Annotated in this window: 115 protein-coding genes and 1 pseudogene (1 of these 116 running past the window's edge); 49 read left to right on the plus strand and 67 right to left on the minus strand. The window is 67.8% G+C overall.

The window, feature by feature from the left end; all coding sequences use genetic code 11:
• Positions 1 to 347: 347 nt before the first annotated feature.
• The 6 genes from AB0H49_RS23030 to AB0H49_RS23055 form a co-directional block, all read right to left on the minus strand.
• Positions 348 to 1,085, minus strand: a complete 738-nt coding sequence (locus AB0H49_RS23030; RefSeq protein ID WP_253811722.1) for a phosphoglyceromutase — start codon at positions 1,083 to 1,085, stop codon at positions 348 to 350.
• A 43-nt stretch (positions 1,086 to 1,128) separates the two neighbouring features.
• Entirely contained in the window at positions 1,129 to 2,022 is an 894-nt protein-coding gene (locus AB0H49_RS23035) for an ROK family protein (RefSeq protein ID WP_357254246.1), read from the minus strand.
• A 482-nt stretch (positions 2,023 to 2,504) separates the two neighbouring features.
• Entirely contained in the window at positions 2,505 to 3,008 is a 504-nt protein-coding gene (locus AB0H49_RS23040) for a YbjN domain-containing protein (protein ID WP_354998847.1), read from the minus strand.
• Positions 3,005 to 4,402 carry a D-inositol-3-phosphate glycosyltransferase gene (gene mshA, locus AB0H49_RS23045; RefSeq protein ID WP_357254248.1) on the minus strand — a complete coding sequence of 466 codons (1,398 nt, stop codon included), beginning with the start codon at positions 4,400 to 4,402 and terminating at the stop codon, positions 3,005 to 3,007. Before mshA ends, AB0H49_RS23040 begins: the two co-directional genes overlap by 4 nt.
• Positions 4,403 to 4,620: 218 nt before the next feature.
• Positions 4,621 to 5,082: a large conductance mechanosensitive channel protein MscL gene (mscL, locus tag AB0H49_RS23050; RefSeq protein ID WP_354998845.1), complete on the minus strand. Its 462-nt coding sequence runs from the start codon at positions 5,080 to 5,082 to the stop codon at positions 4,621 to 4,623.
• 227 nt (positions 5,083 to 5,309) lie between these two features.
• Positions 5,310 to 6,044, minus strand: a complete 735-nt coding sequence (locus tag AB0H49_RS23055; protein WP_357254250.1) for an SDR family oxidoreductase — start codon at positions 6,042 to 6,044, stop codon at positions 5,310 to 5,312.
• A gap of 165 nt (positions 6,045 to 6,209) precedes the next feature.
• Here AB0H49_RS23055 and AB0H49_RS23060 point away from each other — a divergent pair, with 165 nt between their 5' ends.
• The gene (locus AB0H49_RS23060) at positions 6,210 to 7,031 is read left to right on the plus strand and encodes an alpha/beta hydrolase (RefSeq protein ID WP_357254252.1); all 822 of its coding nucleotides are present in this window, start codon (positions 6,210 to 6,212) and stop codon (positions 7,029 to 7,031) included.
• 25 nt (positions 7,032 to 7,056) lie between these two features.
• Here the strand turns inward: AB0H49_RS23060 and AB0H49_RS23065 are convergent, their stop codons facing one another.
• On the minus strand, positions 7,057 to 8,283 hold the full coding sequence (locus AB0H49_RS23065; protein ID WP_357254254.1) for an Ig-like domain-containing protein: 1,227 nt from the start codon (positions 8,281 to 8,283) through the stop codon (positions 7,057 to 7,059).
• 115 nt (positions 8,284 to 8,398) lie between these two features.
• Positions 8,399 to 9,439: a UDP-N-acetylmuramate dehydrogenase gene (locus tag AB0H49_RS23070; protein ID WP_357254550.1), complete on the minus strand. Its 1,041-nt coding sequence runs from the start codon at positions 9,437 to 9,439 to the stop codon at positions 8,399 to 8,401.
• 91 nt (positions 9,440 to 9,530) lie between these two features.
• Between AB0H49_RS23070 and AB0H49_RS23075 the strand changes: the two genes are divergently transcribed.
• The 5 genes and pseudogenes from AB0H49_RS23075 to AB0H49_RS23095 all read left to right on the plus strand — a co-directional run.
• Positions 9,531 to 10,016: a DUF2505 domain-containing protein gene (locus AB0H49_RS23075; RefSeq protein WP_357254256.1), complete on the plus strand. Its 486-nt coding sequence runs from the start codon at positions 9,531 to 9,533 to the stop codon at positions 10,014 to 10,016.
• A gap of 38 nt (positions 10,017 to 10,054) precedes the next feature.
• A complete protein-coding gene (locus AB0H49_RS23080; protein WP_354998840.1) occupies positions 10,055 to 10,576 on the plus strand; it encodes a DUF2505 domain-containing protein in 522 nt (173 codons plus the stop codon).
• The gene (locus tag AB0H49_RS23085; RefSeq protein WP_354998839.1) at positions 10,546 to 11,346 is read left to right on the plus strand and encodes a class I SAM-dependent methyltransferase; all 801 of its coding nucleotides are present in this window, start codon (positions 10,546 to 10,548) and stop codon (positions 11,344 to 11,346) included. The genes AB0H49_RS23080 and AB0H49_RS23085 overlap by 31 nt, the downstream gene beginning before the upstream one ends.
• 589 nt (positions 11,347 to 11,935) lie before the next feature.
• Positions 11,936 to 13,108 (plus strand): RDD family protein, encoded by a 1,173-nt coding sequence (locus tag AB0H49_RS23090; protein WP_357254259.1) that lies wholly within the window; start codon positions 11,936 to 11,938, stop codon positions 13,106 to 13,108.
• 49 nt (positions 13,109 to 13,157) lie between these two features.
• Positions 13,158 to 13,304, plus strand: a pseudogene (locus AB0H49_RS23095) (DUF397 domain-containing protein); the annotation flags it as partial.
• Positions 13,305 to 13,347: 43 nt separating this feature from the next.
• Here AB0H49_RS23095 and AB0H49_RS23100 read toward each other — a convergent pair.
• From AB0H49_RS23100 to AB0H49_RS23115, 4 genes are all read right to left on the minus strand, one after another.
• Positions 13,348 to 13,569 (minus strand): hypothetical protein, encoded by a 222-nt coding sequence (locus AB0H49_RS23100; RefSeq protein WP_357254261.1) that lies wholly within the window; start codon positions 13,567 to 13,569, stop codon positions 13,348 to 13,350.
• A gap of 37 nt (positions 13,570 to 13,606) precedes the next feature.
• Complete coding sequence (locus AB0H49_RS23105) at positions 13,607 to 14,620, minus strand: Rpn family recombination-promoting nuclease/putative transposase (protein WP_357254263.1); 1,014 nt, start codon at positions 14,618 to 14,620, stop codon at positions 13,607 to 13,609.
• Between the two features lie 279 nt (positions 14,621 to 14,899).
• Positions 14,900 to 16,381, minus strand: a complete 1,482-nt coding sequence (locus AB0H49_RS23110) for a hypothetical protein (RefSeq protein WP_357254265.1) — start codon at positions 16,379 to 16,381, stop codon at positions 14,900 to 14,902.
• Between the two features lie 80 nt (positions 16,382 to 16,461).
• Entirely contained in the window at positions 16,462 to 17,070 is a 609-nt protein-coding gene (locus AB0H49_RS23115) for a hypothetical protein (protein WP_357254267.1), read from the minus strand.
• A gap of 99 nt (positions 17,071 to 17,169) precedes the next feature.
• On the opposite strand from AB0H49_RS23115, the gene AB0H49_RS23120 reads away from it, so the two are divergent.
• Positions 17,170 to 17,898: a DUF2993 domain-containing protein gene (locus AB0H49_RS23120; RefSeq protein WP_357254269.1), complete on the plus strand. Its 729-nt coding sequence runs from the start codon at positions 17,170 to 17,172 to the stop codon at positions 17,896 to 17,898.
• Between the two features lie 61 nt (positions 17,899 to 17,959).
• On the opposite strand, the gene deoC is transcribed toward AB0H49_RS23120, so the two are convergent.
• A complete protein-coding gene (gene deoC / locus AB0H49_RS23125; protein WP_354998831.1) occupies positions 17,960 to 18,628 on the minus strand; it encodes a deoxyribose-phosphate aldolase in 669 nt (222 codons plus the stop codon).
• A gap of 158 nt (positions 18,629 to 18,786) precedes the next feature.
• Between deoC and AB0H49_RS23130 the strand changes: the two genes are divergently transcribed.
• Both AB0H49_RS23130 and purU read left to right on the plus strand, forming a co-directional pair.
• On the plus strand, positions 18,787 to 19,338 hold the full coding sequence (locus AB0H49_RS23130; protein WP_354998830.1) for an N-acetyltransferase: 552 nt from the start codon (positions 18,787 to 18,789) through the stop codon (positions 19,336 to 19,338).
• A 297-nt stretch (positions 19,339 to 19,635) separates the two neighbouring features.
• The gene (gene purU / locus AB0H49_RS23135; RefSeq protein ID WP_354998829.1) at positions 19,636 to 20,526 is read left to right on the plus strand and encodes a formyltetrahydrofolate deformylase; all 891 of its coding nucleotides are present in this window, start codon (positions 19,636 to 19,638) and stop codon (positions 20,524 to 20,526) included.
• Between the two features lie 75 nt (positions 20,527 to 20,601).
• On the opposite strand, the gene AB0H49_RS23140 is transcribed toward purU, so the two are convergent.
• From AB0H49_RS23140 to AB0H49_RS23160, 5 genes are all read right to left on the minus strand, one after another.
• On the minus strand, positions 20,602 to 21,645 hold the full coding sequence (locus AB0H49_RS23140) for an alpha/beta hydrolase (protein WP_357254271.1): 1,044 nt from the start codon (positions 21,643 to 21,645) through the stop codon (positions 20,602 to 20,604).
• Positions 21,646 to 21,848: 203 nt separating this feature from the next.
• Positions 21,849 to 22,154, minus strand: a complete 306-nt coding sequence (locus tag AB0H49_RS23145) for a DUF2516 family protein (RefSeq protein WP_354998827.1) — start codon at positions 22,152 to 22,154, stop codon at positions 21,849 to 21,851.
• Positions 22,155 to 22,249: 95 nt separating this feature from the next.
• Positions 22,250 to 22,915 (minus strand): heparin-binding hemagglutinin, encoded by a 666-nt coding sequence (locus AB0H49_RS23150; RefSeq protein WP_354998826.1) that lies wholly within the window; start codon positions 22,913 to 22,915, stop codon positions 22,250 to 22,252.
• Complete coding sequence (locus AB0H49_RS23155; RefSeq protein WP_141808543.1) at positions 22,912 to 23,415, minus strand: helix-turn-helix transcriptional regulator; 504 nt, start codon at positions 23,413 to 23,415, stop codon at positions 22,912 to 22,914. The genes AB0H49_RS23150 and AB0H49_RS23155 overlap by 4 nt, the downstream gene beginning before the upstream one ends.
• Before the next feature lie 105 nt (positions 23,416 to 23,520).
• Positions 23,521 to 24,813, minus strand: coding sequence for a DUF445 family protein (locus AB0H49_RS23160; RefSeq protein WP_357254553.1), 1,293 nt, complete (start codon positions 24,811 to 24,813; stop codon positions 23,521 to 23,523).
• Between the two features lie 298 nt (positions 24,814 to 25,111).
• Here AB0H49_RS23160 and AB0H49_RS23165 point away from each other — a divergent pair, with 298 nt between their 5' ends.
• The 4 genes from AB0H49_RS23165 (at position 25,112) to AB0H49_RS23180 (ending at position 29,454) form a co-directional block, all read left to right on the plus strand.
• Positions 25,112 to 25,792 (plus strand): TetR/AcrR family transcriptional regulator, encoded by a 681-nt coding sequence (locus tag AB0H49_RS23165; protein WP_354998825.1) that lies wholly within the window; start codon positions 25,112 to 25,114, stop codon positions 25,790 to 25,792.
• Positions 25,793 to 25,969: 177 nt separating this feature from the next.
• Positions 25,970 to 27,457 (plus strand): AarF/ABC1/UbiB kinase family protein, encoded by a 1,488-nt coding sequence (locus AB0H49_RS23170; protein WP_357254274.1) that lies wholly within the window; start codon positions 25,970 to 25,972, stop codon positions 27,455 to 27,457.
• Positions 27,458 to 27,500: 43 nt separating this feature from the next.
• Positions 27,501 to 28,751 (plus strand): saccharopine dehydrogenase NADP-binding domain-containing protein, encoded by a 1,251-nt coding sequence (locus tag AB0H49_RS23175; protein ID WP_357254276.1) that lies wholly within the window; start codon positions 27,501 to 27,503, stop codon positions 28,749 to 28,751.
• Positions 28,752 to 28,821: 70 nt separating this feature from the next.
• Complete coding sequence (locus AB0H49_RS23180; RefSeq protein WP_357254278.1) at positions 28,822 to 29,454, plus strand: class I SAM-dependent methyltransferase; 633 nt, start codon at positions 28,822 to 28,824, stop codon at positions 29,452 to 29,454.
• 157 nt (positions 29,455 to 29,611) lie between these two features.
• Here the strand turns inward: AB0H49_RS23180 and AB0H49_RS23185 are convergent, their stop codons facing one another.
• Both AB0H49_RS23185 and AB0H49_RS23190 read right to left on the minus strand, forming a co-directional pair.
• On the minus strand, positions 29,612 to 29,818 hold the full coding sequence (locus tag AB0H49_RS23185) for a hypothetical protein (protein ID WP_357254280.1): 207 nt from the start codon (positions 29,816 to 29,818) through the stop codon (positions 29,612 to 29,614).
• Between the two features lie 103 nt (positions 29,819 to 29,921).
• Positions 29,922 to 30,668: a GntR family transcriptional regulator gene (locus tag AB0H49_RS23190; protein WP_354998820.1), complete on the minus strand. Its 747-nt coding sequence runs from the start codon at positions 30,666 to 30,668 to the stop codon at positions 29,922 to 29,924.
• Between the two features lie 311 nt (positions 30,669 to 30,979).
• Here AB0H49_RS23190 and AB0H49_RS23195 point away from each other — a divergent pair, with 311 nt between their 5' ends.
• From AB0H49_RS23195 to AB0H49_RS23220, 6 genes are all read left to right on the plus strand, one after another.
• The gene (locus AB0H49_RS23195; RefSeq protein WP_354998819.1) at positions 30,980 to 31,369 is read left to right on the plus strand and encodes a hypothetical protein; all 390 of its coding nucleotides are present in this window, start codon (positions 30,980 to 30,982) and stop codon (positions 31,367 to 31,369) included.
• 28 nt (positions 31,370 to 31,397) lie between these two features.
• Positions 31,398 to 32,051 carry a hypothetical protein gene (locus tag AB0H49_RS23200; RefSeq protein WP_357254282.1) on the plus strand — a complete coding sequence of 218 codons (654 nt, stop codon included), beginning with the start codon at positions 31,398 to 31,400 and terminating at the stop codon, positions 32,049 to 32,051.
• A complete protein-coding gene (locus AB0H49_RS23205) occupies positions 32,048 to 32,776 on the plus strand; it encodes an ESX secretion-associated protein EspG (protein WP_354998817.1) in 729 nt (242 codons plus the stop codon). The genes AB0H49_RS23200 and AB0H49_RS23205 overlap by 4 nt, the downstream gene beginning before the upstream one ends.
• A 46-nt stretch (positions 32,777 to 32,822) precedes the next feature.
• Entirely contained in the window at positions 32,823 to 33,668 is an 846-nt protein-coding gene (locus tag AB0H49_RS23210) for a polyphosphate kinase 2 family protein (RefSeq protein WP_357254284.1), read from the plus strand.
• A gap of 395 nt (positions 33,669 to 34,063) precedes the next feature.
• Positions 34,064 to 34,267 (plus strand): hypothetical protein, encoded by a 204-nt coding sequence (locus tag AB0H49_RS23215; RefSeq protein WP_357254286.1) that lies wholly within the window; start codon positions 34,064 to 34,066, stop codon positions 34,265 to 34,267.
• A gap of 37 nt (positions 34,268 to 34,304) precedes the next feature.
• Positions 34,305 to 34,496 (plus strand): hypothetical protein, encoded by a 192-nt coding sequence (locus tag AB0H49_RS23220; protein ID WP_354998814.1) that lies wholly within the window; start codon positions 34,305 to 34,307, stop codon positions 34,494 to 34,496.
• A 73-nt stretch (positions 34,497 to 34,569) separates the two neighbouring features.
• On the opposite strand, the gene lexA is transcribed toward AB0H49_RS23220, so the two are convergent.
• Positions 34,570 to 35,217, minus strand: coding sequence for a transcriptional repressor LexA (gene lexA, locus AB0H49_RS23225; protein WP_357254289.1), 648 nt, complete (start codon positions 35,215 to 35,217; stop codon positions 34,570 to 34,572).
• A 68-nt stretch (positions 35,218 to 35,285) separates the two neighbouring features.
• On the opposite strand from lexA, the gene AB0H49_RS23230 reads away from it, so the two are divergent.
• The 3 genes from AB0H49_RS23230 (at position 35,286) to AB0H49_RS23240 (ending at position 36,835) form a co-directional block, all read left to right on the plus strand.
• Complete coding sequence (locus tag AB0H49_RS23230; RefSeq protein ID WP_354998812.1) at positions 35,286 to 36,065, plus strand: class I SAM-dependent methyltransferase; 780 nt, start codon at positions 35,286 to 35,288, stop codon at positions 36,063 to 36,065.
• A gap of 99 nt (positions 36,066 to 36,164) precedes the next feature.
• Complete coding sequence (locus tag AB0H49_RS23235) at positions 36,165 to 36,395, plus strand: ribbon-helix-helix domain-containing protein (protein ID WP_354998811.1); 231 nt, start codon at positions 36,165 to 36,167, stop codon at positions 36,393 to 36,395.
• Complete coding sequence (locus AB0H49_RS23240; RefSeq protein ID WP_354998810.1) at positions 36,392 to 36,835, plus strand: PIN domain-containing protein; 444 nt, start codon at positions 36,392 to 36,394, stop codon at positions 36,833 to 36,835. The genes AB0H49_RS23235 and AB0H49_RS23240 overlap by 4 nt, the downstream gene beginning before the upstream one ends.
• On the opposite strand, the gene AB0H49_RS23245 is transcribed toward AB0H49_RS23240, so the two are convergent.
• From AB0H49_RS23245 to AB0H49_RS23255, 3 genes are read right to left on the minus strand one after another with little or no spacing between them, the layout of a single operon-like run.
• Positions 36,806 to 37,651, minus strand: a complete 846-nt coding sequence (locus tag AB0H49_RS23245) for an alpha/beta hydrolase (RefSeq protein ID WP_357254292.1) — start codon at positions 37,649 to 37,651, stop codon at positions 36,806 to 36,808. The two genes, AB0H49_RS23240 and AB0H49_RS23245, sit on opposite strands and share 30 nt — an antisense overlap.
• A gap of 33 nt (positions 37,652 to 37,684) precedes the next feature.
• On the minus strand, positions 37,685 to 38,818 hold the full coding sequence (locus tag AB0H49_RS23250) for an NAD(P)/FAD-dependent oxidoreductase (RefSeq protein ID WP_357254294.1): 1,134 nt from the start codon (positions 38,816 to 38,818) through the stop codon (positions 37,685 to 37,687).
• A gap of 23 nt (positions 38,819 to 38,841) precedes the next feature.
• On the minus strand, positions 38,842 to 40,167 hold the full coding sequence (locus AB0H49_RS23255) for a carboxylesterase family protein (RefSeq protein ID WP_357254296.1): 1,326 nt from the start codon (positions 40,165 to 40,167) through the stop codon (positions 38,842 to 38,844).
• Positions 40,168 to 40,262: 95 nt separating this feature from the next.
• Here AB0H49_RS23255 and AB0H49_RS23260 point away from each other — a divergent pair, with 95 nt between their 5' ends.
• The 3 genes from AB0H49_RS23260 to AB0H49_RS23270 all read left to right on the plus strand — a co-directional run bounded on the left by AB0H49_RS23260 (position 40,263) and on the right by AB0H49_RS23270 (position 42,372).
• Complete coding sequence (locus AB0H49_RS23260) at positions 40,263 to 40,832, plus strand: TetR-like C-terminal domain-containing protein (RefSeq protein WP_357254298.1); 570 nt, start codon at positions 40,263 to 40,265, stop codon at positions 40,830 to 40,832.
• A 227-nt stretch (positions 40,833 to 41,059) separates the two neighbouring features.
• Positions 41,060 to 41,809: a thioredoxin domain-containing protein gene (locus AB0H49_RS23265; protein WP_357254300.1), complete on the plus strand. Its 750-nt coding sequence runs from the start codon at positions 41,060 to 41,062 to the stop codon at positions 41,807 to 41,809.
• Positions 41,806 to 42,372: a vitamin K epoxide reductase family protein gene (locus AB0H49_RS23270; RefSeq protein WP_357254302.1), complete on the plus strand. Its 567-nt coding sequence runs from the start codon at positions 41,806 to 41,808 to the stop codon at positions 42,370 to 42,372. Before AB0H49_RS23265 ends, AB0H49_RS23270 begins: the two co-directional genes overlap by 4 nt.
• A 6-nt stretch (positions 42,373 to 42,378) precedes the next feature.
• On the opposite strand, the gene AB0H49_RS23275 is transcribed toward AB0H49_RS23270, so the two are convergent.
• Positions 42,379 to 43,479 carry a trypsin-like peptidase domain-containing protein gene (locus AB0H49_RS23275; RefSeq protein WP_357254304.1) on the minus strand — a complete coding sequence of 367 codons (1,101 nt, stop codon included), beginning with the start codon at positions 43,477 to 43,479 and terminating at the stop codon, positions 42,379 to 42,381.
• Between the two features lie 180 nt (positions 43,480 to 43,659).
• Between AB0H49_RS23275 and AB0H49_RS23280 the strand changes: the two genes are divergently transcribed.
• On the plus strand, positions 43,660 to 44,715 hold the full coding sequence (locus tag AB0H49_RS23280; protein ID WP_354998802.1) for an NAD(P)-dependent alcohol dehydrogenase: 1,056 nt from the start codon (positions 43,660 to 43,662) through the stop codon (positions 44,713 to 44,715).
• A 282-nt stretch (positions 44,716 to 44,997) separates the two neighbouring features.
• Positions 44,998 to 46,209: an AI-2E family transporter gene (locus AB0H49_RS23285; protein WP_354998801.1), complete on the plus strand. Its 1,212-nt coding sequence runs from the start codon at positions 44,998 to 45,000 to the stop codon at positions 46,207 to 46,209.
• 177 nt (positions 46,210 to 46,386) lie between these two features.
• Here AB0H49_RS23285 and AB0H49_RS23290 read toward each other — a convergent pair whose 3' ends face one another.
• The 5 genes from AB0H49_RS23290 to aceA form a co-directional block, all read right to left on the minus strand.
• Positions 46,387 to 46,959, minus strand: a complete 573-nt coding sequence (locus AB0H49_RS23290; protein WP_354998800.1) for a TetR/AcrR family transcriptional regulator — start codon at positions 46,957 to 46,959, stop codon at positions 46,387 to 46,389.
• Positions 46,959 to 47,384 carry a VOC family protein gene (locus AB0H49_RS23295; protein ID WP_354998799.1) on the minus strand — a complete coding sequence of 142 codons (426 nt, stop codon included), beginning with the start codon at positions 47,382 to 47,384 and terminating at the stop codon, positions 46,959 to 46,961. The genes AB0H49_RS23290 and AB0H49_RS23295 overlap by 1 nt, the downstream gene beginning before the upstream one ends.
• A gap of 414 nt (positions 47,385 to 47,798) precedes the next feature.
• On the minus strand, positions 47,799 to 50,102 hold the full coding sequence (gene metE / locus AB0H49_RS23300; RefSeq protein ID WP_357254307.1) for a 5-methyltetrahydropteroyltriglutamate--homocysteine S-methyltransferase: 2,304 nt from the start codon (positions 50,100 to 50,102) through the stop codon (positions 47,799 to 47,801).
• A gap of 402 nt (positions 50,103 to 50,504) precedes the next feature.
• Positions 50,505 to 51,392 (minus strand): 3-hydroxybutyryl-CoA dehydrogenase, encoded by an 888-nt coding sequence (locus tag AB0H49_RS23305; protein ID WP_354998797.1) that lies wholly within the window; start codon positions 51,390 to 51,392, stop codon positions 50,505 to 50,507.
• 156 nt (positions 51,393 to 51,548) lie between these two features.
• Positions 51,549 to 52,838, minus strand: a complete 1,290-nt coding sequence (gene aceA / locus AB0H49_RS23310; protein WP_354998796.1) for an isocitrate lyase — start codon at positions 52,836 to 52,838, stop codon at positions 51,549 to 51,551.
• 536 nt (positions 52,839 to 53,374) lie between these two features.
• Between aceA and AB0H49_RS23315 the strand changes: the two genes are divergently transcribed.
• The gene (locus AB0H49_RS23315) at positions 53,375 to 54,508 is read left to right on the plus strand and encodes a lipase family protein (RefSeq protein ID WP_357254309.1); all 1,134 of its coding nucleotides are present in this window, start codon (positions 53,375 to 53,377) and stop codon (positions 54,506 to 54,508) included.
• A 177-nt stretch (positions 54,509 to 54,685) separates the two neighbouring features.
• On the plus strand, positions 54,686 to 55,666 hold the full coding sequence (locus AB0H49_RS23320; RefSeq protein WP_357254311.1) for an Rpn family recombination-promoting nuclease/putative transposase: 981 nt from the start codon (positions 54,686 to 54,688) through the stop codon (positions 55,664 to 55,666).
• Positions 55,667 to 55,720: 54 nt separating this feature from the next.
• On the opposite strand, the gene AB0H49_RS23325 is transcribed toward AB0H49_RS23320, so the two are convergent.
• The 4 genes from AB0H49_RS23325 to AB0H49_RS23340 all read right to left on the minus strand — a co-directional run bounded on the left by AB0H49_RS23325 (position 55,721) and on the right by AB0H49_RS23340 (position 58,543).
• Entirely contained in the window at positions 55,721 to 55,957 is a 237-nt protein-coding gene (locus AB0H49_RS23325; RefSeq protein ID WP_357254313.1) for a hypothetical protein, read from the minus strand.
• A gap of 543 nt (positions 55,958 to 56,500) precedes the next feature.
• Positions 56,501 to 56,776, minus strand: a complete 276-nt coding sequence (locus AB0H49_RS23330; RefSeq protein WP_357254315.1) for a hypothetical protein — start codon at positions 56,774 to 56,776, stop codon at positions 56,501 to 56,503.
• Between the two features lie 590 nt (positions 56,777 to 57,366).
• Positions 57,367 to 57,735 carry an ADP-ribosylation/crystallin J1 gene (locus AB0H49_RS23335; protein WP_357254317.1) on the minus strand — a complete coding sequence of 123 codons (369 nt, stop codon included), beginning with the start codon at positions 57,733 to 57,735 and terminating at the stop codon, positions 57,367 to 57,369.
• Positions 57,736 to 57,811: 76 nt separating this feature from the next.
• Entirely contained in the window at positions 57,812 to 58,543 is a 732-nt protein-coding gene (locus AB0H49_RS23340; protein ID WP_357254319.1) for a hypothetical protein, read from the minus strand.
• A gap of 26 nt (positions 58,544 to 58,569) precedes the next feature.
• Here AB0H49_RS23340 and AB0H49_RS23345 point away from each other — a divergent pair, with 26 nt between their 5' ends.
• Entirely contained in the window at positions 58,570 to 58,620 is a 51-nt protein-coding gene (locus AB0H49_RS23345; protein WP_357254556.1) for a hypothetical protein, read from the plus strand.
• On the opposite strand, the gene AB0H49_RS23350 is transcribed toward AB0H49_RS23345, so the two are convergent.
• The 7 genes from AB0H49_RS23350 to AB0H49_RS23380 form a co-directional block, all read right to left on the minus strand.
• On the minus strand, positions 58,601 to 59,425 hold the full coding sequence (locus AB0H49_RS23350) for a hypothetical protein (protein ID WP_357254321.1): 825 nt from the start codon (positions 59,423 to 59,425) through the stop codon (positions 58,601 to 58,603). The two genes, AB0H49_RS23345 and AB0H49_RS23350, sit on opposite strands and share 20 nt — an antisense overlap.
• 63 nt (positions 59,426 to 59,488) lie before the next feature.
• Complete coding sequence (locus AB0H49_RS23355; protein ID WP_357254323.1) at positions 59,489 to 59,977, minus strand: hypothetical protein; 489 nt, start codon at positions 59,975 to 59,977, stop codon at positions 59,489 to 59,491.
• Between the two features lie 488 nt (positions 59,978 to 60,465).
• Positions 60,466 to 60,762 carry a hypothetical protein gene (locus AB0H49_RS23360; RefSeq protein ID WP_357254325.1) on the minus strand — a complete coding sequence of 99 codons (297 nt, stop codon included), beginning with the start codon at positions 60,760 to 60,762 and terminating at the stop codon, positions 60,466 to 60,468.
• Positions 60,763 to 60,771: 9 nt separating this feature from the next.
• Positions 60,772 to 65,337 carry a DUF6531 domain-containing protein gene (locus tag AB0H49_RS23365; RefSeq protein ID WP_357254327.1) on the minus strand — a complete coding sequence of 1,522 codons (4,566 nt, stop codon included), beginning with the start codon at positions 65,335 to 65,337 and terminating at the stop codon, positions 60,772 to 60,774.
• A complete protein-coding gene (locus AB0H49_RS23370; RefSeq protein WP_357254329.1) occupies positions 65,334 to 65,660 on the minus strand; it encodes a type VII secretion target in 327 nt (108 codons plus the stop codon). Before AB0H49_RS23370 ends, AB0H49_RS23365 begins: the two co-directional genes overlap by 4 nt.
• Positions 65,661 to 66,156: 496 nt before the next feature.
• On the minus strand, positions 66,157 to 66,381 hold the full coding sequence (locus tag AB0H49_RS23375) for a hypothetical protein (protein WP_354998787.1): 225 nt from the start codon (positions 66,379 to 66,381) through the stop codon (positions 66,157 to 66,159).
• Positions 66,382 to 66,400: 19 nt separating this feature from the next.
• A complete protein-coding gene (locus AB0H49_RS23380) occupies positions 66,401 to 66,568 on the minus strand; it encodes a hypothetical protein (protein WP_354998786.1) in 168 nt (55 codons plus the stop codon).
• A gap of 477 nt (positions 66,569 to 67,045) precedes the next feature.
• On the opposite strand from AB0H49_RS23380, the gene AB0H49_RS23385 reads away from it, so the two are divergent.
• Positions 67,046 to 67,795, plus strand: a complete 750-nt coding sequence (locus AB0H49_RS23385) for an HAD family hydrolase (protein WP_357254558.1) — start codon at positions 67,046 to 67,048, stop codon at positions 67,793 to 67,795.
• A gap of 9 nt (positions 67,796 to 67,804) precedes the next feature.
• Complete coding sequence (locus AB0H49_RS23390; protein ID WP_357254331.1) at positions 67,805 to 69,034, plus strand: hypothetical protein; 1,230 nt, start codon at positions 67,805 to 67,807, stop codon at positions 69,032 to 69,034.
• 70 nt (positions 69,035 to 69,104) lie between these two features.
• Here the strand turns inward: AB0H49_RS23390 and puuE are convergent, their stop codons facing one another.
• Genes puuE through AB0H49_RS23415 form a run of 5 tightly spaced genes read right to left on the minus strand, consistent with a single transcriptional unit; the run spans position 69,105 to position 75,911 of the window.
• Positions 69,105 to 69,998: an allantoinase PuuE gene (gene puuE / locus AB0H49_RS23395; protein ID WP_357254333.1), complete on the minus strand. Its 894-nt coding sequence runs from the start codon at positions 69,996 to 69,998 to the stop codon at positions 69,105 to 69,107.
• Entirely contained in the window at positions 69,995 to 70,966 is a 972-nt protein-coding gene (gene alc, locus AB0H49_RS23400; protein WP_357254335.1) for an allantoicase, read from the minus strand. Before alc ends, puuE begins: the two co-directional genes overlap by 4 nt.
• Positions 70,967 to 71,026: 60 nt before the next feature.
• Complete coding sequence (locus AB0H49_RS23405; RefSeq protein WP_357254560.1) at positions 71,027 to 72,232, minus strand: aldolase/citrate lyase family protein; 1,206 nt, start codon at positions 72,230 to 72,232, stop codon at positions 71,027 to 71,029.
• A gap of 44 nt (positions 72,233 to 72,276) precedes the next feature.
• Positions 72,277 to 75,057: a molybdopterin cofactor-binding domain-containing protein gene (locus AB0H49_RS23410; protein WP_357254337.1), complete on the minus strand. Its 2,781-nt coding sequence runs from the start codon at positions 75,055 to 75,057 to the stop codon at positions 72,277 to 72,279.
• Positions 75,054 to 75,911 carry an FAD binding domain-containing protein gene (locus AB0H49_RS23415; RefSeq protein ID WP_357254339.1) on the minus strand — a complete coding sequence of 286 codons (858 nt, stop codon included), beginning with the start codon at positions 75,909 to 75,911 and terminating at the stop codon, positions 75,054 to 75,056. Before AB0H49_RS23415 ends, AB0H49_RS23410 begins: the two co-directional genes overlap by 4 nt.
• Before the next feature lie 273 nt (positions 75,912 to 76,184).
• On the opposite strand from AB0H49_RS23415, the gene AB0H49_RS23420 reads away from it, so the two are divergent.
• Positions 76,185 to 78,809, plus strand: coding sequence for a tetratricopeptide repeat protein (locus tag AB0H49_RS23420; protein WP_357254341.1), 2,625 nt, complete (start codon positions 76,185 to 76,187; stop codon positions 78,807 to 78,809).
• A 205-nt stretch (positions 78,810 to 79,014) separates the two neighbouring features.
• Positions 79,015 to 79,401, plus strand: coding sequence for a hypothetical protein (locus AB0H49_RS23425; protein WP_354998779.1), 387 nt, complete (start codon positions 79,015 to 79,017; stop codon positions 79,399 to 79,401).
• A 45-nt stretch (positions 79,402 to 79,446) separates the two neighbouring features.
• On the opposite strand, the gene AB0H49_RS23430 is transcribed toward AB0H49_RS23425, so the two are convergent.
• The 4 genes from AB0H49_RS23430 to uraD are packed head-to-tail and all read right to left on the minus strand — an operon-like array spanning position 79,447 to position 82,533.
• Positions 79,447 to 80,808: an 8-oxoguanine deaminase gene (locus AB0H49_RS23430; protein ID WP_357254344.1), complete on the minus strand. Its 1,362-nt coding sequence runs from the start codon at positions 80,806 to 80,808 to the stop codon at positions 79,447 to 79,449.
• Positions 80,805 to 81,710 carry a factor-independent urate hydroxylase gene (gene pucL / locus AB0H49_RS23435; RefSeq protein WP_357254346.1) on the minus strand — a complete coding sequence of 302 codons (906 nt, stop codon included), beginning with the start codon at positions 81,708 to 81,710 and terminating at the stop codon, positions 80,805 to 80,807. The genes AB0H49_RS23430 and pucL overlap by 4 nt, the downstream gene beginning before the upstream one ends.
• A 2-nt stretch (positions 81,711 to 81,712) precedes the next feature.
• Positions 81,713 to 82,030 carry a hydroxyisourate hydrolase gene (gene uraH, locus AB0H49_RS23440; RefSeq protein ID WP_354998776.1) on the minus strand — a complete coding sequence of 106 codons (318 nt, stop codon included), beginning with the start codon at positions 82,028 to 82,030 and terminating at the stop codon, positions 81,713 to 81,715.
• Positions 82,027 to 82,533 (minus strand): 2-oxo-4-hydroxy-4-carboxy-5-ureidoimidazoline decarboxylase, encoded by a 507-nt coding sequence (uraD, locus tag AB0H49_RS23445; RefSeq protein ID WP_357254348.1) that lies wholly within the window; start codon positions 82,531 to 82,533, stop codon positions 82,027 to 82,029. Before uraD ends, uraH begins: the two co-directional genes overlap by 4 nt.
• 194 nt (positions 82,534 to 82,727) lie before the next feature.
• Here uraD and AB0H49_RS23450 point away from each other — a divergent pair, with 194 nt between their 5' ends.
• Positions 82,728 to 83,354: a nucleotidyltransferase family protein gene (locus AB0H49_RS23450; RefSeq protein WP_357254350.1), complete on the plus strand. Its 627-nt coding sequence runs from the start codon at positions 82,728 to 82,730 to the stop codon at positions 83,352 to 83,354.
• Positions 83,354 to 84,394, plus strand: a complete 1,041-nt coding sequence (locus AB0H49_RS23455; protein ID WP_354998774.1) for an XdhC family protein — start codon at positions 83,354 to 83,356, stop codon at positions 84,392 to 84,394. The genes AB0H49_RS23450 and AB0H49_RS23455 overlap by 1 nt, the downstream gene beginning before the upstream one ends.
• Positions 84,395 to 84,401: 7 nt before the next feature.
• Here AB0H49_RS23455 and AB0H49_RS23460 read toward each other — a convergent pair whose 3' ends face one another.
• The 4 genes from AB0H49_RS23460 to AB0H49_RS23475 form a co-directional block, all read right to left on the minus strand.
• Positions 84,402 to 85,496 carry an ABC transporter substrate-binding protein gene (locus tag AB0H49_RS23460; protein ID WP_354998773.1) on the minus strand — a complete coding sequence of 365 codons (1,095 nt, stop codon included), beginning with the start codon at positions 85,494 to 85,496 and terminating at the stop codon, positions 84,402 to 84,404.
• 68 nt (positions 85,497 to 85,564) lie between these two features.
• Positions 85,565 to 86,362: an ABC transporter permease subunit gene (locus AB0H49_RS23465; RefSeq protein WP_357254353.1), complete on the minus strand. Its 798-nt coding sequence runs from the start codon at positions 86,360 to 86,362 to the stop codon at positions 85,565 to 85,567.
• Positions 86,359 to 87,105: an ABC transporter permease subunit gene (locus AB0H49_RS23470; RefSeq protein ID WP_357254355.1), complete on the minus strand. Its 747-nt coding sequence runs from the start codon at positions 87,103 to 87,105 to the stop codon at positions 86,359 to 86,361. Before AB0H49_RS23470 ends, AB0H49_RS23465 begins: the two co-directional genes overlap by 4 nt.
• A complete protein-coding gene (locus AB0H49_RS23475; protein WP_357254357.1) occupies positions 87,102 to 87,941 on the minus strand; it encodes an ABC transporter ATP-binding protein in 840 nt (279 codons plus the stop codon). Before AB0H49_RS23475 ends, AB0H49_RS23470 begins: the two co-directional genes overlap by 4 nt.
• Positions 87,942 to 88,157: 216 nt before the next feature.
• On the opposite strand from AB0H49_RS23475, the gene pnuC reads away from it, so the two are divergent.
• Complete coding sequence (gene pnuC, locus AB0H49_RS23480) at positions 88,158 to 88,859, plus strand: nicotinamide riboside transporter PnuC (RefSeq protein ID WP_357254563.1); 702 nt, start codon at positions 88,158 to 88,160, stop codon at positions 88,857 to 88,859.
• A 102-nt stretch (positions 88,860 to 88,961) separates the two neighbouring features.
• Here pnuC and AB0H49_RS23485 read toward each other — a convergent pair whose 3' ends face one another.
• The 5 genes from AB0H49_RS23485 to AB0H49_RS23505 form a co-directional block, all read right to left on the minus strand.
• Positions 88,962 to 89,753, minus strand: a complete 792-nt coding sequence (locus AB0H49_RS23485; protein WP_354998769.1) for a DeoR/GlpR family DNA-binding transcription regulator — start codon at positions 89,751 to 89,753, stop codon at positions 88,962 to 88,964.
• Between the two features lie 123 nt (positions 89,754 to 89,876).
• Positions 89,877 to 90,530 (minus strand): TetR/AcrR family transcriptional regulator, encoded by a 654-nt coding sequence (locus AB0H49_RS23490; protein ID WP_354998768.1) that lies wholly within the window; start codon positions 90,528 to 90,530, stop codon positions 89,877 to 89,879.
• Between the two features lie 271 nt (positions 90,531 to 90,801).
• Positions 90,802 to 91,698 carry a carbohydrate ABC transporter permease gene (locus AB0H49_RS23495; protein WP_354998767.1) on the minus strand — a complete coding sequence of 299 codons (897 nt, stop codon included), beginning with the start codon at positions 91,696 to 91,698 and terminating at the stop codon, positions 90,802 to 90,804.
• Entirely contained in the window at positions 91,695 to 92,561 is an 867-nt protein-coding gene (locus AB0H49_RS23500) for a sugar ABC transporter permease (RefSeq protein WP_354998766.1), read from the minus strand. The genes AB0H49_RS23495 and AB0H49_RS23500 overlap by 4 nt, the downstream gene beginning before the upstream one ends.
• 16 nt (positions 92,562 to 92,577) lie before the next feature.
• Entirely contained in the window at positions 92,578 to 93,828 is a 1,251-nt protein-coding gene (locus tag AB0H49_RS23505) for an extracellular solute-binding protein (protein ID WP_354998765.1), read from the minus strand.
• 156 nt (positions 93,829 to 93,984) lie between these two features.
• Between AB0H49_RS23505 and AB0H49_RS23510 the strand changes: the two genes are divergently transcribed.
• The 5 genes from AB0H49_RS23510 to AB0H49_RS23530 all read left to right on the plus strand — a co-directional run bounded on the left by AB0H49_RS23510 (position 93,985) and on the right by AB0H49_RS23530 (position 99,206).
• Positions 93,985 to 94,896 (plus strand): sugar isomerase, encoded by a 912-nt coding sequence (locus tag AB0H49_RS23510; protein WP_357254360.1) that lies wholly within the window; start codon positions 93,985 to 93,987, stop codon positions 94,894 to 94,896.
• An 85-nt stretch (positions 94,897 to 94,981) separates the two neighbouring features.
• The gene (locus AB0H49_RS23515; RefSeq protein WP_357254362.1) at positions 94,982 to 95,992 is read left to right on the plus strand and encodes an ROK family protein; all 1,011 of its coding nucleotides are present in this window, start codon (positions 94,982 to 94,984) and stop codon (positions 95,990 to 95,992) included.
• Positions 95,993 to 96,212: 220 nt separating this feature from the next.
• The gene (locus AB0H49_RS23520; protein ID WP_357254364.1) at positions 96,213 to 97,376 is read left to right on the plus strand and encodes an amidohydrolase family protein; all 1,164 of its coding nucleotides are present in this window, start codon (positions 96,213 to 96,215) and stop codon (positions 97,374 to 97,376) included.
• A complete protein-coding gene (locus tag AB0H49_RS23525; RefSeq protein ID WP_357254366.1) occupies positions 97,373 to 98,326 on the plus strand; it encodes a 1-phosphofructokinase in 954 nt (317 codons plus the stop codon). Before AB0H49_RS23520 ends, AB0H49_RS23525 begins: the two co-directional genes overlap by 4 nt.
• Positions 98,327 to 98,342: 16 nt before the next feature.
• A complete protein-coding gene (locus AB0H49_RS23530; protein WP_357254368.1) occupies positions 98,343 to 99,206 on the plus strand; it encodes a class II fructose-bisphosphate aldolase in 864 nt (287 codons plus the stop codon).
• Here the strand turns inward: AB0H49_RS23530 and AB0H49_RS23535 are convergent.
• Together AB0H49_RS23535 and AB0H49_RS23540 are read right to left on the minus strand one after the other, a co-directional pair.
• Positions 99,182 to 99,616, minus strand: a complete 435-nt coding sequence (locus AB0H49_RS23535) for a DUF4254 domain-containing protein (RefSeq protein ID WP_141808485.1) — start codon at positions 99,614 to 99,616, stop codon at positions 99,182 to 99,184. The genes AB0H49_RS23530 and AB0H49_RS23535 overlap by 25 nt on opposite strands.
• A 41-nt stretch (positions 99,617 to 99,657) precedes the next feature.
• Positions 99,658 to 99,936 carry a hypothetical protein gene (locus tag AB0H49_RS23540; RefSeq protein WP_357254370.1) on the minus strand — a complete coding sequence of 93 codons (279 nt, stop codon included), beginning with the start codon at positions 99,934 to 99,936 and terminating at the stop codon, positions 99,658 to 99,660.
• A gap of 190 nt (positions 99,937 to 100,126) precedes the next feature.
• Between AB0H49_RS23540 and AB0H49_RS23545 the strand changes: the two genes are divergently transcribed.
• Entirely contained in the window at positions 100,127 to 100,996 is an 870-nt protein-coding gene (locus AB0H49_RS23545; RefSeq protein WP_354998758.1) for a helix-turn-helix transcriptional regulator, read from the plus strand.
• A gap of 9 nt (positions 100,997 to 101,005) precedes the next feature.
• A complete protein-coding gene (locus AB0H49_RS23550) occupies positions 101,006 to 101,224 on the plus strand; it encodes a DUF397 domain-containing protein (protein WP_354998757.1) in 219 nt (72 codons plus the stop codon).
• 229 nt (positions 101,225 to 101,453) lie between these two features.
• Here AB0H49_RS23550 and AB0H49_RS23555 read toward each other — a convergent pair whose 3' ends face one another.
• The 5 genes from AB0H49_RS23555 to AB0H49_RS23575 all read right to left on the minus strand — a co-directional run bounded on the left by AB0H49_RS23555 (position 101,454) and on the right by AB0H49_RS23575 (position 105,416).
• Entirely contained in the window at positions 101,454 to 101,756 is a 303-nt protein-coding gene (locus tag AB0H49_RS23555) for a DUF3349 domain-containing protein (protein ID WP_357254372.1), read from the minus strand.
• An 18-nt stretch (positions 101,757 to 101,774) separates the two neighbouring features.
• Positions 101,775 to 102,101, minus strand: coding sequence for a DUF3349 domain-containing protein (locus tag AB0H49_RS23560; protein ID WP_357254374.1), 327 nt, complete (start codon positions 102,099 to 102,101; stop codon positions 101,775 to 101,777).
• Between the two features lie 11 nt (positions 102,102 to 102,112).
• Positions 102,113 to 102,397: a hypothetical protein gene (locus AB0H49_RS23565; RefSeq protein ID WP_097245304.1), complete on the minus strand. Its 285-nt coding sequence runs from the start codon at positions 102,395 to 102,397 to the stop codon at positions 102,113 to 102,115.
• 10 nt (positions 102,398 to 102,407) lie between these two features.
• Entirely contained in the window at positions 102,408 to 103,712 is a 1,305-nt protein-coding gene (locus tag AB0H49_RS23570) for an inorganic phosphate transporter (protein ID WP_357254376.1), read from the minus strand.
• A gap of 129 nt (positions 103,713 to 103,841) precedes the next feature.
• Positions 103,842 to 105,416, minus strand: coding sequence for an ATP-dependent DNA ligase (locus AB0H49_RS23575; protein ID WP_357254378.1), 1,575 nt, complete (start codon positions 105,414 to 105,416; stop codon positions 103,842 to 103,844).
• A 93-nt stretch (positions 105,417 to 105,509) separates the two neighbouring features.
• Here AB0H49_RS23575 and ramB point away from each other — a divergent pair, with 93 nt between their 5' ends.
• On the plus strand, positions 105,510 to 106,916 hold the full coding sequence (ramB, locus tag AB0H49_RS23580) for an acetate metabolism transcriptional regulator RamB (protein ID WP_354998752.1): 1,407 nt from the start codon (positions 105,510 to 105,512) through the stop codon (positions 106,914 to 106,916).
• A 65-nt stretch (positions 106,917 to 106,981) separates the two neighbouring features.
• Here the strand turns inward: ramB and AB0H49_RS23585 are convergent, their stop codons facing one another.
• Positions 106,982 to 108,811, minus strand: a complete 1,830-nt coding sequence (locus tag AB0H49_RS23585) for an acyl-CoA dehydrogenase (RefSeq protein WP_357254380.1) — start codon at positions 108,809 to 108,811, stop codon at positions 106,982 to 106,984.
• Positions 108,812 to 109,243: 432 nt separating this feature from the next.
• On the opposite strand from AB0H49_RS23585, the gene urtA reads away from it, so the two are divergent.
• The 4 genes from urtA to urtD form a co-directional block, all read left to right on the plus strand.
• A complete protein-coding gene (urtA, locus tag AB0H49_RS23590; protein ID WP_357254382.1) occupies positions 109,244 to 110,515 on the plus strand; it encodes an urea ABC transporter substrate-binding protein in 1,272 nt (423 codons plus the stop codon).
• Between the two features lie 77 nt (positions 110,516 to 110,592).
• Complete coding sequence (gene urtB, locus AB0H49_RS23595) at positions 110,593 to 111,477, plus strand: urea ABC transporter permease subunit UrtB (RefSeq protein WP_354998749.1); 885 nt, start codon at positions 110,593 to 110,595, stop codon at positions 111,475 to 111,477.
• Positions 111,474 to 112,643 carry an urea ABC transporter permease subunit UrtC gene (gene urtC, locus AB0H49_RS23600; RefSeq protein WP_357254384.1) on the plus strand — a complete coding sequence of 390 codons (1,170 nt, stop codon included), beginning with the start codon at positions 111,474 to 111,476 and terminating at the stop codon, positions 112,641 to 112,643. The genes urtB and urtC overlap by 4 nt, the downstream gene beginning before the upstream one ends.
• Positions 112,640 to 112,752, plus strand: the start of a protein-coding gene (urtD, locus tag AB0H49_RS23605) for an urea ABC transporter ATP-binding protein UrtD (RefSeq protein WP_357254386.1). 739 nt of this gene lie beyond the right edge of the window; the window shows 113 of its 852 coding nt (coding positions 1-113); it begins with the start codon at positions 112,640 to 112,642; its stop codon lies beyond the right edge, outside the window. Before urtC ends, urtD begins: the two co-directional genes overlap by 4 nt.

Below are 112,752 nucleotides of genomic sequence, written 5' to 3' on the forward strand. Positions count from 1 at the left end.
GGCCCAGCGGCCCAGCGGCCCAGCGGCCCAGCGGCCCAGCGGCCCAGCGGCCCAGCGGCCCAGCGGCCCAGCGGCCCAGCGGCCCAGCGGCCCAGCGGCCCAGGACGCATTGTCATCGGCCGGGCGGGTCGGGACAACCTCGCGACACTCGGGGTTTCGACTCCGCCGGATAGGTCGGCCACCTAACGGCGATGCAGGTGCGCACTCGGCCGACGCATCGGGACCATCCGCAGCGCTCCAGGCCGGGGCACTCGCGGAACCGCACTTCAGCTGGGTGACGCCGAGGCCGCCCGAAAACGGCGATGCGCCGCGGCCGATCAACCGGCCGCGGCGCATCGAACTACGTACTACTTACCGCCCTGGCTCGCGACCGCGGCCGCTCCGGCGGCGGCCGCCTCCGGGTCCAGGTACTCCCGCGGACGCACCGGGCGCAGGTTCTCGTCCAGTTCGTAGCGCAGCGGGATGCCGGTCGGGATGTTCAGGCCCGCGATGTCTTCGTCGGAGATGTTGTCCAGGTGCTTGACCAGCGCGCGCAGCGAGTTGCCGTGCGCGGCGACCAGCACAGTCTTGCCGGTGAGCAGCTCCTTGGAGATGGTCGACTCCCAGTACGGGACCATCCGGTTCACCACGTCGAGCAGGCACTCGGTCTTGGGCACCTCGATGCCCGCGTACCGCGCGTCGCCTTCCTGGCTGTACTCGTTGGCCGGGTCGATCGGCGGCGGCGGGGTGTCGTAGCTGCGCCGCCACAACATGAACTGCTCGTCGCCGTACTTGTCGCGGATCTGCGCCTTGTTCTTGCCCTGCAGCTCGCCGTAGTGCCGCTCGTTGAGCCGCCAGTCGCGGATCACCGGGATCCAGTGCCGGTCGGCCGCGTCCAGCGCGATGTTCGCGGTGGAGATGGCCCGGCGCAGCAGCGAGGTGTAGACGATGTCGGGCAGGATGCCGTGCTCGGCGAGCAGCTCGCCCGCGCGCTTACCCTCGGCGATGCCCTTGTCGGTCAGGTGCACGTCCACCCAGCCGGTGAACAGGTTCAGGGCATTCCATTCGCTCTCGCCGTGGCGCAGCAACACGAGGGTGTACGTCATGACGGCCATCCTGCCACGCGCGGACCGCGCGCCGGAGCCCTGGTCAGGATGCCGGAGCGAGCGCGGTGAGCAGTCCGGCGCCGACCAGGGTGGCCTGATCGCCCAATTCCGAAGGGACTACGTGCAGGTCGCGCAGGAACTCGATGCGGGCGTGCGCGCCGAGGGCCTCCTGTAATGGTCGCCACAGTGGCTCACCGGACTGCGCGAAGCCGCCGCCGATCACCACCAGATCCACGTCGAGCAGCGCGGCCGCCGACGAGATCACCTGGCCCAGCGCGATTCCCGCGCGCCGCAGCGCCGCCTTGGCGATCCGGTCCCCCGCTTCGGCGTCGGCGGCCAGCTCGATGCCGGTGGTTCCGTGCCAGCCGCGCTCGCGCGCCCACCGCACCGAGGACGGGCCGCTGGCCACCGCCTCCACGCAGCCGACCCCGCCGCAGGCGCACGGGTCGGTCGACCCCGGCACGATCATGTGACCGATGTGCCCCGCGTTGCCGGTGTGCCCGACCGCGACCATCCCGCCGACGATCACACCGCCGCCGATCCCCGAGGACACCGTCATGGCCAGCGCGTCCGGCGTCTCCCGCGCCGCGCCGAAATGCCGCTCGGCCAGCGCCAGGCACACCCCGTCGATGGCGAAGCGCACCGTGGCGCCAGGAAACAGTTCCTGTACTGCGGGCACCAGCGCGAATCCGTCGCGCCACTCCGGGATATTGAGCGGGGTGGTGATCCCCGCGGGTGCGTCCACCGGACCGCACGAGCCGATGCCGACCAGGTCCACGTCGGATCCGTTGGCCGCGGCGAGCAACAGCCCGCGCACCGCCTCCCACACGCCGGTCTGCGGCACCTGGATGCGGCCTACCTCGTGCGTCATCCCGTCGGCCCCCACCAAGCCGACCGCGATCTTGGTCGCGCCGATGTCCAGAGCGAGAACGGTCATTCGAAACCCCCACTTCCCAACGCCACCGGACCGCCGCGTACGCGCGACGGTCCGGTGCCGAATGATCTTGCTGTGCGGTCGCCAACGGTAGTTGCCCGGCGGCAGCCGAGCACCATCAGGGCAAGCGCCCAGCGGCCTCTCGATACCTCCAGACCCATTAGGCGGGAGCCACTGGCAGCAATCGAGTTCGTCGGCAACAGTCGGCCGCTCCGCACGTCGGGCTCGTCGACCGGCGACCCGTTCGCACCGCCTCGGACACGCGGCATCCGTTCGGACTCCGGACGGAAGGCCAGTCGGTTGCCCCGCACCTTCGGACCGTCCGCTCGATGGCCGCTCGGCACCATCGAGTGCAGCAGCCGTGCCCGCCGGGAATCTCCGGATCGAGCACACACTCCAGCCGCTCGACACCGCGACCCGAGTCTTCGAGTCAGCCGGAGCGCCTCGGGATCGCTGGGCCGAACGCGCACCATCGGGTGCGAAAGTCAGGAGTTCTCGGAAGACTCGACCAGATGCTCGAACGGGAGCAGATTCTTCAACGACTCCCCGCGCGAGACCCGCCACTTCCATTCCTTCCGAATGGATTCCGCGAAGCCGAGTTCCAGCAGCACGTTGAAGTCGGCGTCCACCGCCTCCAGCACCTGGCCGAAGATGCGGTCGAGCTCGTCCTCGGTGACGGCGTGCGTGGCGATGCGGCCGACGAGGTAGATGTCGCCGACCCGGTCCAGCGTGTAGGCCACGCCGTAGAGGCGGCGGTTGCGGCGGAGCAGGAACTTGTAGACGCCCTCGAAGTTCTCGTCGGGCTTGCGGCAGACGAAGGATTCGATGCGCACGCCGTGTTTGCCGACGGTGAGCATCAGCGTCGTCTTCAGCTTGCGCTCACCGGGCAGCACGACGACGAAGACGTCCTCGCCCGGGCGGGTGTACTCGATCTCCCGATCACGCAGCGTCTCGTCGATCAGCCGCACGGTCGACTGGATCTCCGTCATCGGTGCACTCCCATCCGGCGCCGCCACAGCGCCCGCGATCTGGCCTGACCGCCCTCGCCGAGGAGCGCGGCACCGGACAGGTTAGTGCGTTCCGCGCCCGCCGCCACCGGTCCACCGCCCAGTTCGGTCTCGGGGAATCCGGCGAGCGCCGCGGCGTAGCTGGCGAGCAGCCCGTCGGCGGTGTGCTCCCAGGAGAAGTTCGTGGCGTGCGCGACCGCGCGGTGGGCCATCTCATCCAAACGCCCCGGCGCGTCCAACAGCGCGCCGAGCGCGGCGGCCCAGTCGGGAGTGCGGTGGCCGGGGACGAGCAGTCCGGTCTCGCCGTGCCGGACGGCGGTGCCGAGTCCGCCGACGTCGGCGGCGAGGACCGGGGTGCCGCTGGCCTGCGCCTCGATGGCGACCAAGCCGAAGGATTCGTTGTAGCTCGGCACCGCGACCAGGTCCGCGGCACGGTAGACCTGCACGAGACGGTCCGGCGGCTGCGGCGGCAGGAACGTCACGCGGTCGGTGATGCCGAGTTCGGACGCCAGCTCGATCAGCGCATCGGGGCGCTTCAGTCCGCTGCCGGACGCGCCGCCGACGATCAGCACCCGCAGATTGCGGTCCGGATCGGTGCGCAGCAATTCGGCGGCCGCACGGACGAGCACGTCGGGGGCTTTGAGTGGTTGGATGCGGCCGACGAAAGCGACGACCCGCTCATGGGCGGCAAGGCCGAGCTCGGCGCGGGCCGCGGCCTTGTCACCGGGACGGTAGCGGGCCAGGTCGGCTCCCGGCGGCACCACATCGATGCGCTCGGCGTCGGCGCCGTAGAGCTCGACGAGCTGACGCGCCTCTTCCGCGGTGTTGGCGACCATCCGGTCGGCCTCCGCGATGACCTGCTTCTCGCCGATCTCGCGGGTGACGGGCTCGGGGCAGTCGCCATCGGCCAACGCGGCGTTCTTCACCGCGGCAAGGGTGTGCGCGGTGTGGATCAGCGGCACCCGCCAGCGATCCCTGGCCAGCCAGCCGACCTGGCCGGACAACCAGTAGTGCGAGTGCACCAAGTCGTAGTGACCCGGCTGATGACGCGCCTCCTGGCGCAGCACCTCCGCGGTGAACGGACACAGCTGGGTGGGGAGATCGTGCTTGTCGAGTCCCTCGAACGGTCCGGCGACCACGTTGCGCACCAGCACCCCGGGCGCCGCCTCCTGAACCGGAGGGACGTTCGACGAGGTGGCGCGGGTGAAGATCTCGACTTCGGTCCCGCGTCGCGCCAGCTGGAGAGCCGTTTGCAGCACATAGACGTTCATGCCGCCCGCGTCACCGGTGCCCGGTTGCGCGAGTGGCGACGTGTGCACCGACAGCACGGCGATCCGGTTCGGCCGTTGGTCCGCACGTTGACTCACAACATCCATAGTGCACGGTGGATAACCGCCGCCGACGCCGCCTACCGGGCAAGTGAGAGTCATCACACAGCAAAAGGTGAGAGGGCTCACGAACCGCGCTGACCTGCGATTCGAATGTATGTGCGTACGTTCGCATCCATTCCGGCCATGCGCGGCCCAAGGGCGGGTCGCCACCCGCAGCACGCGCGTCGGCCGTGCGCGGTTGGCGAGGTCTCGCGCGCCCGCGACTACTGGTGCGAGCTCCCGAGCGTCGGATCGAGCCGGTCGAGCTTCGCCAGCGTCTCCGCGTTGTGGGCGGCGCGGGCGTCGGCGCTCTGCTTGGCGAGCAGGTCGCGGATCTCGATGAGCAGTTCGGTCTCGGTGGGCTCGGCCGCCTTGGTGGTGCCGAACCGGTTCTTCAGGGTCTTCATCGGCATGATGAGCACGAAGTAGAGGACCGCCGCGATCATCACGAAATCGATGAAGGCGGTGACGATCGGGCCGACGGCGATGAATGTCGCGGGCTTGCTCGGCACCAGGTGGAAGCCGAGGCCGAGCTCGTTGGCGTTGCCGAAAACGGCGAGCAACGGATTGACCACGCCCTTCGTCACCGCGGTAACCACCGCCGTGAACGCGGTGCCCATCACCACAGCCACGGCGAGGTCGATGACATTGCCGCGCATCAGGAACTCTTTGAAGCCCTTGAGCATGAGTCGAACAACTCCAATCCGGTGTAGCAAAGTTTCAGAAAAACGATCCGATGCTAACCGCCACTCCGCAACTCAGCGAATCCCCAGCAAACGCTCCCGCGGAACCTCACACCCACAACACCGGAATCCCACGCTCCCACACCCCCACCACACGCCCCACACAGCCACCGCCTATGTGTCGCGTGTGGAAAGTATGTGGCACGGCCGCCCAGACCGCAGAGCACGGCTCAGGAACGGCGTGCGAAGCGTCCGGGGTCGGCTTGGTCTCGCGGCTTGACGATGATTTGATCCAGGTTGACGTGCGGCGGTCGCGAGGCCACGAAACCGACGATCTCGGCGATGTCCGCCGCGACCAGCGGATCGATACCCTCGTATACCTTCGCCGCCCGCTCCGCGTCGCCCTCGAAACGCACCAGAGAGAACTCGGTCTCCACCGCGCCTGGCGCGATCTCGGTGAGCCGCACCGGCTTGCCGAGGAGTTCGCCACGCAGCGTGCGGTGCAGCACAGCCTGGGCGTGCTTGGCCGAGGTGTAACCGGAACCGTTGTCGTAGGCGTGGAACGCGGCGACCGAGGTGATGGTGACGATCAGGCCGTCGCCGGAGGCGATCAGCTTGGGCAGCAACGCCTTCGTGACGCGCAGCGTGCCGAGCACGTTGGTCTCCCACATCCAGCGCCAGTCGTCCAGGTCGGCTTCGCTCACGGGCGCAAGGCCTTTCGCGCCACCGGCGTTGTTGACCAGCACATCGACCGACGGCACGGCGTCGGTGAAGGCCGCGACCGACTCCTCCGAGGTGACGTCGAGTTCCACTGCGGTGCCGCCGATCTCGTCGGCCAGCGCGCGCAGCCGGTCGAGCCTGCGCGCGCCGACGTATACGTGATAGCCCTGCGCGGCGAGTTCCCGCGCGGTGGCTTCCCCGATGCCGGAACTGGCTCCCGTGACGACGGCGGTGCGATTGCTCATGGGGGCGAGTTTAGGGCGTACCTCCGCCGTCGCTCCGGTCGTGCGCGATCTGTCGACGGGCTTCGCCCGGCAGCGCCGCTCGAGTGCGGGGTGTTTGCCGGTGTCACGCGCTACCGCACGGATCACCCGCGCGGAGCATCGGCGCCCGGCCTTACGCTGGGTGGCATGGCACTTCGGGAAGCGGTCAGCGCGGATGGCACCAGCATCGTCTATCGAATCGACGGACCCGCCGACGGACGGCCACTCGTCCTGGTGCACGGCTGGTCGGCGAGCCTGCGCTGTTGGGGCGGCGCGGCCGACGATCTGGCCGGCCGGTTCCGGGTGATCGCGATGGATCTGCGCGGTCACGGCTATTCCGGCGTCCCGGAGAACGGCTACGACGATCCCAAGAACTGGGCCGCCGACCTCGCCGCGGTCCTCGCGGCCGAGGGCATCGAGTCCGACGCTGTACTGCTCGGCTGGTCCTACGGCGGCATCGTGATCAGCGACTACCTCACCGCCTACGGCGCGGGCGCGGTGTCGGGCGTCGTATTCACCGGCTCTATGGCCAATATCGGGCGCGACGTACCCGGCGCCGCGACCGGACCCGCGATGCAGGAGGCCATCCCCGGCGTCTTCGAGGCGAGCGCGGGTCGCGCCACCAGGGCCTTCGCCGCGTTCGGCAACGCCAACACCGGCCCGGGCCCGGACAAGGGCGTGGACGCCCAGCGGCTGTTCGGCATCAGCCTTGCCACCCCGCCCGCGGTGCGCAAGGCGCTTTTCTACCGCTCTGTCGACAACACCGAAACCCTTCGCGCCCTCGACATTCCGGTCCTCGTGCTGCACGGCGACGCGGACCCCGTCGTCCCCATCGACAACGGCCGCTACATCGCCGAGAACACCCCGCGTGCGCGTACCTCGTTCTGGCCCGGTGCGCAGCACGGGTTGTTCATCGAGGACCGCCTGCGCTTCGTCACCGAGGTCACCGAGTTCATCGACAGTCTGTAGCGACCGGTGTGAGCGCGACCGGGCCCTACCGGGGCGGCCCCGGCGAGACCGGGGTGGCCGAGACGACCGGGGACGCGGACCCGTCCAGAGCCGACATCTTCTTCCAGGTCGCCCAGTCGATGGTCCAGTCGTAGAGGTCGCCGTCGGCCGCGGACAACGGGATCGAGGTGCCGGTGACCTCGACCGGGTCGCCGTAGCGCGCGGTCGGGAAGTACGCCTGGGCGTCGGCGGGCGAGAGGTTGATGCAGCCGTTGGTGACGTTCGCCGAGCCTTGCGCCGCAAGGGATTCCGGGTTGGCGTGGATGAATTCGCCGTTGTTGGAGATACGCACCGCCCAGCGTTCCCTGACGTTGGTGTAGTACGGCGGATTCGACATCAGGAAATCCTCGTACTTCTCGGTGACCACGTGGATGCCCGAGCGCGTCACGTTGCGCGGCTCGTTGCCCTGGCCGTAGCTCACGGCGAAATCGAAGACGGTCCGACCGTCCCGCACCACTCGCATCCGGTGGCTCGGCGCGTCGGCCTGCACGATCTGGCTGCGGCCGATGCGGAAGTCCGAGGTGAGGTCGGAGTAGCCGTAGTTCCCGCCGCCCAGGTCCAGTCCGTAGAGGTCGGCGGCGACGTGCACGGTGGTGCCCGGCGTCCAGTACTGCCTGGGCCGCCAGTGCACACGCGAACCGCCGTTGTCGTCAGGGAACCAGGCCCACGCGCCCTCGGTGGGCGGATCGGTGGTGACGGTCAGCGCCTTCTCCACCGCGGCCTTGTCGGTCACCGGGGACTTGAACTGGAGGATGATCGGGGCGGCGATGCCGACCTCTTGGCCGTCGCCGATGTTGACCGTCGCCGGGACGGTGCTCTTCGGCGCCAGCGTACGGAACGAGCCGTCGATCGGGACCGGCTTGCCGTCGGCGCCGACGGCGGTGCCCGACCATGTGTAGGTGGCGTCGTAGCCGAGCGGTTCGGTAATGCGGAAGGTGCGCTTGTCGGGGCTGAGCTCACCCTGCACCTGTTTGCCCGCCGCGTTGGTCAGCGCGACCTGGGCGATGGTCCCGTCGGCGACCGTCACGGTGACGGGCGCGACGGGGTTGACGTTCTCGTCGGCGTCGCCGGGGCTCATGGTCACTTCGGCCACCGGACCGGACGCGCCGCCGGACTTGTCGTCGCTGGAACAACCGGCCACCAGGGCGACCACGACGAGCAGGACAGCCGACACGGCGGCCACCGGTCGGCGGATCACGGGACGCTTGCTCACCGCATCGAATTTACGCCTGGCGAACGACCCGACCGGCCCGTTGCCTGGCGCACCGCGCATTTCGTGCGGTCAGGCGTATCTCCGCCTCGGCTGTGCGGTTCGGTCGTCCGACACGTCAGAGCGTGACGCCGACGGTGACGGGCTCGGGCTCGAGCCGAATGCCGAAACGCTCGGCCACGCCGTCGCGCACGGTGCGGGCCAGCGCGACCAGGTCCTCAGCGGTGGCGGCGCCCCGATTCGTCAGTGCCAGCGTGTGTTTCGTGGAGAGCCGGGCCGCGGCATCCGGGCCGGGGAAGCCCTTGGCGAAGCCCGCGCGTTCGATCAACCAGCCCGCGGAGAACTTCACGCCGTCCACGGCCGGGTAGGTCGGAATCGTGACATCACCCACGTGCGCCGTGATCGCGTTCCGCACCTCGGGCACGCGCGCGTGCGGGACCACCGGGTTGGTGAAGAACGAGCCCGCGCTCCAGGTGTCGTGATCGGCGGCGTCGAGCACCATGCCCTTGCCCCCGCGCAGGCGAAGCACCGCGTCCCGCACGTCCGCGGCGGGTCTGGTCTCGCCCTCGGTGGCGTCCAGGACTCTGGTCAGTTCGCCGTAGCGCAGCGGTGCGCTCGCCGCGCCCGCGTTCAGCGCGAAATCCACGTCGAGCACGACCGCGTCGTCGCGGTGCTTGAGCACGCTGGTGCGGTAGCCGAAGCCGAGTTCGGCGGGCTCCACCCAGCGAATCTCGCCGCTCGCGCGGTCGAGCAGCCGCACCCGGCGCAGCAGATCGGCCACCTCGACGCCGTAGGCGCCCACGTTCTGCACCGGCGTCGCGCCCGCGGAACCCGGTATGCCGGAAAGACATTCGAGACCGCCGAGACCGGCCGCCACGGTCGCGGCGACCACCGCGTCCCAGTTCGCGCCCGCCTCAGCGACGACGCCGTCCGCGCCGATCTCGACGCCCGCGGTCGCGATGCGCACCACGACGCCGTCGAACCCGTCGTCGCCGATGAGCAGGTTCGAGCCGCCCGCGAGCAGCAGCACCGGGATGCCCGCCGCGTCCAGCGCGCGCACCGTCGCCACCACGGACTGCGTCGAGGCGCACTCGGCGACCAGCGCGGGGCCGCCGACCCGTAGCGTGGTCAGCTCGGCAAGCCGCACCTCGTCGCGCACCAGCGCACCGGTGTCGGCCAGCACGTCGCGCGCCTGATCGGTCGCCACCACACGTGAAGTTCGCACGCTCCAGACGGTAGCGTGTCCAACCATGGCTACACCCTTGGCGTACACGGCCCGCTACTCCCACCCGGTCGCCGCCGTGCGCGCGGCCTTCGCCGACGAGCAGTACTGGAAGGACCGCATCGCCGAGGTCGGCGGACCGAACGCTCGCCTCGAGTCGGTCACCGTGGAGGGCGATCAGGTGCGCGTCGAGATGGTGCAGGCCATCGCCGCCGAACTGCTGCCGCCCGCCATCACCGCGGTGCGCCCCGGTGACCTGATCATCCCGCGCACCGAGAACTGGACCGGCGACACCGCCGCCTTCGACGTCCGCGTCGAGGGCGCCCCCGCCACCATGCGCGGCACCATCACCCTGACCGGCGACGACACCGCCGCCACCGCCACCCTCGACGGCAGCATCGAAGTGAAGGTCCCGCTCTTCGGCAGCAAGATCGAAGCCGCAATCCAGGAACGCCTCACCGAACTCCTCCAGTCGGAAGAGGAGTTCACCAACACCTGGCTGTCCCAGCACTGAGGATCGTGTGCTGACCGTCACCCAGTAACCTTTTTCGAATGGCACGCCGACTGGACTACTCCGCCCGCTACCCGCTGCACACCACCAAGGAGCTGTACGAGGCGCTGTCGACCCGCGAGTACTGGGAGGCGCGGGTCGCCGAGATGCGAAAGTACACGCCGGCCAACGAGGTGGTCAGCCACGAGGTGAGCGATTCCGGGATCGACGTGGTGCTGCATCACACCCTGCCGCGCGAGATGCTGCCGGAGATCGCGCAGACCGTGATGCGCAAGGACATGGTCATCACCCGCAAGGAGAGCTGGGGCCCGTACAACGGCGAGGAGACCGTCGGCAAGTTCTCGGCGTCGATTCCGGCCGGGCCGGGCAGCCTGAGCGGCACCATCAAGCTCTTCCCCACCGAAACCGGCTGCACCGTGCGCTTCTCCTCGGAGGCGAAGGTGTTCATCCCGATGGTCGGCCCGCGCCTCGAGCAGTTGATTCTGGTGAACCTCGTCGATCTGTTCCGTGGCGAGGCCGAGGAAACGGTGAAGTGGCTGGAAGAGCGAAACCCGACCAGCTGAGCAGACCTATCGGCACGATCACCAGGGGGACCACCGGCGTCAACCGGCTGCGGCGCAGCGACCGTTGGCTGATGCACGACGAGCTGGTCACCGCGCGCCTGTCGGCGGCGCCCGATCCGCTGGTGGTCGACCTCGGTTACGGCGCGAGTCCGTGGACCACCTTCGAGCTGGCGGGCAGGCTGCGCAGGGTGCGGCCGGACGTGCGGATGGTGGGTCTCGAAATCGATCCGGAGCGGGTGGTACCCGGTCGCGACGGCGTCACCTTCGCCAGGGGCGGTTTCGAGCTGGCCGGTCTGCGTCCCGTGCTGGTGCGCGCGTTCAACGTGCTGCGCCAGTACCCCGAGTCGGCCGTGCCGGACGCCTGGTCGACCATCCTCTCCGCCATGGCGCCCGACGGCCTGCTCGTCGACGGCACCTGTGACGAACTGGGCCGCCGCAGCGCCTGGGTGCTGCTGGACCGCACCGGCCCGCTCTCGCTGACGCTGGCGTGGGATCCGTTCACCGTCGAGCGCCCCTCCGACATCGCCGAGCGACTGCCTAAGGCGCTCATCCACCGGAATGTGCCCGGCGAACCGATCCACACCTTGCTCACCGCCGCCGACCGCGCGTACTCGCACGCCGCGCCGCTCGCTCCGTTCGGACCTCGGGTCCGCTGGCGTTCCGCCGCGGAACAGCTACGTGCGCAAGGGTTTCCGGTGCGGCAGTATCGCCGACGGATGCGCGACTGCGTGCTGTCGGTTCCGTGGTCGGTCGTCGCGCCCCTGGGTTGAGCCGGAACCACGTGCGAATGACCTGCGTTCGATCACCTCTGATCCGTGGGTCTTCTCCCGAGCACTCGGCAGGTTTCAGTCGGCGCGACATGTCGCGCCAACGCGGGCGGTGTTCGATACGCGGGGCTGACACGACCCCATTTCGCGAACTCGGCTTCTCCGGTAATTCGTTACGGCAGTCGCGGATTCACATCGAAGTACTCGATCGCGGGAGGGAGCGATCGTGGGGTCCTCACACCGAAACGGCGGGATGTTAGCCTGTATTGGCCTGTCCGCCATAGCATTCCGCCCAGGGTGCGGCACAACACGTGGGATGAGCAAGGGGGAAGCCGGTGGCTGAGCAGAATCCGACGACACCGGGCGGCAACGGACTATCGGTGATACTCGAACCGGCCGCGATCGCCGCCGTGAACGCGGAGAGTCGGAGTAGAGCGGCCACCGAGAATTTCGGCAGAACTCAGGAGCCCGTCTTGTTCACCAACGCGGTGGAGTCGGGGCCAGAGTTTCGAAAGATGATGTCGGACATGGCTCGATCGATCGAATTCGGCGCACCCGGTACCCCGCCGAGGGCGCTGCCGTTGGAGCTGCCATGACCTACCTCGCGCAACCGGCAGGAACGTCGGACACCACCGGTCGTCCAGCCATCGAATGCGACGCAACACGATCCGCGATCAGCGGCTGGGCCACACTGTGGTCCTACGTAGGAACGGCGGCGGGCATTGCGAGCTTGCCACTGGTCGTAGTCTGCATCGAACTCGGAGGGCCCGAGTATTCGCAGACGACACGGCAACTGGCCAGCCTCGGAACCACCTTTTCGATTCTGATGTTCACCATCGGAGGAATAATCGGCGCAACCATGTTGTGGACTGGTCGCCGCCTCCGAAAATCGCTGCGCAGGTACGCATGGACGGAATGGCAAATCGGCTATCTCAACCTGGGCAGTGGGTATGTGGAGCTTCGGGATTCCTCGGGATCCCCTGTCTCGCAACTCGTTCTGAGCACATTCAGGCGAGGCACGATCGCGAACTATGAAACGCAGACCTGTTGGTTCGCGGGCGATCCGATGAAATATGGAGCCATCTCGCGGCCGGGAGGCGGGACACCCCGTTACGCGTACCGATCCCCGGTTTCGAAATCCAACCTCGAGAAGGCCGGACTTCCCGCGGAGCAGGCGGCAAACGGGTTATGGAAGCTTCCGACCGGTCACCGCCCGAAAAGAAGCACCACTGAGAACAAGCCGCAAACAAGCACTACCGAGCACAAGCGGCACGGTGGCATCGATGATCCCGATTTCCCTTCACCGCGCCGTCTCCGGCGCACGCTGGCCTATCTTCTCGACATCGCGATTCACATTGCGACCGGGTTTGTCATCACTGGTGTCCGGAGCGGGGCGCTCTCGGCAGAAGTCAGCCCTCACGACTGGTCACTCACCACGGTGAATCCATTCGAGGTGTTTCTATGGTTCCTGGTTGCCTCCTTCATCGACCGGGTCATCCTCCAAGCGATCTGGCACACCACGATCGGCAAGGCGCCGTTCGGACTGGTGGTCATCGATCGGGAGACCGGCCGCTACCCCCGCCTGAGCAGATTGATCGGAGGCTGGTTCGCCATGTCCTACATTCTGCTCGAGTTCGTGGACAATCCCTCGTTCTATCTTCTTCCCGCGGTCCGGCGTCGAGATCTGCGCGATCGACACAATTCTTCGTCGACACCAGATACTTCGACCGTCGAGGCGAATCCCGGGAGAACCGCTATTCCGTGAGTAACCGCTCGCTTTACAGGGTTTTGCACGGCAAGCGCCGAACGGTGATCTGACCAGAGCCCGCTGGTTCAAGAGCAGCTGTGCGGCGTGCGTGGAAGTCGCCTACCTCGACAACGGCATGATCGGCGTCCGCGACTCCAAGAACCCGACCGGCCCGGCCCTGCTCTTCACCCCCGCCGAATGGGACTCCTTCACCGCTGGCGCCCGAGACGGGGAGTTCAACCGCCTGGACGTACCGGTCAGGCGAAGACGTCCTCGACAGAGGCGGCAGCCAAGACCCGGCCGATCCAGACTCGCACCTGGGCCGGATCCGCAGCGCGGACCGTGTCGACAACCCCCGCCGGAACTGCCCCGAACTTCAAGGTCAGCAGCTCGACAAGGGTATTGGCCCGTTCCTCGGCGCGCCCTTCAGCACGCCCTTCAGCACGCCCTTCGGCGCGGAGGCGTTCGGCGGTGGTCACGATGGCCTCCTTCGCTCAGGGACCGAGTCGGTGCCGGTCAGGCGAAGACATCCTCGACAGAGGCGGCAGCCAGGACCCGGCCGATCCAGACTCGCACCTGCGCCGGATCCGCAGCCCGGACCGTGTCGACAACCCCCGTTGATACCGGACCGAACTTCAAGGTCAGCAGCTCGACAAGGGTATTGGCCCGTTCCTCGGCGCGCCCTTCGGCGCGCCCTTCGGCCCATCCTTCGGCGCGCCCTTCAGCACGTCCTTCGGCGCGGAGGCGTTCGGCGGTGGTCACGATGGCCTCCTTCGCTCGGGGACCGAGTCGGTCGATGAGAGGGTCGAAGTCGATTGTAGCCATATCTCCGACGAGGAACAGGTACCTCGTGACGCAGTGAAATTCATCCTCACCGCGGGGGCCGTCGAGGATCGCTTGCAGGTCATCTGTCAACGCCAGCAGGTCGACACCGAGCCGAGTATTGCCGGGGGTGATCTTGTGCAGGATCAGCATGACCCGGGTCGCGGGAGTGAGGTCGCGATTTCGCAGGGCCCGCAAATCCAGCGCGGCGAGATCATCGAGCAGGAAACGCAGGCGCGGCAGATACGGGTCGAGCGCCGCGCGGGCTGCCGGGTCGAGATCGATGAGGTCGGCCAGTTCGGTCGGGGTGTTCCAGACGCGACCGGTGCCGTTGCTGTGGACCACCAGTGGAATCACCGCGGGCAGGGTGCTGGGCTTGTGGTGCGTGTCCAGATGGTGATTCCAGACTTTGACGAGGTAGTCCATCATCCGCAACGCCATGAATTGGTCGGGCCTGCTCTGATGTTCGACGAGGATGTAGATGTAGGCGTCGTGGTCGTCGAGACGGGTGCGGTAGAGGATGTCGGTGTAGCGGGAACGCAACTCCGGGGAGACGAAGCTGCCCGGTTGTAGTTCCAGCCGATCCCAATCGAGGCGGGTGGCAATGTCTTCCGGCAGTGCCGCGCGGATCTCACCGGCAGCGTCCGCGGGGCGGGACAAGACATGCCGGAAGTAGGCATCGTGTGGGTTCGACGGGACGGCGGGCATGGCAGCGAAACTACCGCCCGAACGGTCCCGCCGACCGGAAATCGCAGCGACACTTGGGAGGTCGGCTGTCCAGGTCGATCCACGTCGAGGAAGCTCTCCGTAGTCACGTTCCGCTGCCGAGTCCGGTCCGGGCAGCGGAGCCGACATCGGCACACAACTCTGGCGGTGTGTCCACCGTCAGGGCACGGTGCCCCGCATAGGTCGGTCGCCCCGAACAGGCGGCGCACCAGCCTGGATGGTCCCAGCTGTATGGAGCGCGGCGAACGGCGAGCCCGCCGTTCACTCGCGGCCGAGCAGCCCGCGTAGCTGCCCGGTCGCCATGGCGATCGGCAGGATGGAGCGCGGCTCGAACGGCAGCGACCAGAGCCCGCCATGCGCGGCGCCGCCCGCGAACAGCGATTCCGGGTTCGGATCGGCCGGGGCCGGATCGTTGAGGTCGGCGACCAGTTTGGCGGCGAGCAAGGTGCGTGCGGTGTCGGGTTCGAAGATCTCGATGCCGAAGCGATGCGCGCTGCGACACGCGGCGGCCAACGAGCGCTGGGACGACACAGCGCGTGTCCAGGTCGGCGGCGCGACGGTATAGGAGACCGTGTGTCCCGCATCGTGTGCGGCGATCGCGCGCCAGCGCAGAATCCGCTGGGCGAGGGCGTGATTCGGTCCTTGCGCCGGGAAGAGCGCGTCGGCGACCGACCAGCACGCGCCCTCGCCGTCGGTGACTCGGGTCCGGTAGTTGGGCCGATAGAGCGCGGATCGGGTGAGCGTGCGCAGCGCGTCTTGGGCGAGGCCGCGCGGCCCGCGACCGTGTAGCCGCGAATGCGCCTGGGCGATTACGGATTCCGGCACGGCGTAGCAGTCCGTCGGCGATCCGACTCCGGCCAGCGCGGTGTCGGGGCGCGCGCCGAGCAGATCGGCGGCGAGCAGGTCGAGGGCGACGGCGAGCCGGACACCGCCCGGCCCGCGTCGGGTGATGTACCCGCCGAACACCGGAAAAGTGTCCCCGCCGAGGTGTTCTCGAATCCAGGGCACGAGGGCGGGAAACTGGGTGGTGACGTCGGCGCCCGGCTGCCCGTCGATCAGCGGATAGCGCAGGACGCCCCCGCCCGCTTCGGCCTCCCCCACCAACTCGCGCCAGCGGGCGGGCCCCGGCCGCGCCACCGCGAGCACGTCGGCGCCCCAGCGCAGCAGCGGGCGCAACGGCGTCAGCTCACCCGCGCCGGCGACGACGACCCGAAACCCTGGCAGCGCCAACCACTCCGGATGATCGATCACCCGCTCCACCGCGGCCGCGAAACCCGGCTCCACTATGCCGCGCTGCCGCCAATCGGTCAGCTCGCGTTGCAACGTCTCCTCGGCGAGCACGGCGCCACGGAACGGAACCTCCAGGCGCCGTGCGGGTTTTCCGGTGCCGCGCGCGGTTCCCGTGTCCGGCCCGTCGGCGGCAACCGAGCCGATCTCCACACCGCGCAACGGTTCCACCGTGTATCCGGTGACGAAGCGCAGCAGATTCCGCGCGGCGCGCAGTCCTTCGCGCGCACTGCCCACCGACGCGTCGGGCGAGCTGGCCGCCAGCGCGGTCATCCCGCGGAACACCGGGCGGTATTGACGCGACCAGTCGCGGCAGGTCTCCACCCATTGCGCGAGATCGGCGTCGTAGCGGCGCACGGCGTCGGCGACCACGGCGGTCGCGAACATGTCGCCGACCCGGTCGGGCGCCCCGGACGGAAAGACGAGATCCCACCTACCCGCACCTACCGACCCCATGATCAGTCACCCTGCCACGATTACGCGCCCGGCAAAACCGGACGGACCTCGAATTCATAGCCGGAACGGATCACCGCGCCTCACAGACCTTTGAGCGCGCGGTGCACCCTGGCGGCGGCTCGCGGCGGCAGACGCACGCTGGCCGAACGGATTTCCGCGCCCGCGCACCGATTGATGGCGACCGCGTCGCCGACCACCTCGTTCAGCGCCACCTGCCCGATATCGGCCTCGGCCAGGTCGAGCACGGTGCGCACCGGCGTTGTCACCAGGAACGCGCCCGCCGATTCCACGTCCGAGCCGATCAGTGGTCGGCGCAGCACCACGAGTCGCGGGGTCACCGGCGGGCGTCCCGCGCCGACCGACAGGTGCAGGAAGCGTGGGCGCAACCGGCCCAAGCCGTGCAACTCGGCGGCGCTGTGGTGTGAGACCGCGGCGGCGCCGTCGAACCAGGCCGCCCACATCGCGTATTCGTCCAGCGGTCCATCGGGCCATTCGGTCAGCCGCAGCATCCCGACTCCGGCCCTGGTCACCGAGCCATCCCCCAGCCCGGCGCGAACCTTGGCCTCACATCCCGTGCGCAGCACCTGGCGGGTGGTGAAGAATCCGGCGTGCCGACCGGCCAGCCTGCGCAGCACACGCCACCCTTGATCGACGGATTCGGGTGCGCGGCCCGCCGCATCGCCAGCCATGCAGACCAGGCTACGCTCGAATTCTGTGTCACATGTCACATTCGAGACCCTCAACGCGCCCACAGAACCCGCACAGAAACGTCGGGAAGAATCGTCCGCATGACTACGAAGCCGCCCACCAAGTTGTCCGTCAGCAGGCGCACGCTGGTGATCGCCCTGGTCGTGGTCGCCACGTTGCTGGCCGCCGTCCTGGTCGGCGGCGAGGCGTACGCGCGCCACGTCGTCTCCCGTTGCATCAGCAGCCAGTTCGAGAAAGAGATGGGATCTCGGATCGATGTCGGCTTCGGCGCCAAGCCGATGCTGATCACCTGGCTGGACGGGAAGGTCTCCTCGGTCACCGTGGACAGCCAGGACAACAAGTTCGGTCCCGCCGTCGGCATGGTGGTGCACGCCGAGTTCCACGATCTCGAGGGCGTGAACAGCGGCAACGGCGGCGGTGTCGTCGGCAGCTCCTCCGCGCACGTCACCTGGAGCAACGAGGGCATCCAGGAGTCGCTCGGCGGCATGGTCAGCGGGGTCCGCTCGTCGTCGGCGACCGGCATGATCACGCTGGACGTGCTCGGCGGCCTCGCTCAGCTCCAGGTGCACCCCGAGGTGCGCAACGGCGTCGTCGAGGTGCAGACCAAGTCGGCCGAGCTGCTCGGCATCGGTCTGCCGACCGATCTGGTCGAGGGCATCGTCGACATCATGACCGAGAGTCTGCAGAGCTACCCGATGGGCCTGAAGGCCACCGAGATCAAGGTGACCGACGACGGCGTCGTCGCGCAGCTCGCGGGTGGTCGCACGGAACTGCCCGCCGCCGAGAACAACGCCGAAGTGCGCTGCTGATCCCCGCGCGATGCGTTCGCGAAAAAGTCTCGGGCCCTGCCGTTTTCCACTCGGCGGGGGCTCAGGCGGGGAAACCCTCCAGCACCGCACGCGATTTCGACAGCCCGAGGCGCGTCGCGCCCGCCGCGACCAACTCGGCCGCCGCCTCCGCCGTGCGGATGCCGCCGCTGGCCTTGATCCCGAGCCGCCCGCCGACCGTCTCGGCCATCAACCGCACCGCGTGCACACTGGCCCCGCCCGCGGGATGGAATCCGGTGGAGGTCTTCACGAAATCGGCGCCCGCGCGCTCGGCGACGCGACACACCTCGACGATCGCCTCGTCCGGCAGCGCGGCCGATTCGATGATGACCTTGAGTACCGCGCGATCTCCGACGGCCTCGCGCACCGTGACGATATCGGCGAGCACGGCGTTGTATTCGCCGTCGAGCGCGGCGCCCACATCGATGACCATGTCGACTTCGGCCGCGCCCTGATCCACCGCGAGCCTCGCCTCGGCGCCCTTCACCAGCGAATGGTGTTTGCCCGAGGGGAATCCGGCGACCGTGGCGACCACCAGACCCGGCGCGCGCACCGGAAGCATGGACGGCGAGACACAGATCGCGTAGACGCCGAGCGCACGCGCCTCGTCGACCAGCGCGGCGATCTCGGCGGGCGTCGCTTCCGGCGCCAGCAAGGTGTGATCGATGACGGCGGCCACTTCGGCCCTGCTCAGCGACGCGGAATCTGCCATGTTTCGAGAGTCTGGCATACGCGAGGCGAATTCCGTTGCGTGCCTGGCGACGCGTACCGCACACTCGTATCTGTCGGTGGATCCGCGGGCTTCGGGAAGCTCGGCCACCTGACGAGCGTTGTGCGGATGGCCCAACTCGTTCGGGAGGAGACGACATCGTGCTGATCCGTCGCGAACGCGCCGAGGACGCCCCCGCCGTCGCGTCGGTGCATCGCAGTGCGTTCGGCGCGCTGTACGCCCGCGAGACCGCCGCGGCCGGACTCGCCGCCGCGCCACCCGCCGAACCGCCCGAGGTCGATCTCGTCGCACGGTTGCGCAGCGACGCCGGCTGGATTCCCACCCTCTCGCTGGTCGCGGTGGAGTTCGACACCGTGATCGGGCACGTCTGTCTGACCCGCGCCGCCGTCGGCCCGTTCCCCGCGCTCGGCCTCGGGCCGCTCGGTGTACACGTCGAGCACCAGGGCACCGGTGTCGGCTCCGCGTTGATGCACGCCGCGCTCGGCGCCGCCGACGCGCTCGACGAACCCCTGATCGGCCTGCTCGGCAGCCTCGACTACTACCCCAGGTTCGGCTTCGTACCCGCCGCCCGCCTCGGCATCGCCCCGGACGAACCGGACTGGTCCTCGCACTTCCAGGTCCGCCCGCTCACCACCTACGAAGCGCAGATCACCGGCGAATTCCATTACGCCGAACCGTTTTACGACCTGTGATCGGCTCCTGCCGGTCTCGGCGCGCACCCGCGCGGATCGTGATGTCCGACCGAAGGCGCCCCCGAACGAGTCACACCGACCGAATGTCACCTTCGATCGGGACACGCCCGCGGGCGGGCGCCGACCAGAGGCGGCCTCCGGTCGTGCTGGGCGGCTGACGGTCACCGCCGGCCGTCAGCTGCGACAGGCGCAGCCGGATGGATGTGCGCTGGGCGAACGGCGGGCATCCGAGAACCTCCACCCCGGAACATCCGGTCCTGGTGCGGTGCGCGAAGCATCACCTGGGAGGATGGGCCGATGAGTTCCGCTCCATCCGCCTCGGACGATCGCCGTTTCGTGTTGACGCTGGGCTGCCAGGACCGACCCGGCATCATCGCGGGGATCACCTCGTTCATCGCCGAGTTCGGCGGGTCGATCGTGGAGGCCGGTTACCACTCGGACACCGAAACGGGCTGGTTCTTCACCCGGCAGGCGATCAAGGCCTCGACCGTGCCCTTCGGCATCGCGGAACTGCGTGAGCGCTTCTCCGAAGTCGCCGCCCGGCTCGGCGCGGCGACGGAATGGCAGCTACACGACACCGGCGAGCGGCGCCGCGCGGTGCTGCTGGTCAGCAAGGACGGTCACTGCCTGCACGACCTGCTCGGCCGCGCCGCCTCGGGCGAGCTGCCCGCGACCATCGAAGCCGTCATCGGCAATCACCCGGATCTGGCCGGAATGACCGAGGCGCACGGCGTGAAGTTCCACCACGTGCCGTTCCCGAAGGATCCGGCCGAACGCGGCCCCGCCTTCGAAGAGGTGCGCAACCTGGTCGACGCGCACGACCCGCACGCGGTGGTGCTCGCCCGATTCATGCAGGTGCTGCCCGCCGAACTCTGCGAGCACTGGGCGGGCCGGGCGATCAACATCCACCACAGCTTCCTGCCCTCGTTCGTCGGCGCCCGCCCGTACCACCAGGCGTTCGCCCGCGGCGTCAAGCTGATCGGCGCCACCTGCCACTACGTGACCGCCGAACTGGACGCGGGCCCGATCATCGAGCAGGACGTGATCCGCATCGATCACGCCGACGAGGTCCGCGACATGGTGCGCCAGGGCCGCGACATCGAACGCGTGGTCTTGGCCCGAGGACTGCGCTGGCACCTGGAAGGCCGGGTGCTGGTGCACGGCCGCCGCACGGTCGTCTTCAACTGACCGCCGTACCCACGCCGCGACCCCGATCGGAGACAACGTCGGCTCCGGTCGGGGTAAGCGGGCGATCGGCTCGGATCAGCCGACCGCTTCGATGCGCGGGGGCGCGTACACCGAGTCGAGCACGCCGGCGAGTTCCTCGTTGAACCGCTCGTACATCTCGACGTTGCCGAGGTGGCCGGTGTTCAGCACCTCGTAGCGCACCAGGCTGCCCACCGATTCGAGCATCTCGGCGATGAGTTCGGAGTGCAGCGGCGGCGTCATGTCGTCGGCGGAGCCGGCCAGGATGGTGGTCGGCACCACCAGGTTCTTCGCGGACTCGCCGAGGTCCATGATCGCGAGCAGCTTGCCGAATTCGGCGCGCACCACCGCGGGGCAGGAGCGCACCACGGCCATGCTGTAGTCGACCAGGTCGCCGGTGGATTCCAGGCTCATGATCTGGCGGGCGAACACCCATTTGACGGGCTTGATCGGCGGAAACACGATCGGCGTGCCGAGACCGAGCTCGCCGACGACGTGCGGCAGCGAGACGCCGGTGCGCTTCCACGGCAGCGGCCGGTTGAAGAACGGCACCACGGTGGTCGTGGCGACGAGGCCGTGCGGCGCGGTGTTGGTCAGCAGGACGGCCTCCGCGCGCCGGGTGACCTCCTCGGGGTAGCGCCCGGCCCATGCTTGCAGCGTCATGCCGCCGAGGCTGTGCCCGACGAGCACGGCCTTGCGGCCCGCGGGCAGCGCCGCTTTCAGCACCGCGGCGAGGTCGTCGGCCAGCAGTTCCATGGTCAGCTTCGAGGAGCCGCGCTCGCTCTCACCGTGTCCGCGCACGTCGTACGCGATCACCCGGTATTCGCCCGCGAAGGCGTTGATCTGGGCATTCCAGTACTCGATGGCGCAGGTCCAGCCGTGGACGAGCACCATGGCGGGAGCGTCGGCCGGACCGTACGCGTGCACCCGCAGCTTCGTGCCGTCGGGCGCGGTCACCGGGATGACGTCGTGTGGAACGGTGGGCGGGTTCAGCGCAGGGGTCGAGTAGGTACGCGCCCGGAGATTGGCGCGATGTACGTCGAGCAGGCCCCGAGCCTTTCCCGGCAGCTCGCCCAACGCGGTCTGCAACTGTGCACGCATCGGACACTCCTTTGTGTTACTGATAATTACAGTAACCCGAAGTACCGTCTGCTAGCTAGTGCAAGCACAAAAAAGGCGCCGCTGCCCGGTACGGGGCAGCGGCGCACAGATGGCACTACCAGCGCGAACGCCAAGTCCGCTTGCTGTGGCAAGCACTAGAAATTTCGCTACCGCAGCCCGTAGACGGGCTCGCGATCAGCGGCTCACCAACGCGGACCGCGCTGGACCTCGTCCACCTTGGGCCGCACATCGGCCAGATAGATACCCGTGGCGATGATGGCCACGAAAGCCAGCAGACCCAGCCCCGCGGGCGAGAGCAGCAGAAGCAGCAGCGACACCCCCAGGATCGCCAGCCAGATCGGCTTGGTCTGCTTGTCCACCGCGGTGAAGGCGTCCGGCCGCTGGCGGATGGCGTGAATCAGGGCGAAGATCGTCGCGCCCAGCGCAACGAGCCACAACACCAGCAAAATCAGTCCGGTCAACCCGTGCACGGTATTCACCTGACCCATGATACGAGCGACGCCCCCGCACAGCAGGCTGTGCGGGGGCGTCGAGGCGTGTCCGACCGGCGCGTGTCCACGGACTACGTCCGGCCATCACCCAACTAGACCTTCTTCGGCGCGGCCTTCTTCGCGGCCGGGGCCTTCTTCGCGGCGGGAGCCTTCTTGGCCGGAGCCTTCTTCGGCGCGCCGTTCTCGGCGACAGGCGGCGTGGTCTCGGTGGTCACCGCGACGACCTCGGCCTCGACGACCGGCTCGGCGACGGGCTCCTCTTCGGCCTTGCCGCCGCGGCCGATCAGGCCGTTGACGCGCTCCAGAACCTCTTCGGCGCGGCCGGCCGCGTCCTTGTACAGGGTCTCGACGCGGTCGATCTGGTCCTCGACCAGCTGGTTGGCGCGCAGCCGCTCGACGGTCTCCTCGCCGCGGACGGCCAGGTCGGCGTACAGATCGAGCACCTTGTTGTAGTACTCCTCGGCCAGCCTGCGCAGTTCCTCGGAGGTGAACTTCTCACGCAGCTCGGCGAGGTCGTCCGGCAGCTCGGCGGGGAGGCCGGACAGCCGCTCGCGCAGCGTCTCGAACTGGGCCTGCACGTCGGCGGGCACGTTCGCGAAGCGCTCGCGGGCCTCTTCCACCCGGCCCGGCACGTCGGCGGAGGCCGCACGCTCACGCACCTGGGTGACGACATCCACGGCGGCGGTGTAGACGGCATCCCCGGCGCCGACGGCGGCGAACAGAGGCTTGCTGCTGACTGTTGCGGTCTTCTCGGTCATATTTTCTCGTTCTCCTGGCGTGGCGGAGTATCGGTTGTCGTGCGCGGAACGTCGCTGTCCCATTCCCCCCCTGGCTCGTTCCCTCCGTTTTCCCGGCGAAACGATTCATAGATCTCCAGGAGCACCTGCTTCTGCCGTTCACTGATCTCCGTGTCGGCAAGCAGGGCATCCCGGACCGGACTGTGCGGCCGCTGCTCGAGATAGCCAGCCCGTACGTACAGCACCTCCGAGGACACTCGCAGCGCCTTCGCGATCTGCGCGAGTACCTCGGCGGAGGGATTGCGCAACCCGCGCTCGATCTGACTGAGGTACGGATTGCTCACCCCCGCCAGTGCGGCGAGCTGACGCAGGGAGACTTGCGCCGCCTCGCGCTGCGCCCTGATGAAACCTCCGATGTCGTGCGCCGCGTTCGCGACGCGACCCCCTCGTTCGCCGACGCCCGCCGATTGCTCGGACGGACCGTCGGTGTACTCGGCGGAAACCTCGGGATGGTCTGCCATCACTCACCTTCTGGCGGTTGTACGGATTCAATTCTAGGGCAGGGTGCTAACTCTTGCAAGCACGCTGTTAGCACGCTTCCGGCAAACCGCCGGCGTGCCGTTTTCTCAACCTTGGAACAACAGGTGCGAAACCGTGTAGATCACCAGCCCGGCCAGCGATCCGACGACCGTTCCGTTGATCCTGATGAATTGCAGATCGCGCCCGACCTGCAATTCGATCTTCTTGCTCGCCTCTTCGGCGTCCCACCTGGCAACCGTGTCGGTGACCAGCGTGGTGATCTCGCTCGCGTAGTTCGACACGAGGTAGCGCGACCCTCGATCGATCCAGCCGTCCACCTTCGCTCGCATCTCGGCGTCGTCACGCAGCCGCTCACCGAGTTGCTGCACATTCTCCCCCACTTTGCGGCGCAACGTACTGTTCGGATCGTCCGCGGATTCCAGGATGAGCCGCTTGGCCGCGCGCCAGGTCGCCTCGGCCATGCCGGTGATTTCCTCGCGACCCATGATCTGCGATTTGATCCGCTCGGCCTTCTTGATCATCGCGTCGTCGTACTGCAGGTCGTGCGCGAAATCCTCGAGGAAGCGATTCGCGGCCAAGCGCACCTCGTGCTCGGGATTCGACCGCACCTTCCAGGTGAACTCGACGAGCTCGCGGTAGATCTTTTCTGAAAGCAGAATGTTCACGAATTTCGGAGCCCATTGCGGCGCGTCGCGCAAAACAATCCGGTCGATGGTCTCCTGGCTACCGAGTGCCCACTGGTGCGCGCGCTCGGCGAGCATGTCCAGCAGGGGCAGCTGCCGGTTGTCGGCGAGCAGTTCGGCGAGCACCCGGCCGATCGGCGGACCCCACAGCGGTTCGGCGATCCGCTTGACGATCGTGTTGTCGATGACCTGCTCGACGTCCTTGTCGCGCAACACCCCGACCACCGCGCGCAGAATCGTCGAACTCTCCTCGGCCACCCGCGCGGCATGCTGCGGGTCGGCCATCCAGCGCCCGACGCGCAGCGAGATCTGGGCCGAGTTCACCTTGGCCGAGACCACCTCCGGCGCGAGGAAGTTCGTGCCGACGAAGCTGCCGAGGCTGGCGCCGAGCTGATCCTTCTTCTTGCGGATGATCGCGGTGTGCGGAATCGGCAGGCCGAGCGGATGCCGGAACAGCGCCGTCACCGCGAACCAGTCGGCGAGCGCGCCGACCATGCCCGCCTCCGACGCGGCGCGCACGTACCCGACCCAGTCGCCGCCCCCGCCGCGCGATTCCAGCCAGCGACAGAACAGGTAGACCACCGTCGCGAAGGCGAGGAAGCCGGTGGCGACGGCTTTCATCTTCCACAGGTCGCGTCGTTTGGCGGCCTCGTCGACGAAGAACCCGGTCGGCCCCGACGGGGTCGGCGGGGCCATGACCGCCGTGTCGGACCGGCGGAGTTCGCGGGTCCCTGTGCGGTCACGCTCCGCTGCCGCCTCCGGGCCCGTCGCTCGCGCCGCTGTGTTGCCGGGAGCTTTCTCCATGTCTCCATTCTGCTGTGCCGCGGGCGGGGGGCACCGATGTGTGGTTCCTGCCGCATCCGGCACCCAAACGGACCTACGCTGGGTGGCCTGCACCTAAGCTGAAAGTCCACGACCATTACGAACGAGGGAGCCCACGCTGTCCACCGAAGACCTTGTCGACATCGGTGAGCGCGCCGAGCGACCGGCTGCGGTGCGCACCGGCCGGATGGACGGCCGCAAGCGCCGATGGCGGCAGCACAAGATCGACCGCCGCGAGGAGCTCGTCGACGGCACCCTTGCCGCTGTCCGCACCCGCGGCAGCAACGCGGGCATGGACGAGATCGCCGCGGAGATCGGCGTCTCCAAGACCGTGCTCTACCGGTACTTCTCCGACAAGAACGACCTGGTCCACGCGACCATGCAGCGGTTCATCGAGACCACGCTGATGCCCCGCGTGTACGGCGCGATCAGCCTCGACGCCGACGAGTTCGAGCTGGTGCGCACCGCGCTGGCCGCCTACGTCGGCACGGTCGACGAGGACCCCGAGGTGTACCGCTTCATCATGGGCAGCGGCTCGGACGCGTCCTCGCTCGCCGAGTTCGAGAAGCTGTTCGCCGAGGTGGTCTCCGCCGTCATCGCGGACAAGGCGGACGCGCTCGGCCTCGACACCACGGGCGCGATGCTGTGGTCCTACGTCCTGGTCGGCGGCATCCAGCTGGCAACTCACTGGTGGACCACCGACAAGACGATGTCGCGCGAAGAGGTCATCGACTACCTGACGATGATGGCCTGGAGTGCCATCGAGGGCATGGCGAAGGCGGGCGGCTCCAGGGAGAAGTTCAACGAGCAGCCGCACGTGCTGCCCACCCGGGACGCCGACGCCTCCAAGTAAGAACCTCCGCCGACCGTACGCCTGTCTGTGACGGTCGGTTCGACAATGCCGCGCGGTTGGTTACTCTGAACGCGAGCGGTGCCACAGTGGGGTTGGTCACCGCCCCCAACGTGGTCACGCGAGCCCGCGCCTGCGCGTCACGTCGGCTACGACCGCGGCACCAATGGAGGTACCTCGATGGCGAAGCAAGTACCGACTTCCCGGCTTGCTCGTGGCACCAAGCTGGGTGCCGTAGCCGCCAGTTCGGTCTTGCGGACGCAGCGCACGAGGCTTTCCATGCGGGGTAGATCCGAGGCCGTGCGCGCCAAGATGGCCGAGGAATCCATGATCCGCACCACCGAGCAGGTGGTCATGGTGCTGGGCACCATGAAGGGTGTGGCCATGAAACTGGGACAGATGATGTCGGTGCTCGATCTGGACCTGGTGCCCGAGGATCATCGCGAACGCTTCCAGAAGCGGCTCGCCGTGCTGCGCAACGCCGCGCCGACCGTCTCTTTCGACGCCATGCGGCAGGTCGTCGAGGAGGATTTCGGGCAGCCGCTCACGGCGATCTTCGCGGAGTTCGACCCGGAGCCGATCGCGGCCGCCTCGATCGGCCAGGTGTACCGGGCCGAGCTGCGCGACGGCCGGGTCGTCGCGGTGAAGGTGCAGTACCCGGGTATCGACGCCGCGGTGCGCGCGGATCTGAAGAACCTCAACATGTTCCGCAAGGTGCTCACCTCCGCCATGCCGTGGGTCACCCCCGCTGTCCTCGACGAGCTGCGACTGAACATGGAGGGCGAGCTCGACTACCAGACCGAGGCCGTCACCCAGCTGCAGATCGCGGAGCTCTACGCGGGGCACCCGTTCATCGCGGTGCCGCGCTCGCTGCCCGAACTCAGCACGACTCGGGTGCTGGTGAGCGAATACCTGCCCGGCAAGGGTTTCGAGGAGCTACGCCAGTTCCCCGAGGACGAGCGCAACCGGATCGGCGAGATCATCTACCGGTTCTACGTCGGTTCGCTGTTCACCTTCAACGAGTTCTGCGGCGACCCGCACCCCGGCAATGTGCTGCTCGTCGACGACGGCCGCGTCGGCTTCCTCGACTTCGGACTGTTCAACCGGATGGATCCCGAGCACGTGCGGTTCGAGACCATCTGCCTGCGCGCGGCCGCCGAGGACCGCGCGGAGGACCTGCGCGAGTTGATGATTCAGCGCGGCGTGATCGACTCGCCGGAGGAGATCGGCGCCGAGGAATGCCTGGAATACGTGCTGGCGGCCTCGGAATGGTGTCTGGTCGACGAGGAACTGACCATCACACCCGAGCTGGCCAGCGGCGCGTTCCTGCTCGCGGTGGACCCGAGGGCCAGCGAGTTCGCGGGCATGAAGCAGCAGAATCTGCCGCCGGAACACCTGTTCTCCCGTCGCGCCGATTTCCTCACCTTCGGCATGCTCGGCCAGCTCAACGCCACCGCGAACTGGCATCGGATCTCCCGCGAGTGGCTCTACGACGAACCACCTGTCACCGAACTGGGCAAGGCGCACCAGCAATGGCTGGCGGAGAACCCGCCGCCCGCGCCGACCAAGACCGCGCGGCCGCGCTCGGCCGCATACGCGACAACGACCACACCCAAGAAGACCGCGGCGAAGAAGGCGCGGCAGCCGAGGGCCGGGCGCAAAGCCTGAGCCGCACCGCACGCCACGGCATCGATCAGGAGTGAACAGACACATGGCAGACAACCGCGAATTCGACATCGCCCTGTTCGGCGCGACGGGTTTCGTAGGCAAGCTCACCGCGGAGTACCTGCTCGACGCGGCGCCCTCGGACGCCCGCATCGCGCTGGCGGGCCGCTCGCTGGACAAGCTGACCAAGGTGCGCGCCGAGCTGGGCCCGAAGGCCGCGGCGTGGGATCTGGTGGTGGCCGACTCTACCGACCAGTCCGCGCTCGACGCGCTGGCCGCGCGCACCAAGGTCGTGGTCACCACGGTCGGCCCGTACCTGCGCTACGGCCTGCCGCTGGTCGCCGCCTGCGCGAAGGCGGGCACCCACTACGCCGACCTCACCGGTGAGCCGCTGTTCATCCGCGAGGCCATCGACACCTACCACGACGAGGCCGCGCGCACCGGCGCGAAGATCGTCAATTCCTGTGGCTACGACTCGATTCCGTCCGATCTGAGCGTGTACCAGCTGTACCGCAGCACGGTCGCGGACAACACCGGCGAGCTGACCGACACCACGCTGATCGCCTCGCTCAAGGGCGGCGTCAGCGGCGGCACCATCGATTCGGGCCGAGCCATGATGGAGGCCATCGCCGCCGATTCCCGCAAGGCCTCGGTGCTCTCGCACCCGTACTCGCTCAGCCCCGACAAGTCGATGGATCCCGACGTCGGCCGCCAGAGCGATCAGGCTCTGCAGCGGGCGAGCAGCATCGACCCGAGCCTGGACGGCTGGGTGGCGACCTTCGTGATGGCCGCGCACAACACCAAGATCGTGCGCCGCAGCAACGGCCTGCTCGGCTGGGTGTACGGCAAGAACTTCCGCTACCGCGAGGTGATGAACGCGGGTAAGTCGGCGGCGGCGCCGCTGGTCGCGGCGGGCATGGCGGGCGGCATCGTGGCCACCATGGCCACCGGCGCGCTGCTGTCGCGGGTCTCGGCGGGACGCAAGCTGCTCGACCGGGTGCTGCCCAAGCCCGGCACAGGACCGAGCGAAGAGGCCCGGCGCAGCGGCTGGTTCACCATGAAGACCTACGCGCGCACCACTTCCGGCGCGAAGTATGTCGCGACGTTCGCCGGTCAGGGCGATCCCGGGTACCAGGCCACGGCGGTCATGCTCGGCGAGGCCGGGCTGTGCCTCGCCTTCGACACCGACAAGCAGCCCGAACTGGCGGGCATCCTCACCCCGGCCGCGGCCATGGGTGACGCGCTGACCGATCGGCTGCGCGCCGCGGGCATGACGATCGAGGTCGAACGGTCCTGAATCGGGCTGCCGCACCACGATTTCCACGTCTAGGAGCTTTGCTCTTGCACGAGTCCGTGAGGGCGGCGCGTTGAACCTGGCGCGCCGCACCATGAATCACCCCGCGCTGGCCGCCGTCTACGAACGCGCGTGGCGGCCGACGCTGTTCTACCTCGCCAGCGGCCGCAGCACCGCGTCCGATCGCCGCGACGCGGTCACCGCGCTGCGGCTCGGCGGAGATCAGAAGGTGCTCGACATCGCTTGCGGCCCGGGCAATTTCACCAAGTACCTGAGCGAATCGCTGTCCGAGGGCGGCTACGCGGTCGGCGTGGACTATTCCGAGCCGATGCTGGCCCGCGCGGTGGCCGACAACGCCGGACCGCGGGTCGGCTACCTGCGCGGGGACGCCCGAACGCTGCCGTTCGCCGACGGAGCCTTCGACGCGGTGTGCTGTTTCGGCGCGCTCTATCTGATCCCGGATCCGCTGACCGCCACCAGGGAGATGGTGCGGGTGCTCGCTCCCGGCGGCCGCATCGCCATCACCACGAGTCACCGCGCCGATACGCCGTTCGGGCGCGCGAGCCGATTCGTGGGCGGCCTGAGCGGTCTGCGGGTGTTCGACGATTCGACGTTCCCCGACCTGTTCCGCGAACTCGGGCTCGTGGAGATCGATCAGCGGGTGCACCGGCTTTTGCAGTACGTCAGCGCCACCCGCCCGGCGTGAGCGAAAGGCCGGGCGGCCTGCGGTTTTCGGCTCCTCTGCGACGGTTCTCACTGAGGGAAAGGTCGTTTCAGCCGAGCCGAGTCCGCTGAAACGCACCCCGCCCGGCACACCGCAGCGCCCGGCACGCGTTCTGAGCGGTGCTCGGAACCGGACCCGATCAGTCGGACGACTCGTCGCCGGACGGCCGAGCTTCGCTCAGCTCGACCATCCGGCGCAGCACGGCGGGCGCGATCGCGAAATCGAGTTCGGTGCCGCCGTTTTCGAAGACGTAGGTCAGGTAGTCGTCGCAGTGCAATGCGGCACGCCGGACCGAGCAGTGCTCTCCGACGACTACCCAGCCACCGATGGTCAACTGGTCGAGCATCGCACCTCCCACCCTGCGGACTAGGCCATTCCCTCGCGCGCCGGACTATTCCAGGCGCGATGCCGCCTTGTCAACGGATTCGCGGCGCGTCATCGAGCGCGTGTCACACGCCTGGAACGGAATATTCCTGGCGGAATAACCACGATTCGGGCGGATAGACGCCCTCGTCGAACTGGAGCACCGCGCCATCGGCGTCGATCGCGGTGAGCTGGTACACCAGCACCGCCGACGTGCGAGCCAACCGCAGCCGCTTGCGCTCCTCCGTTGTCGCCATGCGCGCGCTGACCTGATCGGACACCGACGCCACCCGGCGACCGGTCACCGCCTCGAGGTAGGTGGCGGTACCACCGGGCAGCCGCTGGGTATTCAGCAGGCGATCCGCGACATCGGCGAGGTCGCCGGCGAACCAGGACGTCGAGAGTTCGGCATCGCCGTTCTCGCCGATGAGCAAGCGTCTGCGAGCGATCACCTCGCTACCGAGCTCCAGGCCGAGCGCGGAGGTCACGTACTCCGGACCGTCGACGAGTTCCGCGGCCAAGATGTCCATCGGCTCGCGCTCGGCGTACATCCCGCCGTACTGCCGTGCCCGCCCGGCGGATTCGCGCACCAGCGGTACCGCGTCCGGCCCGCGCACGAAGGTGCCCGAACCGCGTCGGGATTCCACCAATCCTTGCTGGCGCAACGTGTTCAGCGCCTTGGCCGCCGTCGGCCGCGCGACCTTCCACGCCGCGGCGAGCTCGCGCTCGGAGGGCACCTCGGCGCCCGGTGCGAGTTCGCCGCGCTCGATCTGGTCGCGGATGTACCCCGAAATCTGCTGATATTTCGGGAGTACTTCTTCGATGTCGGGCACCGAACGCCTTCCGCTCCGGGATCTGCCAATACTTCGGGCCAGTGTAACCAGCCCGCGAACTCCGCCCCGCCGCCGACCGTGCGCCACATCACAGCACGCGGGCGAGGTCAAGCGGGCAACGGCGGTGGTTACCGGGCGGTAGAGTGCCGACCAGTACGCGTACCTCCGCATCCGCTCCGGTCATGCGCGGTCCAGGGACGGACTGCGTCCGGCAGTGCCTGTTCCGCGTACCTCCGCCGCCGCCGCGGCCACGCGCGGGTTGTGGACGGACTTCGGGCGGTGGGTGTGGACCGAACAGAAGGGGCGACCGGATGGCGGTGCCGGATACCGGACAGGGGCTGGCCAGGGGGTTGTACGCGGCGGCCGTCGGCGCGGAGGGTGAACGTTTCGAGCTGGCCGAGGATGTGGCCGAGAATCTCGCCGCGGCGTGCGACCGATTGGTCGACGACCTGCGAAAGGCCATGGCCACAGGACATTTGGTGACCGAGGTGAGCGGATTTCCGGAGTTGCCTTCCGGCCACGGCCTCGCCGCGGGGTTCGGCGACAAGGGCAGGCAGTTCCTCGATACCGTCGCCGCGTTCCAGGAGACCGCGCTGCTCTTCAAAGCGGCCTACCTCGCGGCGGGCCGTAAACTCGCGGACGCGGAGGCCGCGAATCGGGCCGCGCTCGAACTGGTCACCGAGTATCTGGATCCGCGATGACCGCGCGCGTATCCGAGATGCGGAGGTGGTGACCGTGGTGGACGCCGCGGCGCGCGCCGCCGCCGACGAGATCAGGGTGCAACAGCGCGCGCTCGCCGCCTCGGCCGGAACATCCAGCGGTGGAACGGATCCGGCCTACGCACCGGAGCGGGAGCGGTTCGGCGCGTATACCCACGTGGAGATCTGGGACCGGGTGCACGAGGCGCTCGATCCCGGCGCGCTCGGCGAGACGGCCGCGGCGTGGCAGGCCAATGCCGACGCGGTCGCCGACGCCTTCCAGCACTTCGCCGATGCCGCCAATCGCGAATTCGCCCGCTGGTCAGGCCGATCCGGCGAGGCGGCGCAGCGGGCGACGCGGGAGTTCATCCGGGCCGGCACCGAGGCGCACGACGTGTGCCGCGCGGTGCAGCGCCTCATGGAGCTCAATCGCGATGCGGCGCAGACCATTCGCGCCGCGATTCCGGAGCCGCAGCGCTACGTGCCGCTGGACGACCCTGCGGCGGAAGCCGTTTACGGCGGGCGCCGCAGGATGGAACACGACTTGGCCGCCGCGGCGGCGCAAGCCGACGTCCAGGACACCATGACCTACGTCTACACACCGACCATGCCCGCCTCGGGCGACAGCGTGCCCCGATTCACACCACCGCGCGCACCCTCCGACAGCGGGGGCAGCGCACGGTGAGATGGGTACTCACCCCGGACGAATTCACGCATGTCTGGGAAAGCGAAACGAACCTGGACAGGCGACCGTATCCGATCAACATGATGCCGTCGTCCACCGTGCGCACCGAAACCGAGTACGCCGCACTGCGTTTGCCGCAGCGCTTCGCCAGACAGGCCGACCCGGACCTGGCCGCGGCGCTGATGCTGTGCGCGCGCACCGACGCCACCACCATCACCATCTCGGGTGAGCGCAGCACGCCCGGGCGCAACGGCAGCTCCCCCGAAGGTGACCGCGTCCTGGCGTTCGCCGCGGTGGTGCACAATCACGCGGGCGTGCTCGTCGCGACGCCGGACAAGGTGACCGTGCAGATGTGCCACGCGCGCAACCTCGGCCAGCGCCTTGTGCAGGTGATCGGCTCGGCGCAGCCGGGACGGCTCGGCGCGATGCGCGAGCCGCAGGACGCGGTGCTCACCATGGAGACGGCCGATACGCCCTCGGCCAACGGCCAGCGCGGCGCCGCCCGCTTCCGGCAGACGTTGCGCAAACCGGTGGACTGCCGCGGATTCATCACCGTGACCGTGGACCCGGACAATCCGATGTCACCGCCGACGCGCCACCGCACCTGGCTCGATTTCACCGGCGACGGCCGCTACCTGCTGACCACCTCGCACGACCTGATCCTCACGCCGGTCTCCGACGACGACTTCGCCGTGCAGTTGCTGCGGCTCGCGCAGATCCGGTGACGCCGAACTACCTTCCGTGCGCCCGCGGACGTGGTAAGTCTGGTCGATGGCGAAGCACTGGTCCGTCCCGGTCACCGAGGCCCTGAAAGCGGACGGTCTGCGGATCGCGGAGCTGGCGACCTCGTCGACGCCCGGATTCACCGGGGACAAGCAGCTCGCTCAGGAGTTGCTGATCCAGCGCGGCAGGGCGCTGTCCGTGCTCCAGGAGAAGCTCTACGCCAACGGACGCTCCGGCGACAAGCGCAGCGTGCTGCTGGTGTTGCAGGGCATGGACACCGCGGGCAAGGGCGGCATCGTCCGGCACGTCATCGGGTCGGTGGACCCGCAGGGCGTCGACCACGCCGCGTTCGGCGTCCCCACCGAGGAGGAGCGGCGCCACCACTACCTGTGGCGCATCCGCAAGGAGCTGCCGCGCGGCGGGCAGCTCGGCGTGTTCGACCGCTCGCACTACGAGGACGTGCTCGTGGTGCGGGTGCACGAACTCGTGCCGCGCGCCGAGTGGGAGCCGCGCTACGACGAGATCAACGAGTTCGAGCGCGAGCTGATGCGCGAGGGCATCACGCTGGTGAAGGTCGCCATGTTCGTCTCGCTGGACGAGCAGAAGAAGCGGCTGCGCCAGCGGCTGGAGCGGCAGGACAAGTACTGGAAGTTCAACCCGTCCGACATCGATGAGCGCGCCTACTGGCCCGCCTATCTGGACGCGTATCAGGCCATGCTCGACCGCACGTCGACCGCCGACGCGCCCTGGTACGTGCTGCCCGCCGACCACAAGTGGTACGCCCGGCTCGCGGTCACCGAGCTGCTCATCGACGCGCTGGAGAAGTTGAATCTGGACTGGCCACCGGCGAATTTCGATGTAGCCGAACAACTTCGCCGGTTGGACGAGTCCTGAAGTTCGGACCCGATCCCGCTCGCGCAGCGGGAGCTTGCGGGTCGCCGATTCGAGCACACTGCTGCGAATTCGGCGCCCGCGGAGATAACAGAGCAGCCGAGGTTGAATCGGGCCGCCCGTAACGCTTCACCTCGGTGCCCAACGCGGCCCCCGTCGGTCCCCTCCCGGCGGGGGTCGCCTCTGTGTGGGTGCGGGTCGAGGCGTTCACGAATCGGTCGGGCGGTCCGCTGATCGCGGGCAGCGCCGGTCCAGGTCCGCCGCGACTCGCGCGTCGACGGCGCCTGTCGAGATTCCTTGGTGTGCGCACTTTTTCGTAACAGCGGAGCTATTGCGACCGATCGGTCAAATATGGAACACTTCGGGCCGCCATGCACAACCACAGAACAGGACACCTGATGAAGAAGTTCGTAGTTGTCGCCGCCGTGATCGCAGGGCTCGTAGCGCCCGCGGGTTCGGCCGCCGCGGAATCCGTTGCCGCGCCTGCCGCTACGACGTCGGCCGCGTCTCCGGTGGGTTCCTCGTCGGCGGATGTGTTCTGCGCCGTTCTGAAGTTCCTGAAGGGCGGCTGGGCGGGTCGTCCCGCCGACTGCTCGTTCTGACGGAATCACCACCCCCCCAACATTTCAGGAGTTTCGAATGTCCGCACTGCGTGGAATCTTCGTCGGCGCGCTGATCGGTGCCGCGACACTTGTCGGCAGCGGCGCCGCTACGGCCGAACCGCTTCCGCTCGAACCGTTCACTCCGGCGGCGACCGAGTCCGTCGCGGGCGGGCTTTGTGACGCCCACCCCGCGATCGGGCTGTGGTGCTTGATCAGCCAGTCGGCGTAGTCGTACCCGCAGCACGGCTGCGCGCGGGAACGGCCTCTGCGCGGGTCGATCCCCGCGCGGGGGCCCGCGCGCGTCAGATCCGGCGCATCACCGAGACGACTTTGCCGAGGATCACGGCCTCGTCGCCGTCGATGACGTCGTAAGCCGGGTTGCGCGGTTCGAGGTAGACGTGACCGTTGCGGCGGCGGTACACCTTCACTGTCGCCTCATCACCGATCATGGCGGCGACGATGTCGCCGGAGTGCGCCTCGTTCTGCTGGCGCACCACCACCGTGTCGCCGTCGCAGATGGCGGCGTCGACCATCGAATCGCCGCGCACGCGGAGCGCGAAAACCGTTCCTCGACCGACCAACTCGCGCGGCAGCGTCAAGGTGTCGTCGGCGTGCTGGTCGGCGAGGATGGGCGTGCCCGCCGCGATGTCGCCGACCACCGGCACGGTCACCGAGGCATCGGAGGTCTCCGCCCGCGACGTGCCCTGGAGGAACAACCGCACGTCGATCGGACGCGCCATCCCGGAGCCGCGCCGCAGGAATCCCCGCTCCTCGAGGCTCTTCATGTGCTTGGAGACCGTCGACGCCGACAGCCCGACCGCGTCACCGATCTGCCTGCCGTTCGGCGGATACCCGTACTCGACCACCCAGTCCCGAATCACGGCCAGGATCCGCTGCTGGCGCGGCGGCAGCGTCGAAGTATCGAGATGCTCGAAGTCGTATCCGGTCACCTCGGGAATGCTAGAGGCGCGCTCGGACAAATTCGGCTCGCGACTCGGTCGCCCTCTACGGTTGGACTATGTCCGGAGATGCGGCGCGGGACTTCTACGACCACTTGGCCGACGAGTATCACCTGCTCTATCAAGACTGGCCCGCGGCGGTCGCGGGGCAGGGGCGGGCGTTGGATCGGGTATTGCGGGGGCGGTTGGGGGCGGGTCCGTCGACGGTGCTCGACGCGGCGTGCGGGATCGGCACGCAGGCGATCGGGTTGGCGGCGTGCGGGCACACCGTGGTGGGGATGGATCTGAGTCCGGTGGCGGCGGCGCGCGCGGCCGAGGAGGCGCGGACCAGGGGTTTGCGCTTGCCGACCGTGGCGGGCGATATGCGGGCGCTGCCCTTCGCGGGCGGGTGGGCCGACGCGGTGGTGTGCGCCGACAACGCGCTGCCGCATCTACTCACCGCCATCGAGGTCGGCACCGCGCTCGGGGAAATGTGGCGGGTGCTGCGACCAGGCGGTCTGCTGGTGCTGACGACCCGCGACTACGACGCGCTGCGCGCCGCGAAACCCGCTGGGATGCCGCCGAAGTCGATCCATTCCAGCGCGGGACGCACCGTCACCTTCCAGCTCTGGAGCTGGCACGAGGACGGCGAGCGGTACGACTTCGAGATGTTCCGGCTCACCGAGGGCGGCGACGGCTGGGCCGTCCGGGTCGGCGGCGCGCGCTACTGGGCGCTGACCAGGGCACAACTCACGGAGTTCGTCACGGAGGCGGGCTTCGTCGAGCCGACCTGGCACACCCCAGAGGAAACCGGCTTCTTCCAGCCGGTGCTCACCGCACACCGCTCGGGACCGGCCTGAGGTCCGCCGATTTCGTCCGCACGACAGTCGACCGGACAGAGCGGAACCGTAGCGAGCGAGCCGTGGCGAGTTGATGCCCTACGTAGTACCCTACATTGCATGAAGACCAAGACGAGCGTGTACCTCGAATCCCAGCAGGCGGCCCGTCTCAAGCAGGTCGCGGAGGAATCGGGCCGATCGGAAGCCGATCTCATCCGAGAAGGGATCGACCTCGTACTGCTCCGCACACAGAAGGTCCGCCGAACTCGACCGTGGCCGTCGTTCGACTCCGGCGATCCGAGTTTCGCCGCCGATAGTGAGGAATCGCTCGGCGAGGCCTACGGGCGGTGAGCTTCTTCATCGCCGACACCTCGGCGATCCTCGCGGCCTACGACCGCGCCGCCGAAATGCGAGAGCGTGCCCGCGACTTCCTTGCCACCTCGGTGGCCGTTGTCTCGCCGCTGGTGCTCGATGAGATCGATCACCTGTTGATCGCCCGATTCGGCAAAGACCGTCGCGTCGCCGATCTCGTCCTCGACGACCTCCTCGCCTCCGCTGAGGAAGGCGCGGTACTGATCCCGGCGATCGACCGCGACGACCTCCGCGTGTCGCAAAAACTCATCGAGCAGTACCGCGGACTGCGACTCGATCTCGCCGACGCGGTCAACGTCGTGCTCGCCGAGCGCTATCTCACCAACGACATCCTGACGTTGGACGAGAAGGATTTTCGTGCCATCAGGCCCCTCACGCCTGCCCACGTCTCATTTCGATTGCTCCTCCAGGACAGCTGAGTCTGCCGCGCGCTCGGTGCCGATCAAGTCGAAGAGTTCCGCCGCCACGCGGTCCGGGAGTTCGATGCCCGGGAAGTGGGTGTGGCCGTCGAGGCGGGTGTAGCCGAACCACGGGTGGGTGCGGCGGAATTCCTCGTGCACGGCGTCGTAGTCCAGGGACTTCGGGTGCGAGAAGACGTGGCGCACCGGGCGCGGCTCGGTGAGCTTGTCGAGGCGCCCCATCGGCGAACACCATGTGGCGTAGGCGTTTTCGATGACGCGCCCCGAGCGCGCCCACATGTCGAAACCGTGGCCGCCCGCCTCGTAGCGCACGTGATCCAGCACCGACTGGTCGACGCTGCCCGCCAGCCAGCTGTCCACCAGCGCCTGCTGGGCGGCCCGCCAGGTCTCTTTGCGCTGGAGCGCCTGGAGTCCGGCGGCGAACTCCGGTGGCGGCGGGGTCATGATGAGGTCGAGCAGCAGTAGCGCGGGAACCCGTTCGGCACCGAGCTTTTCGGCGATGTCCATCGCCGCCCAACCGCCGTGCGCGTGCGAGAGGGGGATGAAGGACTCCACCTCCAGCGCGTCGAGCAGGCCGATGGTGTCGGAAACCTGTTCGGCCACGCCGAAATCACCGACGAGCGTGCGGTCGACGCCGTGGCCGCGCCAGCACACCCGCACCACCCGGTGGTGCGGGCGCAGGTACGGCAGCAGCCGGTCGAAGGCGCGATGGTCGTGGCCCCAGCCGGGCAGCAGCACGATCGCGGGCCGCCCCGGCGCGTAACCCTGGTCGTCGAAACCGATCTCGACGCCGTTGATCCGATAGGTGTTGAGCATTCTCTTCTCCTGTTTCTTGTTCGGCGAGCGTTCTCATGAAGCGGTCGGGCGCAGCTTGGTCGCGGCCAGCTGACTGTCGGTGAACCCGGAGGTGCGCCCGACCAGGCTCAGCAACGGGTCGCGCACCGCGTCGGGCACGGTGTTGAGCAGTCGCATCCGGTACGAAGTCCGCTGTGTGCGTTCGACATCCGGTCGCTGCTGGCGCTCCCAGGCGGCCAGCGCGTCACCCAGGGCAAGTCCCGACCTGCTCACCGTCGCGGCCAGCGAGACCGCGTTGGTCATCGCGGTGCCGCCGCCCTGCCCGAGGTACGGCGGCTGGGCGTGCGCGGCGTCGCCGAGAAATGCGACCCGGCCGCACGACCACGAGCGGAGGCGAATGTATTCGAAGGTGTCCCAGCGAATCGGAATGCCCTCGGCCCGCCGCAGCAGGTTCTCCAGGCCGGGAAAGCTACGCACCCAGGACTCGAAGTCGATGCTCGAGCCGCGCGTCGACGGGTCGTCTACATCGGAAACCAGTGCTAGATAGACGTGTTCGGGGGTGCACGGCGTGTAGAGCAATCGGCGCCGCCCCTGGAAGTACTCGAGGTGCTGGAGCAGGTCCTCGGCGGGAAAGTAGTCCGCCGACGCGGGCACCATGAGCCGCGCCGCTCCTTGGCGCATCCGCACCCGCCGGGTCGCCATATCCAGCCGGTCGCGCAGCCGGGAGTGCACACCGTCGGCGGCGATGACGAGGTCCGCTGTCTCCGTGCGTCCGTCGTCGAACGCGACGGTACCGTCCGGGTCCGCCGACACCGCGCGGGAATCGGTGACCAGTTCCACGCCCGCACGCTCGGCCGCGTGCACCAGAGCCTCGATCAGCCGGTCCCGGAGCAGCGTGTAGCACCGTGGCTGACCCGGCCCGTTGATGCCGATCCGGTAGAGCGTGCGGCCGGTCCGCGAGCGCGCCTGCACGGCCGGTCCGATGTGCGCGCCGAACGTGGCTTCGCGATAGGCGCCGATCGCCTCCAGCGCGGACAAACCGTTGTCCCACACGTAGATTCCGGCTCCGACGGCGCGGATCGCGGACTGCCGCTCGTGCAGCCGCACCGTCCACCCGTCCATGGCCAGCGCGGTGGCCGCGGTGAGCCCGCCGATGCCTCCGCCGATCACTTCCGCATGTCGTCCCACCGACCGGTTCCGCTCGCGTCCTTTCACGGGAGCTCCAGAACGGCAGGCGAACCGGGCCGATGACGCGGCTGGTCGCCGAGACTTCCGGTCCGCACGAATTCGCCCCAGTAGCGGCGGGTTCGGGCGCCGAGCTCGTCGAGACGAGCCGGGTCCAGCGGGCGCACCATGGGCGCCGCGCGCCAGTCGTCGGCCGCGCCGAACAGCAGCGGCAGTTCGACGCAGTGACACGCACCGAACGGGCCGTCCGGATGCAGCGCGCCGAACCGGTAGCAGAAGACCGTGCCACCGGATTCGGTCAGCAGGTCCGCGAACTGTAATACGCCGTCCTCGAAGATCTTTCGGCCGACGATCCGCTCGGCAGCGGCCGTGAGGCGCGCCCCGACGACCGGCATGCGCCGCACCCTGTCGAACACCGGGTGCGGCCCGCCGTAGAACGCCCGCATCTCCGCCGCCGTACTGCCGACCAGCACCGGCGTCCGCGCCGCGCGCTCGCGGACCAGCCGACGCCAGTCCTCGTCACCGGGCAGTACCTCGGTCTCGCACACCGGAAGGAAGGGCGGCGCCGAGTTCAGGCCGCCGAGTCCCGCCAGACGCATCGCTGTACGTCCTTGTGCGGCAATAATTTCCGCAACGGCCGCGGACCGTGGATCGCCGCCGAGCTCGCTGAGAAACACCGCACCGACCCGCTCGGCGTCAGCGGGCCGATGGAAGCCGACGCCGAACGGCGCGCTCTGCACGATCGCCCGCCCGAACAACCCCTCGGCCCGGACGATGCCCAACAGCGCGACGACCGACTGCGCGCCCGCCGACTGACCGGCGACGGTCACCCGCGCGGGATCACCGCCGAAGGCGCGAATGTTGTCGCGGACCCATTCGAGCGCCGTCAGCTGATCCAGCAGGCCCAGGTTGCCCGGCGAAACCCCCGGTGCGCGAGCGTAACCCAGCACGCCGAGCCGATAGGACACGGAGACGACCACGATTCCGGTCTCGCGCACCAGCCGGTCCGCGTCGTAGAGATTCCATTCGCCGCCACCGGTCAGGTACGCCCCGCCGTGCAACCAGACCAGCACGGCACAGCCACCGGGTACGGTCCGGACCGGCGCGGTGACGGTGAGCGTGAGGCAGTCCTCGGACTGTTCGAACGGCGCGGGCGTGCCCATCACCGACGCGAGCCGGGCGGGCAGTTGCGGCGCGCTCGGACCCCGGCTCGTCGCGTCACGCGTCCCGTCGTGCGCCGGTACCCGCTCGGGCGGCCCGAATCGCTCGGCGCGCGCGTACCGGATGCCCCGGAACGCCACCACGCCGTCGGCGCTTTCGCCACGCAGACCCCCGCGGACCACATCGTCCATGTCACTCTCGCCTTCTAACGCAAGTTGACTTGCGTTGTGGCTACACCGTAGGACCCGCATGGAAATAACGCAAGACGACTTGCGATAATCGAGATATGGCGAATCCCCAGATCCGCGGCGCGCGATTGCGGCAGGCCGTGCTCGACGCCACGCTGGCGCGTATCGAATCCGTCGGCATCGAGCAGGTGCGCGTCGCCGACGTCGCCGACGCCGCGGGCGTGCACGAGACCTCGATCTATCGCCGCTGGAAGACGCTGCCCAAACTGCTGCTCGACGCGCTGCTCGCGCGTTTGGACGCGGAGGTGCCGATCGCCGACACCGGCTCGGCCCGCGCCGATTTGGAGGCTTTCCTCGCCGATCTGATCCGGTTCGCCGAGACGCCCTCCGGCGCCGCGCTGATTCGCGGCACCGCCATCGCCGACAACGATCCCGAGGTGGCCGAGGCGCGCAGGCAATTCTGGGTGGCTCGGCTCTCCGCCTCGGAGGAGATCGTGCGCCGCGGGATGGCACGCGGCGAACTCGTGCCGACCACCGACCCGAGGCTGATCATGCTCACGCTCGGCGGATTGGTGCACTTGCAGGTCACCCACCTCGGCAGCGCGATTCCGGCCGCTTGGGCCCGCGACGCCGTCGATCTGGTGCTGAGCGGAGCCGCGACGCGCTGAGCAGGCCCGCGCCCCCTCGCACGCGCGCGTGAAACTCCTGACCGCGTCTGTGAAACTTCCGAGCCCGCCCGCGCGAATTACTGAGTGGGCCAGTGGGAAATTTCGGAATCTCTCAGGTTGACCCACGATGATGTGGCCGTGCCCGACCGCTCCGCGAACAGTTCCGGAACTACGATCGTGGCGGCAGGCGAAACCGGCAGGCGAGCGAAAGGCGTGGTGAACGCACGGTGAGCAACAACCCGGGACGGAAGAATCCGCTGCTGAATGCGGAGCGCGCCGACCGTAACCGCAAGATCCTCATTCAGGTGGCGGTGGCCGCCGTGCTGATCGGCCTGATCGCCGCGATCGGCATCGGAATCGCGATCAAGAAGGCGGAGAAGGACGACCCGGGCCCCACCCCGAGCATCGCCGCCGCGCAGGCGCCGGGGGCCGTCACCGGATCCCTCACCGACAACGGTTCCATCCGCGTCGGCAAGCCGGAGGCCAAGGTCACCGTCCGGGTGGTCGCCGACCTGCAGTGCCCGGCGTGCAAGGCCTTCGAGGCCGCCTACGGCAAGGTGCTGGAGGACGCGGTCGCCAACGGCAGCGCCGCGGTCGAATACAACATCATCTCGTTCCTGGACAAGGCCTCCACCACGGAGTACTCGACCCGCGCGGCCAACGCCTCCTACTGCGTCGCCCAGCAGGACCCGACGAAGTACCAGGCGTGGCTGAAGGCGATGTTCGCCCAGCAGCCGCCGGAGGGCGGCAACGGCCTCACCGACCAGCAGCTCATCGATATCGCGAAGTCGGTCGGCTACACCGACGAGGTCGCGAGCTGCATCACCGACCGCACCTACGACAAGTACGTCGCGTCGACCACCAACCAGGCCTTCGACAGCGGCATCCAGTCCACGCCGACGGTGTTCGTGGACGGCAAGCAGGTCAACCCGAGCGCGCTCGAGCAGGCCATCGCCACGGCGGCCGCGGGACAGTGATCGCCGCGCCACCCCGGTCCGCCTGGCTGCTGCTGATCTGCGGCCTGGCGGGCTGGCTCGCTTCGATGGCGCTGACCATCGAGCGGTTCAAGCTCTTCACCGATCCCGACTACCGGCCCTCGTGCAGCATCAATCCGATTCTGTCCTGCGGCTCCGTCATGGTGACCGATCAAGCGTCGGTGTTCGGATTCCCGAATCCGCTGATGGGCATCGTCGGCTTCTCAGTGGTCGTCACCCTCGGCGTCCTCGCGGTGGCCGGGCTCGGGTTCCCGAAGTGGATCTGGGGTGGCCTGTGGCTGGGCACGGTGGTGGGCATCGGCTTCGTCTGCTGGCTCGTCTTCCAGAGCCTGTATCGGATCAACGCGCTGTGCCCGTACTGCATGGTGGTCTGGGCGATCATCACCCCGCTGTTCGCGGTGGCCACCGATCAGCTGTGGGGTCGTTCGAGCGGCCCGCTCCACGTGCTCGCGGAATGGCGCTGGACCATCGTCGCGCTCTTCTACGCGGTGGTGCTGCTGCTGATCTTCCTGCGTTTCCAGGACTACTGGCTGAGCCTGTTCTGAGCCGGGTCAGTTCGGCGCGCCCTTGCCGAGCACCACGGTCACCGTCCGCTCGACGCCGCCGGGACCGAGCACACCGAGGCGCACCGTCTCGTCGGGTTTGCGCACGTTGATCGCCGCGCGCAGGGCGCGGGCGCTGGTGATCGCCCGGCCGTCGATCGAGGTGATCACCTCGCCGTCGGCGAGTCCCGCGGCGTGGGCGGGGCTGCCGTAGATCGCGACATCGATGCGCGCGCCACTGGGTCTCCCGTCGGAGATCAGCACGCCGAGCGTCGCGGTCGGGCCGATGTGCACCGTGTCGGTCGGCGTTCCGGAACGGATCTGGCGCACCACCCGCATGGCGGTGTCGATCGGCACCGCGTACCCGTTGGGGCTGTCGACCTCGGGGTCGTGCTCACCCGACGCCGCGGTGATCACGCCGATGATCGCGCCGCGCCAATCGGCGAGCGCTCCCCCGGACTGCCCGGAGGTGACCCCTGCGGCGACCTCCAGCATCCCCGACAGCGCCTTGCGGGACAGATCAGCGGAGTTCAGCGCGACGATCGTGCTGTCGAGATCCGTGATGTTCCCGGTGATCGAGGTCGGCGTGCCGCCCGCGCCACCCGCGTTGCCGATGGCGAGCACCTCGTCGTGCAGCCGCACATCGGCGGAGCTGCCGAGCCGGGCGACGGTGAGTCCGGCGGCGCCGGGCAACTCGAGCAGGGCGATGTCGACGCCGGAGTCGTAGCCGAGCACGGTCGCCGACCAGATCTGCCCGGTGCCGACCGAGGTCACGGTGACCGTATCGGCGCCCTTGACCACGTGATGGCTGGTCAGCACCTGGCCCTCGGCGCTGAGCACGATGCCCGATCCGGCCGCGCCCTGACCGAACGTCTCGGTGGCGGTGCTGATGTGCACCATGGCCGGTTCCACCGCGGCCGCGACCGCCGCACGGTCCAGCGGCGGCGTCTGCGCGGGCGGCATCGGCGCGATGGCGGTGCCCGGGCCGGTGAACAGCGGCCAGCCAGGCAGTTCACCGCGATAACCGAGAAAGCCCGCCAGACCGAGCACGGCGACGACGATCAGCGTGAGCGCTCGCCCGCCGCCGCTACCGCGCCGTCCGTCGTCCATGGGCACTCCCGCCTTGCTATGCCTGACGAATTCCATTGTGGCCGGAGATCTTCTTCGTAGATCAGGAATTCCGGTCCCCGCTGCGGATCGGAGAACCGGACGGTATGGGCATCCCCGGCGCTGGGCTCGACAAACCTCTGGGCTCGACAAACCCGAGCATGCGACGGTAGGCATGTATCCATGAGCACCGCTGCCGCCGCCTACGCCCTGCCCGCTCCGGACGGAGCCTTCGAGAAGGTCACCATCGAGCGCAGGGAACTCGGTCCGCACGACGTGCTGATTGACGTCAAGTACGCGGGCATCTGTCACTCGGACATCCACACCGCGCGCGACGAATGGGGCGGCACCCGCTACCCCTGCGTGCCCGGCCACGAGATCGCGGGCCTCGTCGCCGCGGTCGGCTCGGCGGTGACCAAGTACAAGGTCGGTGACCGAGTCGGCGTCGGCTGCATGGTCGACTCCTGCGGCAAGTGCGCGCCGTGCCTGGCCGACGAGGAGCAGTACTGCCAGGTCGGCGCCACCATGACCTACAACTCCACCGTGGACCCCGCGGTGCAGCCCGGCGGCTACACCATGGGCGGCTACTCCACGCAGGTGGTGGTGACCGAGAACTTCGTGGTGGCCATCCCGGAAGGCATCGGCCTCGACGTAGCCGCGCCGCTGCTGTGCGCGGGCGTCACCCTGTTCTCGCCGCTGCGGCACTGGCAGGCCGGGCCGGGCAAGCAGGTGGCGATCATCGGCATGGGCGGGCTCGGGCACGTCGGCGTGAAGATCGCCGCGGCGATGGGCGCGGAGGTCACCGTGCTCAGCCACTCGCTGAGCAAGCAGGAGGACGGCAAGCGGTTCGGCGCGCATCACTACTACGCCACCGGCGACCGGCAGACCTTCCGCGACCTGCGCGGCCGCTTCGATCTGATCCTCAACACCGTCTCGGCCGACCTGCCGCTGGACGACTACATGAAGCTGCTGAACCTCGACGGCACGCTGGTCATCCTCGGCCTCCCCGAGAACCCGATGACGGTCAAGCCGTTCACGCTCGCCGGCTACCGCAGGTCGCTGGCGGGCTCGATGATCGGCGGCATCGCGCAAACCCAGGAGATGCTCGACTTCTGCGCCCAGCACGGCATCGGCGCGGAGATCGAGCTGATCTCCGCCGACGAGATCGACAGCGCCTACGACCGTGTCGTCGCGAGCGACGTGCGGTACCGGTTCGTCATCGATACGGCGACGATGTAAGGCGAGAGTTGTCCACAGGCTCCGTCCGACGGGGCCGGATCAGCGCACTCGCGGCGGCCGTGCACCCATCCCTCGGCCCACAGCGTGGCATGTTGCGGGCGCGGGTTCCTCTCGCGTAAGTACCGTGGATTTGTGTCCGCGGATGACGAAGACTCGACCAACCCGAAGTCCGATGCGGGAGATTCCGCCGCGCGCGGGACCGGTGCGCCACGTGCCGGAGCACCCGGCTCGAAGGAGCCGGGCCCCGGGGCACCCCGGTTCGAGAAGCCGCGTTCGGAGGCAGTGAAACCCGGAGCGCCGAGATCGGCGAAGCGCGAGCCCGACTCGGATCGCGGCGGCGGGGTGCTCACCGACCTCTCGGCCGGTCCGCCCCCGTGGCTGCTGCGCGCCTTCCTGCTCGCCGCCGCGACGGTCGCGGGCCTGATCTTCGGATTCTGGGTGTTGCAGCGACTCCAGGGTCTGCTCACCGTGCTGATGGTCTCGCTGTTCCTCGCCTTCGCCATCGAACCCGCGGTCAACTGGCTCGCCGCGCGCGGGGTGCGACGCGGACTCGCGACGGGCGTGGTGTTCCTCGGCCTGCTGATGATCGTCGTCGGGTTCGTCTACACCCTCGGCTCGCTGCTCGTCGACCAGGTGACCACGCTGGTGCAGAACGCGCCCGAATACGCCGACCGCGTCGTCGACTGGGTCAACCAGACGTTCAACACCGAACTCTCCGGCACCGACATTCAGAAATACGCGACGGAGTGGAGCGACCAGCTCGAGGGCTACCTGGTCGGCTTGGCCGAAAACGCCTGGGGCATCGGCACGGCCGCGATCGGAGCGCTCTTCCAGATCCTCGGTGTGCTGCTGTTCACCTACTACTTCGCCGCCGACGGCCCGCGCTTCCGCAACGCCATGTCCTCGCTGCTTCCGCCGCACCGCCAGCGACATGTGTTGCGCGCCTGGGACATCGCGGTCGACAAGACCGGCGGCTACATCTACTCGCGCGGCCTGCTCGCCGTCTGCTCGACTCTGGCGCACTACGTGGTGCTGCGCGTACTGGACGTGCCGTCGGCGTTCGCGCTGGCGCTGTGGGTCGGCGTCGTCTCCCAGTTCATCCCGACCGTCGGCACCTACCTGGCCGGCGCCCTTCCGGTGATCGTCGCCCTGGTGAACGGCGGTCCCGGTGACGGGCTGTGGATCCTCGGATTCATCGTCCTCTACCAGCAGTTCGAGAACTACGTCCTGCAACCGCGCATCACCGCCACCACCCTCGACATGCACCCCGCCGTCGCCTTCGGCGCGGTGATCGCGGGCGCCGCGCTACTCGGCCCGACGGGCGCGCTGCTCGCCATCCCCGTCACCGCCACCGTGCAGGCCTTCGCGGGCGCGTACATCCGCCGCTACGAGGTGGAGACCGACGTGGAATCCCCCGCACCCGAACCGACCAAGCCGAACGGCCGGAAAAGAATGCGCGAACTGATGCTTCGGCTCACCCGCACCCAGCACTGACCAGTTTTCCGCGAGTCATGGCGCCGGGCGATCGGCTTGTCACGACCGGAACGACTCCGCGTGCCGGAGCGACCCGGTTCGCGTCGAAGCAACCCCGTCCGCGCCGAAACGACCAGGTTCGCCGGAAGCGACCTGGGTTCGCGTCGCAACGACCCTGATCGCATCGAAGCTACCGGGTCATCCGGCCGGGACGATCAGGCGCAGGACGGCGTCGACCGAGGACTCGGCGAGTTCCTCGTCCAGCGGCAGGTGGCCGAACAGCGCGCGGAAATAGATAGGCGCCGCAACGGCGTCCAGCACGAAGTCCATGTCGATCTCGGGGCGCACCTCGCCGCGGTCGATCGCCGCGCGCAGCGCAGTCTCGGTGGTCTGTCGTCGCGGCTCGAAGACGACGGCAAGGAAATGCTCGCGCAGTTCGGGGTCGTTGGCGAGATCCGCGAGCAGCGCGGGAAGTACCCGATCGAGCGACGTATCGCGCAGGGCGGCCACGAGATCGCGCATCGCCGCGAACAGATCGGCGCGCAGGTCGCCGGTGTTCGCGGTGGGCCGCAGACCGAGCAAGTCGGCGACCACCGCCACGACCAAGTGCCGTTTGGACGGCCAGCGCCGATAGATCGCGGGACGGTGAATCCCTGACCGCGTCGCCACACCGCCGATCGTCAGCTCGGCATATCCGTTCTCGTCCAGCAGTTCTCGCGCGGCCGTCAAGACTGCGACATCGATCCGATCGTCGCGCGCCCGCCCCGCCATCAGAACACCGGCCGCGGCATCAACACGACCAACCAACCGTCCGGATCGGGAAAGCCCAAGCCGCCGTTCGCCGCCCAGTACGGATTCTCGAGCGGTACCGGCTCGATACCGTATTCGCCCAGCCGCTGCACCACGTCGTACATCTGCGCTTCGCCCTCGAAGTAGAGGACCAGCAGGTTCTCGGAAGTCGGTGCGTCACCGGGACTTCCGTCCACATGGGAAGTGAACTCCAGGTGATAGTCGGCGCCGGGCAGCCCGAGCATCACACCGTCGTACCCCGCGTGGTTCTCGAATCGGTACAGCTCGCGCAGGCCGACCCCGTCGACGTAGAACCGCACCACCTCGTCGAGCCGATCCGTCGGCCGCGCGACCCGCACCTGGGCCACCCGTAGCGAATCTGGCCACGCTCGTTCATCCACAGTCATGCACAAATAATACGGTACGAACTGTACCGAAATGACAGACTGCACCCGCGGCCGACGAGGCGCTCGCGGCGCCGCGCTCGCCGCGCCTGAACGAGCCCGCCCTTCGTCCGCGCGTTCCTCATCGCCCACCCGGTCGGGGACCATACGACAGCCCATCCTCCGACGGCTGACGACGCCGGGAGCCAGGCCTCAGCCGCCCAGCCGCCCAGCCGCCCAGCCGCTCAGCCGCTCAGCCGCTCAGCCGCTCAGCCGCTCAGCCGCTCAGCCGCTCAGCCGCTCAGCCGCTCAGCCGCTCAGCCGCTCAGCCGCTCAGTACGGATCGTCGGCGGCCGACCGACACCGCGCGCAAGTCGCACCGAAAACAACGGGCCGCCTTCCCATTTCGCAACGGAAAGGCAGCCCGTGCCGATCGAACTATTCGCCCGTCGGAATGCGCCGACGGATACGCCGGGCAGCCGCGACCATGTTGCGCAACGAGGGCTCCAGCTGCCAGTAGTGGCGGGTCTTGAGTCCGCCGTCCGGATTGGCCCACAGCCGTTCCGGGGTGACGGCCGCGGCCGCGGCCGTCAGCAGCTCGTCGAGTTCATCGATATCCGGGATACGGGCCGAACGGCTCTCGTACACACCGGGACCCACGCCGTGGCTCAGGCCGTGACCCGAGGCGCAGTCCTCCTTGAGCGCCTTGAGCACCCACTCGATGGAGCGGGTCGCGACGATCGCGGTGACGTCGGCGTCGAGTTGTTCGATGGCCTCCACGACCTCGGCGCGGCCGGAATAGCCGATGTGCGTGTGGATCTGGGTCTCCGGCCGAACGCCGGAGGTGGCCAGCCGGAACGCGCCGACCGCCCAGCGCAGGTACTCCGCACGCCCGATGTTCCGCAGCGGCAACATTTCTCGGATCGCGGGCTCGTCCACCTGGATGATCGAGATGCCCGCGCGCTCCAGATCCACCACCTCGTCGCGGATCGCCAGCGCCACCTGGTCGGCCGTCTCGTGCAGCGGCTGGTCCTGGCGCACGAACGACCGCGCGATCATGGTGACGGGACCGGTGACCATGCCCTTGACGGGCTTGTCGGTGAGCGACTGGGCGTAGGTGATCCACTCCACCGACATCGGCGCGGGACGCGAGACGTCGCCGTAGATGATCGGCGGGCGCACACAACGGGATCCGTAGACCTGCACCCACCCGAAGTGGGTGGTCGCGAAGCCGTCCAGCAGCTCGGCGAAGTACTGGATCATGTCGTTGCGCTCGTGCTCGCCGTGCACCAGCACGTCGAGGCCGATGTCTTCCTGCAGCCGGATCGTCGTCTCGATCTCGGCCTCGATGCGCTTGCGGTACTCCTCGTAGGACAACCTGCCCTCGCCGAGTTCGTAACGGGCCTGGCGGATCCGGTCGGTCTGGGGGAACGAGCCCAGGGTGGTGGCGGGCACCGGAGGCAGATTCAGCTTGGCCTGCTGGGCGATTCGGCGCTCCGCGTAGGGTTCGCGCTCGCGCATCTGCGGCGTGATCGCGTAAACCCGTTGGCGCACCGCGTGCTTCTGCTTGAAGTGCACCTCCGTCGGCCGCTTGCGCCACTTGTCCGAGGGGCCCTCGGTGAGCGCCTTGGCGAGCGAAACCACCTCACCCACCTTCTGTTTCGCGAAGGCGAGGCGGTCGGCGACGTTGCCCTCGATGTCGTATTCGACGAGCAGGTCGTAGGGCACGTGCAGCAGCGTGCTACCGGTGGAGACCACCAGATCCGGGCACACCTTGGCTAGTTCGTTGAGGTATTCCAGCGTGACGTAACGGTCGGCGCGCCACACGTTGCGGCCGCTGATCACGCCCGCGTACAGCCGCTTGCGTCGGATGCCCGGCACCTCGGCGAGATCCTCCGGTCGGATCCGGTGGCTGGCCAGGTCCAAGCCGATGGCCTCGACATTGGACGCGGCCAGAATCGCCAGCGCCGGACCGAAGTCGCCGTACTGACCGGTGACCAGCATGCGCGGACGCAGCGGCGCGTGGGACAGCCGCTGGTAGGCGCGCTCGAAGGCGGCCAGCTCGGCGTCGCTGCGCTCGCTGGTGAACATCGGCTCGTCCAGCTGGACGCAGGTGGCGCCGCGCTTGGCGAGAATCTCGAACAGCTCCTCGTAGACCGGGAGCAGCTTGTCCAACAGGGTGAGCGTGTCGAACTCCGGCTCGCCGGGCACCTGCCCCGCCTTGGAGAGCAGTAGCAGCGACAGCGGACCGAGCATGACCGGCCGCAGCTCGATGCCCTGCGCCTTGGCGCGGTCGAATTCGTCGAGCAAGGCCTCGGGATGCAGCGAGAACTCGGTCTCCCCGTCCAGCTCGGGCTGGCGGTAGTGGTAGTTGGTGTCGATATAGCGCACCAGCTCCAGCGGCGGCAGATCGGGCCGCCCGCGCGCCATCAGGAAGTAGAAGTCCAGCGGCTCCATCACGTCGTGGTAGGGCTGGAACCGCTTCGGCACCGCGCCGAACATCAGCGCGTTGTCCAGGACGTGGTCGTAGAAGGAGAAGGTATTGCCGGGCACCTGGGTGAGTCCGGTGGCCGCCAGCTCGCTGAACTGCTGCTCCTGGATGTCCCGGCCGACCGCGAGCAGCTCCTCACGCGAGAGCGAACCGCGCCAGTAGGACTCCAGTGCCCGCTTGAGTTCCCGGTGCGGCCCGATCCTGGGATAACCCAGAATGCTCGACCCGTAGCCATCCGTGACGTTGACCATGCGCGGGAACTCCCTTTCGATCACCTGCGCGATATCCGCTCCGCACGGCGGACGACGCGCAGCGCTGCGCTTTCGGTGTCCCGCCGAGCCGCGTCAACGACTCGGCGTCCTTGCAGCTTATGCCGTTACTACTGGTATCACTGCGTAGCGATGAGCAGCTGCCCCCAGCTCAGCCGGCCCACCTGTCGATCATCTGAACACTCCCAGCCACCCCTGGGCGAGTCTTACGAGCCCGCTCGCGGCCGTCTCGCTGCTGAGCGTCAGGGACGAAGGCCCGGCGAACTCCTTGGCCCGACGCGACTGATCTCGCGAGGGCCGGACAACTCGCCGGGAACGACCGAAATCGGTTCGGCACCCAACCGCCGGCACCGGCGCCCGACGCCGACGGCTTCGCGCCGCCCGCTAGTTACGCGGCGAGGCGGGGGAGTTGTACTGGTAGAAACCGGCGCCGGTCTTCTTGCCGAGCAGGCCCGCCTCGACCATGCGCATCAGCAGCGGGGGCGCGGAGTAGAGGGGCTCCTTGAATTCCGCGTACATCGAGTCGGCGATCGACTTCACGGTGTCCAGCCCGACCAGGTCGGTCAGCGCCAGCGGGCCCATCGGATGGGCGCAGCCGAGCACCATGGCCTTGTCGACGTCTTCCTTTGTCGCGAAACCGGATTCGACCATGCGGATGGAGGAGAGCAGGTACGGCACCAGCAGCGCGTTGACGACGAAGCCGGAGCGGTCGGCCGAGCGGACGACCTGCTTGCCGAGCACGTCACCGGCGAAGGCCTCGGCGCGCTTGGCGACCGCCTCGCTGGTCTTGAGCGTGGTGACCAGCTCGACCAGCGGCAGCACCGGCACGGGGTTGAAGAAGTGCATGCCGACGACGCGCTCGGGGTTCGCGGTCGCGACGGCGATCTTCATGATCGGGATGGACGAGGTGTTGGAGGCCAGCACCGCGTTCGGGTCGGTGACGACCTTGTCGAGCTCGGCGAAGATCGAGGTCTTGACCTCTTCGTTCTCCAGCACGGCCTCGACGACCAGCTGACGATCCGCGAAATCGCCGAGGTCGGAGGTGAAGCGCAGCCGCCACGCGGCCTGCTCACGCTCGCGCTCGGTGATCTTGCCGCTGCTCACACCGCGATCCAGCGAGCGGAGGATGCGGGCGCGGCCGGCGGCCGCTAGTTCCCGGGTCTGTTCGTAGACGAGCACGTCGACGTGCGCCCGGGCGCACACCTCCGCGATTCCGGCACCCATCTGTCCGGCGCCGATGACGCCGACACGCTGAATCTTCTCGCTGCTCACGTCCCGCTCCTGCTGGTCTGGTGTGGCTGGGATGGCTTGGGGGTTCTGGTCCAAGTTATAGGGATGCCCTCCCCGCCGGGGCTGTTCGGCGGGGAGGGCGGTACACCCCTACTCGAGTAGAGGATTGCGGGCCTGCATCACTGCGGGCTGGTCAACTCAGTGGAACTGACCCTCTTCGGTGGAGCCCTTGAGCGCCGCGGTGGAGGTGTTCGGGTCGACGGTGGTGGCGATGGAGTCGAAGTAGCCAGCACCGACCTCACGCTGGTGCTTGATGGCGGTGAAGCCACGCTCGGCGGCGGCCTTGAACTCGCGCTCCTGCAGGTCGACGAACGCGGTCATGCCTTCGCGGGCGTAGCCGTGCGCCAGGTCGAACATGCCGTAGTTCAGCGAGTGGAAGCCGGCCAGGGTGATGAACTGGAACTTGAAGCCCATCGCGCCGAGCTCACGCTGGAACTTCGCGATGGTCGCGTCGTCCAGGTGCGCCTTCCAGTTGAAGGACGGCGAGCAGTTGTAGGCCAGCAGCTGGTCCGGGAACTCGCCACGGACGGCCTCGGCGAACTTGCGGGCGACCTCGAGGTCCGGCACACCGGTCTCCATCCAGATGAGGTCGGAGTACGGGGCGTAGGCCTTGGCACGCGCGATGCAGGGCTCGATGCCGTTCTTCACACCGAAGAAGCCCTCGGCGGTGCGGGTGCCGTCCAGGAACTCGCGGTCGCGCTCGTCGACGTCGGAGGTGATCAGGGTGGCGGCCTCGGCGTCGGTGCGGGCGATGACCACGGTCGGCACGCCGGCGACGTCAGCGGCCAGACGCGCGGAGGTCAGGGTGCGGATGTGCTGCTGGGTGGGGATCAGCACCTTGCCGCCCAGGTGGCCACACTTCTTCTCGGAGGCCAGCTGGTCCTCCCAGTGCGAACCGGCGACACCGGCCGCGATCATGGCCTTCTGCAGCTCGTAGACGTTGAGCGCGCCACCGAAGCCCGCCTCGCCGTCGGCGACGATCGGAGCCAGCCAGTTGGCGACCGAGGTGTCACCCTCGACCTTGGCGATCTCGTCGGCGCGCAGCAGCGCGTTGTTGATGCGGCGCACGACCTGCGGCACCGAGTTGGCCGGGTACAGCGACTGGTCCGGGTAGGTGTGGCCGGAGAGGTTCGCGTCACCGGCGACCTGCCAACCCGACAGGTAGATCGCCTTCAGGCCGGCGCGCACCTGCTGCACGGCCTGGTTGCCGGTGAGGGCGCCGAGGGAGTTGATGTAGTCCTCGTTGTTCACGAGATCCCACAGGATCTCCGAGCCGCGGCGAGCGAGCGTGTGCTCCTCGACGACGGTGCCCTGGAGCTTCACCACCTGGTCCGCGGTGTAGTTACGGGTGATGCCCTTCCAGCGCGGGTTGGTGTCCCAATCCTGCTGGATTTCCGCAGCGGTCTTCGGGGTGCCGGTGGTCGACATCTCTGACTCCACTTCTTTGGTCGGTCGGTGCCGCGCTTGCCGAGATTTCACTCGATCTGCTGGAGCGGCGATTTGCAGGGTTGCTAGGCCCTTGGGGTGTACTTCCACACGATGGCACACCGGGAAATAGCCGTCTACCTGTTGCTAATGTGAATCTCAGCTAGGTTTCGCCTACTGTTTGCTAACTCTGCGAAATTTGCGGGCGAATTGCAAGCATTCAACCTACCCGCGAGTAGCCCTGACGTGGGGTTTTAGCGTAACGCTTGTACTGTTTGCGTTCCGCGTCCGCCCCCTCGGCAACACGCCGGGGCGATCCGGTCTGTGAGTCGATTCACAGGGTGGGGCGGCCGCCCTCCGTGTGGGCCAGGACACCCGCGCCGCGGGAATGCGGCAGACTTGGGCGGAGAGCCATTCTCGAGCATGCGTCCAACTCCACCGAGGTGCCCCCCGCGCATCGAAGGGTCGGGAGGGCGCCCAATGAACACATCGGCGTGTACACATCCAACGTGTCCCCACGCTCAGCGAACAGGAGCCCCATGCGGAAGCTATGCCTCGCGGCGGCTGTGACGGCCTGCGCGACCGCCCTGCTGTACCCGTCCACCGCGAGCGCGGACCTCGCGGCGGGCACGGTCGAATCCGTCGCGCCGCTCGCCGCGGTCGCGACACCGCCGGACGCCGCCGACGCGGCCCGCCTCCTGTACCGCTCCACCACCGCGGGCGACGCTCCGACCACCGCCAGCGCCGCGGTCTACTTCCCGGCCGGAACGCCGCCCGAGGGCGGGTGGCCGGTGATCGCGTGGGCACACGGCACCGTCGGTCTCGGCGACGACTGCGCCTACAGCATCGCGGGCCCAGGCGCCCGCGAACGCGACTGGGCCTACCTGGGCACCTGGCTGAAGCAGGGGTACGCCGTGGTCGCCGCCGACTACGCCGGACTCGGGACGCCGGGCGAGCACCCCTATCTCAACGGCAAGGTCGAGGCGCACAACGTCGTGGACGCGGTGAAGGCCGCGACCAGCCGGTATCCCTCGCTGGCAAGGAAGTGGGTCGTCGTCGGCCAGTCCCAGGGCGGCGGCGCGGCCGTCGTCACCGCCCGCTACGCCACCGAGTTCGGCGGGCCCGACCTGGACTACCGCGGCGCCGTCGGCACCGGCGTGCCCGCCTACATCGAGGACATCCTGCTGCCGCTCGGCCCCAGCATGCCGCCGCTCGAACTGAGCGCGCACAGCACCGCCTACGTGCTGTACATCCTCAACGGCCTACGCACCACCTACCCCGAACTCGACATCGAGTCCTACCTGACCGACGCGGGCCGCGACTGGCTCGTTCGCGCCCGCACCGCGTGCATCAACGAATTCGGCGACGAGCTCGGCGCGGCCAACGTCGTCCTCGGCGACCTCTTCACCCGCCCCCTCGCCCAGATCCCCGACCTGCGCGGCGTCCTCACCCGGACCATGGGTCTCCCCGAATCCGGCTACGACCGGCCTCTCTTCCTCGGCCAGGGCTTGCGCGACACCGACGTCATCACCCCCGCCACCCTCGCCTTCGCGGCGGCATTGCAGGCCAACGGGCAGCCGGTCACGTTGCGGACTTACCCGCAGGACCACAGCGGAACGGTCAACGCCTCCCTACCCGACTCCCTGCCATTCGTGCGAAACCTGTTCTCCTGACTCGAACCGAGAGGGCACGGCGCCGCGCGAGACCGGCAAGCGCCGACTGCTGCGATTGCGGCGGTTCAGCGGTTTCACTGCGGCACCCGTCCCCTATTTGTCCGAATTCGCTGTCAGCGCAATAGAACTGAGGACAATCGAGTGCCGAGCGACACCGGTCACGAGTAGTTTGCGGGCATGTCCGCAGCGCCGCGATCGAACTCGCATGACGCGTACTTCCGGCACGTCATGGGCCGTCCCGCCGATGCCTCCTCCGAGTTACGCGGCGTGCTGCCGAAAGATGTTGCTGCACGGGTAGATTGGGATGGACTCGAACTCCAGCCCGGCAGTTTCGTGTCGAAGCACCTGCGTTCCCGCTACAGTGATCTCCTGTTCCGGACCCGTCTGGACGGGCACGACGCCTACCTCTACCTGCTCATCGAGCACCAAAGCCGCAGCGACCCGCTTATGCCACTGCGCATGCTGGACTATCTCGTCAACATTTGGAACCACTACGTCCGCCAGCACCCCGACACTCGCACCCTGCCCGCGGTGGTCCCGCTGGTCGTACACAGCAACCACACCGGCCGCCGATGGAAAGCGCCCACCGAACTGACCGAGCTCATCGATCTGGACCCGACCACCCGAGAGGCTCTGGATCCATACCTGCCGCGTTTCAGGTTCCTGCTCGACGACGTCGCCGCCCTCGACCTGCCCGCATTGTGTGCCCGCGATCTCACCCCCGCAGCCCGCGTAATGCTGGCCTTACACAAGATCGTCCCCGGGAACACCCACCTCGGTGTCGATCTGTTGCCACTGATCGAGGATCTGCACGCCATCCTGGACGGTCCTGGCGGCACAGATGAATTTCAATGCGTCGCGTCGTACATTCTTATTGTCGGCGACACCCAGCAAGCCGATCTGCAACCGCTCATCGACCGACTCGGTCCCCGAGCCAAGGAGGCCATTGTGACCACCGCCGAACGGCTCCGCGCCGAAGGTCGCGCCGAAGGTCGCGCCGAAGGTCGCGCGAACGCCTTGATCGATCTGCTGACCAGCAAGTTCGGACCGATCCCAGCCAGGATCGCCGACACCATCCACACCGCGGACCCGACTCAGGTACGAACCTGGACCGTCCGCGTCCTGACCGCCACCACCCTGGACGAGGTCTTCGCCTGACCGCTGTGCCCGCGTTGTCATCATCGCTGGGTGCGATCGCCGATTGAGAACGTGTTACGGGGCCGCCTTGGCCGACCAGCCGTAGAACGTCGCGACCGCGCCGGGCGCCACGGTCGCGATGGGTTCACCGGTGCAGTCGTTGGAGGAGAAGACGAGGAAGTTGCGCGCACTGCGGTTGTGGAAGTGAATATCGCGCGGGAAGCCGCTCGCCCAGCACTCGTCCAGGTTGCTCAGTAGTTGAACGCTTGGGCGTGGGCAAGTTTCGGTTGCCGCGCGGCGGTCACTCGTCACCCGCCACGCCGGTTCGTAACCGCACGCACCGCACGATTTCTGCCCGGTGAAACTACGGCAACGGGTGACTGCCTTCTTTTCCAGATATGGATCTCGGTCGACACGAGCGCTTCGCGAGCGGCGCCAAGGCCCGCGATTCGTTCCTGCTGGCCCGATGCTCCTCGCACAGTTGCCCATTCCCGCGCCGGATGTAGGCCGGGTCCAGTCGCTGCGCGAAAGTCAGGTTCTCGCGGCGCCAGCAATCGCCGCAGGCGAACTCGCTCATATCGGCCTCCTCGTTCCTCCGCTCAGCGTGTTGCCCAAGAGTTCCCAATTACAAGGGGAATCGAAGCCGTGTATCCATACCATCGCCGTTTGGCGGCCATACCGTGACCGATCCGGGCGACAGGTGGGGCGGAGGTCGTTCATTCGGCCATCGAGGTGCGACACACGAGTAGTCGGGCGCCGCACCCAGCCGATGTACGAGGAGAGCAAGCCCGCGGACGAAACGCGCGCTCTCCGAGGCCAACTAGATTGGCTCCGGAGGCGCCTGGCAACAGTGTCCTACGGGGCCGCTTTGGCGGACCAGCCGTAGAACGTCGCGACCCCACCCGGAGCCACGGTTGCGGTGGGCTCGCCGGTGCAGTCGTTGGATGCGTACACGAGGAAGTTACGCGCACTGCGGTTGTGGAAGTGGATATCGCGCGGGAAGCCGCTGGCCCAGCACTCGTCCAGATTGCTCAGTTCCAGCGTGTTGTCGATGATCACCACTTGCCGCCCGTCCCCACCGCCGAAGGAGCCGGTGGGGAAAGCCGCAGCCGTGGGAGCCGCCACGGACACCGCAGCGATGGTGAGAGCGCCTATGCAAGAAAGCATTCCGAGTTTCACATGTCGAGGCTACAAGCTACGCGCATACTGGTTGATGACGACGGCGAGCTCTTTGTCACCACTGCGGGTAATGACGACTTCATCGTTGTCCTCGAGGCCGCATCGAGAACCGCCGCGAAGTTGGCCCGCGCCTCGGTGTCGTGCATAGCGCGCATGCTATGACCTCCAGTCACAACCTCTCGGCCGCGAGCATTCCCCATCCCGTATGCAATCCCGTCCCAAATTTCGAGCCGCGAGAACTGGGGCCTACCTACATCAGAGGCCACACCACACCGTCCGCCTACCATGTCGCCCCGCGGTGGCGGTGGGACTGCCTCCCCACGCGAGGTGCGTGATGTGCGTGACGCCAGTCAGTTCGGCGAACGTGTCCACCGTCGTCACATGCCGGTCCGAAGGGAGAATCGCGTTCCCCCCATGAGGTTTCGACGCACTGCTGAACCGGCACAGGCGGGCAGATGTAGGAATTCAGCTCGAGCCGGAAATCTCCACTACGAAGCCCCTGGTGCTCGAGCGCACAGCGTGTCTACCGGCAGACCTCGGACTCACCGTTCCCCGGGAATGGAAGCATCGGCAGGGAACCGCTGCACCACCTCGATCTCACCGACGATATGTCGATTGAATTCCTCCAGTTCCTCCGCCGGAATCCAATATTCGAGAATCTCCCGCCCACCGACTTGCTGAACCTCGTACCGCGACAAGAACGCGGACTCCACCGAAAACCGAGTCACAAAACCCGACCCCGAAGCCGGAACATTCCAGTCGCGCGCAATCATCACCGCGTACTCTTCGTTCAACACCGGGTAGAAGATCGGCTGATCCGGCAGCCGAGGCGGCCACTGACGCCACCCCGAATCCGCAACCAGCTGCAACTCCTCGGGCCCAGTCGGCCGCCACAACGTCGTAGTCGACACTCCCCCGCTCCCATCCAATCCACTCACTCCCAACGATCCTACGCCCCGATACTCAACGAAGACTTGCGAACTTGATCTATTCATTGCCATCGACTCGTTGGAGATGCCTGACCACTAGTTGTCGCCATTTGGATTCCAGCTCTTCGGCGGGCACAGTCGGCTTGCAGTCCTGATCCATCAGGGCTCCGAGATCTCTGACATTGGACGGGAGTATGCCACAAGCCTCTTTCAAAATGCGCATGAACTCCATCTTCGATACTCTGAACTCGCGGGTCGATCGCAAATACGACAAGAATTCAGATAGGGTAGAACCGCCCGCCGCCAGTCGACGAGCCTCTGGGTATATCTCGCCAGTGCGGCGACTGCAGGTTTGCAAAGGCTTAGAAAATGTGTAACTGACTACCCAGTAGTGGCGTTCCTCCTTCGACGTAGCGCAGATGCGAAGTCCGTCGGTTGACATCGCGATCAGTTCTATTGATCCAGTGACCCTCTCGATCCGGGAGGGCAGGTTTTCGGTAGCGCCCTGAGCACATATCCAGCCCTTTCGACTACTACCAGGTCCCGGCAAGGCGAGTAGAAACCTGCCTGCTTCATCAATGAGGCCCATTTCGCTCGCCTCGACGTTCCAGAACGCGTCCAACTCGTCGAGCGCAGTGCTCGATGGATATGAAACCTCATGACTCGGGGTTGTTTCACCTCCGTCAACTATTTGCATCGCCACAAGAGGCGAGGGCACGCCGACTATGTCATCGCAGACGACGATACCGATCGATGCCAGGCCCTGGGACGGTATTTTAGGTTCGCTCATGCTCGGTCTTTCATACGGTAAACGGCGTGGGAGTTAGGTGTTCATCTTGTCATCATGTCACCCATCTGAAGTGGTGATCGTCATGGGGACCGTTAATTGCACCGTACCGTTGGAAGGACTCTGTATAGCGGGAGCCTGGCGGCCCTGGGGAATTATCCCATCCGAAGTTGACCATGCTCGCCGTGGGGTCGCGTTTCGGCTGACCGGCATGGAAGTGCGGACCGGCGGCATCGCAAAGCGACACGACAGGGTGCATTCATCGATGACAGCCTTTCTGGAACGAGGGCCCGAGTCACAGGCGATCATGACATTTTCACCGTTTGGCCGGTCTATGGAAAGTCGGACCGGCTGATCCGGAAAAAGAATACTTGCGAGCCCGATGACGATTGTAATGCAGGCTGCTTTCAGCGTCGTATTGTTGACCTGGAAACCGTAGAGGTGTAGCAGCCGTTCCGTACCAAGAAACATCTCCCCATAGGTCTGCTGATGCGTGGGCGGTGGTGTGGCCGGTGGTGGGGTCGATGAGATCGGTTTGAGTGTCCACCAAATCGACGAGGATAGCGAAGAATTCGCGGTCGATGGTGGCTTGGTCGGTGTTTGGGTGATCGAGGCGTAGGTGTCGGACTGGTAGTTCCAGCGCATGACGCCCTGAAGGCCCCGCTCGACATTCTCGACCGACTCCATCAGACGGCGAGCGGTGGCCCGACTGTCCAGCAAGTAGGCCGTCTCCTTCAGACCTCGTATTCGCGCAGACTGATGACGACAGCAGACCACTTTGTCACCGCTGCGGGTGATGACGACTTCCTCGTTGTCCTCGGTGGCCGCATCGAGAACTGCCGCGAAGTTGGCCGCGCCTCGGTGGCGCGCACACAAAGGCTCCATCGGCAATCTTCAGAAAAGGCCAAGTACTTGGGGTCGATCTATGTGCGTGAACGAGACTTGAAATCACCAAAGGGCGATGGACCAGACGCTATTGGCAACCAGGATGTCGTCGATATCCTCGGCGGTAGCGATCACCTGAGCGGGAGACGACGAAATCGAATAGTACTCGAAATCACGGAATTCGGTATCCATCTTTCTGATCGAGCGACCTCGACCAATGATCGATTCCGTTAGGCAACCTAGGGGGACCACCGGCGGAGCTTCTCCTATCTCAGGCAATATCGATCTCGGTATGTGCGTATTCCATCGAAGCCTATGGACCGCAACCTTCGCACTGAAACAGGCCCAATTCGCGACCGGGTCGCGCTTGAATACGAATTCGATCAGTCCGTAGTCGCGGCGAAAATGCTTCCTTCGTTTATCGATATCGTCCACATAGCCGGGATCACCGATGGCTCGATCTATATCTGCAACGGATGCTCCGCTTCGGAGTCCCAGTAGAGAACCCGCGCACGCAATATCGGCCAAATACTCGACAATCCGCGTCGTCATGACGGCTACTCTATCCGTTCCAGTGCCCTGATAAGGAAGTCATCTCGGTCATCGCTGCACGAGATTTGGAGATCAGGTCCGCTCGAAGATCTGCATTCGAATGAATCTCATCCAGCACGCGACGCAATTGGGCATCCGCGGGTAGGCCATGTGACATCCTGATCCCCTCCACTCCGATTGTGCCATCATGGTGAGCGAAGACCCTCGCCTCGTTTCCTCCAATGTGTACATGAGCGCCCTTTGTTGCCCAGTCGGAATCCATCGGCGAGACCCGAACTGGACAATTCGGTACCAACCCCAGTTGGTCAGACCACACAAGAGGGTTATGTGGATACTTCGTTCTCGTTCACCGCACGGAAGTGCACCCACGGCCTGTTCGGCGTAAAGACCTCTGACCCTGCTAGGCATTCCACGACATTAATGCCCTTTTCCGGTATTGACGGGAGCACCACAGGCCTCCTTAAGAGACGCGCATAAGCGCAGCGCACTTACTGGTGAACATCCCCAGTGCCGCTCTCTCTCCAGTACGGCAAGGATCTGCCGCACGCCGCCATCATGCGTTCATATGCCTCGATCATGGATCCCACCGTTTCGACCGCTTCACCGACGGCGAAGGAGGCATCCTCTACGTCTCCATTACGCAACTCACTGGCGGCTTCTTGCAAAGTTGCGAGGAGGATACTCAGGCTGTCACCCTGCATCAACAGCCCCGGAAAGCGGCGCCCCTCCCACGCAACCAATGAATAAATGCCATCGGTATCCAGAATTTTGGCATCGTATTCCATGTCGACCTCTCACGTCGGATAGAATGTCACATAAGGTGTACCATCAACGAGTCGTCCTGTTATGATATCAATCCTCCGGCCATGTCCCAACTCGACCGGTCCTTGAGGGAGCGACCCCTGGATTCTACTACGCGTCCGAGAATTTATTCCCTCAATCACATAATCCCAGTCGGACCAGGCGTGAGCGGTCCCCGTCGCTCGGCTCCCAACGACATGGATTACTACTCCGCGTGAATTAGCAGCGTTCTGAATTCTCCGAGCATCCGCAGGTGAGATGTTATCTACATGTCCGCCATTACCATATGTCGGTTTACGACAGGGTTCCGGCGCCAATCCGAGTGGGTCAGCCCAGGAAATCGGATTGTGGGGATAGGTATCCGGATTCGGTGCTGGAGCGAGCCCGAGTGGGTCGTGCGTAAGAAATCTACCAGTGGGCGGATCGTAGTAGCGGTGGTGATTGTAGTGGAGGCCGGTTTCGGAGTCGTACTGCTGGCCGGCGAAGCGCAGGAGAGTGGCAGTACAACCGGTCCAGAAAGTTCTCCCCCAGAGGTCGGTGATCGCTCGGGCGGCGGTTTGTCCATCTGTAGGGTCGATAAGTTCGGTCGGGGCGCCGACGAGATCCGTGATTACGGCGAAGAATTCGCGGTCGATGGTGCCTTGGTCGGTGGTTTGGGTGATCGGGGTGTAGGTGTCGGGCTGGTAGTTCCAGCGCATGACGCCCTGGGGGGCGCATTGTTCGATGAGGTGCGTGCGGTCCCAGGTGTAGTCGGTGCGTTCGAGGACTGCGCCGTCGTTGATGAGGTGTTGTTTGGTGGTGCGACGACCGTAGGCGTCGTAGGTGTAGTGCCACCACTGTCGGTCCGGTGTGTAGACGTCGGTGAGTTGGTCGAAGGCGTTGTAGCGGTAGTGCCAGATGTCGGGTTTGCGGGAGAGGCGGGTGGTTTCCTTGCGGATGAGGCGACCGGCTTGGTCGTAGTGGTAGCGGGTGCGGCCGTCTCGGATGAGCAGGTTTTTGCGGTATTCGCGGCGGTTGTCGGTGGTGGAGTCGAAACGGTCGATGACGGCAGTGGCGGTGGCAGCCGTTGTGGCAGCGAACGTTTCGGGTAGTTGGCTGTCGGTGATGTTGCTGAGTGCGTCGTAGGTGTATTGCTCGGTGGTTTGCCCGTTGGCGGTGATGGTCGTGATGCGGCCGATGGCGTCGAGGGTGTAGTCGCGGACGACCTGGCCGGTGTCGGGGCGGGTGGTGGTGTGGGTGGCAATGTATCCGTCTGGGCGCCAGGTGTAGTCGTCGCGGCGTAGCAGGGTTGGCCCGTACGCAACCATTGGATCCGCGGAAGGTGCCGGGTCGGCTTGCACCTGCCGCTGGGTGACGAGGCCGTAAGACGAGAGGGTCTGCTCGACGGTGATCGCACCGAGGCTCCAGCCGGTGGGGCGGCCGACCGCGTCGTGGGCGAAGGTGATGGCGTGGCCGTCGGTGGTGAGTCCGGTTACGCGACTGGTGGGGTCGTGCTGCCAGGTGGTTGACGCGCCGGACGGGTTGGTTCGGCCGATGCGGCGACCGAAGTCGTCGTACTGAAAGTTCATCGCCGGGCGGTCATCGACGCGTTGGGAGTCGAGGCGCCCTTCGGCGGTGTAGGTGTTTTCGATGGTGTGGGTGCGGTCGTTTCCGACGCCGGAAGTTGCCGTGACAGGCCGCCCGACGACATCGTGGGAGTACCGCACCCATTCGCCGGTGTCGGCGCGCACTTCGACAAGCCGTCCGAGAAGGTCATAACGGTTGCGTCTGGTGACGCCGGTAGCGGCGGTGATTGCCGTGACTCGCCCGGCAGCGTCGAAGTCGTATCGGGTTTGAGCGCCGGTGTAGTCGACTTCGCTGACGATTCGGCCGGCCGGGTCGTAGGTGTAGCGCCAGATGTGGCCCAGTGGGTTGACCACCGCGACCATCTGTCGTTCGGTGTCCCAGGCGTAGTGAGTTACGGTCTGATCGGGCTCGGTGCGCGCGGTCAGTAGGTCGAACGCGCCGTAGGTGAAGCTGGTTTGTCCACCCGCGCGGTCGATGTGAGTGAGCAGGTTGCCTTCGCCGTCGTATTCCCAGGTAGCGGTATAGCCGTCGGAGTCGGTGCGGCACAGCAGCTTTCCCTCCGGCGACCATTGATAGCGGGTGATCGCGTTCAACGGGTCGATGACGGTGACGGGACGGCCGAAATGGTCGCGAACGATCCGGGATACTCCGCCGTGCGGGTCCACGATGGTGATCGGCAGGCCCGCCGCGTTCACCTCGATCACCGTGCGCGCGCCGGTGGGTTCGGTGATCGAGGCGACGGCGCCGGACCGGTGGTGGGTATGCGTGGTGCGCAGACCCGCGCTGTCGACGGTCGCAGCGAGGTTGCAGTCTTCGTCGTATTCGAAGCGCCGAACCGAACCATCGACATCGCTGATCGCGGCGGGCCGGTTCCGGGCCTGGTATTCGATGGTGATCGACGCGTCGTCTGGGCGAGTGACCACGCTGAGGTCACCGTCGTCGGTGTACCCGTATCGGGTGACCGCGCCGTCGGCGGCGATCACCCGGACCGGCTTGCGGTCGTCGTTGTAGTCGGTCCGGGTTCGGGCTCCGGTCGGATCGATTGTGTTCCGCAACCGCAGATCGGCGTCGAATTCGAAGACGGTGACCGCGCCGAGGGAATTGGTGTAAGTCGTGCGGGTTCCCGATCCATCGGGGAGGGTGTCGTAGTCGAATTCGGCCGACATGATGCCGCCCGTGCCGTGCTGGCGGATGACACGTCCGGACCAGTCGTAGACGTTGTGCATCTGGTTGCCGTTGGAGTCGGTCCACGACAACATCCGATGCTGGTCGTCGTAGGTGTAGCAGGTCGTGGCGCCGACGCCGTTGGTGACCGACACCAACTCGCCCGCTTCGTAGCCGAATTCGCGGACGCGGGTGACGATTTCGGAGCCGTAGGCGTCGCGCCCGAGCACCGACAGCGAGGTGACGCGTCCGTCGGCGGTGTCGACTCGTAGGCGATAGCCACCGGAATGGGTGACTTCGGTTGGGGTGCCGTCGGTGTCGTAGTGGAAGCGGATCTCGTTGCGGTGGCGGTCGGTGATCGCGGTGATCGGGTAGTCGCCGAGCAGAGTGGGCAGGGCGGTGTGTGTGGGCTCGGGTGTGAAGTGCCAAGTGATTTCGCGGTCGGGGTCGAAGACGTGGTATCCGCCGGATTCGGTGCGGGTCAGCGTCCAACGCGGTCGACGACCCGCAGGGAGCACGGCGATGTCGGGTGCGGTGTGCGGGTAGGCCAGCAGAACTCCGTCTTCACCGACGAAACTCACACCCTGCTGGTCGACCACCACGCGCATGTCGAAACTCGCCGACCAGGACGGGCCGAACCAGCGTCCGAACCGGTAGCTCGACCGATGTCTGCGCCGCAACACCAGGCTCAGCACACCGGTCAACTCCACATCGGTTTCCGGAAGCAGGAACTCACCGGTCGCGGCATCGACCGGGTCACCGCAGGAGTTGACGTCCTCTGGCTTTTGGGTGTCCTTCGGATTGTTGTTCCGCGCTTCATCACCCACACCCTCGTTCGACTTCGACGGGCTGTTGGGCTTGTCGGTGTTGCTGGGAGAGTTGGTGCCCGCCGGATTGGTGTTGTCGGGCGAGTTGTTGGGCGTATCAGGCTGTTTCGATGGAGTATCGGTGGGCTTGGTCTCGGTACCGGCAGGCTTGGTGTCGGTGTTGGCCGGTTTCGTATCCGTGTTGGCCGGTGTGGTGTCGGTGTCGGTCTTCTTGGATGGACGAGCACCCGCTGGACTGGTGCCCTTCCCGGTCAGCTTCTTCATGATCGCGGCGAACGCATCGGACAGCTTCCGCAACAGCGGGGTCAGCTTCGCCATCGTCGAGGCGAGTTTGCGGAACAGCTTCGAAATCGTATTCATGGTCTTGGCGACATAGACCGCGGCCTGCGTAGCCACCACCGGTGTGCCGAGACCGAGGGTGAAAATCGCCTCCGCCGCCCACACGGCCAGGCGCCCGACGGTCTGAGCGACGATGTCGCGCACCACCATCCGCACCGCGGCCACCACACCACCGGCCATCTGAATGGCCTGCGACGCGGCCTCGGCCGCCTTCGTCGCGGCAGCCAACGCATCAGCGGTCTCGGCCGCCCGCGCCCGATAGGCGGTGGCCGTCGCGCCCTGCCACTCGGAAATATCCTGTTCGATGGCCTGCTTGTGCGCCTCGGCTGCTTCGTTGATCTTCTCCGAAACGTTGCTCCAGGTCTTGGCATACGCCTCGATCTGATCCGGGTCACCGGCGACCCAGCTCAACGCCTCCTGCAACGGCTCGACATGCTCGATCAACCAGCCGACACCGAAACCGGCCAATGTGCCGAACGGGTCGACCACCACGGCGGCGACCTCGAGTCCGACACCGACGATGCCGAGCCCCGCCTCGACCCACGAACCCGATGAAATCGCCTCGTAGGTATCCGACACCGTCTCGAACAGCGTGACACCCGAGTACCACTCGGTGGAGTCCTCAACTTGCGCGATCAGCGGATTGGACTGGCCATCACTCACGCGGCAGGCCCATTCGGCTCAACCGCCTTCAGCTTGCTCGCATTCGAACTGTCGGTGCTCTCGTATCCATCGGCCACCGTCCGCAACTTCCCCGCGTCCACACCGACAGCCGCCACCGCAGCCTCCAACGCCGCGATCCCGTCGGTCTCGACCGAATCGACGAACAATGGCGGCAGAAACGCACAAATCTTCCCGAACGCCTCCGTCGGAGCCGACACCGCCTTCGCCGCCTCCAACGCCTGCCCCAAGGGCGCGGCCAACTTCTCCACATTCGATGCGTGCGCGCGGACCCGCTCCGGATCGACATTCAAGTTTTCGGCCACGATGCACCACCTCCCCCACCCCGGGAGCACACCCAGGTCGAAACACTTTGCAGCACCGCGCAAGTGCCACGATCAGTATAGCCAGACGCCGATGTCGACCGAGGCGCCCGACAAACCCTGCGCGGCAGCAGCTGTCAGCTACTGTTTTCGACGCGCTGGTAGGCCGGTCGGTTCCATCGAATTCTTCGGCCGCTGACAGGTTTCGAGCGCTGTCGCCGGGTAGGAGTCACATAGGGTGGCAACCCACTTGACGATTGGGCTGTTGCCGAGGACCTGGACCGACTCGCGAGGGGCTCCGACACTCCCCTGGTGAATCGGTTCGGTCAGCCCGGCACTGGCTGCTCTCGGCGCCGGACACGGGAACGATCCGCGACGTCGTGGTCGACGTGATTCGCCGGCCTCCGGTGATCAGGTGAAACCAGAGGTCGGCGGGATGTGTGGAGTTCGGCACGGAGGTGTGGCACGGCGCGCGAGCCAGGCGGCTCGGCGCGACAAACTACGTCCGCTTCACCAGCTGCGGCTGCTGAGCACCCGACTCCAGCCGGTAGTCGACGAGACCGTCCAGACCCGATTCGAGTTCGCTCGGCAGCTCGACTTCGTAAATCGACTCGTCCTCGGACTGCAGCTCGATGGTCATCACCGAATGCTCGTTCTCCGAATCTACTTTCGCCGCGGCCTTGACTGTGCCGTCGTTGTCCGCGACTACCAGAAGCTTGCTCATCTCCCTTTCCTTTCTTTACCTAGACGAACGTCACGGTCTCGATGGTGAACGGTGTGTTCACCTGGGGATCGGCGACCTGAACGGTCACCCAGTAGATCACCAGTTTGTGGGCGGGAAACTCGCCGCCGGTCCGGCCTTCCGTGTGGACGCCGTGCATGATGGTCCACAGGGACTGTTTCGTTCCCATCGGCCTGCTCGGAAACGCGAGGGAAAAGACCGCGGTATTCAGTGTCCCGGCCGGCAATGTCAACGCGAATCCGCGCGGCGCACCGGGCGCCAGGAATATTTCCGGCGAACTCAAGACTTTTATGTTGGCCATGGTGGCGCTCCTTACTTGTGGCAGTAGGAGCAATCCTCGATATAGAGAAACCGGGTGACTAGAGTAGTCGGCTACTCGATGGGGGTTCTGCCGGACGGCCTTATCGTGTGCTCGGCGAACGAGTTGTCGGCGATCGCTTCGGGCACACCGCGCGCCCACTCGGTCTCCATGCCCAGAGCACACGGCGCTGATCCGCCACTGCCTCTCCATCCGTTCCGAGAGATCTACCTCCGTGGCCAGGCGGGAACCGCAACGCCGGTCTCGCCACCGCGAACACCGGCGAGTCGGCGCGTCTTCCGTTGGGTTTGGCTGCCGCAGCGCACTTCGCGGATAGCCTTCACCCCCATGCCATCCAATGGTTCCCACTCCCGTGACATCCGAGCGGTCGTCTTCGACTGGCGAGGCACGCTCGTCTCGGAACTTTCCCCGACGCGCTGGATGCAGGAAGCCCTGCGACGGGCCGACCGCCGGCACGACGACGACGCTGCCATCGAACTGCTGCAAAGAATCCGGACAGCCGACGGCCATCCGAGCCGCCTGCGATCACCGCAGGGCAATACCAGCGCCGCTCGTCACGCGGAGACCTACCACGCCGTGTTCGCGGACGCCGGCCTCGACTCTCAACTCTCGAAGGAACTTTTCGCGGTCGATTCCGATCCGACCTACAACCATTTCGCCGTCGATGTCGCTGCCACGCTCACCGCGCTTGCCGAACACGGTTGCAAGATAGGTGTTCTGAGCAATATCCACTTCGATATCCGGCCCTACTTCGCCGAAGCACAGCTGTTCGATCTGATCGACACCTTCGTTCTCTCTAGTGAACGCGGCATCCAGAAACCGGATCCCGCGATATTTCGAGCGACCTTGTCGGAACTCGGCACGCACGCCACCGAAACGCTCATGGTCGGCGATCGGCCGTCCCGCGACGGAGCGGCTGTGGAGGTCGGGATGCCGACCTTGCTCGTCCCGTCGCTGACCGATCCGCAACAGCGCCAACTCCATGTGGTCCTCAACGCCGTCGGCGCGAACCACGCTGCGGTTCTTCCGAGCTGCGGCGAGCACGTCGAATCAGCGAAACACGCGGTCGTCGCCTAGGTTTCGCGCTTGCCTCTGTGCACCGACGAAGCGGGCTCTGTCGTGCGGCAGCGTATGTCAGTGCCGTGCGGTGGGGAATGTCGCGAAGTTGTCGGATGGTTCTGGCACTGTGCACGGCTGTCTGCTCGCCAACCAGGCACTTGCGCCTACGGAGGGTTCTTGTCACCGATGACCATCGATCACTACGTCGCTCGGTTCGGCGTCCGCGACCGGGCGCAGCTGGTTCCACTGCTCCAGCAAGTCAGGCGGTCGCACCTGCCCGAACGGCGCGGCGCTCTTTCAGCCCTCGCCGAAATCGGCTGGCACACCATCGAACCAGCCGACGTCGCGCTGCTGCATCGGTTCATCATGAGCAAGCTCGCACGCGAGCGGCCTCAACCCCTCCGAGCAGCAAAAGAGTGCTTGTGGTGGGCGCTACCCACCGATGACCAAGCCGCGGTACTCGACGCGTTCGGGCTGTCCGATCCGGTCCCGGCAACCGTCGCGATGGGCGCCGTTGTGGCCGCGGAAAACCGACGACATCCGATCGAGGAGTGCGAACGGGTCTACGTCAGCGCTGTCCTCGATGGCTGGACACTCGTATTCGGGGATCCGGCGTCGCACTACCCCCGCGACGAGCATCGGATCCAGGAGTCGCAGGAATCCTATTTCTGGGAGACGCTCATGGTGAACGAGCCGGATGACGTCAAGCAGGCATGGCTCACAAGGATGTCACGCCCGTCCAGGGATGAACGTTGCGCCGAGCTGAGCGGTCGATTCGGCGCAGCACACTGGTACAAGGAAGCGGGTGACTACGAATGGGGTGGTTGGGGGATCGCCGAAAACGGCGAAACGATACGTAGTGCCCACCTCGACGATTGCGTCTACGAGGAGCTGACCTTGCATGGCGACCCCCACCCGTCCGAGGAGGGTCTGCGCGCCGAGCCGGTGTCGGAGTGGTTGCTCGACCACGGCTTCGCACCCGACGCTTGGGACGACATCGTCGACGGCATCTTCATGGACCGCATCGGCAATCTGTCCGACGGTGTCCCTTTCGCCGAGATACGGGACGCGCAGTGGGCGGAGTTCCAGCAGCGAACCGCAATTCCGGATGCGATGACCCCCATGCGTATCGCTGAACGCGCATCTGTGGGTCCGCTCACCCTGGGTCCGCACACCCGGATGGCAGGCCACGGAGTAGTCGCGCTGACCGAGCGTGGGCGGCAAGGCGGCGGACACCGGGGCGCGCTACCCATCTGATCGTGTCGGACCCCCGGATCGCTGGTTACCTGGTATTCGAACGCGCGCGACCCGCGCGGTCCGGCCCGTTCTATCCCGGCGGATGGACCGATCTCCAGTGCTCGGCGATGTCGATGCGCCGGGTGATCCAGACCCGGTCGTGAGACTGCACGTGGTCGAGGAAGCGGTCGAGGGCGGCGGTGCGGGCGGGGCGGCCGATCAGGCGGCAGTGCAGGCCGATGGAGAGCATTTTCGGACTTCCCTCGGCCCCTTCGCGATACAGGACGTCGAAGGCGTCGCGGAGGTGGGCGAAGAACTGTTCGCCGCTGGGGAAGCCCGCCGGGGAGGCGAAGCGCATGTCGTTGGTGTCCAGGGTGTAGGGCACCACGAGGTGGTCGTGGCCGTGCACGGTGACCCAGTAGGGCAGGTCGTCGGCGTAGGAATCGGAGTCGTAGACGAAACCGCCGTGCTCGACGACCAATTCGCGGGTGTTGGGCGAATCGCGGCCGGTGTACCAGCCGAGCGGCGGGGCGCCGGTCAGTTCGGTGTGGATGCGCACGGCTTCGGCGAGATGGGCGCGCTCGGTTTCGATGTCGGCGAGCTGGTAGGACTTCCAGCGCAGTCCGTGACAGGCGATCTCGTGCCCGAGCTCGGTGAAGGCCGCCACCGCCTCCGGGTTCCGTTGCAGTGCCCTGGCCACCGCGAACACCGTCAGCGGCAGGTCGCGCCGTTCGAAAATTCGGAGCACCCGCCACAATCCGGCGCGGGAACCGTATTCGAAGAGCGACTCCATGCTCATGTGCCGGTTCGGAAACGCCTCGGCCGGAGTCATTTCCGAAAGGAACGTCTCCGAGCTCGGATCGCCGTCGAGTACACAGTTCTCCCCGCCCTCCTCGTAGTTCAGCACGAACTGGACCGCGATACTCGCCTCGCCGGGCCAGCGCGGATCCGGCGGATTCGGTCCATACCCGACGAAATCCCTCATGCGCCCAGCTCCCCGTACAACCGCAACCGGGCAAGTCCACCGTCGGGATAGATGTCCAAGCGCACCTCCTCGACCGACGCCGCCATCGGTGCGATCGGGAAGCGATGCCTGGTGTCGGGCAGCAATTCGGTGCGCGGCAACAGCTCCACGTCGGTGCCGTCGTTGGTGCGCCCCGACAGCCGCGCCGAACCGGGACTGTTGCCGAGGAAGTAGGACGTATCGATCTCGGCGAGCCGGATGAGCCCCGGCCCGGCGAGACGGATTCGCACCCAGTCGTTTCCGTCGTCGCGGCGGCGCGCGGTCTCCCAGCCGTCGCCCATCGACCGCGCCGATCCCGGGTAGAGCAGCTGGTTGGGCGAGCTGTAGAAGCGGTTGGAGCAATCGAGTACCAGCGCGCCGTTCTCCAGCGCCGCCAGATCCAGCGGGCCGAGGCCGAGCAGCGCGGGATCGGGCCGACCCTCGCCGTGGATCCGAAGTCGAGCGACCCCGCCGTCGGGGTGCATGGTGAGTTTCACGTGGGTCCAACGGTTTTCGCTGTCCACCGGAAACGGATTGCGAGCGTCTCCGGCGACCGGCGCGCGGTCGATCAGCGTCGCCCAGTCGGTTCGAGCGGCGAGCGACTCGGCGGTCGGATAACCCTCGACCTCCAGCGCCGCTACCGACACCGAGGGTGGATAGTTGCCGCGAAACCATGCGGTGTCCACCACGATGCCGCGGATCACCCCCGGCACGCCGAGCCGCACGATGGCCGCGTCCTCGCCTGGCATGCCGCGGCGCCTGCGGGTCTCCCACCCGTCGTAGACCTGCCCTTTGTGCCCGAAGGTGGACGGTCGATACTCCGGCACGCCGGGGTCGATCAAGTTCTCCTTCTCCGCGAAGAACTCGTCGTTCGCCCAGATCACCGCGCCGCCGAGCGGCCGGACCGCCAGATCGGGCAGCAGCGTGAAGTGCCCGTCGGACTCACTCATGCCTGTGCCTCGCCAGCGCTCGGCTCCGGCACGCGCGCGGCACACCGGCACATGATTCGCTCACCGCTTCTCCTTCACACCGAGATCACCGATCGGCTCGCGCGCCGCGAGCGCTTCCAGCACCTCCCTGGTCAGTTCCGGCGCCTTGGAACTCAATTCCGCCTCCGAACGCGCTCCGCAGCGCAGGCCGCGCAGCACCGTCGCTGCGAGCGCCTCGGCGGTGGCGGGTTCATCGACGACTCCCGACTCGGCGTCGTGCCGCTCGAGGTACGCCAGCAGCCGGGGAACCGCGACGTCCATCGCGCCACGGAAGAATTCGTAGGTCGCCAGCCAACGGGTGATCAGGTGTCCCGGGTGCATGTCCCAGCCCTGGTAGTAACCGCGACGCAGCGCGCGGGCGACCAGCCGATGATGTTCGCGCAGCGCCGCTTCCGGTTCCACGTCCGGCACGATCTGGGTGGAGCCGTCGCACACCCAGACGCCGGTCTGTGCCGCGGCCGCTTGCATGACGGCCTTGGCGTGGTCGGCGGCGGGATGGTCGAGGGCCTGGTCGGTGGCGGCGATCCCGCACGCGGCCGTGTAGTCGTAGGTGCCGAAATGCAGTCCGGCACAACGGCGCCCGGCGACCTTGATCATCTTCGCGACCGGCACACTGCCGTCGGCGCCGACGATCGCCTGCGGGCTCTCGATCTGCAACTCGAAGCGCAGCGTGCCGTCGGCGAGCGCGGACCCGCGCTCCAACCCCTCGCACAACGCGACGAGCGCCGAAACCTGCTCGGCGGCACGAATCTTCGGCACGGTGAAGACGAATCCCTCCGGCACACCGCCCGCGGCGTCCAGCACGAGTTCGAGGGTGCGCACGGCCCTGCGACGCTCGAGGCCACCGAGTCCTTTGACCCGAATGCCGAAACCGGCCGGTCCCCCGCCGCCCGCGGCCCACCCGGCGAGTATTTCCCCCGTCGCGGTGGCGGCCGCGTCCTCTTCCTCGTCGGAGCGATAGCCGTAGCCGTCCTCGAAATCGATCCGCAGATCCTGCACCGGCTCGCGCAGCAGCCGCTCCCGCACCGCGGGCAGCGCCGACGCGGTGTCGAGTTCGGCGAGCGACTCGCGGTGGACGTCCAGCAGCTCGACCGCCGCCGCGCCCCATTCCGCCGGTGTGTCGGCGCTCGCCCGGTCGGCGGGCACGTAGACGGTGTGGATCGGTTGCGTCCGGTCCCCCGACCCGGGGTAGCGCGCCCGCAGATCGGCGTCGACGGCCTCGAGCATGGCCTCGATCCTGGCCCGGACGTTCTCCGGCAGCCGTGTCGCGGTCACCGTTCCTCTCCCTCCTGCATGGCGCGCCAAACCCGGTCGGCCGTCATCGGCAGTCGATCGATGCGCACTCCCACGGCGTCGCGGATGGCGTTGGCCAGTGCCGGGGCGACCGGGTTGTACGGTGATTCGCTCATCGATTTCGCGCCGAGCGGTCCGAGTTCGTCGGCGGTGTCGGCGAAGTAGACCTCGGTCGAGGGTAGATCGGCGAGCTGCGGAATGTGGTAATGCCGCAATGTCCGGGTGGTCACGACGCCGTCTTCGGAGCGCATGTCCTCGTAGAGCGACGTGCCGATGGCCTGGGCCACCCCGCCCTCCACCTGCCCGCGGCACTGCACCGGGTTGAGCACGGTGCCCGCGTCGGCGGCCTGCACCGACTGCAGAATGCGGACCCGGCCGGTCGCGCGCTCGACCGCGACGCGGAAGGCCTGCACGTTGAAGCTGACCGAGCGCGGGAGGCCCGTGTGCTCACCGTGCGCCACCAGCTCGCCCGCCGCGGCCAGCTTCGCCGGGGGGACCAGCTGGTCGCCGCACCGCACCCCGTCCGGGCCGAGGACGCAGTCGCGAACCGGTGTCCCGGTGAGCTCGGCTGCCCTGGCCAGCATCAAGTCCTTCAGCGCGAGCGCGGCGCGGTAACCGGCGCTGCCCGCGACCACGATGCCGGTCGAGCCGAACGCTCCGGTGTCGTAGTCGACGAGGTCCGTGTCCGATTGCCGGACAACGATCCGCGCGGGCTCGGTAGCCAAGGCCGTCGCCGCGAGCTGCGCGTGCACCGTGGTGGTTCCATTGCCGAATTCCGCTGTACCGACTCGAATTTCGTAGCGACCGTCGGTTCGCAATACGGCGACGGCTGTCGAGCGATGGCCCCGCGGCGGGATGGTGGCGATCATGGACAACGCCATCCCCTCGCCCACCGACCACCCAGGGCCCGGAGCAGTTGTCCCGTTGCCGCGCAGCAAAGCTCGTTGCGCGAGGTCGAGGCACTGGTCCAATCCGTAGCTGCCGAACACCAGATCGCCAGCCTCCACCTTCGCGCCGGTGAACGGGTCACCCGGCACGACCACGTTGCGCCTGCGGAATTCGAACGCATCGATGCCGAGTTCTCGGGCCAGTTCGTCGAGCGCCGACTCGACGGCGAAGATGATCTGCCCGAGGCCGTAGCCGCGGAACGCGCCGGAGGGCATGTTGTTGGTGTAGACCGCGCTGGCGTCCACGCGCTTGTTCGCGCACCGGTACACCTCGATGGACTCGCTCACCCCGTGATACATGACGCCCGCGCTGTGATTGCCGTACGCGCCCGCGTCGGACAGCACGTCGATGGACAGTGCGGTGAGCACGCCGTCCTCGTCCGCGCCCGCGGTGACGGTGACGCGCATCGGATGCCTGCTGGTCGCCGCGATGAACTCGTCCGAGCGGGTGTACTCGTACTGCACCGGACGCCCCGTGCGCAGCACCGCCAGCGCGAGGAGATCCTCCACGAGCATTTCCTGTTTGGCGCCGAATCCGCCGCCGACCCGGGCCGCGAAAACCCGCACCCGCTCCGGCGCCAGCCCGAAGATGTGGCACAGCTCCTCGCGGACCAGGAAGGGCACCTGTGTGCTGCACCGGAGGACGAGCCTGCCCTCCTCGTCCAGCCAACCTATGCCGCAGTGTGTTTCGAGGTGCACGTGCTGTCCACGCGGCGAGTGCCACGTCCCGCGCACCACCCGCGCCGCGGCGGCCAGACCGGCGTCGATATCGCCGACGCCGCCGTGTAATTCGGCGACCAGATTGCGGTCACGATCGGCGATCCGCGCCGAATCCGGCTTGTCGCCGTGCAGTTTCGGCGCGCCCTCGGTGAGCGCCTCCGCCGGATCGAACACGGCGGGCAGCGCCTCGTACGAGACGCGCAGGGCGCGGCATCCCGCCGACGCGATCTCCATACTGTCGGCGACCACGGCGGCCACGCGCTGGCCGACGAAACGCACCGTGCGGTCGAGGACGAAGGTGTCGTCCGGGTCGTCGGCGCGCCACTTGTGCCTTGCTGTGGAGAACGGCACGGCGGGGGCGTCGGCGTAGGTCAAGACGGCGTGCACGCCCGGAATCGCCTCGGCGGCGGCGGTTTCGATGGAGATGATGCGCGCGTGCGGGTGTGGACTCGGCAGTACCGCGATGTGCAGTGGTGCGGTCGGAGGCGCCGCGGGGTCGTCGGCGGAGGGGAGGACATCGAGAGTGAACGGCTCGGCGCCGGTGACGATTCGAGGTCCGGCCGGAGCGCCGTAGCCGCGCCCTCCCGGTCCACCCCCGCCGCCGTCGACCCGCCGAAGTCGATCGGGCGCAACCACTTCGGCAGCCTCGACTTGCCCTTCGGTCAGGGCCGCACGAATCGGCCTATAACCGGTGCAGCGACACAGATTTCCCTTCAACAACTCCGGCAGGTCTTCGGGATCCGGCCCGGCCTCGGTCCCGCATCCCAATCCCGCGGCCGTCACCACCATGCCCGCCGTGCAGAACCCACACTGGAACCCCGCTTCCTCGATGATTCGCCGCTGCACCGGGTGCAATCGATCCGGCGCACCGAGCCCCGCCGCCGTGATGATCGACAGGTCGGCCGCGCGGTAAGCCGGAATCAGACACGAGTGCACCGTCTTTCCTTCGATCCGCACCGAGCACGCACCGCAATCGCCCGCGTCGCACCCCTTCTTCACCGCGAAGAACCCGTGCTCGCGCAGTAGCGTGCGCAGGCACTGTCCCGGGCGGGGTTCGGCGTCGACGGTGCGGCCGTCGATCTCGAATCTCACGGCTGCCCACCGGATTCGGCGCGCAGCTCCGCGGCGACTTCCACGGCGAGCAGTCCCGCGACATGTGTGCGCCAGTCCGGCGACCCGTGCGGATCGTCGAACCACAGCGCCGAATCGATCCCCGCCACCGCCGCCACCACCTCGCGATCCTCCGGCACGGCGTGGAAATCCAGCACGACCGGACGGGTAGTCGCCGCCGTGAGCGTCAGCACGCACCGACCGTCGGCCTCGCGCCGCCCCATCAGCAGCGCACCGGAGCGCCCGAGCGGCGCGAGCGCAATTTTTCGAATGGCCGTGCGCGCCAGCAGCGCCCGCTCCGGCACGACGACCGAGCGGAGCACCTCGCCCGCCCGCAGCGCGGAAAGTCCTGGCCCGATCGCGAACTCCCGCAGCGGAATCCGGCGCTCGCCGCCGTCGGCCGCCCACACCAGTGCGACTCCGTCGAGCGCGGTCAGCGCGGCGAGCACCGCACCTGCGGGCAGGGCGAGACACACGTTCCCCCCGACGGTCGCGCTGTGCCAGATCTTGTGCGAGGCCACCAGCGCCCGGCAGGCGGGTGCGAACAGCGCGGTCCCCGGCCACCGCGGCCACCGCGCGTCGCCACCGAGCTCGCGGCCCGGCGCGGCACCGGCGAACTCGGCCAACGTGCAGGTCGCCGCGATTTCCAACCCTTCGGCGGTGGGGGTGAAGGCAGGCCAGCCGAGCGCGGTGATATCCACCAGCCGGTGCAGCTGCGGCTGCGGCTCCGAGAACAGGAACGTACCCCCCGCCAGCACCCCGGTCGTCCCGCCGACACTCGCCAGGTCGGCCCGCTCCCGGGCCACCACCACCGCACGGATCGTGTCCAGGTCCACGTCTCACCTCGCTCCACAGCACCTGCCGCCACAGTAAGCGCCCGGAGTTGCCGCGGTGTTGCGCGACACCCGTCTCGGATTGCGCGGCCGTTACCTCGATGGTCCTCCGTGGGCGCGGCGAAGGCGCACGCGGCGGTCGGATCGCGGCGCGACCGGCGGCGGCGTACTTGACCATGCGAAAAAGCCGCTGCTACCAAGGAGTTGTCCGGATCGGCGACACGCGCGAAAGCCTTACGGTCCGGGCGGACACCTACAGCAGCGGGGAGGTGCTCGGTGGACCGAGCCGTCCGACCGGAACCACGGCCAGGAGGCGGGTACGGCGCCGCCGAACGCCGCCGGATCAGGGCCTTTCTGGCCGGTCTCGGGCTGACCGAGCATCAACTGCTGGAACCGCTGGCGGCGGAGCTGCGCCAGCGCGGCTGCCGTCCGCGCCAGGCTTGGCGACTCGCCAACGAACTGACCCAGAGCGCCGTCGCCGACCACTACAACCGGATCACCGACAACCCCCAGGCCACCATGCGGGCGAGCCGGATCTCCGAGTACGAGGCCTGGCCCACGACCGGCGCGTCCGTTGCCCGGCCGACTCTCCGCGTGCTCGAAGTCCTCTCGACCATCTACGGAACCAGCTGGGAACAACTGGTCGATCTCGCCGATCTCGAACTGATGCCCGCCGCCGAACGCCTCGAGTTCCAGAAGGCCGTCGCCCGTCGCTCCGACGACCGGACGCGTCCGTCGGTCAGCACCGGCCTACCGCCGGAGGTCCCGCATTTCACCGGCCGCGCGGGGCCCAAGAAGGAGCTGCGCGATCGTGTCCAGCGGCATCTGCGCGGCGAGGGGCCCGCGGTGCACGTCATCGACGGACTCACCGGCATCGGAAAGACCGCGCTGGCCCGCTATGCCGTGGTGGCCTTCGCCGAGCACTACCCGGACGGCACGATCTGGGCGGACCTGCACGGCCATACGGTCGGGCGCGATCCCCGCCTGGCCACCGACGTGCTGGAACAGCTGCTGCTCGAGATCGAGATCCCGCGCGAACGGATCATGGACGATCTCACCGGCCGAGCCACGCAGTGGCGGGCCGCCATGCACCAGCGCCGCATGCTCATCGTGTTCGACAACGTGCTCGACAGCGCGCAGGTGCGACTACTGCTGCCGCAGGCCCCCGGCTGTCTCGTCCTGATCACCAGCCGCGGAAAGCTCACCGGTCTCGCCGAGGCGGCGCCGCTCCATCTGGACGTGATGGGCTGGCGCGAAGCCGAGGAATTGCTGGTGAAGCTGGGCAATCTGCCGTCGCGATACAACCGCGACGCGGTCCGCCAGATTCTGGAGACATCGGGCCGACTGCCGCTGGCGATCCGACTGATCGGCGGCCAGATCGCGCACCACGGCGTGGATCTGCTCGCCGAGAGCGCAGCCGAATTCGCCACCAGGGCAGAAGAACTCAAGGCCACCCAGGGCCCGCAAGAATTCGGGGAATCGGTCGCCGCCTACATCCTGGACCGGTTCGCCGCCGAGGACGAATCCCTGCGCGCCGCCTTCGAGACTTCTTACCAGCGACTGCAAACGCCCGCGCAGCGCCGCGGGGTGCGGATGCTCGGCTGGTTCCCCGGGCCGGAGATCACAGCGGAATCGCTGGCCACGATGGCGAAGACGACACTCGGCGAGGCCAAGACGCTGATCAGGCAGATGTTCGAAGCGGGGTTCCTCGACCCGGCCGAGGGCGGGCCCGGCGGCTCGCGCTACCGGATGCACGACCTGACCCGGCTGCTCGCCCGGCTGCACGCGGAACGCGACGCCGCACCCGGCGAACACGCGGTCGTGCTCGAGCGCCTGATCGCCGCGGGCCTCGCGGTGGCCCGCCGCGTCGGCCCGCAGCGCTCGTCCGTCTCGCGGTGGGGTCCCACCTATCCGGCCGCGAACGGGGGCGGCAGTGCGGTGGAGCAGGCGGTGGCCTGGCTGACCAGAGAGCGGGAAATGCTGCTCGGCTGCATCGGCGCCACCGGACCCACCGTCGCGGCCGCCGAACTCGCCATCCTGCTCGGGACCGATCTGTTCGGCGAGGGCCACTGGTCGGACGCGCAGTGGCTCTACCTTCGAGCGCTGGACATGGCCACCGCACTCGCGGACCCGGCCATCGAGTGCGACGCGCTCAACGGCCTCGGCCATGTGGAGCGAATGGCCTGCGCGTATCGCACCGCGCACGACTATTTCGAACGGGCTCTGACCATCGCGCGCGACCTCGGCGATCCGGAGCGGCTGGCCGTGACCATCTGGGGCTATGCCGAAGTGATCCGGCGTACCGGCGATTTCGAACGGGCCAGGCAGAACTACTCCGACGCCGCTGTCATCGCGCTGCGCACCGGGAACGCCAAACTGCACGGCGACGCGGTGCGGGGCCAGGGACACATCGAACGAATGACCGGAAACCATGTCGCCGCGCAACGGCACTATCAGGAGGCGCTGCGGATCGCGCGGCGGATCGGCGACCGCGCTGGCGAATGCTGGTCGCTGTGGGGACTCGGCAATATCGCCCGGAAGTCCGGTGAATACGACTCCGCACGTAGGGATTTCATCGACGCGTACCGCATCGCGGCGGACATCAACGATGCCCTCTGCCAGGTCGACACGCTACGCGGCCTCGGTCACGTCGAACGCCGTTTCGGCGAATACGAATCGGCGCGTGACTATTACGCGAAATCGCGCGAACTGGCCCAGCGGATCCGCGACCCGCACGGCGAGGCGGACGCGTTGCAGAGCCTGGGGAATGTGCTCGCCGACATGGGCAGCGACGCGGAAGCTCGCGACAACCTCTGCGCCGCGCTGGCACTGTACGAACAATTGGGTGTACAACTGACCGAACGAACTCGCGCCGATATCGGCAGGTTCGACTGCCGGTGAACGGCTCCGCTCGCCGGACGCGAACGGCAGAGTTGCGGTCACCGTTGTGATACTTCATTGCCTTCAGCCCTGTTTCGCCTGGTCAGCACGATGAGTCGGCCGGAAGAATCCGCCCGCGGAAATGGATCGCTTCGCATGGCCCGCCCGTGACATCGTTGAGGGCAGTGGACGAAAGGAGCCGCGGCGACCGAAAGGAGTTCGCGCGATGGCGATTACCGCTACCGAATGGCTGATAACGAGTGACGTCGCACTGGAGGCGGCGTTCCGGGTGGACGTTCCGGAACCGAGCAGGGGTCGCTGGGTGTTGTCCTACCTCCCGACCGACTGGCGGGTGACGAGGGAGCAGGCGCTGGTCGGCGTCGCGCTCGCGGAGATGATCCTCTTGGACCAACCGCATTCGGGGGAGTACTTCGACCTCGAAGTAGGCCGACTGCACGCCGCGCAGCTCGGGCTGACGCTGCACGAGGTCATGTGCTTGCTCGCGCTGCGTGCCGACGGGAACGCCGACGCGCTGTGGTGCCCGCCGAACGACGCGGGCCATTGCGACTCCGCGCCCACCGTCGCGGAGGGGACGGCAGTGTCCGCGGTCTGACGACGGGATCGGGCAGCCGACCCGATCCCGTTGTCGCCCAATGCTTCACCGAGCCTTGGCGATGAGGGCGGTTTGGGCGCGCGCCACGGCGCGGCCCACCGCTTCCTCGTCCACCGTGCGCACCTTCCCGTCGCGCACCACCTCGCGGCCGTTCACGATCAGGGCGGCCAGCGGGGGCGGGGAGCCGAGGATCAGCGCGGTGACGGGGTCGTCGATGCCCGCGTGGGCCGGGGTGTCCATGCGCCAGAGGGCCAGGTCGGCGAGCTTTCCGGGTTCGAGCGAGCCGATCTCGGCGGCGCGGCCGAGGACCCGCGCGCCGCCCATGGTGGCCAGCTCGAGCGCGGTCCGCACGGTCATCGCGCGCGGGCCGTTGGCGACGCGGGAGTAGAGCAGGGCGTTGCGTGGCTCCTCGATCATCGAGCCCGCCTCGTTGCTCGCGGCGCCGTCGACGCCGAGTCCGACCGCGACGCCCGCGGCGAGCAGATCGGGAACCCGGGCGATGCCCGCGCCGAGGCGTCCGTTGGACGTGGGACAGTGCGCGACGCCGGTGCCGGTGCGGGCGATGGTGGCGATCGCGGCGTCGTCGAGGTGGACGGCGTGCGCGTACCAGACGTCCGCGCCGATCCAGTCGAGCCGCTCCAAATACTGTGCGGGAGTGCAGCCGTGGGTGGCGGCGCAGTAGTCCTGTTCGTCCATGGTTTCGGCCAGGTGGGTGTGCAGGCGCACCCCTTCGGCCCTGGCCAGTGCGGCGGACTCGCGCAACAGGTCGGCCGTCACCGAGAACGGTGAACACGGCGCGAGCGCGATCCGGACCATGGCGTCGAAGGAGGGGTCGTGCCAGCGCGCGATCGCGTCGGCGCTCGCGGCGAGTATGGCGTCCAGCGATTCGACCACGGAGTCGGGCGGCAGACCGCCCGCGCTCGCGCCGAGGTCCATGGCCCCGCGACAGGGATGGAAACGCAACCCGACCGTCGCGGCCGCGGCGATCTCCGCGCCGAGCAGGTCACCACCGTCGCGCGGGAACAGGTAGTGGTGGTCGGCGGTCGTGCTGCACCCGGTGCGCGCGAGGGCGGCCAGCGCGCCGGTGGCGGCGATCCGCACCGATTCCTCGTCGATGCCCGCCCAGATCGGATAGAGCGCGGTCAGCCAGTCGAACAGGCTCTCGTCGGCGGCCAGGCCCCTGGTGATCCACTGGTAGAGGTGGTTGTGGGTGTCGACAAGGCCGGGAGTCAGCAGGCAGCCGCGGCCGTCGATGCGCGGGGCGTCCACCTCGGGCGCGTCGCCCGGCCCGACCGCGCCGATCCGGTTGCCGTGCACCACCACGTGGCCGCGCCGATACTCGGTGCCCGCCGCGTCCACGGTGGCCACCGCGCAGCCGTCGATCACCAGGGTCGCCGCCTGGCTCACGGCGCCCACGCCTGCCCGGCGTCCGGCGCGTCCGCGCGCGCCACGGTCGCCTCGATGAGGCCGTACGGACGGTCGGCCGCGTAGTACACCTCGCCGCGGTTCTCGATGCCGAATCCGGCCAGGTCGTAGTCGAAGTGGTGCTTGTTGGGCGCGCTGAGGCGGATCTCGGCCAGTACCGGGAACGCCTCCAGCACCGCCTTGCCCATCTCGAACAGCGTCTGCTGCAAGGCTTTCGAATAGTGCGTGGCGAAGACCGCCACCAGCCGCGCACGGATCCCGGCGTAGGTCGCGTCCCAGTCCACGCCCTCGGTGTCGGCGAAGCGCCAGCGCGCGAACAACGAGGTGGCAAGCATGCGATCGCGGGTCGGCTCCAGCACGGTGAACTCGTCGGTGAGGAAGTCGGCGAATTCCGAATCCGTCGACTTCAGGATGATCAGATCCTTGACGCCGCCGATCACCCAGGCGCGCTGGGAATCTCCCGTACCGGCCACGGTGATCCGCGCGGTGCGGACCTCGGGACCCTGCCGCGTCCAGGTGAAGTCGTGCTCGGCGCCGTCGACCGAGACCCGTTGCCAGGCATATTCGTCCACCTCCACGGTGGCGCTGTCGACCGGCTCGATGTCGTCGACGAAATGCCGGGCCAGCGCCAGCGCGTAATCCTCGACGGGTTGCAGGCCGTGCTTCTTCGCGTAGGCGTAGGCGGTCTGCTTCTGGCTGTCGGTGGGCAGCACCTTGGACTGGTCGCCGGCGGTGTAGGCGGCGGCGAAATCCCCGCGCAGCACCGTGGAGACGTTCACGTCGCGGATCTCGTGGCGCGGGCCGTCGCGGTAGATCCGGACGATCCGGTTCTCCGCCTTGCCGTATCGGTTGTCGGACAGCACGATCGGGCCGGACAGTGTCATGCTCAGCTCCCTCGGTAGGTGGAGAAGGCGAACGGCGAGAGCAGCAGCGGGACGTGATAGTGCCGCTCTTCGGCGACCACGAACGCGATGGAGACCTCCGGGTAGAACGTGTCGATTCGCTGGTGCCCGAAGTACGTTCCGGTGTCGAAGACGATGCGGTAGACGCCCGGTGCGAGATCGGCTCCCAGGCCGTCGATCCGGCCGTCGTCGTCGGTCGCGCCCGCGCCCAGCAGCGCGTCGCCGGAATACAGGGTGACCGCCAGGTCGACTGCTGGCACACCGCGCACCGCGTCCAGCACGTGCGTACTCAAAGTACTCATGCCTGCACCTCGCCCAACAATCGCCGCAGCCGGATTCGGTTGATCTTCGCCAATTCGGTTCGCATCACAGCCCTTTCGGTAGCCGGATCGTTGTGCAGCCGAGCGGTGAGCAGGTCGAGCAGTTCCGCGCCGGATCTGCCGGTCGCGCAGACGAGATACCGGTGACCGAAGCGCTGTTCGTAGGCGCGATTGCCTTCGGCCAGCGCCGCGCGCACCGAATCGGCCGCCTCCGCCATCCCGGACTGCTCCCGGGCCGAGTCCGCGCTGTCCGTCCGGTCGCCGATGCGCGGATGCCCGGCAAGCGCGCGGTCGATCTCGTCCTCGGGGAGGGTGGCGAGCACGGCGTCGGCTGTCTCGTACAGGCGCTCGGCGCTGCGGTACGGCCGCCCGGCGAGCACTCCGCGAACCCAGGCGGGCGAGGCACAACAAGCCAGCAACGCGTCGGTGGCCGCCGCGTTGGACAGCGCGTCGAATCCGGTGATTCCGGCCGCCTCGTCCGTCACCGAACCAGCATCGAATACAGCGAGCCCGCGCGCCACCAGAAGGACGGAGATCACCGTCGGCGTGTCGGACGACCGCGCCTGCCGTCGCCCTCCGAGCCAAGGCGCGGGCTCGCCTCTCGCGGTTACGCCGCACCCCAGCTGTCCGGCACTTTCTGGTAACCCACCGGCAACTCGCGCGGTCTAGCGTGGGACTCGTGGCTGCATCGGATCACGCCGGGAATGCTCCGGTCGCCCGCGCGGGTTGCGCGGGCATCGTGCTCGCCGCGGGCGCGGGCACCCGCTACGGCCGCCCCAAGGCGCTGGCCGAGGGCGGCGCCTGGCTGCGCGCCGCGGTGCGCGCACTGCGGGACGGCGGCTGCGATCCGGTCATCGTGGTGCTCGGAGCCACCGGACCCGCACCGGAGACGGTCGATCTGCCACCGGACGCGGTGCCCGTCTGGGCGCCCGACTGGGCGATCGGCATCGGCGCCTCACTACGGGCCGGGCTGCGCGCTGCGGAGCGGACCCGGGCGCGAGCCGTCGCGATCATGCCGGTGGACACCCCCGACGTCGGCGCCGACGTCGTCGCGCGGGTACTCGCGGCGGAGCGGGCGGCGCCGAGCGGGCTGGCCCGCGCTGTGTTCCATACCACACCCGGCCACCCCGTTGTGATCGACCACAAGCACTGGACCTCGGTGCGTGCGGAAGCCGTAAGAGATTCGGGAGCGCGTACCTATTTGTCCAGTAGAGACGATATGGTGTGCGTCACGTGCGACGATTTGGCGACGGGAAGGGATCATGACTTCCCGGCCTCGACGCACGCTGATCGGAGCGGAAACTGATGCGCGACATCGTCGATGACCTCATGCGGGTATGGCACTCGGGCCGGATCGGTGGCCTGGCCACCGTCGTGCGGACCGTGGGTTCGGGGCGGCTGCCGGTGGGCACAGCGATGCTGGTCGACGCCAACGGCGCCGTCTACGGATCCGGACTGGGCGGCTCGGTGGAGGCCGCGATGCACGAGGCCGCGGTGACCGCGGCGCGCACCGGGCAGCGCGCCATGCACCGCCTACCCGTGCCGCCCGGCGAACCAGGCATGGAGGCGGGCGGCATGATCGACGTCTTCGCCGAGCCGTTCTCCCGGCGGGACTTTCCCGAATTCCCCACTGTCGCATCCGAAATCGCGGCGCACCGGCGAGTTACGGTGTTCACCGTGGTATGGAACCCAGATCCCGACGTGATCGGCCAGCACCTGATCACCGGCCAGCGGCACAACACCGAACTGGTGGCGCTGCCCGAATCGGACGTGTTCATCTCGTCCTTCGCCCCGCCGCCGCGGCTGATCATCTTCGGCGCCAACTCCTACGCCGCGGCGCTGACCGTGCAGGCCCGACTGCTCGGCTACCGCGTCACCATCTGCGATTCGCGCGAGGAGTTCGCCACGCCCGACGCCTTCCCCGGCGCCGAAGTGGTGGTGGACTGGCCGCACCGCTACCTGAACACCCTGTCGGCAGCAGGCGAAATCGACTCCACCACAGGCATTGTCGTACTGGCGCACGATCCGAAGTTCGAAATCCCGTTGCTCACCGTGGCTTTGCGCTTGCCGGAGCTCGGCTACCTCGGTGCGGCGGGCTCGTACTCGGCGCACGCACGGCGCCTGGACGACCTGCGGGCGGGCGGTTTCGACGAGACGACGCTGTCGCGCCTGCACTCCCCCGCGGGCCTGGACGTCGGCGCGCGCACGGCGGCCGAAACCGCCGTGGCCATCGCCGCCGAACTGCTGGCCGCCCGATCGGGGCGATCGGGGCGTCAGCAGTCCGGGAACGCCGAGGTGATCCACGCCGAGCAGGCGTTCGGCGCCAGGGCCACCGTCGGCTTGTGACGGGCGCTCAGCCCTTCAGTCCGGGGTTCTCCGCGTAGACCTCGCGCAAGACCGAGAGGTCGAACAGCTGGTCGGCCTCGATGTCGATCTTCGCGGTGCGCAGCGCGGCGATGTTCTGTTCGATCAGCGCGTCGGTCATGGTGAGCAGACCGTTCGCGGCGGTGTCGGCGGAGACCACCAGGTCGTTCTGCGCGATGGCCTCCTCGGTCTGCTCGGCCAGGTCGAGGTTCAGGTCCTTGCCGTACGTCTCGACCGCGAGGCGCGCCGATTCGGCCGGTGCGGCGACCGCGTCCTTCCACCCTCTGATCTCCGCCGTGAGGAACGCCTTCAGCTTCTCGCGCTCGTTGTCGATGGTGGACTGCTTCACCGTGAGCGTCTCCGCGACCAGCGGCAGGCCGAAATCGGCGAACAAGAAGTGCGCGTTCGGAAAACCCTTGGCGGCGAGGGTGATCGGCTCGTTCGTCACGTAACTGACCCAGCCGTCCACCTCGCCGTTGGCCAGCGGCGTCGGGTCGAACTGCGCGGGCACGATGGTCACATCGCCTGGCTTCATGCCATTGGCGGTCAACAACGCGGTGAAGATGAGCTGATTGGTGTCCTGCACGCCGATCTTGCGGCCCTTCATGTCCTGCGGGGAGTTGATGGGCTTGGCCGCGGAGCTGACGATCGCGAACGGATTCTTCTGGTAGGTGGTCGCGACGATCTTGGCGGGCAATCCCTCGAGGATCGCGGGCGCGGTGGTCTGCGGCGCCGAGAGCCCGAGCCACACCTTTCCGGTGTCGAGACCGGCCTCCACCGACGTGCTCGCCGCGCCGCCCGCCAGCAGATTCACCGAGCCGAACCCCGCCTCCCGGAAATAGCCGCGGGAATCGGCGAAATACTCGCCCGCGAATTCGATGTTCTTGATCCAGGACAGCTGGATCGCCACGGTGCCGAAGCGGGAGCCGTCCGGGATGGAACCACTCGACGAGCCGCCCGCGTCGTCGCCGCAGGAGGCGAGCGCGCCGACGCCGCCGAGTGCGGCTCCCGTGAGTGCCGAATAACGAAGAAAGGACCTGCGGTTCAGGTTCGCCCCGAACGAAGAGCGTTGCGCGGGTGTCATGGGCTGAATTTAGGGGGATTCGGTTTCGTTTTCTTTGCTTTCAGGTTCCCAATACCGAATCGCGACGATCAGTCGCGTCCGGCATCGGGGCCGAACCGGGCCAGCACCAGGTTCTCGACGACGCCCACGATCGCGTACAGCAGCACCGACACCAAGGTGACGATCACGATGGACGCCCACAGCTCGTTGTACCGGAACGTGGGTATCGCGCGGATCAGGCTCGCTCCGAGACCTGTTCCGCTGCCGAGCCATTCGCCGATCAACGCACCGATGAGCGCCCCCGGCACCGAGATTCGCGCGGCCGCGAACACGGCGGGCAGCGCCGCGGGCATTGCCACCATCCGCAGCGCCGTCCAACGCGAACCGCCGTACGCCGCAATCAGTTCCATCGCCTGGCGGGGCGCGCTGCGCAGTCCGGTCGTGATCATCACCAGGGCCGGGAAGAGCACGACGATCGCGGCCATCACGGTCACCCCGCCCACCCCGCGGCCGAATACCAGCACGATGATCGGCGTGAGCGCCACCAGCGGCACCGAACGCAGCAGCATCGCCACCGGCATGAACGTGTGCTCCACGGTGCGGAACGACACGAACAGGGCGGCGAGCGCGATGGCCGCCGCCATGCCGACGCCGAAGCCGAGCGCCGCGTCGCGCAGCGTGATCTGGAGGTTGTCGAGGATGGCCGCGCGCGCTTGCGGCGCGCCGGGCGAGGTGACCAGATAGCGCCACACATCGCCGGGAGTCTTGCCCACCCGCGGACCCACCTGCGGGAAGGCCGCCAGGAACCCCCACCAGATGACCAGCATCAGCAGCAGCGAGGTGACGAGCGGGAACAGGAACGCGCCGAGGCGACGCAGGACGGTCATCGCACCTCCTCCCCGGTCCATGGCGTGACCAGCCGCGCCACCAGCGCCACGATCGCGTAGCCGAGACCGGCCAGCGCGGCGGCGGCCAGCGCCATCCCCCAGGTACGCGGCACGTTGTAAGCGGTCTGCGCGGCGGTCAGCGCGACGCCGATCCCGCTGTCCACGCCGCCCAGATACTCCCCGATGATCGCGCCGAGCACGGCCGAGGGCGCGGCGATCTTCAACGCCGCGAACGTATTCGGCAGCGCGGCGATCAGCTGAACCCGGTACAGCCGTTGCCAGCGCCCGCCGCCGTAGGCGCGCACCAGCTCCAGGCTCGTCCGATCGGCCGAGCGCAGACCGGCGAGGGTGCCGACCATCGTGGTGAAGAAGCAGTACATCGCGGCGAGGAACACTGTCGGCGTGCGTCCACCGAAGACGACCAGAATGATCGGGCCGAGCGCGAGCAGCGGCGTGCAGTAGGACAGGATCGCCAGCTGGGTGGCCAGCGATTCGAATTGCGGGATCAGCGCCACCGTGACCGCGAGGCCGATGGCCAGCGCGTTGCCCCAGAGGAAGCCCTTCAGCGCGCCGATCGCGGTGATCTCGAAGTTCGGGCCGTACAGCTGCCAGCCGTCGACATACATCGTGTGCACGACCCGCCACGGACTCGGGATGGTGCCGCCCGCGAGGCCGAGCGCCGCGGCGAGCCACCACACCCCGACGAGGCCGAGGATGCCGAGCAGCCCGCCGAGCCGCTTCACGACGCACCGCCCGTGTCGGGGGCTTGGACGCCGCGTTCGAAAGCGACGCCGCCAGCACCGGTCTTGCCGAACAGCAGTTCGGAGAGATAGTCGGACAACTTGTGGAATTCCGGGGTGCGCATCATCTCCGGCAGGCGCGGCCGCGGCAGATCGATCTCCACCAGCTCGAGCACGCGGCCCGGGCGCGGGCTCAGCACCGCCACCACGTCGGAGAGGAAGACCGCCTCGGCGATGCCGTGCGTGACCATCAACGTGGTCGCGGGCTTCTCCGTCCAGATCCGCAGCAACTCCAGATTGAGCTTCTGCCTGGTCATGTCGTCCAGCGCGCCGAAGGGCTCGTCGAGCAGCAGCACAGTCGGCTGCACGACCAGCGCACGCGCGATGGACACGCGCTGCCGCATGCCGCCGGACAGCTGCGCGGGTTTGGCCTTCTCGAAGCCTTCCAATCCCACCAGCGCGACGAGGTCGGCGATCTGCGCGGGATCCGGTTTCAGACCGGCCACCTGCAACGGCAGCTTGATATTGGATTCCACCGAGCGCCACGGCAGCAACGCCGCATCTTGGAACGCGATGCCGAGTTCGTGGCGGCCACGCAGTTGCGCGGGCGTCTGGCCGTCGATCAGCGCGGTGCCCGCGGTCGGCTTCTCCAATCCGGCCAGAATCCGCAGCACGGTGGACTTTCCGCAGCCGGAAGGACCGAGGAGCGACAGGAACGTGCCCTGCTCGGTGTGCAGATCCACGCCGTCCAGCGCGTGCACCGTGCGCCGCCCGGCACGGAAGGACTTGCTCAGCCCGCTGATGTGGATACCGGTCCCCCCGGCGTGCTCGGTGTTCATTCGGTCACGATAGAAGGGCTCGATTGCACCGACATTGCGATTCGCGTGGCCAGATTGCGCAATCGTTACGCGCCGAGGGTATTTCGCGGACCGGGTGCGAACCGGTGGCCGACCGTGCACCAGACGAGCGCCGCCCGGGGTGGGACCTTTCGCATCACGCCGAGCGAAACCCGCTCCTCGCGGATGAGATCGCGCCTCCCGCTCGTTGCACACCAGGTGGACCCGCTCAGCACCCTGCTCGACGCCGAACTGCACATCGCGGGCTCGGCCATCCTCTGGCGCGAGATCATCGGCAACGGGTTCGGGCTGGCCGCAGCGGTAGGCGGCATGCGGCGGCGGGTGTGGGCGTGGCCGGTGGGCATCGCGGGCAACGCGCTGCTTTTCACCGTCTTCGTCGGCGGCGTCTTCAATACACCGCAGCAGTTGAACATGGCCGGGCAGGCCGGGCGGCAGCTGATGTTCATCGCGGTCAGCGTGTTCGGGTGGTGGCAGTGGCATCGGCACGCCCGCCTCGAAACCGGGCTGGAGCACCGCGGCGTGGTGCCGCGCTGGGCCAGCGCCCGCGAACGATGGCTGCTTGTCGCCGCCATGCTCCTCGGCACGGCCGGTTTCGCGCAGGTGTTCGCCTGGATCGGCTCCTACGGCCCGTGGGCGGAGGCCTGGATCTTCACCGGCTCGGTGCTCGCCACCTACGGCATGGCCCGCGGCTTGGCCGAGTTCTGGTTGATCTGGATCGCCGTCGACATCGTCGGCGTCCCGCTCCTGCTGAAGGCGGGCTACTACCCCTCCGCCACCCTCTACCTCGTCTACGCGGGCTTCGTCGCCTGGGGTTTCGCCGTCTGGGTCCGCACCATGCGCACCGAATCGCGGCCCGCCGCATCCGTACCCGTGGGGGCGACACACGTCCCGTCCGACTGATCACGCGGGAATCGCCGCCCTGGTTCAGGGCCAGCGCAAGCACGACGTCCGTGGCGGCGTGCTGGGCGCGGAGAACTCATCACGTCCGCATGCCGCTCCGAACTACACGAGGTCGACGCGGACGCCTGCGGCGCGGATGGCGGCGACGGCGGAGGCTTCGGCGTGGGTGTCGGTGACGAGGACGTGGACCTGGTCGATGCCGCAGATGCGGGCGAGGGCGGAGCGTTCGAGTTTGTCGGAGGTCGCGACCACCATGACGTGGCCGGAGCGGCGCACCATCTCGGTGGTCACGCCCGCCTCGTCGATGTGCCTGCACTGCGCGCCGCCCTCGGCGGAAATCGCGTTCACGCCGAGAATCACCGTGTCCAAACGCAATTCGGCTAGGGCGCGCTCGGCCAGCGGGCCGTGCAGTTCGTAGGACTCCCGGCGCGCCACCCCGCCGAGACAGATGGTGCGCAGGTGCGGGCGCAGCACCATCTCGCCCGCGATGTTGAGCGCGTTGGTGACGATGGTGAGCTGATCGTCACCGGAATTGGCCAGATCCGTGCGACCCGCGAGCGCCCTCGCCACCGCCGTGGTGGTGGTGCCGCCGTTCATGCCGACCACCGCGGTCGGGTCGACCAGCGCGGCGGCGTGCTCGGCGATGCGCTGTTTGGCCTCGCCGCCGGTCTGGCGGTAGCGGGCGGGCAGGTCGTAGGCGACCGTCGTCGCCACGACCCCGCCGTGGGTCCGGGTGGCGAGCTGCTGTTCGGCCAGCGCGGTGAAATCGCGGCGCACGGTCGCGGGCGACACCTGGAGCCGCTCGGCGGCCTCCTCCACGGAGAGCCGCCCCGATTCGGCGAGCAGCTCGAGCAGCCGGTTCCACCGCTGCGGACGATCCGTCGGTCCGGTCATCTCACACCGCCCCGACCCGGACGACGTGCCGTTTCTGCATGCACGCGAACAATCTGACCACAGCCACGATGCCAAACCGTAGAGATTCCACGCGCCGGTTGCCAACGTGGACCGCGCGCGGACTCACGGCGCGGCGAGTCCGGAATTGACCACGTAGGCGATTTCCTCGCAGATGTCGTCCAGCGAGATCCGCGCGTCCGGCTGGGTGGTCTGCACCAATTCCTGCGCCAACGAGTTCACCGCGCCGATCACCGCGAGCGCGAACAGGTCGAAGCGCCGCGGTTTGGTCTCGCCGCGCTCGACGGCGCGCTCGGCCTCGGCCATCAGCATCGAGGAGATACGCCCGCGCTGTTCCCTGCGCCATTCCTCCACCGCTTCGCTGACCCCGACCACTTCGACGTAGCAGACCCGCGCGGTTCGCCGGTCGGCGCAGGTCACTTCGAGGTAGGCACGGAAACCGGCGGTCACCCTGCTCGACAGCGGCTCGTTCGCGGTGCGCGCCAGCGCCTCCGCGGCACGGTCGATGGCCTGCATGGTGACTCGATCCACCAGGGCGATCAGCAGCGCCTCGCGGCTGCCGACATCCTCGTAGAAGCTGCGTGTGGAGACGTTCGCGAGGGTGCACAGGCGCTCGATGGAGGTGGTCGCGTACCCCTGGGTGCCGAACAATTCCAGGGCCGAGTCGATCAACCTGGTCCGCCGCTGCGCCACCCGCTGCTCCTTGGACAGGCCCGCGTAATTGCGGCCGTCCTTGGGAGCGCCGTCCTGCCGTGCCACCAATCGATGCTACCGCCGCAGGGGGCTGCCGGCGGGGGCTCGAGAGTAGGGCGATGTCGGTGAGCGGCGAAGAACTGCCAGATGGTCTCCGCCACGTCGATCTGACGGCTGACCGGGCCACCAGCAACTCGGGCAGACGCTCGTGGCCGCCGGGCCGACTGTGCCCGCCGTTGGTCACGGGGTAGCGGACGACGTCGACATCGCTTGGGCAGGAGGCTGTTTCGATAGTGCCCGGGGTTCCTTCCTCGACGCTCGGCTTCGTGACAACTGCTCACTTCACGCTGCCAGCGGTCAATCCCGCGACCAACCGCTTCTCGATGAGCGCGAACAGGATCACCACCGGCACGATGCCGACGGTGGAGATCGCGAACACGTACTGCCATGCGGTGTCGTACTGGCCGACGAACTTGGTCAGCGCCACCGAAAGCGGCTGATTCTCCGGCGTGGTCAGCACCACCAGACTGGCCGCGAACTCGTTCCAGCAGGCGACGATCGTGAAGATGGTCGCGGTGACGATGCCCGGCCAGACCAGCGGCAGACTGACCTTGGTCAGGATCTGCCAGCGGTTCAACCCGTCGAGCTGGGCCGCCTCCTCGATCTCCACCGGGATCGCGGCGAAGAAGCTGTGCAGGATCCACACCGCGAACGACAGGTTGAACGCGGCGTTAACCAGGATCATGGCCAGCCAGGTGTCGTTGATGCCCAGCGCGAAGAACTGCCGGATCAGGCCGGTCACCAGCACCGTGGGCTGCAACATCTGGGTGATCAACACCAGACCGAGGAACACCGCGCGTCCCGGAAACCGGTGCCGCGCGGTGTGATACGCGGCCGGGATGGCGACGAGCAGCACGAGCACCGTGGCGCTCACCGCGATGACGACGGTGCTGACCATGTTGAACGGCAGCGGCGTCTCGGGGGTGTCCCACATCGTCGCGTAGTTGTCCGGATGCCAGGTCTGCGGCAGATAAGTCGGTGGGATGCGCAGGATCTCGGCCCGGCTCTTCAGCGAGCCGAGCACCATCACGACGAACGGCGTCAGGAAGATCAGCGCGATCACGACGCCGATCGCCGTCAACTCCCAGCGACGACGCTTCGCCCTTACCGGCGCTTCTTTCGTCGCGGTGGTGGTGTTTCGGTGCGGCACGCGAATCTCGGTCTCGGCGGTCATGCGTCGACCTCCCGCGTCGGCCGGACCAGTTTCACGTAGATCGCGATGATCACCACGATCAGCGCGAAGTTCAGCACGCTCATCGCGGCGGCGGTGTCGATCTGCTGGTTCTGCCGGATCAGCTTGAACGTCAGCGTCGTCGTGGTGTCCGCGGAGAAACCCGCGATGCTGCCGGTGATCACCTGCAGAATCGGCAGCGAATTGAACACGTTGATGATGTTGACGACGGTGGCGACCGCGATGGCCGGGCGCAATTGCGGCAGCGTGAGGTGGCGGTACCGCTGCCACGGACCCGCGCCGTCGACCCTGCCCGCCTCCTCGATCTCGGCCGGAATCGATTGCAGCCCAGCCAGAATCGTGTAGGTGGTGAACGGTATCGAGACGAACACCGCGACGCCGATCGCCACCAGGAAGGCCTGTGTCGGCTGCTTGGTGAACCCGTAACCGCGATCGAGCAGCCCGATGTCGACGAGGAACCGGTTGGCGATGCCGACGTCGGGATCGAGCATGTAGTAGAAGATCGTCGTCGTCATCACCACCGAGGCGGCCCACGGCACCAGGATCGCCATCCGCACGGCGGTGCGGCCGGGGAAGTCCTTGTTCAGGAACTGGGCGAGCCCGGCCGAGAGCACCAGGGTGATCAGCACGACGCTGACCACCCAGACCACGGTGTGCGCGAGCACCGTGCCGAGTTCGCCGATGTCGAACAGGGCGCGGAAGTTCGCCAGCCCGGCGGGCCCGCGGTCCTGACCGTAGGCGCTCAGGTCCCTGGTGCTGGTCCACAGCATGTAGCCGACCGGGAACGCGACGATGGCCACGATCAGCAGCAGGGCGGGCCCGAGCCACGGGACCGCCCTCAGCATCGCATTGCGCCGCACGCTATTTCGCGGCTTCCTGAATGCGGGTCAGCACCTGCGCCGGGTCCGCGCCCTGCGCGATGGTGCCCATCTGCTGGCGGATGGCGCCCTGCGCCGCAGCCCATTTCGGGTTGTTGCTCGGGTAGAACTTGGCCACCGGAAGCGTCGCGGCGAACGCCTTGGTGACCGGGTCCTGCGCCAGTTCGGCCGCGCCGCTCTGGGTGATCGGGATGAAGCCTTCGTGCTTCACGAAATTCGCGTACACGCCCGCGGAGTAGAAGTGATCGAGGAACTTTTTGATCGTCTCGGTCTTCCCGCCGTCCTTCTTGAAAGCCATCAGGTGATCGGCGACGCCGAGGGTCACCGGCTGGCCGGACTTGGTCGGAGACGGCGCGGTCGCGTACTTCAGCTCCGGATTCTTGGCGGCGATCTGGCCGATGGTGGGCGGCAGGCCCTCGATCATCCCGACCTTGCCCTGGATGAAGGCGTTGATCACGTCCTTGCGGTCGGTCGCGCCCGGATTAGGTTGTGTCGCATTGGCATCGATGAGCGTGCGCATGGCGCGCACACCCTCCAGGTTGGCCGGGGTGTCGACGGTGATCTCGCCGCCGTTGGACCAGTCGCCGCCCGCGCCGAAGGTCCAGATCGAAGTCTCGCCCTGCGCCTCCTCGCTGCCGAGCGGCAGACCGTAACCCGAGACGCCGTCGCCGAGCGCCTGGATCTTCGCCGCGGCCTCGGTCAGTTCGGTCCAGGTCTTGGGCGGCGCGGCGACACCGGCGCGCGCGAACAGGTCGGTGTTGTAGAACAGCGTGCGGGTGGAGGCGAACAGCGGTAGCGCGTATTGGGTTCCGTCGAGCGAGGCGTTCTTCGCGAAGCCGGGCTGGATGTCGGCGAGCACCTGCGGCGAGACGATCTCCGCTGCTGGGTACAGCATTCCGTCGCCCGCGAAGCTGGCGTAGGCGTCGATGTTCAGGATGTCGGGCGTGGTGGACGGTGACTGGAGCTTGGTCCGCACCACGTCGTTGATCGAGTTCCAGGATTCCAGCTGGAGATTCACCTTCAGGCCGGGATTCTTCCGCTCGAAGTCGGCGATGATCCCGTCCCAGAGCGCCTTGGTTCCGGTGGCGCCGTCGCTGTAGACCGGGGCAAGGAAGTTGATCGTGGTGTCGGAGTCGGCGGAATCGTTGGAGCCGAAGCCGCACGAGGCGACCGCGACGGCGAGGCCGGTGGCCAGCGCGGCGCCCGTGAGCAGGCGGCGGAGTGGTCGTTTCACGAAGCGAACCTTTCGAATCTGCACCCCCGGCGCCTACCGACCGCCGATGATGAAGCAAAACGTGTCGACCGGTTGAATCTAGCGCGAATGGTGATCGAACATGACCATTTCGCGCAGATATTTGACATGAACGATCATCGAGACGATTCTGTTGTCGTGCCGTCCGCTGACCACGCCCCCGCATCCCACCTGGCCGTCGAAGTCGCCACCCAGCCCGACGACTGGGCGCGCTCCGCCGCGATCGCCGCCGAACACCGCGCCCTGCTGCCGCAACCCGGCGAACGCGTCGCTGTGATCGGCTGCGGCACTTCGCTGTTCATGTCTCGGGCCATCGCCGCGCTACGCGAGGAGGCGGGCCAGGGCCTGACCGACGCGTGGCCTGCCAGTCAGGTGCGCGGCGGCCGGGACTACGACCGCTATCTCGTCATCTGCCGATCGGGCACCACCACCGAAGTGGTGTCGGCGATGCGCGAGATCCCGTCGCACGTCCCGCGCACGGTGATCTGCAGCAGCCCGGGCACCCCGGTGCTGGAGCTGGGCGATCCGATCCTCATCGACGAGGTCGACGAGAAGTCCGTGGTGCAGACCCGCTTCGCCACGACCACGCTGGCGATCCTGCGCTGGCATCTCGGCGAGGACCTCGGTCCCGCCGTCGAACAGGCGCGCGCCGTCCTGGCCGAAGATCCCGCCGAATCGCTGGCCGGGGTGCGCGGGGCCGAGCAGATCACGTTCGTCGGCATGGGTTTCGCGGGCGCGCTGGCCGAGGAGGCCGGGCTCAAACTGCGCGAATCCTGCCAGTCGTGGGCCGAGTCCTACCTCGCGACGGAGTACCGGCACGGCCCGATCAGCATCGCCGCCCCCGGCCGCGCGGTCTGGGCGCTCGGGCCGCTGATCCCGGATTTCGCCGCCGACGTCGCCGCCACGGGGGCGCACTTGGAACACCGCGACATCGATCCGATGGCGGAACTGGTCCGCGTGCACCGCCTTTGCGTCGCGCGCGCCGCCGACCTGGGCCTCGACCCCGACCACCCGCGCAGCCTGAACCGCTCGGTCGTCCTGGACCAGTGACCGGTACGCCGCCGTGTCCGCGCCCCCGCCCCGCATTCCGGAGCCGCCGACGACAAGGTTGCTGAGAGTAACTACGCTCCCGGAGATGGACACGCATCGCGTCGGCGGCAGCGCACCGGCGCCTGCGCCCGGCGCGGACTGCCGTGGGGCGGGCGGACGCGCCCTCGGTTCGGATCCGGCAGGTTCTGATGCCCTGACATTGGGCTTGGACGTCGGTGGCACCACCATCAAAGGTGAGATCGCCGACGCGTCCGGCACGATCCTCGCGTCGGGCACGGTGCCGACCCCGCGTGGCGAGGCGGCGTTCGAGGCGATGGGCGATCTCGGCGACAGCTTGCTCGCCGAATTGCCCGCGGATCTGCGCGACCGGCTCGGCCGGGCCGCCGTCCTACTGCCCGGCATCGTCGACACCGCACGATCGATCGCCGTCTTCAGCGGCAACGTCGGCTGGCGCGACGTGCACGTCGGCGACCGCTTCACCCGGCGCTGGGGCGTTCCGGTGTTGATCGAACACGATGTGGCCGTGGCGGGTTGGGCCGAATGGCGTTTCGGCGCTGGCCGCGATCACGGCGACGTTCTGGTGATCGTGCTGGGCACCGGCGTCAGCGGCACGCTCTCCGCCGGCGGCCGGTTGGTGCGCAGCGCCTTCGGGCAGGCGGGCGAATACGGCCACATTCCCGTGCGGTCCACCGACGGGTTGCGTTGTCCCTGTGGGAATGTCGGCTGCGTCGAAACTCTCGCCTCCGCCGCGGCCATCGCACGCAACTACGCCCGGTTGTCCGGGCGCGAAGTCAGCGGCGCGGCAGAGGTTTTCGGACGACTGCCGGGCGATCCCGACGCGGCGCGTGCGGTGGACGACGCCGTGGCCGCGCTCGCGGACGGACTGCTCGGCGTCGTCCATGCCGCCTGCCCCGAGCTCGTCGTGCTCGGCGGGGGGTTGGCCGGTGCGGGCGCCGCGCTCAGTGAACGATTGCAGGCGGCATTGGCGCAGCGTCTCCGGGTGGTGCCGGTGCCGAAGGTGGTGCTCGGCGAATTCGGCGCGCGCGCCGGGCTCGCGGGCGCCACGCTCTTCGCCCGGCACGGAGCACTGATATGACCGGGAGGCGCGACCCGGGACGCCCGGCCGAGACGCGATTCCGCCGGACACGAAGCACGCGACGCGGCCCGGGACGCCCAACCGACATACGATTCCGCCGGGCACGAAGCGCTCATGCGAGCGGGCGCGGCCCAGCGCTCTCGACGGAGACGCGATACCTCCGGGCACGAAGCCCTCATGCGAGCACCAAGGTAGGTACGGACCAACGGACGGAGGCTCGATGACTGACAACTCCACCGGCCTGGAAATCCGCGGTCGTATCTTGTCGGCGTCGTTCGACTTGACCGACGGCGTGATCTCCGTACAGAGCGACCGGATCGTCGCGGTCCGGCCGATGACCGAATGGCTTGCCTTCCATCCGGATTCGGCGCCGCCGAAGTTCTCGGGCCTGATCGTCCCCGGCCTGGTGGACATCCACAACCACGGCGGCTTCGGCCATCGATTCGACACCGTGGACGCGGACGACGCGCGCGCGGCCGCCGAGTTCCACCACTCGCGCGGATCGACGACGGTGCTCGCCAGCGTGGTCACCGGTCCCGCGGCCGACATGGTCGCCCAGATCGCGACACTGCGCGCGCTCGCCGCCGACGGCACGATCGGCGGAATCCACGCGGAGGGGCCGTTTCTCGCGGTCGCCCGCTGCGGCGCCCAGGACGTCCGCTACCTGCGCGACCCCGACCCAGGACTGACCGAAGAACTGCTGGCCGCCGCCGACGGATACCTGCGCGTCTGCACGATCGCGCCGGAGTTGCCCGGCTATGACGCGGTCGCGCGGCTCCTCACCGACAACGACGTGGTGATCTCCCTCGGCCACAGCGACACCGATTTCGCGCGCTTCCGGCAGGCGCTCGCCCCGACCGGATCGGCGCGGCTGGTGACCCACCTGGCCAACGGCATGCCGCCGCTGCACCACCGCAACGCGGGACCGGTCGCCGCGGCGCTGACGGCCGCCGTCCATGGCCACGCGGTGGTCGAGCTGATCGGCGACGGCGTGCACGTCGACGCCGGTTTCGGCGCGATGGTTTTCGCGGCGGCTCCGCGACAGGTCGCGCTGATCACCGACGCGATGCAGGCCGCGGGCATGCCGGACGGCGAATATCGGCTCGGGCCGCAGTCCGTCCGGGTGATCGACGGGGTGGCCAGGGTGGCCAACCGGTCGATCGCGGGCGGCACGGCGACTCTCGCGCAATGCCTGTCGTGGGCGGTCCGGGACTGCGGTGTGCCGCTGCCCGACGCGGTGCGCGCCGCGACCGCCGTACCAGCCGCCGCCGCCGGCCTGACCGACGTGGGCGATCTCCGGACCGACCAGTACGCCGACCTGCTGATTGTCGATGACGACCTGCAGTTGCGCCGGGTGCTCAGACGTGGACAGTGGTTGACGTGATCCTCACTGTGACAATGAATCCCGCTTACGACATGACCTACCGGGTCGAGCGCTTCGAGCGCGGGCAGGCGCACCGTGTCCGCTCGGTCGAGCAGCGCATCGGCGGCAAGGGCATCAATGTGACGCGGGTGCTGAACCAGCTCGGCAAGTACGCGAGGGCGACCGGCTTCTCCGATCACGCCTTCGCCGCGGCCGCCGAGCTGGAGATGCCGGTCGACTTCGTGCACGCGCTGCCGTGGGTCCGGCGGACGGTGGTGATCAGCGAGTCCCGTGACGGCACCGCCACCGCGCTCTGGGAGCCCGGCGCCCGCGTCTCGAACCCGCACGCCGCCGAGCAACTAGCCATCCGGGTCGCGGGCCTGCTGCCCGACATCAACGGCCTTGTCGTCTCTGGATCGCTACCGGGCGGGATAGATCCCGGCCTACCCGCCGAGCTCGCCCGATCGGCGGTCGCGGCGGGGGTCCCGACCATCTGCGATGTGGACGGCGAGGCGCTGCGGCTGGCGGCGGAGGTTCCCGGTGTGGTGTTGATGCCGAACACCGAAGAGCTGGAGCGTCTTTCCGGTCGCACGCCGACTACGCCGGAGGAGGTGGTTGCGGCCGCCCGCCCGCTGATCGATCGCGGCGTGCGAGCCGTCGTCGCCACCCGCGGCGTCGAGGGCATGATCGCGGTGACGGCCGACGGCGCGTGGTTCGCGACGCTGCCCGAGCCGCTGGCCGGAAACCCCACCGGCGCGGGCGATTCCGCCGCCGCGGCGGTGATCGCTGCGCTGTCCACCCGCGCGGAACCCGACTGGGCGGCCATCCTCACCGACGCCGTGGCCACCGCGGCGTCGGCCGTCGTCATCCCGGTCGCCGGGGAGATCGACCGCTGCCTGCGCACCCGCCTGGCACCGACCGTCCGGGTCGACAAGCTCGCCGCCCCGGAATCCGAAGAGACCACGCCATGACCGCGGAGACCCACCCATGCCGCTGACCCCCGTACCGGACTTGATCGCGGCCGCGAGACCCGGCGGCCTCGGCGCGTTCAACGTGATCACCCTGGAACACGCCGAGGCCATCGCCGCGGCCGCAGAGGACGCGGAACGTCCCGTGGTCATGCAGATTTCGGAGAACACCGTCCGCTATCACGGATCCCTCGCCCCGCTCGCGCTGGCGTGCCTACGGATCGCCGCGGACAGCTCCGCGTCCATCGCGGTGCACCTCGATCACGCCACTTCCACCGAACTCGTCACCGCCGCCGTCGAACTCGGCATCCGTTCGGTCATGTTCGACGCGTCCACGCTCGACTACGCCGCCAACGTCGCCGCCACCGCCGAGGTCGCGCGCCGGTGTCGCGAGCGCGGCGTGTTCGTCGAGGCCGAACTGGGCGAGATCGGCGGCAAGGACGGCGCGCACGCTCCCGGTGTCCGCACCGATCCCGACGAGGCCGTCGAATTCGTCGCTGCGACGGGCGTCGACGCACTGGCCGTCGCAGTCGGTTCCGCCCACGCCATGCACGCCCGCACCGCCGAACTCGACCTCGAACTGATCGCCACGCTGGCCGCGAAAGTCCCTGTGCCGCTGGTTCTGCACGGCTCGTCCGGCGTGCCGGACGACGGCCTGCGCGCCGCTGTCGAGCACGGTATGACGAAGGTCAACATCGCGACCCGGCTGAATGTGCTGATGACCGCGGCGGTCCGGTCCGCCGTCACGCGCGATGCCGCCCTGTCCGACCCGCGCAAGTATCTCGCTCCCGGCCGCGCCGCCGTGCGCGCGGAGGTCGAGCACTTCCTCCGTCTCCTCGCGGACCGACCACGCGACCCTCACCGGCACGGGCCGCCGAGGTAGGGCAGCCGACGAATACCGGCCGAGACCTCGAGCGCCAAATCCTGGTAGCCGAGCGCTAATTCGGCAAGGCGCTCCCAGTCGTCGTGCACTATCCAATCCGGTTCCGACACCAGCGAGGCGAAGGCGCGGGCGGAGAACTGGGCGAGGCGATCGATCACCATGCCGACGGATTCGGTGTGCATGTGCGCGCCGCCGTGCGCGGGCGGCAGCTCGGTGGCGACCCAGCGATCGATGCCGAGCACCAGGTGCACTCGGCTCTGATCGATGTCCCCGGTCGCGTCGGCCTCGGTGCGCAGTCGCCGCACGTGCAACTCACCGAGCGTATGTGCGGATTGCAGAACCGGATGTTCCTCGCTCGGCTTGGCGCGAAACGCCTTGAGCACTTGCTTTTTCGATGGCAGTGGTTCCACCGCGAATTCCCCTGTTCGAATCGTGGTGCAGGACAACGCTCTTACCGGGCGTATCGCCCGAAACGCGGTAACGCTTTCTCCCAAGGCCTTTCGTTGACCGCGAGGCCGATGGCCTCCAGCGCGGTGAGCCCGACCCGCGCGGCCAGATCGTCCATCAAGGCGACGGTGTCCGCCGCCTGCATCGCGGCGACCGCTTGCTCGGTGGTGAACATCCGGCCGCGCAGATAGGACACCACCCAGGTGTCGTCACCGACCCGCCGCGCCTGATGCGGCGTCCGGTCACCGACCATCAAGCAGCTACCCACAACATGCACAGACATCCACCCCTCGATCCCGCCGGGCGGGACCGGCCGGAACATACCCGCGATGTGACATGAGACACAAGGAGGCTAGGTTAGCGTCGCGTTGTACGTCAAGTTGACAAAATGAAACGGCGTTGTGCGAGCCGGTCACCGCGGGGAGTACGGTCATCTCCACGCATCGCTAGAGCTGGAAGGACATCATCCAACGATGGCACCACTCTCGCCGACGGTCGCGCGTCGGGAACTGATGCTCCGCATCGGGCGGAGGCGTAAGCAGAACGACGTCAGCGTGTCCGCGATCGCCAAGGAGCTCGGCTTCTCCATCTCCTACTGGTCGAAAGTGGAGAAGGAACGCGTCCTGGCCGAATCCAAACTCGACGAGCTGATGAAGCTACTCGACTTCGACGCGGCCGAACGCGAAGAGCTGCACGAACTTCGCGACATCGCCAGGCAGCGCGGGTGGTGGACCAGCTATTCCGGCTTGCTTTCCGACGAGATCGGCCGCCTGTACGGACTCGAACACGGCGCCGACAGCGTGCGCACCTACGAAAGCATCCTGATCCCCGGCCTTTTGCAGACCGCCGACTACGCCCGCGCGCTGATCGCGAACGATCGCGCGCGGATTCGCCAGGTCGAGATCGACCGGCTGGTGGAGATCCGGCTGCGCCGCCAGCAGCGGCTGCAGGGCCCAGATCCGTTGCGCGTCACCGCGATCGTGAACGAGGCGGCGCTGACTCAGCAGATCGGCGGTCCCGAGGTCATGTTCGATCAGGTTCGCCACCTGACCGCGCTGCTCGAGGAGCACATGGAGACCATCGACCTGCGGATCATTCCGTTCGAGGCGACCGGGGGCGGCTTGCTCGGCGGCGCGACGTTCCACCTGCTCGGCTTCGACAAGTCGGTGCTGCCGGATGTCGCGTGGACCGAGACGCTGGTCCACCACGGCGTCATCGAGGACACCGAGCCGGTGCGGCATCTCAACACGTTGTTCGCCAACGCCTTGGCCGAACAAGCGCTTTCGCGCGAGGAATCGCTTGCCGCGTTGGAACGCAAGATGTCCGAGGCGCCCGGCCGGTAGCATCGCGCTATGAGCAGCGTGTCGTCAGCCGAGACGGGCTGGTTCAAGTCGTCGTATTCCAGCGATTCGGTGGCCTGCGTGCAGGTCAAGTTCGAGCCGGGGCGGGTGCTGATCCGGGATACCAAGTACCGCGGCGAGGCGAGTGCGCGGCCGATGCTCGCTTGCTCGCCCGCGGACTGGGCGGCGCTCACCGCGGGCATTCGCGCGGGCGAATTCGACAGCCCCTGAGTGCTTGTCGGCGCGGACACTCTTCGGCGGACCCGGTCGGCGCGAAGCTCTCCTCGGCGCGGATGCCGACCGGCGCGAGCCGGGTTCGGCGCGGATCGCGATCGGTGGGCACCCTGCTCAGGTCGAGTCCTGTTCGGCGGTCGGCCCACATTCCCCACCTAATCCTCCCTAGCAGGTGCTCCTGTGCGGAGACAGCACACGAGCAGCCCCTACCTTCCCGTTGCCGGTGCTAGTGCGGAGAACTCCAGCCATGAAAAGGCTCACCTGCCTTCGCTTCGACGCGGGCGCGCACCCTGGCGACGTCGTCCTCCGAAGGCATCTCGTTGGTCACCTTGCTGATCATGACCTGGATGTCGGTTTCGTCGGCGGGCAGCGCGCCGGTGATCGCCAGCTCGGTGGCGATCTGCCTGACCTCGTCGTCGGACAAGCGGCGGCGCAGCAGCGCGAGCAGCGGGATGTAGTCGGACTCCGGGACACCGTCCGGATATCCGGCCCGCAGCCACTCGATGATGGCGTTCAGGAAAGGCGGCATCGCGGAACGCTTTTCGATTCAGTCGTCGGTCAGCGGTTCGGCGAGCGGCCAGCCGCCCGCCTCGAGCTGCGCGGCGACCCTGGCGACGTCGTGCTCGTCCGGCTGTTCCTTGGCGATCCTGGCGATCGCGGCCACGATGTCCTCGTGGCTGATCTCGGAGTCGGGATTGCCCGCTGCCAACTCCTGGGCGACGGCGGCTACCTCGTAGTCGGTGAGATGGCGGTGCAGCACCGCGAACAGCGCGACGTAGTCCGACTGCGGGATGCCCTGCGGATATCCGGCGCGCAACCAGCCGAGGACGCGGCCGAGGACCTTGGGGCGTGAGCTTTGGGTGTGGTCGGTCAATGCAGCGCCCTTCAGGACTGTCCGAACAGGTGGATGCCGAACTTGGCGGCGAGGAACGCCTTCGCCGTGTAGAGGATCCCGGTGACGATCGCGACGACGATCAGCGCGAAACAGGCGTACGCGCCGGCCAGCGCCGGATAGTTCCGGCGGGCGACGCCGCCCTCGCCGTCGACGGTATCGGCGGCGGACCACAGCCGCACCCCGACGGCGAAGACGATCGGCAGCCCGGCGCCGAGCACCAGGGACACCGCGACCACCTTCCAGAGGGAGTTCAAATTCGTGACGAGCGTGTGCACGGTGGCTCCTCTACAGCTGGGCGGAACGGGTAGGCGGATGCGCCTGCGCCGGAGGTCCCGCGTTGCGCGGATCGGTGCCGAGCGCTTGATCCCCGCGCGGATCGTCGGTAGAGCGCGGTCCGTGGTCGGCCTTGGCAACGTCGGAGGCAGCCGTCGGCGTGTCGGAGGACCGATCCGCGTCGCCGCCCGGCCACTCGTTGACGTTGGTGGTGTCGACCGGGTTGCGCCGGGACCGCAGCCACATCAGCGCGGCAAGGACGATCAGGATCCCGAAGACGACGAGGACGCCGGGCAGACCGCCGATGAAGTGCGCGATGGCCCAGCAGACCGCGCCGGCCAGACCCGCCATCGGCAGTGTGAGCAGCCACGCGACCACCATCCGTCCCATCACCGACCAGCGCACCTCGGCGCCCTTGCCGAGCCCGCTGCCGAGGATGGAGCCGGTGGCCGTCTGGGTGGTGGACAGCGGAAGACCGAAGTGGGCGGAGGTGAGGATGATCGCGGCCGACGACGATTCGGCGGCCAGGCCCTGCGGCGAATCGATCTCGACCAGCCCCTTGCCGAGGGTGCGGATGATCCGCCAGCCGCCGAGGTAGGTGCCCGCGGCGATGGCCACGGCGCAGGCCGCCATCACCCACAGCGGCATCTCGTCGTTCTTGGTCAGCGTCCCGTGCGCGACCAGCGCGAGGAAGATGACGCCCATCGTCTTCTGCGCGTCGTTGGTGCCGTGCGCGAGGGAGACCAGCGAGGCCGAACCGATCTGGCCCCAGCGGAAGCCCTCCCTGACCTTGCCTTCCTCGGACTTCGCCGTGATCCGGTAGACAGCGCGGGTGCCGATCGCCGAGACCAGCGCGGCGACCACCGGGGCGAGCACGGCGGGCAGCACGATCTTGGTGAGCACGCCGTCGGAGCCGGACGCCCAGATCACCCCGCCCCAACCGAGGGAGGCGATGGTCGCGCCGATCAGACCGCCGAACAGCGCGTGCGAGGAACTCGACGGCAGGCCGAACAGCCAGGTCAACAGATTCCAGAGGATGCCGCCGACCAAACCGGCCAAGACGATGATCAGCAGATCGTGTCCGTCCACCGCACCCAGCTGCACGATGCCCTTGGCCACCGTCGCCGCCACCTCGACCGACAGGAACGCGCCGACCAGGTTCAGCACCGCCGAGAGCGCCACCGCGACCCGCGGCCGCAGCGCACCCGTCGCGATGGAGGTCGCCATCGCGTTGGCGGTGTCGTGGAAGCCGTTGGTGAAATCGAAAGCGAGTGCCGTGACGATGACGATCAGCAGAACCAGTAATTCGACGGTCACGCCTCCAGTGTGCGGCACCGCTCCCGCGGATTGCCATGCGGTAACCGCCTGCCGGACAGACTTCGGGGTGCGCTAGCGTGGACGCCCGAGGTGGCGCCCGGTGCGGTGCGAGGCTCGGTCACCTCGCATTCACGGCAGCAGGGCGCGGATGGTGTCGATGGTGTCGGCGTCGGCGGGGTTCTTGTCGGGGCGGTAGCGGACCACGCGGGCGAATCGGAGGGCGACGCCGCCGGGGTAGCGGGGGCTCACCTGGACGCCGTCGAGGGCGATCTCCACGACGAGTTCGGGCCAGAGGTAGACGGTGTGCTGGTCGCGGGAGCGTTCGTGGCGGGGGAACTCGGCGGTCTGCCATTGCAGCAGCGCGTCGGTGAGGCCTTTGAAGGTCTTGCCGACCATGACCGGTTCGCCGGTCGCCGGATCGCGCGCGCCGAGGTGCAGGTTCGACAGGTAGCCGGTGCGGCGGCCGTAGCCCCATTCCGCGCCGAGCACGATCAAATCCATGGTGTGCGTCGGCTTGATCTTCAACCAGGCGCGGCCACGGCGGCCCGCGGCGTACGGCGCGGACAACGACTTGACCATCACGCCCTCGTGCCCGGCGGCGAGCGAGCCGTCGAAGTATTCGGCGGCGGCCTCGGGGTCGGGGCGGATCAGCGCGGGGATGGTGTGCTCGCCCGCCACCTGTAGCAGCGCGGCGCGCCGTTCCGAGAGCGGGGCGTCGAGCAGGTCCTGGCCGTCCAGGTGCAGGCAGTCGAAGAAGTACGGGTGCAGCAGCAGTTCTCTGGTCGAGCTCACCGCCGGAACGAGCGGACCCGCGGACGCGCCGGGCGGCAGCTTCGCCTCCTCGCCGGGCTCGGCCGTGGCGAAGCGGCTCATGGTCTCCTGGAACGGACGCGGCCGCCCGGAATCGGTGAGCGCCAGCGTCTCTCCGTCCAGCACGACGCTGCGGCACCGCAGCCCGGCCACCAGCCGGACCAGTTCGGGCACGCCGGAGGTGATGTCGCGCAGGGTCCTGGTGAAGACACGGACCTCGTCGCCGTCGCGGTGCACCTGGATGCGCGCGCCGTCCAGCTTGTGCTCGACGCTGACCTCGCCGTCGAACTCGTCCATCGCCTCGTCGAGCGCGGAACCCGGTGAGGCGAGCATCGGCTGGATCGGCCTGCCCACCTCGAGCCGGAACGCGGCGAGCGCCGCCGAACCGCCGGTGAGCGCGGCGGCGGCGGTGACGGGCAGCTGCCCGGAGAGCATGTACGCGCGCCGGACCTGCTCGACCGGCACCGCGGCGGCCACCGCGACCGCCTCGGCGACGAGCGCGGTCAGCGCGCCCTGCCGGAGCTCCCCGGTGAGCAGGCGCAGCAGGAACGACTGCTCGGCCGAGGTCGCGGCGCTCCAGAGCGCGGTCAGCAGTTCTTTGCGCCGGTTGGCCGAGCCCTTTCCGGCGACGGTGGCCAGTTCGTCGAACACCTTGTCGACCGCCGGAACCGACAGTGTCGCAACGGGAGACGGCGTGCCTTCCAGCCCGGTGATGGTGCGCCATCCGGTGCCGATGCGACCCTGGCGCAGCTCACCGGAAACCCACGCCACCACGGGCGTGAGTTCCTCCGGCGCGGCCGCGCCGAGCAGTTCGGCGAGCGCGGCGATCTTCGTCTTTCGGGACCTTGTCGCGCGAACGGTATCCGACGTCTGCACGACTTCCGAGAACAGCACCCCTCGACGGTAACCCGAGGCTGTGACATATAGCTCAGCTGCCCTGTTAATTTCCCATTGGCAGGGCTGCGAAAATCCCCATAAACTGGACATATGGCCAAGACTTATGTCGGCGCGCGGCTTCGTCAGCTGCGTACCGAACGTGGGCTGAGCCAGGTCTCGCTCGCGCAGAAGCTGGAGATCTCGGCCAGCTACCTGAACCAGATCGAACACGACGTGCGCCCGCTCACCGTGCCGGTGCTGCTGAAGATCAGCGAAGTGTTCGGTGTGGACGCGACCTTCTTCTCCTCCGCCGACGACACCCGGCTCATCGCCGAGCTGCAAGAGGTCGTCATGGATCAGGAACTCGGCATCGAGGCCGACACCCAGGAGATCGCCGACATGGTCTCGGCGCACCCGAGCATCGCCCGCGCGATGGTCGCCATGCACAACCGGTATCGCAACACCAGCGCCCAGCTCGCGGCCGCCACCGAGGACCGCTTCGCCGACGGCGCGGGCAGCGCCACCATCAGCAAGCCGCACGAGGAAGTGCGCGACTACTTCTATCAACGACAGAATTACATCCACGAATTGGACACAGCCGCAGAGGAACTCACGGCCCGCATCCGTTTCCACGGCGGCGACGTGCCCAGCGAGATCGCGCGCAGACTGCGCTCGCACGACGTGAAGATCGTGGAGCGCATCGATCTCGGCGAGGGCGTGCTGCACCGCTACGACACCGAGTCGCGGGTGCTGGAGATCGCGCCGCACCTGTCCGGCGGCCAGCGCACGTTCAAGCTCGCCGCCGAGCTCGCCTACTTCGAATGCGGCGATCTGCTCGAAAAGCTGGTCGAAGAGGGCAATTTCGCATCCGAGGACACCCGCAAGCTGGCCATGCTCGGTCTCGCCAACTATTTCGCCGCGGCGACGGTCTTGCCATACTCGCACTTTCACGAGGTGGCGGAGGACTACCGCTACGACATCGAGCGGCTCTCGGCGTCCTTCAGCCAGAGCTACGAGACGATCTGCCATCGGCTGTCGACCCTGCAACGGCCCAAGCTGCGCGGCGTCCCGTTCTCCTTCGTCCGGGTCGACCGCGCGGGCAACATGTCGAAGCGCCAGTCCGCCACCGGTTTTCACTTCTCCTCCAGCGGCGGCACCTGCCCGCTGTGGAACGTGTACGAGACCTTCGCCTATCCCGGCAAGATCATGACCCAGATCGCGCAGATGCCCGACGGGCGCAAGTACCTCTGGGTCGCCCGAACCGTCGAGCGCCGCGCCACGCACTACGGCCAGCCGAGCAAGACCTTCGCCATCGGCCTCGGTTGCGAGCTGCGCCATGCGGGCCGGGTCGTCTACGCCGACGGCATCGACCTCGACGTGGTGCAGCCGACGCCCATCGGCGCCGGCTGCCGCGTCTGCGAGCGCGCCAACTGTCCCCAGCGCGCCTTCCCTCCGCTCGGCAAGGTTCTCGACATCAGCGAGCACCGCAGCTCGGTGTCGCCGTACGTGCTGAAGTGAATTCCGCGCTCGCGGTGCCGGTCGGTGTCATCGTGGCAGGACAGTGACCACGCAGACCACCACCCTCAGAACGCCGCCTCGTCCAACTCCATGATGTCGTTGTCGATCCCAGCCAATACCTTCCGCGTAGCCGTCAACTGCGGCAACACGTTCCGCGCGAAGAACTTCGCGACCGCGACCTTCCCGGAATAGAACGCCCGATCCTTACCGTCCGCACCCTCGCCCAGCGCCGCGGCGGCGATCTCCGCCTGCGCCAACAGCCGCCACCCGATGAGCAGGTCACCGACCGCGAGCAGGAACCGCACGGAACCCAGCCCCACCTTGTACAGCTCGGCGGGCGACTGCTGGGCCGCCATCACGAATCCGGTGAGTGTCGCCGCCATCGCCTGCACGTCGGCCTGGGCGGTGCGCAGCAGTTCCCGTTCGGTCTCGAAGCGTCCGGTCGGGGCGGCGAGGAAGGCGGTGATCTGGCCGTCGACGTGGGCCAGCGCAGCGCCCTTGTCCCGAATGATCTTGCGGAAGAAGAAGTCCTGCGCCTGGATGGCGGTGGTGCCCTCGTACAGCGAGTCGATCTTGGCGTCGCGAATGTACTGCTCGACGGGGTAGTCCTGGAGGTAGCCCGAACCGCCCAGTGTCTGAAGGGATTCCGTCAGCAACTGGTAGGCGCGCTCGGAGCCGACGCCCTTCACGATGGGCAGCAGCAGATCGTCCACGCGGTGCGCCAGTTCGGCATCGGCACCTGAAACATGCTGCGCCACATCGGCGTTCTGGTGCGCGGCGGTGTAGAGATACACCGAGCGCAGCCCCTCGGCGTACGCCTTCTGCATCGCCAGCGAGCGGCGCACGTCCGGGTGGTGCGTGATGGTGACGCGCGGGGCCGCCTTGTCCGACATCTGGGTGAGGTCCGCGCCCTGCACGCGCTCCTTGGCGTAGGCCAGGGCGTTCAGGTAACCCGTCGAGAGCGTGCCGGAGGACTTGACGCCGACCATCATCCGCGCGTTCTCGATCACCTGGAACATCTGCGCGATGCCGTTGTGCACGTCGCCGACCAGCCAGCCCTTGGCCGGAACCGGGCCGCCGCCGAAGGTCAGCTCACAGGTCGGGGAGGACTTCAGGCCCATCTTGTGCTCGACGCCGGTCACGTAGACGCCGTTGCGGTCGCCCAGCTCCAGCGTCTCGTGGTCGAACAGGAACTTCGGCACGTAGAACAGCGACAGCCCCTTGGTGCCGGGGCCCGCGCCCTCCGGACGGGCGAGCACCAGGTGGAAGACGTTCTCGGCGGTGTCGCCGACGTCGCCGCCCGAGATGAACCGCTTGACGCCCTCGATGTGCCAGGAGCCGTCCTCCTGCGCGATCGCCTTGGTGCGGCCCGCGCCGACATCCGAGCCCGCGTCCGGCTCGGTCAGCACCATGGTGCCCTGCCAGCCCTTCTCGTAACCGACCGTGGCCCAGTGCTTTTGCTGCTCGTTGCCGACGTTGAACAGCACCGCCGACATCACCGAGCCCATGCTGAAGAAGCTGGCCGACGGGTTGGCGCAGGTGATCATCTCGTTGACCGCCCAGACCACCGCGTTGGGCGCGGGCGTGCCGCCCATGCCCTCCGGCATGCCCAGCCTGCCCCAGTCGGCGTCGCGCACCGCCGCGACCGTCTTGCGCAACGGCTCGGGTACGGAGATCTCGAAGGTGCTCGGGTCGTAGACGACTGGCTCGCGGTCGGCCGCGGCGAAGGAGTCCGCGATCGGGCCCTCGGCGAGGCGCTTCACCTCGGCGAGGATTTCCCGCACGGTATCGGAGTCGAGGTCGCCGTAGGCGCCGGTATCGAGGAGTTTGTCCAGGCCCAGCACCTCGAAAAGGTTGAATTCGATGTCACGCACGTTCGCCTTGTAGTGCCCCACCTGGTCCTCCTCGACTCGCGGCCGTGGCCCGCCGCCACGACGCTCCGGCGCTTCTGACGATGTACAAATCGCAGCCTGCCGCACCGGGAATCGGCTACGCAACCGTAAGGAAGATCGGACCGGAACAGCCGCCGACGACCAGGCGAAGTCGCGCGGCCGGGTACCCGACCGTAGACGTAGCTACGGACCAACTACGGACCTCACGCCGGTTCACCGATCGATAGCCGAAAAGGTTTCACACGCCGGAAACATCGGCAACGGACTCGTCACCGAGAGATATTCCGGCGCAACAACTTCTGTCTACTCTTCGCACCACGAATATGCGGTTGTATACACCCCGGTCGACAGCGTTGACCGGGGCAAATACGGCGTATTCGCGTGCGGCGCGGCCAGCGCCGCCGAACACCTGATGAAGTGAGAGGGTCCCGCCCCATGTCAGATTCCTGTGCCGCTCATCGGCATCGTTCCCGCCTGACCAGAGCGCTCGTCGCGCCGACCGCGCTGGCGCTCGCCGGCCTGTTGCTGACCGCCTGCGGCGCCAAGGACGACGCGACGACCGGCTCCAGCGCCGCCTCCTGCGTCGACACCTCCACCGACACCATCAAGGTCGGTTCCCTGCACTCGCTGTCGGGCACCATGGCCATCTCCGAGGTCACCGTCGCCAACTCCACCAAGCTGGCCGTCGACCAGATCAACGCCGCGGGCGGCGTGCTCGGCAAGAAGATCCAGCTGGTGCTCGAGGACGGCGCCTCGGACCCGAAGACGTTCGCGGAGAAGGCCGAGAAGCTCATCAGCTCCGACTGCGTCGCCGCGGTGTTCGGCGGCTGGACCTCGTCCAGCCGAAAAGCCATGAAGCCCAAGTTCGAAAGCCTGAACTCGCTGCTCTACTACCCGGTCCAGTACGAGGGCCTGGAGGACAGCAAGAACATCTTCTACACCGGCGCGACCACCAACCAGCAGATCGTGCCCGCGCTGGACTACCTGAAGCAGAAGGGCATCACGTCCCTCTACCTGGTCGGCTCCGACTACGTCTTCCCGCAGACCGCCAACCGCGAGATCAAGGCCTACGCCGCGGCCAACGGCATCGAGATCAAGGGCGAGGACTACACCCCGCTGGGCTCCACCGACTTCTCGACCATCGTGAACAAGGTGCGAAACGCCAAGGCGGGCGCGGTGTTCAACACCCTCAACGGTGATTCCAACGTCGCGTTCTTCCGCGAGTACACCAACGCGGGCCTGAAAGCCGCCGAGATGCCGGTGGTTTCGGTGTCCATCGCCGAGGAAGAGGTCGCGGGCATCGGCGCGCAGAACATCGCGGGCCAGCTGACCGCGTGGAACTACTACCAGACCGTCGACTCTCCGCAGAACAAGGCGTTCGTCGACGCGTACAAGGCCGCCTTCGGCGCGGACAAGCCCACCTCGGACCCGATGGAGGCCGCCTACGCCTCGGTCTACCTGTGGAAGAACACCGTCGAGAAGGCCAACTCGTTCAAGACCGAGGACATCCAGGCCGCGGCCGACGGCGTCAGCTTCGACGCGCCGGAAGGTCTGGTCACCATCGACGGCTCCAACCACCACATCACCAAGACCGCGCGCATCGGCGAGATCCGCGCCGACGGCCTGATCTACACGGTCTGGGACTCCGGCAAGCCCATCCAGCCGGACCCGTACCTGAAGTCCTACGACTGGGCCAAAGGCCTGTGACAACTGTTCGTCCGTTCGACGCGGGACGGCCGGTTCGCCGGCCGTCCCGTATCGGCCTGCTATCGAGGTGACTACTGATGGACGTGTTGATCGGCCAGCTCTTCACGGGGTTGAGCCTGGGATCGATTCTTTTGCTCGCCGCCCTCGGCCTCTCGCTCACCTTCGGCCAGATGGGCGTGATCAACATGGCGCACGGCGAATTCATCATGGCCGGCTGCTACACCACCTACGTCGTGCAGAAGGTGATCTCCTCGGCGGGCGTCTCGCTGCTGGTGTCGCTGGTGATCGGGTTCCTGGTCGGCGGCGCGCTCGGCGCGGCGCTGGAGATGGGCCTGATCCGCTGGATGTACGACCGCCCGCTGGACACCCTGCTCGTCACCTTCGGCGTCGGCCTGGTGTTGCAGCAGTTCGCCCGTGACATCTTCGGCGCTCCCGCCAAGAACGTGCTCGCGCCGGAGTGGCTCAGCGGCGGCGTCACCATCTTGGGCGCGGTCGTGCCCAAGACGCGCATCTTCATCCTGGTGCTCGCGGTACTCGCGGTGACCGTGTTGGCGATCGTGCTGAAGGCGACGCCGCTCGGCAGGCGCATCCGCGCGGTCGTGCAGAACCGCGGGCTGGCCGAAACAAGCGGCGTCTCCAGCCGTTTCACCGATATCAGCACCTTCTTCATCGGCTCCGGCCTCGCGGGCGTGGCGGGCGTCGCGCTGACGTTGATCGGTTCGACGAGTCCGACCATCGGCCAGAGCTATCTGATCGACGCGTTCCTCGTCGTGGTGATCGGCGGCCTCGGCCAGATCAAGGGCACCGTGATCGCGGCCTTCGCGCTCGGGCTGCTCAATTCCTACATCGAATACGAGACCACCGCGTCCATCGCGAAAGTCGTCGTCTTCGTGCTGATCGTGATCTTCCTTCAGGTCCGTCCACAGGGCCTGTTCACCGTCCGGACAAGGAGTTTGGCATGACCACGCTGATCGGACGCGTGCGTGAGCACTCCTCGCTGACCGCGCTCGGCGGTTTCGCCGTCGCCGCGATCCTGCTGTTCGCGGTGGCCCCCGCGGTGCTCAGCGACTTCCGGCTGAACCTGCTCGCGAAGTTCCTGTGCTTCGCCATCGTGGCGGCGGGCATCGGCCTGGCGTGGGGGCGCGGCGGCATGCTGACCCTCGGCCAAGGCGTGTTCTTCGGCATCGGCGCGTACCTGATGGCGATGCACTTGCAGATGGCCGACGCCGCCCGGCTCGGCAACGACGTTCCGGAGTTCATGGAGATCGCGGGCATTCGCGAATTGCCGGGATTCTGGCAGCCTTTCGGGTCGGCGCCGGTGGCGATCCTCGCGATACTCGTGCTGCCCGCGCTGGTCGCGGCACTGCTCGGCTACGGCGTGTTCAAGCGCCGGGTCAAGGGCGCCTACTTCGCGATCCTGAGCCAGGCGCTGGCCGCGGCGCTCGCCATCCTGCTCACCGGGCAGCAGGCGCTCGGCGGGTTCACCGGACTCTCGGATTTCCGCGCCTTCTTCGGCTTCAAGCTCTCCGACCCGGTCAACCGGCAGATGCTGTTCTTCATCGCGGCGGGCACGCTGCTCGTCGTGGTCGCGCTGGTGCGCCAGCTGATGCACAGCCGCTACGGCGAACTGCTCGTCGCGGTGCGCGACCAGGAGGAGCGGGTGCGCTTCCTCGGATACGACCCGGCCAACATCAAGATCGTCGCGTACGTCGTCGCCGCCTTCTTCGCGGGCATCGCGGGCGCGCTTTTCACGCCGATCGTCGGCATCATCTCCCCCGCAGACATCGGCGTGGTGCCCTCCATCGCGTTCCTGATCGGCGTCGCCATCGGCGGCCGCACCACCCTGCTCGGTCCGGTGCTCGGCGCGATCGGCGTCGCGTGGGCGCAGACCGCCTTCTCCGAACAGTTCCCCTCCGGCTGGACCTACTTGCAGGGTGTGCTGTTCATCGTCGTCGTCGGGTTCATCCCGGCGGGGCTCGCGGGCGTATGGCCAATGCTGAAGGGGCTGGCGGAGAGCAGGTTTCGACGCGGCGGCTCGAGCGCTCCGGTCGTGGTGCGCGAGACCGCGCCGCCCGAGGACGCCCCCGCCCGACAGCAGGTCGCCGAGGAGAAGGTGGAATCCCGATGACAACCGAACCCAAGCTCGGCGGCAACGCGGGCATGGACAGCGAGTACCTCGAAATCCGCGGCCTCTGCGTGAGTTTCGACGGATTCAAAGCGGTGACCGACGTGGATCT

It is taken from the genome of Nocardia sp. NPDC050713 (assembly GCF_040654315.1).
GTDB lineage: Bacteria > Actinomycetota > Actinomycetes > Mycobacteriales > Mycobacteriaceae > Nocardia.

Bases quoted from the DNA above. Each gene is read 5' to 3' on its own strand.
- AB0H49_RS23030 (WP_253811722.1), bottom strand. From the start codon at position 1,085: ATGACGTACACCCTCGTGTTGCTGCGCCACGGCGAGAGCGAATGGAAT.
- AB0H49_RS23035 (WP_357254246.1), bottom strand. From the start codon at position 2,022: ATGACCGTTCTCGCTCTGGACATCGGCGCGACCAAGATCGCGGTCGGC.
- AB0H49_RS23040 (WP_354998847.1), bottom strand. From the start codon at position 3,008: ATGACGGAGATCCAGTCGACCGTGCGGCTGATCGACGAGACGCTGCGT.
- mshA (WP_357254248.1), bottom strand. From the start codon at position 4,402: ATGGATGTTGTGAGTCAACGTGCGGACCAACGGCCGAACCGGATCGCC.
- mscL (WP_354998845.1), bottom strand. From the start codon at position 5,082: ATGCTCAAGGGCTTCAAAGAGTTCCTGATGCGCGGCAATGTCATCGAC.
- AB0H49_RS23055 (WP_357254250.1), bottom strand. From the start codon at position 6,044: ATGAGCAATCGCACCGCCGTCGTCACGGGAGCCAGTTCCGGCATCGGG.
- AB0H49_RS23060 (WP_357254252.1), top strand. From the start codon at position 6,210: ATGGCACTTCGGGAAGCGGTCAGCGCGGATGGCACCAGCATCGTCTAT.
- AB0H49_RS23075 (WP_357254256.1), top strand. From the start codon at position 9,531: ATGGCTACACCCTTGGCGTACACGGCCCGCTACTCCCACCCGGTCGCC.
- AB0H49_RS23080 (WP_354998840.1), top strand. From the start codon at position 10,055: ATGGCACGCCGACTGGACTACTCCGCCCGCTACCCGCTGCACACCACC.
- AB0H49_RS23090 (WP_357254259.1), top strand. From the start codon at position 11,936: ATGACCTACCTCGCGCAACCGGCAGGAACGTCGGACACCACCGGTCGT.
- AB0H49_RS23105 (WP_357254263.1), bottom strand. From the start codon at position 14,620: ATGCCCGCCGTCCCGTCGAACCCACACGATGCCTACTTCCGGCATGTC.
- AB0H49_RS23110 (WP_357254265.1), bottom strand. From the start codon at position 16,381: ATGGGGTCGGTAGGTGCGGGTAGGTGGGATCTCGTCTTTCCGTCCGGG.
- AB0H49_RS23115 (WP_357254267.1), bottom strand. From the start codon at position 17,070: ATGGCTGGCGATGCGGCGGGCCGCGCACCCGAATCCGTCGATCAAGGG.
- AB0H49_RS23120 (WP_357254269.1), top strand. From the start codon at position 17,170: ATGACTACGAAGCCGCCCACCAAGTTGTCCGTCAGCAGGCGCACGCTG.
- deoC (WP_354998831.1), bottom strand. From the start codon at position 18,628: ATGGCAGATTCCGCGTCGCTGAGCAGGGCCGAAGTGGCCGCCGTCATC.
- purU (WP_354998829.1), top strand. From the start codon at position 19,636: ATGAGTTCCGCTCCATCCGCCTCGGACGATCGCCGTTTCGTGTTGACG.
- AB0H49_RS23140 (WP_357254271.1), bottom strand. From the start codon at position 21,645: ATGCGTGCACAGTTGCAGACCGCGTTGGGCGAGCTGCCGGGAAAGGCT.
- AB0H49_RS23145 (WP_354998827.1), bottom strand. From the start codon at position 22,154: ATGGGTCAGGTGAATACCGTGCACGGGTTGACCGGACTGATTTTGCTG.
- AB0H49_RS23150 (WP_354998826.1), bottom strand. From the start codon at position 22,915: ATGACCGAGAAGACCGCAACAGTCAGCAGCAAGCCTCTGTTCGCCGCC.
- AB0H49_RS23155 (WP_141808543.1), bottom strand. From the start codon at position 23,415: ATGGCAGACCATCCCGAGGTTTCCGCCGAGTACACCGACGGTCCGTCC.
- AB0H49_RS23160 (WP_357254553.1), bottom strand. From the start codon at position 24,813: ATGGCCCCGCCGACCCCGTCGGGGCCGACCGGGTTCTTCGTCGACGAG.
- AB0H49_RS23170 (WP_357254274.1), top strand. From the start codon at position 25,970: ATGGCGAAGCAAGTACCGACTTCCCGGCTTGCTCGTGGCACCAAGCTG.
- AB0H49_RS23175 (WP_357254276.1), top strand. From the start codon at position 27,501: ATGGCAGACAACCGCGAATTCGACATCGCCCTGTTCGGCGCGACGGGT.
- AB0H49_RS23185 (WP_357254280.1), bottom strand. From the start codon at position 29,818: ATGCTCGACCAGTTGACCATCGGTGGCTGGGTAGTCGTCGGAGAGCAC.
- AB0H49_RS23195 (WP_354998819.1), top strand. From the start codon at position 30,980: ATGGCGGTGCCGGATACCGGACAGGGGCTGGCCAGGGGGTTGTACGCG.
- AB0H49_RS23210 (WP_357254284.1), top strand. From the start codon at position 32,823: ATGGCGAAGCACTGGTCCGTCCCGGTCACCGAGGCCCTGAAAGCGGAC.
- AB0H49_RS23215 (WP_357254286.1), top strand. From the start codon at position 34,064: ATGAAGAAGTTCGTAGTTGTCGCCGCCGTGATCGCAGGGCTCGTAGCG.
- AB0H49_RS23220 (WP_354998814.1), top strand. From the start codon at position 34,305: ATGTCCGCACTGCGTGGAATCTTCGTCGGCGCGCTGATCGGTGCCGCG.
- AB0H49_RS23230 (WP_354998812.1), top strand. From the start codon at position 35,286: ATGTCCGGAGATGCGGCGCGGGACTTCTACGACCACTTGGCCGACGAG.
- AB0H49_RS23235 (WP_354998811.1), top strand. From the start codon at position 36,165: ATGAAGACCAAGACGAGCGTGTACCTCGAATCCCAGCAGGCGGCCCGT.
- AB0H49_RS23245 (WP_357254292.1), bottom strand. From the start codon at position 37,651: ATGCTCAACACCTATCGGATCAACGGCGTCGAGATCGGTTTCGACGAC.
- AB0H49_RS23255 (WP_357254296.1), bottom strand. From the start codon at position 40,167: ATGGACGATGTGGTCCGCGGGGGTCTGCGTGGCGAAAGCGCCGACGGC.
- AB0H49_RS23260 (WP_357254298.1), top strand. From the start codon at position 40,263: ATGGCGAATCCCCAGATCCGCGGCGCGCGATTGCGGCAGGCCGTGCTC.
- AB0H49_RS23275 (WP_357254304.1), bottom strand. From the start codon at position 43,479: ATGGACGACGGACGGCGCGGTAGCGGCGGCGGGCGAGCGCTCACGCTG.
- AB0H49_RS23280 (WP_354998802.1), top strand. From the start codon at position 43,660: ATGAGCACCGCTGCCGCCGCCTACGCCCTGCCCGCTCCGGACGGAGCC.
- AB0H49_RS23290 (WP_354998800.1), bottom strand. From the start codon at position 46,959: ATGGCGGGGCGGGCGCGCGACGATCGGATCGATGTCGCAGTCTTGACG.
- AB0H49_RS23295 (WP_354998799.1), bottom strand. From the start codon at position 47,384: ATGACTGTGGATGAACGAGCGTGGCCAGATTCGCTACGGGTGGCCCAG.
- metE (WP_357254307.1), bottom strand. From the start codon at position 50,102: ATGGTCAACGTCACGGATGGCTACGGGTCGAGCATTCTGGGTTATCCC.
- aceA (WP_354998796.1), bottom strand. From the start codon at position 52,838: ATGTCGACCACCGGCACCCCGAAGACCGCTGCGGAAATCCAGCAGGAT.
- AB0H49_RS23315 (WP_357254309.1), top strand. From the start codon at position 53,375: ATGCGGAAGCTATGCCTCGCGGCGGCTGTGACGGCCTGCGCGACCGCC.
- AB0H49_RS23320 (WP_357254311.1), top strand. From the start codon at position 54,686: ATGTCCGCAGCGCCGCGATCGAACTCGCATGACGCGTACTTCCGGCAC.
- AB0H49_RS23340 (WP_357254319.1), bottom strand. From the start codon at position 58,543: ATGAGCGAACCTAAAATACCGTCCCAGGGCCTGGCATCGATCGGTATC.
- AB0H49_RS23350 (WP_357254321.1), bottom strand. From the start codon at position 59,425: ATGGAGCCTTTGTGTGCGCGCCACCGAGGCGCGGCCAACTTCGCGGCA.
- AB0H49_RS23355 (WP_357254323.1), bottom strand. From the start codon at position 59,977: ATGACGACGCGGATTGTCGAGTATTTGGCCGATATTGCGTGCGCGGGT.
- AB0H49_RS23360 (WP_357254325.1), bottom strand. From the start codon at position 60,762: ATGGAATACGATGCCAAAATTCTGGATACCGATGGCATTTATTCATTG.
- AB0H49_RS23375 (WP_354998787.1), bottom strand. From the start codon at position 66,381: ATGAGCAAGCTTCTGGTAGTCGCGGACAACGACGGCACAGTCAAGGCC.
- AB0H49_RS23380 (WP_354998786.1), bottom strand. From the start codon at position 66,568: ATGGGAACGAAACAGTCCCTGTGGACCATCATGCACGGCGTCCACACG.
- AB0H49_RS23385 (WP_357254558.1), top strand. From the start codon at position 67,046: ATGCCATCCAATGGTTCCCACTCCCGTGACATCCGAGCGGTCGTCTTC.
- puuE (WP_357254333.1), bottom strand. From the start codon at position 69,998: ATGAGGGATTTCGTCGGGTATGGACCGAATCCGCCGGATCCGCGCTGG.
- alc (WP_357254335.1), bottom strand. From the start codon at position 70,966: ATGAGTGAGTCCGACGGGCACTTCACGCTGCTGCCCGATCTGGCGGTC.
- AB0H49_RS23405 (WP_357254560.1), bottom strand. From the start codon at position 72,232: ATGCTCGAGGCCGTCGACGCCGATCTGCGGGCGCGCTACCCCGGGTCG.
- AB0H49_RS23425 (WP_354998779.1), top strand. From the start codon at position 79,015: ATGGCGATTACCGCTACCGAATGGCTGATAACGAGTGACGTCGCACTG.
- pucL (WP_357254346.1), bottom strand. From the start codon at position 81,710: ATGACACTGTCCGGCCCGATCGTGCTGTCCGACAACCGATACGGCAAG.
- uraH (WP_354998776.1), bottom strand. From the start codon at position 82,030: ATGAGTACTTTGAGTACGCACGTGCTGGACGCGGTGCGCGGTGTGCCA.
- AB0H49_RS23455 (WP_354998774.1), top strand. From the start codon at position 83,354: ATGCGCGACATCGTCGATGACCTCATGCGGGTATGGCACTCGGGCCGG.
- AB0H49_RS23460 (WP_354998773.1), bottom strand. From the start codon at position 85,496: ATGACACCCGCGCAACGCTCTTCGTTCGGGGCGAACCTGAACCGCAGG.
- AB0H49_RS23465 (WP_357254353.1), bottom strand. From the start codon at position 86,362: ATGACCGTCCTGCGTCGCCTCGGCGCGTTCCTGTTCCCGCTCGTCACC.
- AB0H49_RS23475 (WP_357254357.1), bottom strand. From the start codon at position 87,941: ATGAACACCGAGCACGCCGGGGGGACCGGTATCCACATCAGCGGGCTG.
- AB0H49_RS23485 (WP_354998769.1), bottom strand. From the start codon at position 89,753: ATGACCGGACCGACGGATCGTCCGCAGCGGTGGAACCGGCTGCTCGAG.
- AB0H49_RS23495 (WP_354998767.1), bottom strand. From the start codon at position 91,698: ATGACCGCCGAGACCGAGATTCGCGTGCCGCACCGAAACACCACCACC.
- AB0H49_RS23500 (WP_354998766.1), bottom strand. From the start codon at position 92,561: ATGCTGAGGGCGGTCCCGTGGCTCGGGCCCGCCCTGCTGCTGATCGTG.
- AB0H49_RS23515 (WP_357254362.1), top strand. From the start codon at position 94,982: ATGGACACGCATCGCGTCGGCGGCAGCGCACCGGCGCCTGCGCCCGGC.
- AB0H49_RS23520 (WP_357254364.1), top strand. From the start codon at position 96,213: ATGACTGACAACTCCACCGGCCTGGAAATCCGCGGTCGTATCTTGTCG.
- AB0H49_RS23530 (WP_357254368.1), top strand. From the start codon at position 98,343: ATGCCGCTGACCCCCGTACCGGACTTGATCGCGGCCGCGAGACCCGGC.
- AB0H49_RS23540 (WP_357254370.1), bottom strand. From the start codon at position 99,936: ATGTCTGTGCATGTTGTGGGTAGCTGCTTGATGGTCGGTGACCGGACG.
- AB0H49_RS23545 (WP_354998758.1), top strand. From the start codon at position 100,127: ATGGCACCACTCTCGCCGACGGTCGCGCGTCGGGAACTGATGCTCCGC.
- AB0H49_RS23550 (WP_354998757.1), top strand. From the start codon at position 101,006: ATGAGCAGCGTGTCGTCAGCCGAGACGGGCTGGTTCAAGTCGTCGTAT.
- AB0H49_RS23555 (WP_357254372.1), bottom strand. From the start codon at position 101,756: ATGCCGCCTTTCCTGAACGCCATCATCGAGTGGCTGCGGGCCGGATAT.
- ramB (WP_354998752.1), top strand. From the start codon at position 105,510: ATGGCCAAGACTTATGTCGGCGCGCGGCTTCGTCAGCTGCGTACCGAA.
- urtA (WP_357254382.1), top strand. From the start codon at position 109,244: ATGTCAGATTCCTGTGCCGCTCATCGGCATCGTTCCCGCCTGACCAGA.
- urtB (WP_354998749.1), top strand. From the start codon at position 110,593: ATGGACGTGTTGATCGGCCAGCTCTTCACGGGGTTGAGCCTGGGATCG.
- urtC (WP_357254384.1), top strand. From the start codon at position 111,474: ATGACCACGCTGATCGGACGCGTGCGTGAGCACTCCTCGCTGACCGCG.